The following is a 115,343-nucleotide window of genomic DNA, read 5'->3' on the forward strand; positions in this document are numbered from 1 at the left end:
ATACCGCTGAGCGCGCTGAGATAGAGTTGATTCACCAAAATGGACGGTCATTTACTGTTTCACCAGAACGTCGTCATTATCCCGTGCGTGTTATGAATATGAGTGAGCCTGCGATCAAAATTTTTTGGCATGGTGATATTTACGTCACCCTAGGTGAGAAATTAAGTAGTAATAGCTATGCGGTAAAAATACAGTACAAAGCGTATATTCGCTGGGTTTGGTTTGGTACATTTATGATGATGTTAGGCGGGGTTGTGGCGATGATGTCATCAAAAAAAACACGAGTAGAGCAACATGAGCAAGTCCAAGTTACGTAATTTAATCATCTTAACGATAGTTGTCTTTAGCTTCGCGATCATAACGATAGTCAGTATCTTCAATCAAAGTAACTCTAAGGTTGTTGAAGGTGCCGTTCGAAACTTCCCTAGCTTTAGTTCAGTTGATCTGGTCGTTGGTGATAAAACGATAACTGAACAAGTGATGATAGGCCGGGGACACCAAATCGTAAATGTTTGGGCAACGTGGTGTGGCGTTTGCCGAAGTGAACACAGTTATCTATTGAGTTTAAGTCAACAAGGTGTGCCTGTTATCGGCTTGAATTATCGTGATGATATGCGAGCAGCCCAGCAGTACTTAATAGATGACGGTAATCCATTTAGTGATGTGATATTCGATCCTAAAGGTCGATTAGCTATTGACCTCGGTGTTGTGGGTACGCCAGAAACCTACCTAGTGAATAATGAAGGTATGATTGTAAAAAAGCACATTGGTCGATTAACAGAACTTGTGTGGCAAAAGCATTTTAGTTCGTACTTTGATGAAGAGAGATCACTTTGATTCGTATTTTTTGCTTTGTATTGCTATTCCTTTCTCCTACCTACGCCGCCATAGCCGACACGCAGGCGGTTTTTTCTGCACCGACTAAAGAAGCCTCTGAGCTTGTTGAACTGTTTGAGTTTCACTCCCTAGAGCAGCAAATCGTCGCGGTTAATCTCGCCAAGTCTTTACGTTGCCCTCAATGTCAGAACCAAAATCTGGTTGAATCAAATTCTCCGATTGCGAAAGACTTGCGCTTGATTGTATTCAAAAAGATCAATGAAGGGCAAAGTGAGCAGGAGGTGATTGAGTTTATGACGGCTCGCTATGGTGAGTTTGTTCTATATAACCCCCAAAAAACGGTTAAGAATGCAATCCTGTGGGGGCTACCTGTGCTCTTGCTTATATTGTTTGGATATTTTTCGTATCGCTCAATTAACAAGGGTGATAGTAGGGTCAACAGACCCTAAACATATACCCAAATAATCTCATTTAAGACTCCTTATTTTTGCTAGATTTTGTTAATAGACGATCACATGCGCTTCTATTTACGGTAAAGTGACGCAAAGTTAGTTATAAGCAGTAAGCAGATTCGTGCGTTATTCGGTTGAACAACATGATAAAAATGGATTTTTAAAAGCTCCAATTTGGCTTTGGCTAGGTTGGATTTTATTGGCTAAAGCCTGGGTTGTTTTTGTGGTTGCTGGAGCAAGTCGTGAAAGTGGTGCTAAAATCCTTGGTATTGTCTATCCAGACCAAACGACGTTGTATGTCGGGTTGGCTATGGGAATACCAAGCATCATTTTCATGTGGTTAATTGGCTTACGTAACCTAGAACGGAACTGGGTCAATAAAATTGTAAGCTGGGGCAGGTACATTACACTGGTAACAGTATGTGCTCAGCTCGCTTTGACTTTGTACCATGTTCATCTTGAATATGGTGCGTTTAGTTGGGCAAACGGTATCACCCTAATGCTACTGTTATGGTTTGCTATTTACTTAATAAATAGTCGTAGTGTGAGAGATAGCCTTCGTATCCCTTCACTGCAATAAGAAAGCTAATAAGAATTCGAAATATGAGGACGAGTTAATGTCGCAACCACAAAGTGCAATCCTGCCAGAAGCAGGTCCATTTGCACAATATACGTTATTAAAAATCAAACAAAATACAGCAGCTGTATTGGGTCATCTCAAGGCGCTTCCTGCATTAGTTGATAGTGTTAATGATGCTCAGCCAGAAGCAAAATTATCGGTGTCTGTCGCTTTTACTCACTCACTATGGTCACAGTTGAATCAATCGACGCCAAGTGAGCTTATTGATTTTCCAACGCTAGGTAGCGGTGATATTACAGCCCCAAGTAGTGATGTAGATGTACTCATCCACTGTCATTCAAACCGCCATGACTTGCACTTCTATGTTCTAAGAAAGCTGTTGGCTGATATTACTCAAGATGTTGATGTAGTAGATGAAACCAATGGTTACCGTTACTTAGACTCTCGCGATATGACAGACTTCGTAGATGGTACTGAAAATCCGAAAAATGAAGTTCGCCAAGAGGTCGCTATAATTCCTCAGGGAGAATTTGCGGGTGGTAGTTATGTAATGGTGCAGCGCTTTGTACACGACTTACCGTCATGGCACCGATTAAATGTGGCTGCGCAAGAGAAAGTGGTTGGCCGTACTAAGCCTGATTCAATTGAGCTAGACGATGTTCCTGCCGCCTCTCACGTTGGCAGAGTAGACATTAAAGAAGAGGGTAAGGCGGTGAAAATTGTGCGTCACAGCCTACCTTATGGTAGTGCTAGTGGTGAGCATGGGCTTCTATTTATTGCTTACTGTAATCGCATCCATAACTTTAAAGTGATGCTTGAAAGCATGTATGGCGAAACAGATGGCAAAACGGATCAACTGCTTCGTTTTACTAAAGCGGTAACCGGTGCTTACTTCTTCGCGCCTTCTGCTGAGATGTTGCAGGAATTAGCAGTTAAGTAATCTTTTTAAGTTAATGAAAAAACGGGCCTTGTGCCCGTTTTTTTGTTAAAGATTCCCTACAAATGACCGATAAATAAAGAGGCAGTGATTTATCTTTAGCAAATCAGCTTAAACACGTGTCATCAATACGTTGTTTTAACAGAGGGATTTATGGCAATAACGGTTAATACCAATGTTTCAGCACTGACTGCGCAGCGCCATTTAGGCAATGCGACGAACATGCTGAACCAATCTCTTGAGCGTTTGGCTTCGGGGAGTCGTATTAATAGTGCCAAAGATGATGCTGCTGGTCTGCAAATCTCAAATCGTCTTGAGTCTCAAATGCGCGGTCTCGATGTTGCAGTTCGAAACGCCAATGATGGTATTTCGATTATGCAGACAGCAGAAGGTGCGATGCAAGAGTCGACCAACTTACTTCAGAGAATGCGTGATCTTTCGTTGCAGTCCGCAAATGGTTCTAACAGCAAGTCAGAACGAATTGCATTACAAGAAGAAATGAGTGCTTTAAATGCTGAATTGAACAGAATCGCTGAAACGACCTCTTTTGGTGGTCGAAAGTTACTAAATGGCTCGTTTGGAGAGTCTGCTTTTCAAATTGGTGCTAGCTCAGGTGAAGCAGTACAAGTCTCGTTAAACTCAATGCGCTCTGACGAATTAAGGATGGGTGGCTTTAGTTACCTTGCCGCAGGAAAGGCTGATTCAAATTGGCAAGTGAGCCAAGGGTCACAAACACTCAGTATGCAGTATACCGATGCCATTGGTGATCTGCAGACCATTCAGATCGACGCCAAAACTGGTGATGACATAGAGCAGCTAGCGACCTACATTAATGGGCAAACTAACGCGGTCTCTGCATCAGTGAATGATGAAGGCCAGCTTCAAATTTATATGTCTGGAAAAGAAACATCAGGAACTATCGCCTTTTCAGGTGAGCTTGCATCAGAGCTGCAGCTGTCGTTGGTTGGCTACGAAGCGGTTGATAATGTTGACATTACTGATGTGGGTGGCGCGCAGCGAGCAGTGTCTATCATTGATACCGCACTAGAATATGTCGATAGTCACCGAGCTGAACTGGGGGCGATGCAAAATCGGTTTGGTCATGCGATTAACAACCTAGATAACGTTCATGAAAATCTAGCCGCTTCCAATAGTCGTATTAAAGATACAGATTATGCGAAAGAAACCACGCAAATGGTTAAGCAACAAATCCTCCAACAAGTGAGTACTTCAATTTTAGCTCAAGCTAAACAGCAGCCTAACTTAGCGCTTACGCTATTAGGTTAATCTACAGTTTCTTTCCTTATCTATTCCGTTCCAATAAAAAACTGTCTCTTAATGATGAGCGCGAAATCATCGGCAGAGATAGGCAATCCTTTAGTAAAAATCATCGATATGTTCATAATTTGAACGATATATCACGATTTGTATCTCAAAAGCATTTTTTTTATAAAAAACGTAAAAATATTCTCAAGGTTTGGAAAAGGGTGCCGTTAATAAAAGTAACTTTAAAAGAACAGCTTGGTTTTTCGAGACATCGGAAACCTGAACCATCGAAGAATCAATTGGAGATATACCATGGCAGTGAACGTAAATACTAACGTATCAGCAATGACAGCACAGCGTTACCTAAACAGCGCGAACAACGCACAACAAACGTCAATGGAACGCCTATCATCTGGCTTCAAGATCAACAGCGCAAAAGATGACGCTGCTGGCCTTCAAATCTCAAACCGTTTGAATGTTCAAAGTCGTGGTCTTGATGTTGCGGTACGTAATGCAAACGACGGTATTTCAATTGCTCAAACCGCTGAAGGTGCAATGAATGAGACTACAAACATTCTGCAACGTATGCGTGACCTATCTCTACAATCTGCAAATGGCTCTAACTCAAAATCTGAGCGTGTAGCAATTCAAGAAGAAGTTAGTGCGCTTAACAACGAGCTAAACCGTATCGCAGAAACCACGTCATTTGGTGGTAATAAACTGCTAAACGGCACGTTTGATACTAAGTCTTTCCAAATTGGTGCAGACAACGGTGAAGCAGTAATGTTGTCTCTTAACAACATGCGTAGTGATAATGCAGGAATGGGCGGCACAAGCTACCAAACGGCTAACGGTCAAGACAAAGACTGGTCAGTACAAGCTGGCGGCAGCGATTTGACAATGACATTCAAAGATAACTTTGGTCAAGATCAGGCGCTAACTATCAATGCTAAAGAAGGCGATGATATTGAGCAACTTGCGACTTACATTAACGGTCAACAAGATTTCATTAAAGCTTCAGTAAATGAAGACGGCCAACTACAAATGTTAGCTGGCGCAAACAAAGTAGAAGGTGATGTCGCATTTGGTGGTGCACTCTCTGGTGAGCTAGGTTTCCAACCTGGTCAAGCAGTAACTGTAAATGATATTGATGTTACTTCTGTAGGTGGCGCACAAGAGTCAGTAGCTATCATCGATACTGCATTGAACTTTGTAGATAGTCACCGTGCTGAGCTAGGTGCATTCCAAAACCGTTTCGACCATGCAATCAGCAACTTAGATAACATCAACGAAAACGTAAATGCGTCTAAGAGCCGAATCAAAGATACAGACTTTGCTAAAGAAACAACGGCACTCACTAAAACACAAATTCTTTCGCAAGCATCAAGCTCAATTCTTGCTCAAGCGAAACAAGCGCCAAACTCTGCGCTTAGCCTATTAGGCTAAACCAAGTTTTAGAATACATTTGGTTTTAGAATAGATTTAGCTTTAGGGTTCCATCTAGTCTCTAGAAAGAATTCTCAAAGTAGCTCTTAAATGAGCAATCCAAAATCCAGCTTAGGCTGGATTTTTTTTGTATTTAGCTAAAGTTAGTTTTTGTTATGTTACAGCTTTAGATATTTATCGTTTCTATATATTCGGCAAATATTGGCTTATAGCCGAAAATTGTAATACTGCCAGTTTTTAGTTGCATATGTTTTTATTTATTTGTTATTGCTCACATTTTTATTTTGTACAAAATTAAATCAAAAAATAATTAAATATTTCCTAAAGCTTATTTGCCCTTGGCCGTTACAGGACTGAGAGAAATGAGATGCGTCAAAGTGAGGTGAGAGACACGACGGCGCATCAACCTAAATGCCGAAGGAGATCAACAATGGCAATTAACGTAAACACAAATGTGTCGGCGATGACCGCGCAGCGCTATCTAAATGGTGCTGCTGACGGGACTCAAAAGTCGATGGAACGCCTATCGTCCGGTTACAAGATAAATAGTGCCAGGGATGATGCGGCAGGTCTTCAAATTTCCAACCGTTTAACCTCGCAAAGTCGTGGCTTAGACATGGCGGTAAAAAATGCCAATGATGGTATTTCGATTGCTCAGACAGCAGAAGGGGCAATGAATGAAACCACCAATATCTTGCAACGTATGCGTGATCTTTCCCTTCAATCTTCAAATGGTTCTAACTCTCGTTCAGAGCGAGTAGCGATTCAAGAAGAAGTCTCAGCCCTAAATAACGAGTTAAACCGTATTGCTGAAACAACCTCGTTTGGTGGTAATAAACTGCTTAATGGTTCGTTTGGTAATCAATCGTTTCAAATTGGCGCTGGTTCTGGTGAAGCGGTCATGCTCAGCATGGGGAATATGCGTTCAGATACGATGACCATGGGCGGTAAAAGCTATGTGGCTACAAACGGTCAAACATCTGACTGGAAAGTAGATGCAGCAACGGATCTCACACTGAACTATAATGATCAAAACGGGGTAGCAAAAGCACTCACTATCAATGCCAAACAAGGTGATGATATGGAGCAGCTTGCCACTTACATTAATGGTCAAAGTGAGGATGTCAAAGCTTCCGTTGGGGAAGAGGGCAAACTTCAATTGTACGCGTCTAGCCAAAAGGTTTCTGGTGACGTAGCCATTGGTGGCGCCCTAGGTGGTGAAATAGGTTTTGGTGCAGCAAAAGATGTGACCGTAGCAGATGTTAACGTAACAACTGTTGCTGGTTCACAAGAAGGTGTTTCGGTGATTGATGGCGCGTTAAAAGCGGTTGATAGTCAGCGTGCATCTTTAGGTGCATTCCAAAATAGATTTGGACATGCGATCAGTAACTTGGATAACATCAACGAGAACGTAAATGCCTCTCGAAGCCGTATTCAAGATACCGATTACGCAAAAGAAACAACGCAAATGACGAAATCGCAAATACTGCAACAAGCGAGTACGTCAGTGCTAGCTCAGGCGAAGCAGTCACCATCTGCAGCTCTTAGCTTGTTAGGTTGATCGGTAGGTTTCGTCAGGAGCTTATTGGGAAAGGTGACTGTATGGTTACCAACCTATAAGGTGGAGGGGAGATTGTTATGGAAATATCATCCAACACATCGAACATCCAGCCTTACGGCTCAAATAGTGGCATTAAACTTGCTTCAGAAAACAATGGTGCCCCGAACGTTTCCTCCCGAACGGAGGGTAATAAAGCGTCAGAAATAAATCGAAGGCATGTTCAATCTGTTGAAGCAACAATCGAGCTGGTAAAACAGCGAGAAAAGCTTAACAAGCAAGAGCGTGAAATGATGGTAGAGCAGATGAATGACTTTATCTCCTCTATTAATACTGGTTTATCCTTCCGTGTTGATGAACAATCAGGAAGGGACGTTGTTACCATCTATGAGGCCAGTACTGGTGATATTATTCGTCAGATACCGGAAGAGGAGATGCTAGAGGTGTTACGCCGCCTTCGAGATCAAGCCGCCCGCTACTCATCAGGGTTGGTTATTGACAAGGTATAATCGTGTTTTTTGAGGTGATTTAATGAGTTTAGGCCCTATGGGGATGAATACTGGCATGGATATCAATTCTATGGTCAGCAAAATTGTCAATGCAGAGCGTATGCCTAAGCAGCAACGTATTGATAATGAGCGGACTAATATTGATGCTAGTATTAGTGCCTATGGTCGACTCAAAGAGTCGCTGGATACGATGAAAGACCTAATGGCTAGCTTTCGTCAGAATAAAGCGTTTGCAGCAAGAACTGTCGGCACTACGAATGAAAGTGTCGTCGCTGCAACCGCAAACACGGAAGCAATGGCTGGTAGGTATGCTATCGATGTGTTGCAGCTTGCGCAGAGTCATAAAGTGGCATCTGATGTGTTATCACCAGATGACAAATTTGGCCCTGGTAAGCTGCAGATTCAACTGGGTAAAGATGACTTCACCATCGATGTAAAAGAAAACGCTACGTTGGTCGATGTCGTACGTGAAATAAACGGTAATAAAAGTAATCCAGGCGTACGTGCCTCGGTTATCAATGACATGGAAGGCCCAAGACTCATTGTCGCATCAAACCTTTCAGGACATGACAATGCTATCAAGATTTCAGCACAAGCGGGCTTACATGACCCACTTAATAAGCTTGAATATAAAACCCTCGAAGAACGTGTTAAAGATTTAGAAAAAGCACGTTCAGCTGCTCAGCAATTGATTAGCCCGCTTTCACCACTTGAACAAAAGTTTGCGCAAAAAGTCGCTGAAAAGATCAGTGATGCGGCAAAGGGCGTCGATGAAGAATTAGCAGAAGAAGCTTCTGAAGCCGCCATTTCAGCTGACCCTAATGCTGAAAAAGCCGGTACTGCGGGTAATGAATTATCCAAAGATGCTATCGCAGCAGCAGCTGACGCCAACAAATACCAAAAACCTCAGGACCGTATTCCAGGATGGACGGAAACAGCCTCTGGTACGCTCCTCGATTCCTATTACGAACCTGCACCTGAGCTTGATGCTAAAGCACTTGAGAAAGCACCAGATGTTCCAGGCTGGAGCAACAGTGCATCAGGTACACTAACCGATTCTTACGTCACACCTAAAGAAGCAAAACAAGCGCTTGACCGTAAGTTAGCGGCTGAAAAAGCTTCTATCGAACGTGCCGTTGCTTCCGGTGAAATGACACCTGAACGAGCGAAGCAACTAGAACGAGCCAAGCTGACGCCAGAAGAGCGTGCTTATTTAGAACGTGTCGATCAAGCAGATGCTGATTTGATATCGGCTCAAAATGCGTTTGATACCTACGTCGGCATGACTCAAGTTCAAGCGGCCCAAGACTCTAAAGTGATGCTTGATGGTGTCGCTCAACTCTCTAGTCACAACAATGTCATTGAAAACGCGATAGAAGGTGTTGATCTTACCGTTAAAGGCAAGTCTGAAGTGGGTAAAGCACCCGCTGAAATTGACATTGAATATGATAGACAAGGTGTTCGAGAAGACATTGAGCAGTTTGTCGCAGCCTATAACCAGTTTTATCAGACCAGTAAAGAGCTAGGTGGAGTTGACCCGCGTACCGGGCAAGGTGGGCCACTGGCTGGTGACAGCATCATCCGAAGTGCTGATTCAAGGTTAAAGTCGGTGTTCTCATCAAGTATTGAGCCTGCACCTGATGAGCTAAAAAGCTTGACCGAATTTGGTATTACCACCACTAGGCAAGGTACGTTAGAAATTAACTACAATATGCTTGATCGCCAGCTCAACAACAACTTTACTAAGTTAGGTGACTTCTTTGGTGGTAACCAAGGATTTGCTAAAAAAGTCGAAGATGCCATTCATAGTATGACGAATGCAACGGGGACAATAAGAACACGTGAGCAGAGCTTAGTGGAGAGAAATTACCGCTTAGTCGATGATCAAGCGGCACTCGATCGCCGGATGGATGGTCTTGAGAAACGAACCCACTCCAAGTTTGCCAGTATGCAAGATTCAACTAGCAAGATGCAGTATCAGCTGGCTGGTATGATGAATGCTCTAGGTTGATAATTGAGCATGACCCTATAGGTTTCCACGATGGTTCTAGCAGATGTGATGGTTGTAACAACAGAAATACGTGATATCGATCACCAAATCACAGCGATTTTACAGAAAGATGACTTTGATGCTGGAGAAATCGTTGGACTGGTCGATAAAAGGGAACAGATATTGCAAAATATCTTAAACTATATAAAAGAAAATCCGAGTTTTGCTGAGTCAGAAGATTGGCTCTCTTTGGTTGAACAGACCAAACGGGTTGTCGGTTTAATGCAATCAGAAACAATGCAGATCGGCAATGCCCTTAAAAAATACCGCTACGGTAATAAGTCTGTTCAACAGTACAAGAAGTTTTTATAGAAGAGGAAAGCTATGCGTGGTTCATTACAGGCATACAAAAAAGTATCAGTAGACAGTCAATTAAGTGCAGCGTCACCGCATAAGATTGTACAGATGCTAATGGCCGGTGCCATTGAGCGACTGATTCAAGGTAAAGCCGCAATGCAGCAAGGAAACATCCCAGTGAAAGGGGAGCGTTTAGGCAAGGCATTGGACATCATTATTAGCTTAAGAAGCTGCTTATCGATGAGTGATGGCGGAGACGTTGCAAAAAACTTGGACCAGTTATATGAGTTCATGATCACTCAGATTTCGGCCGCAAATCACAAAAATGATCCGCAGCCAATCGACGATGTTATCGACATTATTCGTGAAATTAAGTCAGCATGGGACCAAATTCCGGCTGAATATCATAATTTAACTGCCTCTGACGTTGGCATGTAATTACTAAGTAAAAGATGACATTAACCTCACAACAAGTAATTGCTTAGTTGCCTTATTTTTTTAATCAAATAAAATAGAAGCCACTTACAGTATTGTAGTGGCTTTTTTTGTTGCTGATTTATATAAATTGTCTATCGTTATAGTAGCTCTTATCAAAGTAAGCGCCTTGTTTCCGGACTATTAGACTTAGCCACCAACTTATCAAAATGAAGGCAATCATTCTCACCTATGCATGGTTTAGCAAAAATACTTGTGATCGAAGATGACGCACAAGTGCGAATCAATCTGAGTAATATTTTAGAATTCGTCGGAGAACAGTGTGAAGTAGTGACGTCAGATCAAATCGAAGATCTCGATTGGTCTAAGTTTGCAGCAGGATGCATCATTGGTTCTTTACAAGGACAAGTACTGCCTTCGAGCTTGAGTCAAAAGCTATCAACTGCTCACCATATTCCACTATTAGTCGCGGGTAAACAATCTTATCCAGTCGACGATTATCCTCAATATATTGGAGAGTTGGAGTTTCCACTTAACTATCCTCAACTGAGTGAAGCCCTCAGGCATTGCAAAGATTTCCTTGGTCGAAAGGGAGTCCAGACCTCCGCTGCTTCAAGGAAAAATACGTTATTTCGTAGTTTAGTTGGGCAAAGCCTGGGCATTCAAGAGGTTAGGCACCTAATTGAGCAAGTTTCTGACACCGAAGCCAATGTACTCATCCTTGGAGAATCAGGGACGGGTAAAGAGGTTGTTGCACGTAACATCCACTACCATTCAACTCGCCGAAATGGCCCATTTGTGCCGATTAACTGTGGTGCTATTCCACCTGATTTATTGGAAAGTGAACTGTTTGGTCATGAAAAAGGCGCATTTACTGGCGCGATCACTTCAAGAAAAGGGCGTTTTGAACTTGCTGAAGGTGGCACACTCTTTTTAGATGAAATTGGCGATATGCCAATGCCGATGCAGGTTAAGCTACTTCGTGTTCTTCAAGAACGTTGTTTCGAGCGCGTCGGTGGAAATACCACCATTAAAGTTAATGTAAGAGTGGTTGCAGCAACGCACCGAAATCTCGAAGGCATGATTGACGCTGAGTCATTTCGTGAAGATCTTTATTACCGCTTAAATGTGTTTCCAATCGAAATGCCAGCGTTAAAAGACCGTAAAGATGATATTCCGCTGCTACTTCAAGAGTTAATGACGCGAATGGAAGCAGAAGGCGGTCAGCCCATTTGCTTTACACCGAGATCGATAAACTCGCTGATGGAACATGATTGGCCAGGTAATGTTCGTGAGCTTGCGAATTTGATTGAAAGAATGATTATTCTGTACCCGAATAGTTTAGTGGACGTTAACCATCTTCCAACCAAATATCGCTATAGCGACATTCCAGAGTTTCAACCGGAGCAATCAAGTTTTGCTTCCATTGAAGAACAGGAACGTGACGTTTTAGCCGATATTTTCTCAGAAGACTTTAGTTTAGATTCAGCCGATGGCTTTGCCGATCACACGCATGATCATGCACCGCAATCTCTGCCACCTGAAGGTCTTAACCTCAAGGAGCTTCTTGCAGAACTTGAAGTTAACATGATCAACCAAGCATTAGATGCCCAGAGCGGCGTCGTCGCTAGAGCGGCCGATATGCTTGGCATGAGACGAACAACACTGGTTGAGAAAATGCGGAAGTACAACCTGCAACGATAGTCTGTCAATAAGTTGGCATTAAACTAACGTGTTGATATATAAAGATAATAGCCTGGCGTGCTAATTGCATGTTAGGCTATTGTAGTTTTATTGGCAGAAAGTCGACATGCAAACACCAGAGATCACTGAACATCAATCGCATTTAGGAACACTAGAAGATCAGGTCGAACGCTATAAACAAGTGTTAGACGTGATGCCTGCGGGTGTCATTCTATTAGATACTCAAGGTGTTGTGCGTGAAGCTAATCCTGAAGCTCAAAAATTACTTGAAGTCTCATTGATTGGAGAAAAGTGGTTCACCGTTATTCAAACGGCATTCTCACCTCGTGAAGATGATGGTCACGAGATTTCATTACGGAATGGACGCAAGGTGAGATTAGCAATTTCTGCTTCGCATACCGGCCAACTTATCTTAATCACTGATCTTACTGAAACCCGGTTACTTCAATCGCGTATTGGTGATCTCCAGCGGTTATCGTCATTGGGTAAAATGGTAGCCTCTTTGGCACACCAAGTACGAACGCCACTATCAAGCGCGATGCTTTATGCGTCGAATTTAGGGGCTCCTAACCTTCCTCCTGCAACCAAAGATCGTTTTCAATCCAAATTGATGGACAGATTGCATGACTTAGAGAAGCAAGTGAACGATATGCTTCTGTTTGCTAAAGGTGGTGATAACAAAGTTGTAAAGCCATTTACGATTGGTGAGTTGGTTACAGAATTCAACCCAATGGTTGAGACTGCATTAAAGAACAATCAAATCGATTATCACTTAGAAGTGGAAGAAGAACACACTGCTCTTCTAGGCAATGCAAATGCAATCGCATCCGCATTAAGTAATCTGGTGTTAAATGCGATTCAAATTAGTGGTAAGAGCGCTCAAGTGGATGTGTTCTTTCGCCCAGTAAAAGGCATGCTAAAAATTTCGGTTCAAGATAGTGGACCAGGCGTACCTAAAGAGCTGCAAAGCAAAATTATGGAACCTTTTTTTACCACTCGCTCTCAGGGAACTGGTCTTGGACTGGCTGTGGTACAAATGGTTTGTCGTGCTCATGACGGAACGTTAGAGCTTATCTCAGAACAGGGTGACGGTGCATGCTTTACTATGTGCCTGCCATTACAAAATAGTGCCTCGGACGGTCAAACGATGGTTTCTGATACGCAAGAGACCGTTTCTGATAAGCAGAGACAAATAACGGAGAATAACAATGGCTCAAAGTAAAGTCTTGATTGTAGAAGACGATGAAGGTCTACGCGAAGCTTTGGTCGATACGCTTGCATTAGCGGGTTATGAATGGCTAGAAGCAGACAGTGCAGAAGATGCCTTAGTTAAGCTTAAATCAAACTCTATTGATATTGTTGTCTCTGACGTACAGATGGCAGGAATGGGTGGTTTAGCGCTTCTACGCAACATCAAACAGCATTGGCCAAATCTTCCAGTTCTTTTGATGACGGCTTATGCCAATATCGAAGATGCTGTATCAGCCATGAAAGACGGTGCCATTGATTACATGGCAAAACCCTTCGCACCTGAAGTTCTACTTAATATGGTCAGCCGTTACGCTCCGGTAAAATCTGACGACAACGGTGATGCGATTGTAGCCGATGAAAAGAGCCTTAAACTGTTAGCGCTTGCAGACAAAGTGGCGAAAACAGACGCAAACGTGATGGTACTTGGTCCAAGTGGCTCAGGAAAAGAGGTGATGTCGCGCTATATTCATAACGCATCAACTCGTAAAGATGGCGCGTTTGTCGCAATCAACTGCGCAGCGATTCCTGACAACATGCTCGAAGCAACACTATTTGGCTATGAAAAAGGTGCGTTTACTGGGGCTGTTCAAGCTTGTCCGGGTAAATTTGAACAAGCACAAGGTGGCACAATCTTGCTCGATGAAATCAGCGAGATGGACCTAAACCTACAGGCGAAATTACTGCGTGTTATTCAAGAGCGAGAAGTTGAACGCTTAGGCAGCCGTAAGAGTATTCAACTGGACGTCCGAGTTCTTGCAACCAGTAACCGAGACTTAAAACTGTATGTTCAAGAGGGTAATTTCCGAGAGGATTTATATTATCGTCTTAATGTTTTTCCAATTACATGGCCTGCACTATGTGAGAGAACGGGTGATATAGAACCTTTAGCTCAGCACTTAGTTGAACGACACTGTAAAAAATTGGGTATCCCTGTTCCTCACTTTAATGCTGAAGCGATTTCTAAGTTGCTGCACTACACATGGCCTGGAAATGTCCGGGAGCTTGATAATGTGGTACAGCGAGCACTGATTCTTAGTGATAATCAAAATATTACTGGCGAACACATTTTACTTGAGGGTATTGATTGGCAGGACGCAAGTGGTCTACAGCATGCCGTAGAAACAGGGACGGCAGCGCCAACAATTAAACCCGTTGCTCAGGTTGACTCGCCGTTAGCGACTTCGACACAGCCATCGGGGTTAGGTGGTGAACTTCGCGACCAAGAGTACAGCATTATTTTAGACACGTTAGTTGAGTGCAATGGACGCCGTAAAGAGATGGCGGAAAAGCTAGGGATTAGCCCAAGAACACTACGTTATAAGCTTGCTAAAATGCGCGACGCAGGGATTGACGTTCCTGGCTAAAACAACGTGAAATCAAGTACAAAAATTATGGCATATTTATTGCTGCTTTTAGATAAGAATTAACATGAGTCAAAGAATTGGCATTTGAGGTTGTTATGAGAGTCGATGGTCTACAAGGCGAAATGCAAGCGTTAAAGCTTGAAGCCACAAACACAAAACCAACCGCTACAGGGCAGTCTGTAGGTGCTGATTTTAGTGACATGTTGACCAAGGCGCTCAATAACGTAAATGGGCTACAGAAGACGTCGGGCAACATGCAAATGCGTTTTGACCGTGGTGATGAAGACGTCTCACTGTCTGATGTCATGATTGCTCGAAACAAATCTAGTGTTGCTTTTGAGGCCACTATTCAAATACGTAACAAACTCGTTGAGTCATACAAAGAACTCATGAACATGCCAGTATAAATTAGGTAAATTAACGTGGCCGACGATAATCAAAACACAGACTTAGCGCTAACGGACTCTGCAGACAGTCATTCTATGGTCGCCAGTTCTGATCTTGACATGCAAGAGCAGAATCCAGATTTAGACGAAAAAAGCTCATCAAAATTTGATATGGCCATTGGCGATTTAGACCTACTTCGCCAAGTCGTACTGGTTCTTTCCATATCCATCTGTGTCGCACTCATTGTTATGCTTTTTTTCTGGGTAAAAGAGCCAGAAATGCGCCCGCTTGGTGCTTATGAGACCGATGAGCTTATTCCCGTCTTAGATTACTTAGACCAACAAAAGCAAGATTATTCGTTAGATGGTAATACCATCATGGTGCCTGTCGCCAACTACAGTAATTTAAAGCTTAATCTTGCACGAGCAGGTTTAAACCAGCAGCGTCACGCTGGAGACGAAATCTTATTACAAGATATGGGTTTTGGTGTTTCACAGCGTTTAGAGTTAGAGCGATTAAAATTAAGCCGCGAACGTCAGCTTTCGAAAGCGATAGAAGAGATGAAGCAAGTACGCAAAGCGCGTGTTTTGCTTGCTCTGCCAAAACAAAGTGTGTTTGTTCGTCACAATCAAGAGGCTTCAGCATCGGTATTCTTGACGCTAAGAACGGGCACTCAGCTAAGACAAGGTGAAGTTGACTCAATTGTTGATATGGTGGGAAGCGCAGTACCCGGCATGAAACCGACACGTGTTACCGTCACTGACCAGCACGGACGATTGTTAAGTTCAGGTTCACAAGATCCTGCATCAGCAGCGCGTCGTAAAGAACATGAATTAGAGCGCAAGCAAGAACAAGCGATGCGTGAGAAAATTGACTCGGTCTTAATCCCTATTCTCGGATTTGGAAACTATACCGCACAGGTTGATATTGAACTTGATTTCAGCGCCATTGAACAGACTCGTAAACAATTCGATCCCAATACCCCAGCAACTCGTAGTGAATACACACTCGAAGATTACAATAACGGAAATGTTGTTGCTGGTATTCCGGGAGCGTTAAGTAATCAACCGCCAGCAGATGCATCTATACCTCAAGATGTTGCGCAGATGAAAGATGGCTCGCTGCTAGGGCAAGGCTCAGTACATAAAGAAGCGACGCGAAACTTTGAATTAGACACCACCATTAGCCACGAACGTCGCCAAGCTGGCACCATTAATCGCCAAACCGTCGCTGTTGCAATTAAGAATAGCTCATCGGTTAACCCTGATACGGGTGAGACGACTTATACTTCGTTAAGTGAGAGTGACCTTAACTCAATTCGCCAGGTTTTAATTGGCGCGGTTGGATTTAATGAAGGGCGTGGCGACCTGCTAAATGTTCTTAGTATGAATTTTGCCCAGCCTGAAATGGAAAGTATTGCAGATGTCCCTATCTGGGAGCATCCTAACTTTAATGATTGGATACGTTGGTTTGCTAGTGCGCTCGTTATTGTTGTAGTGATCTTAGTACTAGTTCGCCCTGCAATGAAAAAACTACTCAACCCTGCGGCTGATGAAGATGAAGGATTGTACGGGCCTGACGGCATGCCAATTGGCGCCGATGGTGAGACAAGCTTAATTGGTGGAGATATAGAAGGCGGTGAACTGTTTGAATTTGGTTCGAGCATTGACTTACCTAACCTCCATAAAGATGAAGATGTACTCAAAGCAGTTCGTGCATTAGTGGCTAATGAACCTGAGCTCGCAGCTCAAGTTGTGAAGAACTGGATGGAAGATGCCTAACGAAGTTGTGCCTCAAGATGGGGCTGGCGGTGATGAAGAAACCGTCGATATCTCAACAATTACCGGTGATGAAAAAGCTGCAATTCTTCTTTTGAGTCTGAATGAAGATGATGCAGCAGGTATTATTCGTCATTTAGAGCCGAAGCAGGTTCAACGCGTTGGTAGCGCCATGGCTAAGGCGTCAGACCTTAGCCAAGAGAAGGTTGGTGCTGTTCACCGAGCTTTCTTAGAAGATATCCAAAAATACACGAATATCGGTATGGGCAGCGAAGACTTCATGCGTAATGCATTAGTGGCTGCACTTGGTGAAGACAAAGCCAATAACCTTGTGGATCAAATTCTGCTTGGTACCGGTTCTAAAGGTCTGGATTCATTGAAATGGATGGACCCTCGCCAAGTAGCCAGCATCATTATCAATGAGCACCCTCAGATTCAAACCATTGTATTGTCATATCTTGAAGCCGATCAGTCGGCAGAAATTTTATCTCAATTTGCTGAGCGTGACCGATTAGATCTTATGATGCGAATCGCCAACCTTGAAGAAGTTCAACCATCGGCATTGGCTGAGTTGAACGAAATCATGGAGAAACAGTTTGCGGGTCAAGCTGGTGCCCAAGCCGCCAAAATTGGTGGCCTGAAAGCCGCTGCTGAAATCATGAACTACATGGATACCAATGTTGAAGGTATCTTGATTGATCAAATTCGTGATCAAGATGAAGACATGGCGACGCAGATTCAAGATCTTATGTTTGTCTTTGAAAATCTTATTGAAGTTGATGATCAAGGTATTCAGAAATTGCTACGCGATGTGCCTCAAGATGTACTTCAAAAGTCGCTTAAAGGTGCTGATGATGCCTTGCGAGATAAGATCTTCAAGAACATGTCGAAACGTGCAGCTGAGATGATGAAAGATGATCTGGAAGCCATGGCTCCGGTTAAAGTCTCTGACGTAGAAGCGGCGCAGAAAGAAATCTTGGCGATTGCACGTCGTATGGCGGACAACGGTGAAATCATGCTCTCAGGTGGTGCTGACGAGTTCTTATAATCGGACTCTCATCGAACCCAAGTGAACGCTCTTTAAGACAGAACAGATAAGCAGTATCAACGCACATATATAATTAAGGTTTCCCATGTCAGGTGAAAGAAAACGGGGCTTTTTACGCCTTGATGATGATTCAGTCGCTCAGCCTAAGAAGTGGGGGCTGCCTGACTACGGGGCTGAGGTTAATAAGCACGCTAAAGATACAGCGATGAATTACGACCCTAGTTGGGTGCCTAATTTTGAAGAGCCTGTCGAAGAAGAACCACTGCAACTTACCGATGAAGATATTGAAAAAATCAAACAGGCCGCTTATCAAGAAGGCTTGTTACAAGGCCAGGAAGCGGGCTTTAAAGAAGGCTATGAAAAAGGCAAACTGCAAGGTCTAGAAGAAGGCCGTAGCGAAGGTATCGAACTTGGTAAATCAGAAGGGCTTACTGCTGGTCAAGAGCACATAGACGTTCAAGTACAAACCTTTGTAACCCTTGCTAATCAGTTTGCTCAGCCGTTAGAGCTAATGAACGCTCAAGTTGAAAAGCAGCTCGTCGACATGGTACTTATCTTAGTCAAAGAGGTCGTCCACGTTGAAGCTCAAACCAACCCTCAAGTTATTCTCGATACTCTGAAGCAATCTGTTGAAGCACTTCCAGTATCAGGTCACGCCATTACACTTAAGTTGCACCCTGAAGATGCCGATATTATTCGCGAGTCTTACGGTGAAAAAGAACTCGACTTTAGAAACTGGACACTTCATAACGAACCTTCACTGAACCGAGGCGATGTTCAAATCGAAGCGGGCGAATCGAGTGTTAACTATCGATTAGAAGAACGCATCCGCAACGTAATGGCCAGTTTCTGTGGTAGTAACCGTCATCAAGGTGGTGAGTAATGCTTCCGTTAGCCGAGCGTCTCAATCAGTACAAAACCCAAGGAGTAAGCTGTAAACCCGTCGCTTCTGGGAAGTTGGTACGAGTGGTTGGCTTAACCTTAGAGGCAACAGGATGTCGAGCTCCCATTGGCAGCTTGTGTACCGTTGAAACCATGACCGGTCAGATGGAAGCCGAAGTTGTAGGCTTTTCTGGCGACAACCTCTATCTAATGCCAAGTGAGCAAATAACGGGTGTTTTACCTGGCGCTAAAGTGACGCCAATGACAACCGATGTTGGTTTGTCTGTTGGTATGGAACTGCTTGGGCGTGTTATTGATGGTGTTGGTAATCCTATTGATGGGCTTGGCCCTATCTACACAGAAAAACGCGCCGCTTTTAATGCAGACCCGATTAACCCGTTAGCACGTAAACCCATTACTGAGCCACTAGATGTCGGCCTTAAAGCGATTAACGGTTTACTGACTGTCGGTAAAGGTCAACGTATTGGTCTATTTGCCGGCTCTGGTGTTGGTAAGTCGGTGACGCTTGGCATGATGACCCGAGGTACAACGGCGCAAGTCGTAGTAGTCGGGCTAATCGGTGAGCGTGGACGAGAAGTAAAAGAATTTATTGAAGAGATACTCGGTGTTGATGGTCGACAGCGATCTGTTGTAGTGGCCGCGCCTGCGGATTCGTCGCCTTTGATGCGTTTGAAAGGTTGCCAAACTGCGTTGACCGTTGCGGAATACTTTCGTGATCAAGGGTTAGACGTATTATTGCTGATGGACTCATTGACTCGTTTTGCCCAAGCACAGCGTGAAATTGCCCTTTCAGTTGGAGAACCGCCAGCAACCAAAGGTTATCCACCTTCGGTATTTGCTAAATTACCAGCGTTAGTAGAACGAGCAGGTAACGGTAGTGATGATCAAGGCTCAATCACTGCTTTCTTTACCGTATTAACTGAAGGTGATGATTTACAGGATCCTATTGCGGATGCCTCTCGAGCTATCTTGGATGGACACATAGTGTTGTCGCGTGAAATGGCCGATGCTGGGCACTATCCAGCGATTGATGTCGAGAAATCGGTCAGTCGTGTTATGCCGCAAATTACCACTGACGAGCATATGTTGATGTCCAAAGCCGTTAGGCAGGTACTCTCTATATGTCGTAAAAACCAAGATCTTGTCTCTATTGGTGCTTATAAACTAGGGACGGATCAGGCCATTGATAGTGCCTTTACCCTTAAACCTCGTCTTGATGAATATTTACAGCAGAGCATGAAAGAGAGTGTTCCTTACGCCATGTGTGTTGGGATGCTAAAAAATGTTCTTCAGATAGAGTCATAGCGTTATGGAAAATGCGTTAGGATTTTTATTAGGCCAATCAAAAGACAGAGAAGACCAAGCGGTTTTAGCTCTTAACCAAGCTCGATTCGAGCTTAACAATTATTATGAGCAGCTATCTCAGATTGAAAAGTACCGCTTAGATTATTGTCAGCAACTTATTGATCGCGGTAAAGAAGGATTAACAGCCAGCCAATATGGCCACCTCAACCGATTTTTGACTCAGTTAGATGAGACCCTTGCGAAACAAAAGTTAGCCGAATCTCACTTTAAAAGTCAGGTAGATAACTGTGAGGAGCATTGGTTAGAGGTACGTAAACAGCGTCGTTCATATGAATGGTTACTGGAAAAAAAACAGACTGAACAGCAGAAACTGCAAGCCGCCCAAGAACAAAAACAATTAGATGAGTTTTCGACATTGCAATTTAACCGCAATAAATCGCATCGAGATCTCTTTTAACTAATACTCTTGGCGTATTTCTTGCAAAATCTAAGGGCAGATCCCATTTTATCGTGCCTTCTTGCCGTTTGCGATAAATGAAAGTCAGCCAGCTTAAACCGTTTTCTTGCTAAGAGTGTTACCTATGAATATAAATCTAACGCCAGTTTCTGATAGCCCAAAAACCAAATCCGCAGTGTCTACAGGCACTGATGCGACCTCTGCTACGTCAGATGTCGCTTCGACTGAGTCCGGCGGTTTTTTTGCAGCATTCTCGAAAATGGTGGGCGATCTAATTGATGGTGATGAGCCTGCAGAGGGAAGCACTGTAGAGGCCGTTGCTAAAGACGGTAAGCCTTCAGAGAGCTCAGATACAAAGGTATCGAAAGGAAAAAGTGACACCGGTGATGAAAGCGCCGATGAACTCCTTAAGCAAGCCAGTGACTCTGATGAATCGAGCTCCAAAGTGACCAGTAAGAAAAGCAGTGATGATGAGACTGTAACTAAGGTTAAGGGCGCGAGTAGTGAAAAAGAAAGTAAAGATGCTGATGTTCAAAGTTCGAAGCAAGCAACTAAAACAGTCACTGAAAGTGATGAATTGCTGGGAAGACTGAACGAGTCGAATAACGCATTACAAGCTAAAGACGGCAAAGCCTTGCCTCAACAAGGTGAAGATAAGCAGAAGGCCACCAAGGTAGCGGCTAGTGCTGCAGGTGTTGCTGCTGTAAAAGAATCCACACCAGAAACTGCGGTTAAAGCAGCCGATCCTAAAGATCCTAAACAAATAAGTGCAGGTCAGGACACAAAACAAAAATCAGCTGCGGATATTCCTGAATCAGTTAAGCCGTTCATTGAAAAGGATCAATTAACTACAGCTAAAAACGCCCCAGTCACAGAAGCTCAACCCCATGGTGCTAAAGGTGATCCCGTTTCTGTAGGTAAAAAAGGTGCTGCAGCGGTCACTGCACAGCAAGGTGCTAATCAATTACAACAATCAGACAATGCCGCGCCAGTTGCTAAAGTATCTTCTGAAGCTCAACCCATCGATGGCGTTGTTCAAGAGTCTAAATCCTCCCAGCAGGTGAGTCAGTTATCACAAGCTCAGAATCAACAGCCTCTTACGCAACAACAAGCTCAAGTGCAAGCAGCGCAGCCAGTAGGGCAGAATAGTAATCGTAAATCGGATCAAGAAGCTCTCGCAGCAGCAAGTGTGGGTGCTGGCGCTATAATGTGGAACAATCCATCAGCGGTAGAACAAGCGAATCTAGAGCAAGCAGCTCTTCAGGCTAATCGTACACAATCGATGCCTCCTCAAAATCAGGCCGCAGTTGCAGCTTCAGTCCAACAAGCTTTGAATCAATCGCCGCAGGCTATGCAGGCTCAGGCCATGTCGGCCCAAGCAATGGACAAGTTGGCGGTTGAAAATATGGCCACGGCTATGCCTGCTGACTTAACTCAGGCTCAATTACAGCAGATGGTTGCTGCGAACGGTGCGATGCCAACGGGTGTTCACGGTCAAGCGAATAATCAGGCTGCATTAAAAGCAGCGTTAGGACTGAAAGCGGCAAATAGCATTAATGGCGGGCAGGCTAGTGATCCAAAAGATGCGGCATTGGCTCAGCAAATCGCGTTAGCAACAGGCCAGCAGCAAGGTATATCTCCAGCGCGTGCAGAAGCAACCGCACAGGCTCAGCTACCGATGCAGTTATCCCGTGAGATGGCCAGTGACCAAGTTGCCGAACGTGTTCAAATGATGATGTCAAAAAATCTGAAGAATATAGATATTCGTCTAGATCCACCTGAATTAGGTCGAATGCAAATTAGAATGAATATGAATGGGGATAACACGTCGGTTCATTTTAATGTCACGAACCCACAAGCACGTGAAGTTATCGAACAATCAATGCCTAGATTACGTGAAATGTTAGCCCAGCAAGGGGTTCAATTGGGTGATACGTCGGTGCAACAGCAAAGTGCAGGTCAACAGCAAGGGCGATATGCAGGCCAAGATAATGAACAATCTGGTCAAGGTTCAGGCAACAACGCACTAAATGGTGAAGAAAACCTTGATTCAAGCACAAAAGTTGATTTGAATGTCACAACAAAGCGTGATGGAATCAGTTATTACGCTTAAACTATACAAAACAAAACGATACAAAAAGAAAAATAGAGATTGTTATGGCTGATGAAGAACTAGAACAAGAAGCGCCCAAAGGAAAAAGTAAACTCCTCATTATAATCATCGCGGTTGTGGTATTGCTTGTAGGTGGTGGCGGTGCGGCATTTTTCTTGATGGGATCCGATGATTCTGCCGCTAAAGAGGCGGCAATGCAGGCACAAGCCGGTGCTCCGGCAGATCCTGTAGCTTATGTGAATATTCCACAGCCTTTCCTATTTAATGTCACAGGAGACTCACGAGATAGGTTAGTACAGATTAAAGTTCAGTTAATGGTTAGAGGAAGTGATAACGAAAATTTAGCTCGTTACCATTCACCGTTAATTGAGAGCTCTCTGCTTGGTACCTTCGCATCGGCAACCGTTGATCAATTACGAAGTGCTAATGGCCGAGTTGAGCTTAGAGATAAAGCGAGTGAAGATATTAAAGCAAATCTAACACGAGCTGTCGGTCACCCAGTGATTGAGCGTGTATTATTTACCGATTTTGTAATTCAGTAGGTGTGACGTGACTGATCTATTAAGCCAAGACGAAATTGATGCTCTCCTCCATGGTGTGGATGATGTTGATGAAGTCGAAGATGAAGTTGAAGTTGATAACGCCTCGGCAGTTAACTTTGATTTCTCATCTCAAGACCGAATTGTTCGTGGTCGAATGCCAACGCTCGAGCTTATTAACGAGCGCTTTGCAAGACACTTGAGAATTAGCCTCTTTAACATGTTGAGAAAGACGGCTGAAGTCTCCATTAATGGCGTACAGATGATGAAGTTTGGTGAATACCAAAATACACTGTACGTGCCAACCAGTCTCAATATGGTGCGCTTTAGACCGCTAAAGGGTACCGCGTTGATCACTATGGAAGCGCGATTAGTTTTCATCTTAGTTGAGAACTTCTTTGGTGGTGACGGTCGATTCCATGCTCGTATCGAAGGGCGTGAATTTACCCCTACTGAAAGACGAATTGTCCAACTTCTTCTTAAGATTGTTTTTGAAGACTATAAAGAAGCATGGTCACCAGTAATGGGGGTTGAGTTTGAATATTTGGATTCAGAAGTTAACCCGAGTATGGCAAACATAGTTAGCCCGACCGAAGTTATTGTTGTGAGCTCTTTCCATATTGAAGTTGATGGCGGTGGCGGTGATTTCCACGTAGTTATGCCATATTCGATGGTTGAACCGATTCGTGAATTACTCGATGCAGGTGTCCAATCGGATAAGATGGAAACCGACATTCGTTGGAGTTCAGCTCTACGCGAAGAGATCATGGATGTACCAGTTAACTTCCGTGTGAATTTATTAGAGCAAGATATCGCACTGCGCGACTTAATGGAGTTGCAAGCGGGCGATGTCATTCCTATTACCATGCCGGAACATGCGACGATGTTTGTCGAAGAATTGCCGACATACCGAGTGAAAATGGGTCGCTCTGGTGAGAATCTAGCAGTTCAAGTTTCAGAAGAAATTAAACGCCCAGATGTTGTTAAAACGGATCTCGCTTTCCTTGGAAAAGACATAATGTCTGAGTTCGAGGATGATCATGGCGACGATGATGATGAGTATTAAGAGTAGGTAATGAAGAATGAGTGAACCAAGTGACGACCAGAAACTAGCAGACGAATGGGCAGCCGCATTAGGGGAAGATCCAACCGCTCCTGATGTTGATGTTGACGATATTCTTGCTGCACCGCTTGATGAGTTAAAAGACTCCTCTTCGCCAATCTCTGAAGATGAGCGTCGTAAACTCGATACAATACTAGATATTCCAGTCACTATTTCGATGGAAGTAGGGCGTTCACAAATTAGTATTCGTAACTTACTACAGCTAAACCAAGGTTCGGTCGTAGAGCTTGAACGTGTTGCGGGTGAATCGTTAGATGTATTGGTTAACGGTACGTTGATTGCTCATGGCGAAGTGGTTGTAGTCAACGACAAATTTGGTATCCGATTAACGGATGTTATTAGCCAAACTGAGCGAATTAAGAAGCTGAGATAGCTTGTACTTAAAGAGAACGAAGAAACGAAGATACTTGATGAAATATGCAGTTTTAGGGCTTGGATTATTGCCATTTAGCTCAATGGCAGCAACAGGCAATCAATTGGATTTAGCGACCACAGTAGGGTCGCTTTTATTCGTTGTTGCACTGATTGTTTTATTGGCTTGGGCATTAAAAAGAATGCGTGTGCCAACGATGATGAATCAAAAAGGATTAAGCATTGTTCGCCAACTTTCTGTTGGAACGAAAGAGCGAATTATGATTGTTCAAGCCGGAGAAGATCAGTTTTTAGTTGGTGTGACAAGCCAATCGATTCAATTGATCTCTAAGCTTGATACCCCGATTACTCAGGAGGAGTTAGCGACAGGGTCGTTTGCTAATCAAATGAATCAGTTGCTGAAGAAAAATGGCTAATCTTAATCGTCTAATCACACTTATCTTTGCGGGATCGTTGCTGCTATTCGCTTCGTTTTCTTTTGCCCAAGAAGAACTGGGCACACCGATTCCATCAACGGCGGCGGGCGCATCGAGCGTTACTGTTATGGCGATGGAAAGCGATCAAGGGGCATCTCGAACCGCAGCGTCAGGTAGTGTCAGTGGTGGTGGAGGGATCCCCGCTTTTACAATGACGGCCAACCCCAATGGTGGGGAAGATTACTCAATCAATATCCAGATATTGGCATTAATGACTATGCTGGGCTTCTTGCCTGCCATGGTTATTTTGATGACATCGTTTACTCGAATTGTTGTCGTTATGTCGATTCTTCGTCAAGCGATGGGCTTGCAACAAACACCGTCTAATCAAGTGATTATCGGTATCGCCATCTTCTTAACATTTTTCATCATGTCCCCTGTGATTAACGAAGTAAACGAAAATGCCGTCCAGCCGTATCTCAATGAACAGATGACAGCGAGAGATGCATTCGATACGGCACAAGAGCCTTTAAAAGCATTCATGCTTAAACAGACTCGCGTTAAGGATCTAGAAACCTTCGTTAATATATCGGGAGCTGTGGTCGATAACCCTGAAGATGTTTCAATGGCGGTACTTATTCCGGCATTTATCACGTCAGAGTTAAAAACCGCATTCCAAATAGGCTTTATGCTGTTTTTGCCATTTTTGATTATTGACCTTGTGGTGGCTTCAATCTTGATGGCGATGGGTATGATGATGCTCTCTCCTATGATTGTATCTTTGCCATTTAAACTTATGCTTTTTGTTCTGGTTGATGGGTGGAACCTAATTCTCTCCACATTGGCCGGAAGCTTTGCCTTGTGACGGGAGATAACGATGACTCCTGAGCTGTTTGTCGAGATATTTAGAGAAGCCCTTTGGATGGTGCTAATGATGGTGTGTGCCATCATTATACCTAGCCTTCTTATAGGTCTAGTTGTAGCAATATTCCAAGCTGCTACCTCTATTAACGAACAAACATTGAGTTTTCTTCCTCGTTTAATTGTGACGCTTTTATCACTGATGCTGTTTGGGCACTGGATGATGCAACTGCTGATGGATTATTTCTTTGGCATTATTGAACGTTTACCGCAGATCCTCTATTAAGGGCTGCTTATGGAATATCCTACCAGTACCGTTTTAGAATTTATTGCCAATTTCTTTTGGCCATACACCAGAATTGCCGCCATGTTGATGGTGATGTCGGTTACTGGTGCTCGTTTTGTCCCTTCTAGGGTGCGTCTTTATCTCGGGCTCGCTGTCACACTGGCTGTATCCCCCGCTATTCCAGCGGTTCCTCAACAATTTGAACTGCTCTCTTTTGAAGGTTTCTTAATTGTATTAGAGCAGGTGATCATCGGCGTTGCCATGGGCACAATCACCCAGTTTATGATTCAAACGTTCATTATTCTTGGCCAAATACTTGGTATGCAATCGAGCTTGGGTTTTGCGTCAATGGTTGACCCAGCCAATGGACAAAGTACGCCCCTACTTGGTCAGCTATTCATGTTTTTGGCGACGATGTTTTTCCTATCAACGGATGGCCATCTAAAGATGATCCAATTGGTAGTACTGAGTTTCCATAGTTTACCAATAGGCTCGGGATCACTAACGACGGTTGATTTTCGAGAAATAGCTTTGTGGTTGAGCATCATGTTCAAAGTGGCACTGAGTATGGCGCTTTCGGGTATCATTGCGCTGCTTACTATTAACCTATCGTTTGGCGTAATGACGCGTGCTGCGCCACAATTAAATATATTCTCATTAGGTTTTGCTTTTGCTTTGTTAGTTGGCTTATTGATTTGCTGGTACATCGTCGGCGGTCTATTTAGCCATTACGAGTTATTTTGGATCCAAGGTGAGCAACAGATCTGTCGATTGATTCGACTCGATTGTTAGCGTGATGAGAGGTTAAGAGGCTCTATGTTAGGAAGCAGAGATGGCTGAAGATTCAGGTCAAGAACGTACAGAAGACGCGACGCCCAGACGCTTGCAGCAGGCCCGAGAAAAAGGGCAGGTTGCAAGGTCAAAAGAACTCGCATCAGTTTCGGTACTAATCGTTGGGGCGATTGCATTGATGTGGTTTGGTGAATCTCTAGCCAGAGAACTATTTTCGTCGATGAGTCGCTTATTTACGTTGAGCCGGGAAGAGGTGTTCGACATGAGTAAGCTTGGCGAGATCGCATTGGGTGCGTTAGGCAGTCTACTCGGCCCGCTGATTCTGATTTTGTCTATGTTGTTTGTGGCAGCGTTGATAGGCGCCGCTGGTGTGGGCGGTGTGAACTTTTCAATGAAAGCCGCCATGCCCAAAGCATCGAAAATGAACCCGCTTAGTGGTCTTAAGCGGATGGTTGGTCTACAAAGTTTAGTAGAGCTGCTTAAATCAATACTCAAAGTGTCATTGGTATCGGGCGTTGCTTTTTATCTCATTAATGCGTCAAAGAATGATCTATTCCAGCTCAGTATGGACGTTTACCCCCAGAATATCTTCCACGCTCTTGAAATCTTACTCGACTTTATTTTATTGATTAGCTGCTCGCTACTGGTTGTGGTCGCTATTGATATTCCTTTTCAGATTTGGCAACACGCAGACAAGCTGAAAATGACCAAGCAAGAAGTCAAAGACGAGCACAAAGATACCGAAGGTAAGCCTGAAGTTAAGGGCCGTATTAGGATGCTGCAACGAGAAATGGCTCAACGTCGAATGATGGCAGACGTTCCTGAGGCCGATGTCATCATCACCAACCCCGATCACTTCTCTGTTGCACTGCGCTACAAACAGAACGTTGATAAAGCGCCTGTTGTCATCGCAAAAGGTGTCGATCATATGGCGCTTAAAATCCGAGAAGTGGCACGAGAGCATGATATCTACGTTATCCCTGCGCCACCATTAGCTCGTGCGCTTTACCATACTACTGAGCTTGAGCAAGAGATCCCTGATGGATTGTTTACCGCTGTTGCGCAGGTTCTCGCCTACGTATTCCAACTCAAACAATTCCGTAAGCGCGGTGGTCAACGTCCGAAGTTCGATGAGGATACCATGACTATCCCAACCGATTTACGTCATTAAACCTAGCCTAGTATAGCTAGAGAGTTTATTTCTCAGGGATTGATAACAGAATAAGCAATGCACCAGCGCCGCCAAATTCTAAAGGTGCTTGGTGAAAAGCCATCACATCGGGGTGTTGTGCAAGCCAAAGTGGAGATTTCTGCTTGAGGATATGCTTCCCGATACCGTGCTGAACACAGGCGCAATGCACATCATTTTTAATGCAGTAAGCGATCATCGCGCCTAACTCTCGCTTCGCTTCGTTTTGAGTCATACCATGCATGTCTAAAAACACATCGGGTATATAGACGCCACGGCGTAGACGTTTAACTTCATAAGTTGAGACATCATCACGAGCGTAGCGCGTCGGTCCTTCCTGATTTAAAAGCGGCACAAACTCATCTGAGAAGTAGAATTCTGTATCACTGGCTTCACGAGCAGTACGTTTGACTTCTTTTTGTATTGCGTTTCTTTTTGGTGGCTGGACTATGGTATCCTGTTGCAACTTTTTTACGCCCTTTACTGCATCGGTAAATAAGGCGAAATCGTCATCAATATCGGTGTCTTTTTTGCTCATGTTTTGCTCATTGTCATGCACGCAGCTTGATAGCTTAACTTTTTAAACAGTATTAGCAGTATTGTAGCGCTTTTCGGAGGCAATTTTGGATAAGATTTTTGTAGAAGAAGCGGTATCGGAACTCCATACCCTTCAAGATATGATTCGTTGGACAGTCAGTCGTTTTAATGCCGCTAACTTATTTTACGGTCACGGTACTGATAATGCGTGGGATGAAGCGGTACAGCTGATCCTTCCAACATTGTATTTGCCTATTGATCTTCCGCCTCACGTGTTGAATTCACGTTTAACCAGTAGCGAACGTTTACGCATTGTTGAACGTGTTGTTAAGCGTATTAATGAGCGTACTCCAACGGCATACCTAACCAATAAAGCTTGGTTCTGTGGCCTTGAGTTCTTTGTAGATGAACGTGTATTAGTCCCTCGTTCACCAATCGCTGAGCTTATTGAAGCTCAATTTCAGCCTTGGTTAGCCGAAGAGCCAGTGCGTGTTATGGATTTATGTACAGGCAGCGCATGTATTGCGATTGCGTGTGCACATGCCTTCCCAGAAGCTGAAGTTGATGCGATTGATATCTCAGTTGACGCTCTGCAGGTTGCTGAACAAAATGTACAAGACCATGGTATGGAGCAGCAGGTATTCCCTATGCGTTCAGACCTGTTCCGTGACCTTCCACAAGAGAAATACAATCTGATTGTATCTAATCCTCCATATGTGGATGAAGAAGATATGAATAGCTTGCCAGACGAGTTTACTCACGAGCCAGAACTAGGCTTAGCTGCAGGTACTGATGGCCTTAAGCTTGTTCGTCGAATTTTAGCAAACGCACCAAACTATCTGACAGAGCAAGGCATTTTAGTTTGTGAAGTGGGTAACTCTATGGTTCACATGATGGATCAGTACCCGAACATTCCTTTTACATGGATTGAGTTCTCTAACGGTGGACACGGTGTGTTCATGCTAACTCGTGAGCAGCTTGTTGATTGTGCAGAAGAGTTCGCCCTGTACATCGATTAAGTCATCAGCCTTCATATTTAAAAAACGCCAAGCTTTCATGCTTGGCGTTTTTTATGCACGCATAACTTCTTTATAGTTAGTGAAGAGTAAATTAGCTCGACTTTAGGGGTTTACATCAAACCGTAATAAAGACACTATGAAATAACTAAGAATTAAAGTGTAAAGCCCAATATACAGGGTCTAAAAGGTTGAGGAAGCAATGGCAGGAAACAGTATCGGACAACACTTCCGAGTGACGACATTCGGAGAAAGTCACGGTATAGCACTAGGATGTATCGTAGATGGATGCCCCCCAGGATTAAAACTTACTGAGGAAGATCTACAAAAGGATTTAGACCGTCGTCGTCCGGGTACTTCTCGCTATACCACAGCACGCCGCGAAGCGGATGAAGTTAAAATTTTATCAGGTGTATTTGAAGGCCAAACAACGGGCACTTCGATAGGTCTGTTGATCGAAAATACTGACCAACGTTCTAAAGATTACTCAGAAATCAAAGATAAATTCCGCCCAGGCCATGCTGATTATACCTACCACCAAAAATACGGTGTACGTGATTACCGTGGTGGAGGCCGCTCTTCTGCACGCGAAACAGCAATGCGTGTTGCTGCTGGCGCGATTGCTAAGAAATATCTTAAGCAAGAATTTGGTGTGGAAATCCAAGCGTATCTTTCTCAAATGGGTGATATTTCAATTGATAAAGTTGATTGGAATGAAATTGAAAACAATGCATTTTTCTGCCCAGACGCAGACAAAGTGCCTGAGTTTGATCAGCTGATCCGTGATCTTCTAAAAGAAGGCAACTCAATTGGCGCTAAGCTTCAAGTTGTTGCAACCAATATCCCCGTTGGATTAGGCGAACCAATTTTTGATCGCTTAGACGCGGATATTGCCCACGCTCTCATGAGCATCAACGCAGTAAAAGGTGTTGAGATCGGTGATGGCTTTGATGTCGTAAATCAAAAAGGAAGCGAGCATCGCGACCCGCTAACGCCTGAAGGTTTTGCTAGCAACCATGCTGGTGGTATTCTAGGTGGCATCTCTACAGGGCAAGATATCGTTGCAAGTATTGCTCTTAAGCCTACCTCAAGCATTACAGTACCGGGCGATACGATTACTAAAGATGGCGAGCCAACACAGTTAATCACTAAAGGGCGTCACGATCCATGTGTTGGCATTCGCGCAGTACCTATTGCGGAAGCGATGTTAGCGATTGTTCTTCTTGATCATTTACTTCGTCATCGTGGACAGAACCATGGTGTAGTGACTGAGACACCGAAGATCTAATACAGTTTGGCAATTAGAAGCCCCGACAACGATGTCGGGGCTTTTTTATGCCATTAAGAAATTGTAAAAGTCGAGTTGTTTACCACTTTCTCTATCTAACAGCAAAACGCGGATATTCTGCTTCATAGCAGAATCAATAGCGTGGGCTGCATATTGCGATAATTGCTCATAACAATCGCTTTCAAGGTGAAACGATTCTCCTTGCTGCTCAATAGACAGGGTTTCTAATTTAGGGCAAACAAAAGCATAGCGTGGTTGTGTTTGGCTCATGGTTTTGGATCTAGTTGATATTTTGTGAAATTTCACCATGGTCTTTAATAAATGACAAAATAATATTAGTAAGCGTAAGTAATGACCGCGCTTACATAGGCTTACTTTTTATCAGGCAATAGTTTGATACATTGAATAGACATAAAGGAGACACACTATGGAGTTGGCGTCGATCTATTCGGTTCAAACGGACTACATTCAAAGCCTTGTCCGCTATGAAGAGGAAGGGGGAGTGTATGGCTTTTATCAGGGTATGACTTTTCATAGTGTATTCCAGCCTATTGTCGATAGTATGGGGCAGGTATTGGCCTTTGAAGGTCTAGTAAGGATTAAGGATGATCGAGGAAATAGCGTTAACCCCGGTCACTATTTTTCATCAATGCTCCCTGGTGATGAGTCGAACGTCGTCGCGACCTTGTTATGCGGAAAACTCCATTCAATCAATCTTGCACATACAGAATATAGACATAGTAAACTTTTCATTAATGTGTCTCCTTCTGTTTTTACACTGCTTGCTAATGATCGCCAATCGATAGAGCACCTTATGCGAAGGCTGAAAAAGCTTGGATTGGTCAGTGCTCAAATCATCTACGAAATTACTGAGTTTGAAGAGTCCGACTTAGCTAGAATTTTACAAGGAAAAGCGCATTTAGAGCAGTACGGAATACTGACTGCGCTAGATGATTACGGCGCTTGTTATTCCACACGTAAACGAGCGTTGAAGATTCGAGCTCCTTATTTGAAAATCGATCGCAGCTATATCAGTGACGTAAGTTTTGTAAGAGAGGCAGTTGCCGTTGCACAGAGTATTGGAGCTAAAACCATTGCTGAAGGGGTAGAGACCCGAGAGCAGTTTGAAATGTGCGGTAAGAATGGAGTGAACTATTTTCAAGGCTATTGGATAGCAAAACCTATGACGAGCCAAAGGTTGCAACAATATCAACCTTTGGCTTTATAAGTGGATAGTGAATTTAGTGAATTTAGTGAATTTAGTGAATTTAGTGAATGGAGCCTTCTGTCTCAAGATGAAATGAAGGCAGTCGCCATTTGAATCTCACTGCTGCCATGCGCATTGTATAGCCCACGACTAGCGTAACAATGGTTGCGAAAACATCTGAAATACCAAATTCCAGCAGTGTTAGATACATAGCTGAAGCAACAAGTGCGACTGAAGCATATAGCTCTTGGTGCAAAACTAATGGAGTTTGACGGCAAATAAGATCACGCAGTAATCCACCAAAAACTCCGGTCACTAGTGCAGAGACCATACAAATGAGTGGGTGAAGACCCATATCTAATGCGACGTTTGTTCCGATGATACTAAAAACGACTAGCCCAAGCGCATCTAAACGAATGAAGATGCCTTTGAATTTTATGATCCATTTCGCTACTACCGTTGTAATAATACCCGCAATACAGGTAATCATTAAAAACTCAGGATTTTTGACCCAACCCAGTGGGTAATGGCCTAGTAAAATATCTCTTACCGTACCACCACCTATCGCAGTAGCACTTGCTACTAACATCACACCAAACCAATCCATTTGTCGACGCCCAGCGCTAAGCGCACCGGTCATTGCTTCCGCTGTAATACCAATAATATACAAGACACTTAATAGCATAAAAGCACATCTCAGAGTTAAAAATTAAGAAGCGCGAGTTTAGAGGGAATAGTGACAAATGACGAATGAGTATTTGTACTAAAATAAGGTTGTTTGGATTATATATTCTAATGCTTGAAAGGATAAAAAGGTTTACCTCATTGTCGAAACGGGTGAAAATGCTGCCAGCTTAAACTATTCAAACTTTGCGCCAGTAAAATGACCCACAACTATCAAGATCTTATCTCTATTTTCAACTCAACCTTCTTTGAGCGCTTTAATACAAAGCTTGAACTCGGTGGTGACGAGCCCATCTATGTACCTGCGGATGAAGCGACATCACACCACCGAATTATCTTTGCTCGCGGCTTTTATGCGTCGGCGTTGCATGAAATTGCTCACTGGTGTGTCGCGGGCCCTAAGCGTCGCTTATTGGAAGACTTTGGTTATTGGTATGAGCCTGATGGTCGCACAGCACAGGTGCAAGCAGAGTTCGAAAAAGTGGAGATCCGCCCTCAAGCTTACGAATGGATCATAGCAATAAGTGCAGGCTTTCCTTTTAATGTTAGCTGTGACAATCTACACGGCAATTTTGAACCTGACCGTTTGGCGTTTATGCAAAAGGTACATCAAGAGGTAATGGATATCTTTGAACAAGGTATCCCTGAACGCGTGAAAGCTTTATCTGAAGCACTGCGTTCTTATTACCAAGTTGCACCATTATGTCCTAGCCAGTTTATTGTGAAATAAGAGAAAACAATGATTATAGAATTTGAAGAAAAGCTACTTGAACTTATTGATGCACGAATTGAAACGGCGTCTGATGATGAGTTGTTTGCTGGTGGTTATTTAAGAGGACATATTTCTCTATCGGTAGCTTCTTGCGAAGAGGAAGGCATAGAAGATCTTGATGAGGTGAAAAAGCGTATAGAGAAGAGCCTAGCTGATGCTCGCTCTGAGTTAACGCCTGCTGATACTGTGATCGTTAATGATTTATGGGTTGAGTTGCACAACCTTGCTTAAGTTTCATCCAAGTGTGAGTTGTCACCCATTCAAGATTTTCGAATGAGTTGATGAGTTTTTTCTGCTTGTTCCAAACTGTGGGTCCGCTATTCTGAACCTACTTAAAGAGAACGAAGATAAGGGTACATCATGAAAGTTATCGCATTTGGTGCTAGCACCAGCTCAACATCTATTAACAAAGCACTAGCAACTTACACTGCAAACTTGATTGAAGGTGCTGACGTTCAAGTATTAGACATCTCAAACTACAACGTACCAATGTTTAGTGAAGATACTGAAAAAGAGATTGGTCAGGCAGAAGGTGCACAAGCATTCCTTCGCGATTTATCAGAAGCTGACGCATTTGTTATTTCATTTGCTGAGCACAATGGTCACTTCCCTGCTGCTTATAAAAACCTTTTTGATTGGGCAACGCGTATAGATCGTTCAGTATTTGGCGAAAAACCAGCGGTTTACCTTGCGACTTCTCCAGGTCCAGGCGGTGCACAAACTGTACTAGGTGCAGCTGTAGGGTCTGCTCCTTACTTCGGCGGTAATGTGAAAGCGTCGGTCTCTGTTCCAAGCTTCTATGGTAATTTTGATTTCGACACGGCTTCTATTACCAATGAAGAGATCATTACTCAACTTAAAGATGCAGTCGCTGCTCTTAGTTAAGTTCTCATCAGCAACCAAGCTTGAATTGGTTGTTAAGCCTGAATAAAGTAACAAAAAGCCCGAATGACTGAATGTGATTCGGGCTTTTTTCTATGGATCTGTTACTAACTAGGTCTTGAGGGGCTATTCAAAACGCTTATTCTTATCGGCGGTCCAACCCGCAGTCAAAGCCTTTCCTTTTCGTAATCGACGTACCCACATTCTGCTAGGATGTATTGCCTCCAATACATCGGCTGGTAGTGGCAATGGATCACCACAGATCTGCGATGCAAGCACTTCAGCAAGAAGAGGCGCAGAGCTTAATCCTCGAGATCCTAACCCGATAAAACAATATAGATTCGGGTAGCTGATTACCGGTTCGATAGTATCAAGCGATTCGCGTTTCGGGTTAAAGTTATGAAGATTTTGATATTGTTGTTTTATCGCTTCCAAATTGCCGACATTACCAACAAATGGCAGATGATCGCGGCTTACACTGCGAATACCCTGGCGTGAAAAGTTGTCACTAGTATCGGTCTCTTTTGCCCACTCTTGATTCGGTAAGCAAGCTGCTAATCGTTCACCATTATGTGCTTGAACTTCAGAATCAAACTCTTGGTTAATATTACTCTTATCGTAATTTGCCCCAATACAATGATGACCATTATTGGGGTTTTGTGGCGTGAGGTAGCCGTCAAAACAAAGTACGGTTTTGAGCTTTTCTAAATTTGGTGTAGTGGGAATATGACTCACTTGCCCTTTGACAGGGGTCAGAGGGATCGTTTTAGTCGGTCCTAACTCGCTGAATTTATGCCCGTTAGCGATAACGACTTGCGAGTGAGTGGTTTTGATTGTTCCTGTCGGTGTGCCAATCGTTAATTGCCAATGTTGTTTGTCTTCTTGCCATTCGATGGACTCAACATGGTGTTCATAGTTAACCTTCAATTTTTCTAGTTGCTCTAGCTCGTTTAATAAGCCTTGCGTCAACTGAAGTGGGCTAACCCATCCACCAAGAGGGAAGTAGACACTTTCCATATCGGTGTCTAATCCTACTGTTGAGTTGGTTTGATCTACGTTTAAACGTTGAATTAGATCCGTATTGAAGTTTCCCTCAAGCATGCGCTCTAATTTTTTACGTGAACTGTCATCCCACATCAATATATCAACACCACACCAATCGTAGTCGAATGGAATAGTTAATGAAGCTTGATTAATAAACTGCCTGGCAAAAAGTAATCCAGGTCCGAAGACGCGAGATACGTTAGACTTTTCTTCACTCAGTAATGGGTATATCGCACCTTGGTTATTACCAGAGGCATTGCCAGCCGCTTCGTGGTGTTCGCAATAGAGGGTGATTGATTTCCCACGACGAGTTAACGTTTTAGCAAGAGCTGTACTTGCTATGCCGCCGCCAATGATGGCTATATCATTCGTAGCCACTGCATCTGACAAAGCGAACCAAGGCTTGATGTTGGTGTGAATATTTTTACTCGTGAGTGAACCTGCAATCATCTCGCGCTTAGTCGCAAATCCTTTGACCTTTTTCATCTCAAAGCCAGCTTCTATTAAGCCTCTTCGGACAAACCCTGCGGCGGTAAACGTAGCGCAGGTACATTCTTGCTTTGCCAGTTGGGCCATGCCGTTAAATAAATTTTGATTCCACATTTCTGGATTTTTACTTGGAGCAAATCCATCAAGAAACCAAGCGTCTACTATTCCCTTAGCCGGTGTAGGAACGAGTGGCATACAATCTTTAATATCGCCAAACCATAGATCGAGAGTAATCGCACCATCATCTAAAATAACTCGGTGGCACTCTGGCAGTGCGATAGGGTAGTGCAGCTGAAGTTTTTCTGCGTATTCTACGAGCTCAGGCCAAGCGTAATGGGCCTTTTTTAAGTTTTCTAGGCTTATTGGGTATTTTTCAAAGCTGATGAAATGCAGCTCTTGTAATGTGGCTGTAGGATTATTGGCTTTAAATGTATCAAAACGTTCCCAAGCAGCAAGGAAGTTCAACCCGGTACCAAAGCCGGTTTCAGCGATGACGAAGCGGCGCTCTTGTGAGCGAGACCAGCGTTGTTCAAGGTGGTTTTGGTCAAGGAACACATATCGAGACTCTTCTAGACCATTTGCGTTCGAGAAGTAAACGTCGTCAAATTGGTCTGAAACGGGTGTGCCAGTTTCATTCCATGCGATCTGTGCGTTAGTTATTGAAGTCATAAAGATTGAAATTCGCGATGTTGAGCCATATATATAATAGGATTGTACGAATTTATGGGAAAGCTGACCACTTTTGTTCGCCTTCTTAGTTATTATCTAGCAGAATTTTGAATTATAGGAATGTCACATGAAACGAGTCGTAATCACCGGTATGGGTATTGTTTCAAGTATCGGTAACAACGTCGAAGAAGTTTTAGCGTCTCTAAAAGCAGGTAAATCGGGAATCACAGCTTCAGAACAGTTCAAAGAAAATGGCCTACGTTCTCAAGTATGGGGTAACCTAAAAATGACACCTGCTGACCATATAGACCGCAAAAAAATGCGATTTATGGGTGATGCGGCAGCGTTTGCATACCTTTCTATGGAACAAGCAGTTGCTGACTCTGGTTTAACAGAAGATCAGGTTTCTAACGAGCGTACTGGTATTGTTGCTGGCTCAGGCGGTGCATCGTCACTTAACCAAGTTAACGCTGTCGATATCATTCGTAAAAAAGGCGTTAAGCGTGTTGGACCATACATGGTTCCACGTACAATGGCTTCGACTGTTTCAGCTTGTCTAGCAACACCATTTAAAATCCGCGGTGTTAACTACTCTATGAGCTCTGCTTGTGCAACATCAGCACACTGTATCGGTCACGCGATGGAGCTTATCCAACTTGGCAAGCAAGATGTTGTTTTTGCTGGTGGTGGTGAAGAGCTAGATTGGTCATTAACGATGATGTTTGACGCAATGGGCGCTCTATCTTCTAAGTACAATGAGACTCCAGAACTCGCTTCACGCACCTATGATGCAGACCGCGATGGTTTCGTTATCTCTGGTGGCGGCGGTATGCTAGTTGTTGAAGAACTAGAGCATGCTTTGGCTCGTGGTGCTAAGATTTACGGTGAAATCGTAGGTTACGGTGCAACATCAGATGGCTACGACATGGTAGCACCATCAGGTGAAGGCGCAGTTCGCTGTATGAAGATGGCAATGCAAGATGTTGACGGTGTTGATTACGTGAATACTCACGGCACATCTACTCCGGTTGGTGATGTGAAAGAGCTTGGCGCAATCCAAGAAGTCTTTGGCGGTAATAGCCCTGCAATTTCAGCAACAAAAGCAATGACAGGTCACGCACTTGGTGCTGCTGGCGTTCATGAAGCAATTTACTCAACGCTAATGCTAGAAAACGGATTTATTGCTCCTAGCATTAACGTTTCAAACCTAGACGACGCAGCTGAAGGCCTTGACATCGTAACTGAAACACGCGAGCAAGAGTTAACGACTGTTATGTCTAACAGCTTTGGTTTTGGTGGCACAAACGCAACATTGGTTATTAAAAAATACCAAGCTTAATCTTTTAATAAGGTTAAGAACCATCAGAGCTAATAACTGAATGATGCTCATATGAGCTCACCAGTTTCCAGAGCTGATTGACCTATCTAATAGGTTAATTGAACAGACGCAAATTTTGTCCCAAGGAGAGCGGGACAGATTCCTTTTGTTCTGGAATGTTTGCCCGACTCCTTTGTGAGTCGGGCATTTTTCTTTCTGCTCGACAGAAGAATCGTTTTTTTGCACAATCACGTTAACCCTTTCTCTTGTTTCTAGTTCATAGCGGTCACCACAATGAAAATTCTTATCGATGAAAATATGCCTTACGCGCAGGATCTGTTTAGTCAGTTAGGCGACGTGATACTTAAGCCCGGTAGAACACTCACGGCTGATGATTTAATAGATGTTGACGCGCTAATGATCCGCTCAGTAACTAAAGTTAATGAAGCCCTTATTGCTAAGGCGAATAAACTGAAATTTGTTGGTACAGCTACGGCTGGAATGGACCATGTAGACCAACCTTTACTTAAGTCAAAAGGGATCTTTTTTACGGCGGCGCCGGGTTGTAATAAAGTTGGTGTTGCGGAATATGCGTTCAGTGCAATGATGGTACTAGGTCAGCAACACGGCTTTTCAATTTTTGATAAAACGGTCGGCATCATTGGAGCAGGGCAGGTTGGCAGTTATCTAGCGAGTTGCTTAGAGGGTATAGGCATTAATGTTTTAATTAACGATCCCCCAAAACAGCAGCAAGGTGATACGCGCAACTTTACGCCTTTGGCTGAATTACTTGATCAATCAGACATTATCTCTCTTCACACGCCAATCACTCGAGATGGAGAGTTCGCCACCCATCACTTAATCGACGACGAAGTATTGAAAAGGTTACGTTCTGATCAAATCTTAATTAACGCAGCCCGTGGTCCGATTGTTGATAATGAAGCGTTAAAGCAACGCTTGTTGGTGCAAGACGGTTTTATTGCCGCGTTAGATGTATTCGAATTTGAACCGAAAGTTGATATGGAGTTGCTTCCTCTGTTAGCATTCGCCACCCCACATGTTGCAGGGTATGGTTTAGAAGGCAAAGCTCGTGGTACGACAATGATATTTAATTCCTATTGTCAGTTCCTTGGGAACAGTTTAACAGCGAGTGCCGATGAATTATTACCAACCGCGCCTATTCCTAAACTAAAGTTAGAGTCTGCGTGGAATGAAGCAACACTGAATAATATTACTCAGCTGATTTATGATGTACGTAAGGATGACGCAATCTTTCGACGCAAAATATCGCAGCCGGGTTCGTTTGATTTAATGCGAAAGCAATATTGGGATCGCCGTGAGTACAGTGCGGTCACGTTAGTTGGTGGTCAAGAATGCAATTTGCAGCCACTTGCTGATTTAGGTTTTAAAGTTGAGGTAAGTAATGAGCCAACAATTTAACGTTGCGATACTAGGTGCGACTGGTGCAGTCGGTGAAACGATCATTGAAGTTCTAAAAGAGCGTGAGTTCCCTGTTGGTGAGCTGCACTTGCTAGCTAGCGAACGCAGTGAAGGTAAAGCGTATCGTTTTAACGGTAAAACAGTAAAAGTACAGAATGTCGAAGATTTCGATTGGTCTCAAGTACATATTGCTCTTTTCTCTGCTGGTGGCGATCTCTCTGAAAAATGGGCACCGATAGCGGCAGATGAAGGTGTCGTTGTCATTGATAACACGTCTAAATTTCGTTACGAGTACGACATTCCTTTAGTTGTACCTGAAGTAAACCCTGAGGCGATTGCTGAGTTTCGTAACCGTAACATCATCGCAAACCCAAATTGCTCAACGATTCAAATGATGGTGGCATTAAAGCCTATTCATGATGAAGTGGGTATCGAGCGTGTTAACGTTTCAACATACCAATCTGTATCAGGCGCTGGTAAAGCGGGAATTGATGAACTTGCTGGTCAAACGGCAAAACTGTTAAATGGCCAACCGGCAGATACGGAAGCTTTTTCTAAGCAAATCGCGTTTAACTGTATTCCTCAAATTGATGAGTTTACCGAAAATGGTTACACTCGCGAAGAGATGAAGATGGTGTGGGAAACACAGAAGATCTTTAATGACTCTTCAATTACTGTGAATCCGACGTGTGTTCGTGTACCTGTATTTTATGGTCATGCAGAGTCGTTACACATTGAAACTCGTTCACCTATTGGTGCTGAACAGGCAATTCAATTACTTGAAAATACCGACGGAATTGAAGTATTTCAAGGCCAAGAATTCCCAACTCAGGTTGTCGATGCAAACGGTAAAGATCATGTAATGGTTGGCCGTATCCGCAATGATATTAGCCATCATAGTGGCCTAAATATGTGGGTTGTCGCAGACAACGTTCGTAAAGGCGCAGCGACTAACGCCGTGCAAATTGCCGAACTCTTAATCAGAGACTACTTCTAAGCGCTGTTAGCTGATGCTTATTGTAGTAACGAAAGCCTCTCCTTTGCGTGAGGCTTTTTTGTTCATTGCGATTAATTTGAACAAAAATCTGTGAGATTACTGCTAATATTCCATCCGCCACACATTTTTTGCCTCTTACCCTATAGTTTTGCTCGGTTTATCCGATATATTTAACAGATCATAACTTTTTTCTCATAAGCACAAAACTGAGCCTTCATATGCGTCAAATTTTAAAACGTCTATTATTGCCACTTGCAATAGTTGCCGTGACTCAGACTTCAATCGTTAGTGCAGAAAGCATTCGCCTGAAAGGGCCAAATGGTGAGGTTCAAACATCACCGCAATTTTCTGAGCAAATTACACGTTCAAACAGCAGTGAGCCCACTAAATTTTATGGGCCAACAACGAATGCTGATACGTTGTGGCGAATTGCGTCTCATGTAAAACCTTCGTCAAATTTAACTGTTCAGCAGACATTACTTGCCATCTATAAATTAAACCCTCGTGCATTCGAAAATCAAAATATTCATAGTTTGATACCGGGCAGTAATTTACGTATTCCATCACTTTCTCAGGTCCAAAACGTTTCAACTCAAGAAGCGGTCAACGTGATGGCAGCGCACAAAGCCAAACTTACCGGTAAAGCACCGACTAAGCCTGTTAGCGTAACAACAAGCAAGCCTGCAAAGCCTGTTGATGGCTCGACAGCTGCAAACCTTGTAACGGAAAACAAAGTTGTGACTGAAAACAAAGTCGCTGCTGATAAACCAACCGTTAAGCCAGTAGAGCAAAAGCCCGTTATAAAAATCCCACAGGTAACGCTGCTAGAGAGTGAACTAGAGTTATCTGAAAGTGAGTTAATGGCTCTAGAAGAGAAAAATCACAAACTTCGTTTAATGCTATCTCAAGTTCAATCGGAAGTTGATGGGCTGAAAGATGAGTTGGGTGATGAAAACCGAATTCGTTCAGAAGTAGAGAAGTTGCTTCAAGAAGAGCGTGATAGAGTTGCTGATCAGCAAAAAGAGCAACCTTCGATGCTAGACCAGATCTTGTCTAACAACATGATGGTTGCTGCATTGGCGATTGTTCCAGGCTTATTGGTTGGTTTGATAATTATTTTATTGATAGGTCGTCGCTCTAAGAAAAATCAAGAAGACGAGTTATCTTCAACTCAAGAAGCTCCGACACCTCAAGCGCCAGTTATTCCGCCACAGAACCTAGATGAAAGCATTGATGATGATCTGTTGCTTGATGATGACCTGTTTGGAGATAACGACGATGTCGATCTAGCCTTCTCTGATGATATGGATGGTGATGATTCAGCGAAAGATGAAGATGATGTCTTTGCCGGCTTAGATGATGATGATCTCGACTTTAATCTAGAAGGTGAAGATGGCGAAGATCCATTTGCCGGTGTAGGTGACAATGGCGACTTAGATGCAGAACTCGAAGACATTGATATGAGTTCAAATGGTATCAGCGTCAATGGCGAGGACAAAGCGCTTGGGCTAGAAGAGATGGAGAGAGCTCTTGATGATGTCTCCATGGATGATCAAGGCGATGATGTTGAGTTCGACTTATCTGATGACAATGAGATGTCACAAGATGATATTGAAGCACTTTTAGCCGGTGATGACACAGCAGAAGACCTACTAGATAACGAATTAGATCAATCATTGCTTGATGATTTGTTAAGTGAAGCGGCAGATTCAGAGGAAGACGATGACTTCGATGTTGATGCGTTATTGGCAGAATCCGCCGACGATTTCAACTTAGATACTGAAGAGTCGAGCGAGCCTTCAGATACTGAAATTGATGATATTTTTGCCTCGGTTGATTCGAAAGATGATTTTGACCTTAGTGATGCGCCACTAGCGAGTGACAGTGAAATTGATGATCTGTTTGCTCAGATCGAGTCTCAAGCAGACTTAGATTCCCTTGAGGAGCAATCTGTTGATGAAACTGCATTACTCGATGAGCTTTTAGAAGAAGAGGCAACATCAGATATTGCCTCTGATAGCACTGATTTATTAGATGAGCTTCTTGATTCAAATGATCTTCAGCTAGATTCGGCTGACGCTGAATCACTAGAAGAGCTTGAAGATGGCAGTACTGAACTGCTGGATGAACTACTTTCAGAGTCAGAGTCAGAGTCAGAATCGGATATCAGTATCGATGAGGATATTTCTGAGGAGTCGACTCAAACTCTTGATGAAGTGCTTAATGGTGATAGTGAAGCCGATAAAGTATCTGTCGATGAAGACAGTACTGACTTATTGGATGATCTGCTCGATTCTACAGAATCAGAACCTAATTTAGATTCGACAGACACGTTAGATGAACTGATGGACTCAGGTGAAGAATTTGAGTCCGATGGCACGGAACTATTCGATGAACTTCTGGAAATCGAACAGCAATCCATCGATGAAACAGAGCTTTCAACTGAATCGGGTATTGAATCAGAAACCGAGACGATGGCCGATGTTGAGTCAGCTCTAGATCTTGGAGCTATGCCGGAATCAGAGCATGATATAACAGCATCACCATCGGAAGATTCATTAGAAGAAGTTGCGTCGGCTGAAGCTGAACTTACTCAGGGTGGGGAGAGTGAAGCAGCAGAGTCTGATGATTTTGATAGTGAAGACTTTATCGATGACATGCTTAGCGCAGCTCCGGAGTCTGATCCGCTATTAGACTTATCTGACCCTTTGTCAATCGATGATGCGATTGATGCTATTGATAATAATAACGAACAGAATACTGATACTAGCGTTGAGGCTGAAAGTGAGGCAGAAGAGCCATTAGAGCCTTCAACAGAGAGTGAAATAGATTCAGAAGTATCGCCACTGGATGTTGACTTAGATGGTATTGAACAACAGCCTACAGAGCCAGAGCCAGAGCCAGAGCCAGAGCCAGAGCCAGAGCCAGAGCCAGAGCCAGTATCAAATGCTGTAGCGAATGAATTTGGTACGCCACACGATGATGACTGGTTAACAGGTGAAGAATTAGAAACACCAGATGTCGAAGCTGAAAGTGTGCTTGCAGGAGAAGAGGCCGAAGACGATTTTGAAGAGAGTCTATCTGATACACTTGATGATCTCGGTCTACCAACACTTCCTGTAGAGCCTGAATTAGGGGTAGAGCAAGAACTTGTCGAGAGTCTTGATGAGATTGAGTTACCTAGCCTTACAGAAGAGGATGCCGCAGAAGACGATGCTCTGGCCGAAATGCCAGCCGACTCTAACGTTGAACTAGATTCAGAATTTGAGCCGGAGCTTGAGTTAGATCCTGAACTTGAAATAGCGTCAGAGTCAGTAGAAGAGCCTTCGTTAGATGAGCCAACAGAGATTGCATCTGAAGAGTCGCTTGAGCCTATTGCTGAAGAGTTAGAAGAATTACCTGAAAGCTTTGACGAGCTAGACCTTCCGACCTTCTCAGAAGATGATGCCGAAGAAGACGATGTGCTGGCGGAAATGCCAGCCGACTCTGATGTTGAGCTAGATTCAGAACTAGATTCAGAATTTGAGCCGGAGCTTGAGTTAGACCCTGAACTTGAAATAGCGTCAGTATCAGTAGAAGAGCCTTCGTTAGATGAGCCAGCAGAGATTGCATCTGAAGAGTCGCTTGAGCCTATTGCTGAAGAGTTAGAAGAGTTACCGGAAAGCTTCGACGAGCTAGACCTTCCGACCTTCTCTGAAGATGATGCCGCCGAAGAAGATACGTTGGCGGAAATGCCAGCCGACTCTGATGTTGAGCTAGATTCAGAACTCGATTCAGAATTTGAGCCGGAGCTTGAGTTAGACCCTGAACTTGAAATAGCGTCAGCATCAGTAGAAGAGTCTTCGTTAGATGAGCCAGCAGAGATTGCATCTGAAGAGTCGCTTGAGCCTGTTTCTGAAGAGCTAGAAGAATTACCGGAAAGCTTTGACGAGCTAGACCTTCCGACCTTCTCAGAAGATGATGCCGCCGAAGACGATGTGTTGGCGGAAATGCCAGTCGACTCTGATGTTGAGCTAGATTCAGAACTTGAGCCGGAGCTTGAGTTAGACCCTGAACTTGAAATAGCATCAGAGTCAGTAGAAGAGTCTTCGATAGATGAGCCAACAGAGATTGCACCTGAAGAGTCGCTTGAGCCTGTCTCTGAAGAGTTAGAAGAATTACCTGAAAGCTTTGACGAGCTAGACCTTCCGACCTTCTCAGAAGATGATGCCGCAGAAGAAGATGTACTGGCCGAAATGCCAGCCGACTCTGATGTTGAGCTAGATTCAGAACTCGATTCAGAACTCGATTCAGAACTTGAGCCTGAGCTTGGATTAGATGCTGAACTTGAAATAGCGTCGGAATCAGTAGAAGCGCCTTCGTTAGATGAGCCAGCAGAGATTGCATCCGAAGAGTCGCTTGAGCCTATTGCTGAAGAGTTAGAAGAATTACCTGAAAGCTTTGACGAACTAGACCTTCCGACCTCCTCAGAAGATGATGCCGCCGAAGACGATGTGCTGGCGGAAATGCCAGTCGACTCTGATGTTGAGCTAGATTCAGAACTTGAGCCTGAGCTTGAGTTAGATCCTGAACTTGAAATAGCATCAGAGTCAGTAGAAGAGCCTTCGTTAGATGAACCAACAGAGATTGCATCTGAAGAGTCGCTTGAGCCTGTTTCTGAAGAGCTAGAAGAGTTACCGGAAAGCTTTGACGAACTAGACCTTCCGACTGTCTCAGAAGACGATGTGCTGGCGGGAATGCCAGCCGAATCTGACGTTGAACTTGATTCAGAACTAGAGCCGGATCTTGGGTTAGACGATGAAATTGAAATACCGTCAGAATCAGTAGAAGAGCCTTCGTTAGATGAGCCAACAGAGATTGCACCTGAAGAGTCGCTTGAGCCTGTTACTGAAGAACCGTCAGAAGCTAAACCTGATGAAGACTCAATTGAAGCAGTAGCTGAATCTGAAAGTGATGAACTCCCAGAAACTTTTGATGCATTAGAGCTTCCTGAATACAACGAAGAGGACGCGTTGGCTGATATGCCTATCGCGGATGAACCGTTGAACGAAATTGTAGAGAGTTCTGAAGATCACCTTCCTGAAACGTTTGATGAATTAGATCTTCCGGAGTATAGCGAAGAGGATGCTTTGGCTGATATGCCTATTGAGCCAGAGCTTGAATCAGAAATAGAATCAGCCAGCGTGGTCAATCCACCAGAAGTGACAGATTTTGATGCACTTGCTGACGAGTTAGCTGAAGAGCCGGTTATAGAACCTTCGAAGCTTTCCATGGAATCAGAGCAAGATGCATTATTTGATGTGTTTCAAGCTCAAGATATAGATTCATTATCACGTGATGAGTTTGATGAAAGCGCTCTGACTGAGTTACTTTCAGAGACGGAAGAACCTCTTGAGGCTAGTTCATTCTCATTTGATAACCATATTGATACACAAACTTCCGATAGTGCCGGTATGGATATTGATGCCATGCTAGAAATGGGAGGCGAAGATTGGAATGGCTTCAATCTTTCCCCAGAGCAGCAGGCGAGTATTTCTACTGATATTCCTGAAGAGGAACAAGCGGTTTGGAATGAAGACAACAAACCTGAGCAGGCCGTTGTTTCTGACGAGAACTGGGAGAATCAAGAGGATTTCGACACAAAGCCGGACCAATATCGCACTATTGATGAGCTAATGGCTGAGGTCGACAATGAAGAAGAAACAGCGCCGGATGATGAAGAGTTAAATCTCAACGTTGGGTTAGATGAATTCCCTGATGTTATTGGTGATATCGGCTTTGAAGATGTCGATACCAATGCTGAAGCTGTTGGCAAGCTTGATCTGGCTAAGATTTATATGGAAATGAACGACTCTGATGGTGCGATTAAACTGCTAGAAGAGGCGATTGTTGATGGCTCTGATAGTATTCGCCAAGAGGCCAAAAGCTTAATTGACGCTATCCGAAAAAGCTAAATTTAAAGACGTAAATATCAAGAGGTAGCTATGGCTGCCTCTTTTTTTTAGAGTTGTTAGATATTTGTCGTTATTGATATTATAATCTGCGGCCCAATTTTAAGAGTAAATGAACATGAGAATTGCACTGGGCATTGAGTACGATGGTACGAAATATTTTGGTTGGCAGCGCCAACGAGATGTTAATAGTGTTCAAGAAGAGCTTGAAAAGTCTCTGAGTATCGTAGCCAATCATCCCGTAGAAGTTCAATGTGCAGGTCGTACTGATTCTGGTGTACATGGCACTGGGCAAGTTGTTCATTTTGATACCAACTCCACACGTAAACCTGCAGCTTGGACTATGGGGGTTAACGCAAACCTACCCAAAGACATTGCAGTCCGCTGGGCACATGTTGTCGATGAAGAGTTTCATGCCCGATTTACTGCGACTGCTCGCCGTTATCGCTATGTGATTTACAACCACTCCCTAAGACCCGGTATTCTCGCGTCTGGAGTAAGTCATTATCATGGTGATCTTGACGTCGAAAAAATGCACCAAGCAGGGCAATACTTGATTGGTGAGAATGACTTCACGTCCTTTAGAGCTATCCATTGTCAATCTCGTAGTCCTTGGCGTAATATCATGCATCTAAATGTGACTCGTCTTGGGCATTACGTTGTAATCGACATCAAGGCCAATGCATTTGTCCATCATATGGTAAGAAATATCACGGGTAGCTTAATCACAGTCGGTAAAGGTGAGCAAGAGCCTGAATGGATAGAAAGCCTTCTACAAGCGAAAGATAGAAAGCTTGCATCAGCGACGGCAAAAGCGGCCGGATTATATTTGATTGATGTTGACTACCCTGAGCATTATCAGTTACCTAGAGAGCCTATCGGGCCTCTATTTTTGCCTGATGTATTAATTTAATGTTCGGATTGAGTCAATTTTTAAACACGTTGTGTGTGAGATATCGATACAGGAAATAGGTACAACCAGTTTTTTGTCTACAGTTGGCATTTTATATGCTTTAATCCTTCACGCATAAATTCCGAATTTGTATCTTACGCAATTAGGCGTAAGACTTGATAGAAAGGTCTTCCATGAGTTGGCTTGAAAAGATTTTAGAAAAAAGCAACATCGTTAGTTCTCGTAAAGCGTCTATCCCAGAAGGTGTATGGACCAAATGTACTTCATGTGAACAAGTGCTATATCACGCAGAACTAGAGCGTAACTTCGAAGTTTGCCCTAAATGTGATCATCACATGAGAATGAAGGCGCGTCGTCGTCTTGAAACATTTTTAGATGCGGGTAATCGTGAAGAGTTAGCGAATGACTTAGAGCCAAAAGATAAGCTTAAGTTTAAAGATTCGAAACGTTATAAAGATCGTATTTCTGCTGCTCAAAAAAATAGCGGTGAGAAAGATGCACTTATCGTAATGAAAGGTGAGCTATTAGGCATGCCTCTTGTTGCCTGTGCTTTTGAATTCTCCTTTATGGGTGGTTCAATGGGCTCTGTAGTAGGTGCTCGCTTTGTTCGTGCTGTTGATGCGGCGATTGAAAACAACTGTGGTTTGGTTTGTTTCTCAGCAAGTGGCGGTGCACGTATGCAAGAGGCGTTGATGTCTCTAATGCAAATGGCAAAAACCAGTGCTGCACTTGAGCGTTTATCTTCAAAAGGTCTACCGTTTATTTCGGTGATGACTGACCCGACAATGGGTGGTGTATCAGCGAGTCTAGCAATGCTAGGTGACGTGAATATTGGTGAACCTAAAGCGCTAATTGGCTTTGCTGGTCGTCGTGTTATTGAACAAACTGTTCGTGAAGATCTTCCTGAAGGTTTCCAGCGCAGTGAGTTCTTATTAGAGCACGGTGCGATTGATATGATTGTCGATCGCCGTGAAATGCGCCAGCGTGTTGGTAGCTTGATCGCTAAAATGACTAACCGTAAGTCACCATTAGTAGTTTCTGTGAACGATTCTCCAAAGGAATCGGGATATCAAGTACCAGAAGCGGCTGAAAAAGGTTAAAGTAGTCACTAACAATAAACCACCGTTATTTGGTTATAGTTAGATGAAACAAAACCCAATTCCTCAAGCCACATCTCCCTTAACGATGTGGCTTGATTATTTAACAAACATCCACACTTCTGCTATAGATTTAGGTCTTGATCGCGTTCAAGCGGTTGCTGAAAAGGCTGACCTTATTAAACCTGCGTCTACCGTTATTACCGTTGCTGGCACGAATGGTAAGGGCTCGACTTGTGCATTGATGGAAGCCATTCTTTTAGATGCTGGTTACAGTGTCGGTGTCTACAGTTCACCTCATTTGATTCGTTACAACGAACGTGTTCGCATAAATGGTGATGACCTTTCTGATGAAAAGCATTGCTCAGCATTTGATTATATCGAAAAGATGCGCGGAGAGATCACGCTTAGTTTTTTCGAATACGGTACTTTAGCCGCACTGAGAGCATTTCAAACTGAAAAAGTCGACGTAGTATTGCTTGAAGTTGGATTAGGTGGCCGCCTAGATGCGACTAACTTAGTTGATCATGACGTATCCGTTATTACTAGTCTTGCTGTTGATCATGTCGACTGGCTTGGTGATGACATCAATGTTATAGGTTTTGAAAAGGCAGGAATATTCCGCTCTAATCGCCCTGCGATTTGTGGTCAGCCAAAACCCCCTGCGACTGTAGCTGCTCATGCCGATGATATTGGTGCCAATTTTCATCAAGTTGGCATTCAATACAGCTACCAAAAAGAGACAGACTCAACTTGGCAGTGGAAAAGTGGCACGTTTGAGTTAGATGCGTTACCAATACCAAAGTTACCGTTACCAAATGCCGCAACCGCTATAATGGCACTGGCGACGGCAGAACTTGATTTGAGTGACGTCAACATTGTCAATGGTTTGAAATCGGCTCATCTTCCTGGCCGGATGCAGGTTATATCTACAGAACCTACCATTGTACTTGATGTAGCCCATAACCCTCACTCTGCGGAGTACCTTGTAGCGTCTATTAAAGAGCAATATCCTGATAAAGTGATTCATGCCGTTGTCGCTATGTTGCACGATAAAGATATTAAAGCGACGCTTGATGAGTTAACGCCGGTCATTACGCATTGGTATCCTGCGTCACTTCAAGGTCCCAGAGCGGCTTCAGTTGAAGAGTTAAGTGAATATCTGCCTAACTGTCATGATTACTATCAAAACCCTACAGAGGCATTTCAAGGCGCGTTGACACAAGCTGCCAATCAGGATGTCATTATTGTAGTCGGTTCATTTCATACTGTTGGTGAAGTTTTAGAACACTGGCAGAATAAAGGAGAATAAATGGCGAGCAAGTTTCAAAGCCGCTTAGTAGGGACCATTGTATTGGTCGCCGTCGGCATCATTGTCTTACCTGATTTATTAGATGGTGAAAAGCAGCACTATAAAGAAGAGGTGGCGAGTATTCCTATTAAACCTGAGCTTGATAGTGAAATGGAAGTTTTTGAGCTGTTAGATCCAGTAGAAGACGAAATTGCGCTGCCAGACTCCCCGGTTGAAGTTATCGTTGATAGTGGTGATGTTGCTGATGAACCCGATAAGCCACTGCCGACAAACATTAAACAGATTGATGAAATAAATGACTATCAAGATAGTGCTTGGATTATCCAGCTGATGGCTTTAAAGAATGCTGAAAATGCAGAAACTTTAGTAAAGGATTTACAAAAGAGAGGTTATCAAGCTCATACTAAGAAAGAAAATGAATTCACACGTGTGATTATTGGCCCAGACGTGTCAAAAAGTAAACTTGAGCAACAACTGATTGAACTACAGAAAATCACTGGTTCAAATGGTCGATTGCTTAAATTTAAACCACTAAACCCATAAGAAAACGTTTGCGTCAGCATTTTTTCTGTTAAAATGCGCGCCAACTTAAGATGCAGAAAACATGAATTGGTTAGATATTGTCATTTTAGGGGTGATCGGGCTATCAGCTTTGATCAGTTTAGTTCGCGGTTTTGCGAAAGAAGCATTGTCATTAGTGATTTGGTGCGGCGCGTTTTTTATCGCCAGCCAGTATTACGCAAAATTGGCGGTATATTTCACCAATATTGAAGACGATATGTTTCGCAATGGTACTGCGATAGCAGCGCTGTTTGTTGCCACTCTAATCGTTGGAGCAATCGTTAATTACGTTATTGCCCAATTAGTCGAAAAAACAGGACTATCTGGGACAGACCGAATTTTAGGTATTGTCTTCGGAGGATTAAGAGGAGTGATGATTGTCTCGGCAGCGTTGTTTTTTATGGATATGTTTACAGCATTTCCGAATTCAGAGTGGTGGAAAAGCTCTCAATTGGTACCTGAATTTAGTCGTATCATTGAACCGTTTTTCGAGCACTTACAAGCAACATCAACTTTTTTATCTGGCGCGTTATAGCGCCAGCAATTGTCGATAATCGAGGGTTAGGTCATGTGTGGTATTGTTGGAATCGTGGGCGCAACGCCTGTAAACCAGTCTATTTATGATGCATTGACTGTGCTACAGCATCGTGGCCAAGATGCTGCGGGTATTTGTACCATAGAAAGCAATCGTTTCCGTCTGCGTAAAGCGAACGGATTAGTGAAAGACGTATTTGAAACAAAACACATGCAACGCCTACAGGGCACCGTAGGAATCGGCCATGTTCGTTACCCAACGGCAGGCAGCTCTAGTGCTTCTGAAGCTCAGCCATTTTACGTGAACTCTCCATTTGGTATCACCTTAGCGCATAACGGTAACTTAACTAACGCTCACAAAATTCGTGAGAAGTTAGCTGAGAAAGATCGCCGTCATATCAACACAACTTCTGATTCAGAAGTGCTGCTAAACGTATTAGCACACGAAATTGATATGGTTAAGGGTAACGTAACGTCTGAAGATGTTTTCCGTGCTGTGACTAACGTTCACCGTACTATTCGTGGTGCTTATGCTGTTGTTGCAATGATCATCGGTCACGGCATGATCGCGTTCAGAGATCCAAACGGTATTCGTCCTCTGTGTTTAGGTAAGCGTGAAGTAGCAGGTAAGACAGAGTACATGGTTGCTTCTGAATCTGTGGCTTTAGATGCAGTCGGCTTTGACTTTGTACGTGACGTTGCACCTGGTGAAGCAATCTACGCAACATTCGATGGCCAACTATTTACAGAGCAATGTGCTGATAATCCAGTACTGAATCCATGTTTATTTGAGTTTGTATACTTCTCACGTCCTGACTCTTTCATCGATAAGATCTCGGTATACAGTGCTCGCGTCGAAATGGGTAAAAAGCTTGGCGACCGTATTAAAGACGAGTATGCCCACCTAGATATCGATGTGGTTATCCCTATTCCTGAAACTTCGTGTGATATTGCTCTACAGATCGCTCAAGCTATCGATATTCCATACCGTCAAGGTTTTGTGAAGAACCGTTATGTTGGCCGTACTTTCATTATGCCAGGGCAACAGCAGCGTAAGAAATCAGTACGCCGTAAGCTCAATGCAATTCGCTCAGAGTTTAAAGATAAAAACGTACTGCTTGTCGATGACTCTATTGTTCGTGGTACAACATCAGAGCAGATCATCGAGATGGCTCGTGATTCAGGCGCTAAGAAAGTGTTTATGGTTTCGGCAGCTCCAGAAATTCGTTTCCCTAACGTTTACGGTATCGACATGCCAAGTGCTAATGAATTGATTGCACATGGCCGTGATAATGAAGCAATCTGTAAACAGATTGGCGCAGATGAGTTGATTTTCCAAACGCTAGACGACCTGATCGATGCAGTTGGCCTTGGTAATACAGATATTGCTCGTTTTGAAGCTTCAGTGTTCAGTGGTGAGTACGTTACTGGTGATATTAACCAAGACTACTTAGACTATCTAGAGTCGCTGCGTGGTGATGATGCAAAGGCAGAAGCAGAAGTTGAGCTAGCCAACCTTGATATACATAATGAAGGTGCGTAGCAAACAGCGGTGTATGCTCATTGAGTTTAGCGCAAGCTGTATTTAATCAATGATAGCTACGAAAAAGGCTTCCTGTTGGAAGCCTTTTTGCATTTTAGCGTGTTAGTTCATGTGAATTAGTGAGCTAAGAAACACAGGTCGTTTAGTTGGCTTTCGTCTTAATGATTTGGCTTAACATAAACATACCCGTAGCACTTATCACAACTGATGGGCCAGCAGGCGTATCAAAAGTCCACGATAGGTATAAACCACAACAGACTGAGATTGTTCCAATAACTGACGCTATTGCCGCCATCTGCTCTGGGGTCTTCGACAATTTTCTTGCGGTTGCAGCAGGGATGATTAGTAAAGAGGTCATTATTAGCGCACCGACAAACTTCATACCCACTGCAATAACGAGCCCTACCATTAACATCAGTATGAGACGCATCAAATCAACATTAATACCATCAATCGCAGCGAGGTCTTCATTGATGGTTGTTGAAAGCAGTGGACGCCAAAAAATGAATAAGGTGATTGCCACGATAGCAACGCCAGCATAGATGACGATCAAATCGGAAGGGGATACGGCAAGTAAGTCACCGAATAGGTAGCTCATTAAATCAATTCGCACCGAGTCCAGAAAGCTAACCGCAATTAAACCAAGCGAAAGTGAACTGTGAGCAAGAATGCCAAGTAACGTATCGGTAGCCACTAATTTTTGTCTTTGTAATGTCACAAGGATGATGGCTAAACCAAGACAGCATATAAGCAATGCGAAATAAATATTAATCTCTAATAAAAACCCAAGTGCTAGCCCCATCAAAGACGCGTGTGCGAGGGTGTCACCAAAATAAGCCATCTTTCGCCAAACAACAAAAGAACCAAGTGGACCGGCGATAAGTGCGATGCCTAAACCTGCTAGTAGCGATGGTAATAAAAAATCAATCATGTGAATGCCCGTGATTATGGTTGCTGCAGTCTGAAGCCTTGCCTTTTATTGTCTGACCTGAGAGATCGTGATGGTGCTGGTGTTGGTGTTGGTACAGAGCAAGTGACTCTCTACCACTGTGGCCAAACATGGCGATGTATTTTGGGTGCTTGGTGATGTCTTGTGGCGATCCTGAGCAACAAATATGATGATGTAAACAGATAACATCATCAGTTTTTGCCATAACCAAATGAAGGTCGTGAGAAACCATAAAAACAGCGCAGCTAAAACGATGGCGGATATCATCGATTAAGTCGTATAAGTCAATTTGGCCCTGTATATCAACGCCTTGAGCAGGCTCGTCTAAGACTAATAAGTCTGGACGTTGAAGTAGAGCCCTTGCGATCAAAACACGTTGGTTTTCTCCACCGGAGAGTTGATGCATGTTGTTGTGTAGCAAATGCTCAGCTCGAACAAGCTTCAGTGAGTCTAGAATTTCTTGAGCGCTATATCTTCCAGCTAATTGGAGAAAGCGTTTAACGTTTAAAGGCAAAGCATCATTCAATCTTAGTTTTTGGGGTACATAGCCAATCTTACATGGAGTACTTTTATCAATGTTCCCGGAGTCTAGCGATTGAAGGCCAAGCAAGACTTTTACAAGTGTCGATTTACCTGCACCGTTAGGCCCAATAAGCGTTGTGATTTTTTTTCGCTCTAAAGTTAAGCTAACGTTATCCAATACGCGCTTACCGCTGAATGATACGCAGATATCTTTTAACTCGACCAAAACGGACATAAATAGAACTCATTTGCAATTGACTATTGTTATAATGTAACATTCCTTTCCTTCCAATTCTATAGAACGTTGACTGGTACCAAAATGAGATCTCGCGTAGTTATTGCTTTACTGCTGTTAGTAAACACCTCTCCCGTGTGGGCAGTTAATCTGTTGACGAGTATTAAACCAATACAAATGATTGCAACTGAAATCATGATTGATGTTGGGAAACCTGATGTTTTACTTGCCAACAATACATCACCTCATGATTATGCTTTGCGACCGTCTGATATGAGACGTATTAGAGGCGCTGACCTTGTGATTTGGTACGGTCAAGATTTAGAACCATTTTTGGTGAGAGTATTGAGCCAACAATCCAATGTATTAACGCTAAGCGATATCCCTGGATTAGCGCTGGTTAAGCACACCGGTGATCAGCATCAGCACGATGGCCATGATCATGGTGACTATAACCCTCATTTTTGGATGGGTGTTGAGCCAAGCATACAAGTAGCAAAAGCGATCTCTGAGCATTTATCTAATATAGATCCTGATAACAAGGAACAATATCAGAGTAATTACCAAGCGTTTGAAGTGAAAATGCATAATGAGAAAGTACAGATTGCAGAAAAACTGAGCCCTATAGCCCAGCATGGGTATTACGTTTTTCATGATGCTTATGGCTACTTTGAAAATGACTATCAACTTAATCATTTAGGCTACTTTACAGTGAGCCCTGATAGAAAGCCCGGTGCCAAAACGCTAATTACCATAAAGAACACACTGCGAGAGAAACAAGCTAAATGTGTTTTCTCTGAACCTCAATTCACACCAGCGGTTGTTGAATCAGTAACTAGAGGTAGTGACGTTAAGCTAGGTGAACTTGACCCGATTGGTATCGAAATAGAAGTGCAGGCTGGTAGCTATTTCGTATTTTTAAATCAGATGGCAGATAGTTTTGTTGAGTGTTTGAGTGAGTAGATTCAGAATCTGATGTACACCCAAAATTACAAACTAAAATAGTTTTTGCGGTATCTCTTGGTGAATATCTAAATGTGTTCATATACACTAAGAAAATTATCGCCGCAAAAAAACTGCACATCATTTCTATTTCTGGTCGATACCTTTTATAGAAGATAGTGCTAATCAATAATTAATGGCGTAGCTACACACTTGCTTTGTTGCTGAAAGGGTATAGTTTGCTATTACGTTTCCTTCTGCTTTTATCTATTGCGCTGTTACCTCAGGTAGCAGCAGCGATCGATACTTCACCATCCGTATTTTATCCTCTGTCGACTCAAGCAGAGGGGCGAGTCATTGCGGCTAAAAACCTTTTTCTTAGTGAACAGGGCGGGATTTGGATTCATGATGTTCATGGCCGAGTCGTTTTTTATGATGGAAAAAATACGCTACCAAGGCGCGGTTCTGTCTTAGACTTCACTACCGAGCAACTTGTTTATCTCGACCAATCTTTTTGGTCGTTTGCTGATAACGAGATTTATCGTTCTGAGCCTAATCAGCAACGTGAACTGGTCTTTAGCTTAACTCCGGGAACTTCAATCCGTACCATAGGCACATCTAAACAACTGATCTGGGTTGCCGATGACAGCAATTTCTACACGTACAACATTGATTCTGGCGAGTTTAGAAGTTACTCCTTGATGGAGTTGTATCAGTCAAGCCAGTCTAGCCGAGTTGTAATTAACGATGCCCAGTTTATTAAGTCTAAATGGGTGTTGGCAACAAATACGGGTGTGTTCTTATCTGATAAGAACCAATTCTCCCATGTTAGCGCTTCAGGCAACAAATTTATTGAAACACTCTACTTTTCTGAAACTCGTAATGAGTTGGTGGTAGGGTCTTTATCTGGCGCATTAGTCATCGATATCTTTCAACCACAGAAAACAATAAAGCCAATTAGTAAACATCATGTTTTGTCGATAGTTGAGACAGATACTGAATACTGGATAGGTACCGAACTTGGCTTGTTCGTATACTCCTTTGCAACAGGTGTAACAGTTGAACTAAAAAGTAGTGTTAGTGCTAAATACGATTTAGCAGGTAGTAAGATTTACGCTTTGATTAATGATGCCCGACAAGGAATATGGATTGCGACAGAACAAGGCATTCGGTACTTTTCTCTTTACAGTAAAAAATTTCGCCGAGTTCCTAAGTATATGCTTACGTATAATAGCGGCGGAGAGTCCCTCAAAAAAATCGTAAAAAATGAAAACCAAGAAGGGTATTGGCTTGTATCCGACAAAGCTCTCTATTTGGTTTCATTGCAAAACCACCCAACGACAACCCTTGTTTACAATCAAAGTGAGGTCTATGACATAGTGCAGCACAATGATGTGCTTTTACTTGCGACAGGCTCTGGAATCGTATGTGTTGATGTTAAAACAGGGAAAGTCATTAAAGACGATGGTTTGCCATTAGTCATTAAATCAAAGGCTGTTGAACAGCTTGAGATCGATGATGATGGGCGAGTATGGGGCATCAAAGGCCCTCAGCTTTGGTCCTATGATATAGAAAATAACACTTTCAAGGACTATGGTGATCAGTGGATGGTGAGCCGCTTCTTACCTGCAAAGGTGACGCAGTTAAGGACAACTAAATCGTTAGGGTTACTCATTGGTACTGACCACGGTCTTTATCAGTTAATCGGCGGGAAGATTAAGTTTTATAAAGACAGCACTCAATTCGGTCACGTTGTCGCTATTAAAGAAGTTGGTGACTTTGTGTGGGCAGCGTCTACGTATGGTCTATATAGAGTGAATAATGATGAGGTCTACTCTCAGCCAATACCGCTCATCGAACAGAATGTTAGCCCAAAATGCTTAGTGAGCAACGGTGATGGTGTGTGGTTAACATCTTCCGCCGGGTTATCCTACTATGATACTGATGCGAATATTATCAAACATATAGGCGCTCCGTTTGGAGTGTTAAACAATGAGTTTGTGTCGAGCCTATGTGATTTAAGCAATGATGGAATTAATGATTTATTGTTAGGTACGACTAATGGCCTAGTTCAAGTGAGCGAATCCGCGTTATTGAATGATCCACTACCGCCTTATCAAGTACTCTTTAGCCAAATTAACGTGAATCAAGAGCCCATTTCCCTAGGTGAAAAATTGCCTAAAAGCTTCACTGTTCGATATGGCGATTCTATTAGTTTCTTGGTTGGTGTCGTTCCATGGAGTCACAGTGACCAACTGTATTATCGCTTAGACGTTGATAGCGATTGGACAGAACTTGAAGGTTATCAACTTTCATTTGATCATTTAATGCCGGGGACTCATTCCTTAAAGATAAAGCGAATCTCGCGTACTGGTGATAGCAGTGTACAAGTCAGCCAAGTATTTACTGTTTTAGAACCATGGTACCTGTCGACCTGGGCGATCGTTTTTGCTGTTTTCATGACTCTATTACTTGCTGGGCTCATATCGTTTTGGCGATCTAGAATGATGTCTGCGTCAAATAAGCTGCTTAAAGCAAAGGTCTCCTTAAAAACCAACCAATTGCGTCACCAAAGCCGGATTCTGCTCACCAATAACCAACAATTACGAAAGCAATTGGAAGTCAGACACCTGATATATAACCAGGTGATCACGTCAGTGCAAGAGAACTTAAACAATTTAGCCCGTAATAATCATAGGGAATACAGCCTGTCATCACAGGACGTGATTAGACTCGTCTCAAAAGAGCTTGAGATATTGCGTGATGCGAAAAGTAATGGCAACGGTACAAAACAGATATTTGATTTGTCTCTGGTGATCTCAAGTGTTTTGTCTGGCTGGAAGCCAGAGTTTTCTAAATCTGAAATTGGCATTCAATTTAGTTGCTCTGAAAGTGAAGTGCTTGTTGAACTGAGTAATTTTAATTTGGATGTTGTGATTAATACTCTATTAGACAGTATTTTAAATCGGTGCTTTAGAAATCAACAGATTCAAATAGAGTTAAGCACGGTCGATGGGTTGGCTGTTATGAAAATGACGGACTCTGGGCGTGAGTTCCCTGATATCGAACATTATGAACAGATCATGTCTATGGACTTAAGTGTTCATAACCTACCAGCTTTGGTGGCGGAGAGTGGTGGTCATCTCGCATGCTACATTTCTAAGGAACGAAATTTAATAGAGATATCATGGCCTAGGGCAAAGAATATAGCTTCAGTTAATATCGATCAAAATGAGTCTCCATTTGGTCATGTAGAAGCTGTTTCAGAAGTGAGCGATGCAGAACGAAATTGGATTCGGAAGTTAGATGATTTGCTGCATAAGCACTATTCTGATGCCGAATTTGGTACTGCAACTGCCGCGAAGCTACTGTTTATTTCAGAGCGCAGCCTTCAGAGACGTTTTAAAGCTAGCCATGATCGGACATTTAAAGAGTATTTGAACGAATATCGTTTGGATAAAGCGGTGAAAAAATTATTAGCGGGTGAAAAGGTCTCTGACGTTGCTTTTGACTGCGGCTATAACGATGCCTCCTATTTTAGTCAGCGCTTTAAGCATCACTTCGGTGTTCCACCAACACAATTTGTTGGTGGCCATGAGCAGGCCGCTAATAAGTAATTTGAACGGTTGGTTATCAACGTAAGCAATTGTCATTGATGATTGCTTCTTACATCCCTGCCTTCTTTATGTGCTCAGTTGTTCGTGATTTGATACTTCTTTCCTAGCGTACTCCCTCCTTCAATAATCGAATCTCGTCGCTTTAATTTGACGGGCCTGTTTCTTTGATTGGTGTCCAACATCAACGAATTATTTTTGCACCCCCCTTCATTGATATCGACCAATTTCATGGTTCACCAAGCGTCGAGTCCACAACACAAAGAAACAAGCTATCGTTGCAACGACTCTACGCGTTAGTAAAGCTCAGTTGTGTTCTTAGGCTTAAATTATCACTATTTAGAAATAGATACGTGTGAAGAACTGTCTTGAAGCTTTGATGATTCAGAGGAGGAGATTAGAGTAACGGCAAACCAGTATCATGCGAGGTTGAATGAGATTATAAGGAACTATTGTAGAGTTGATTGAAGTTTGAAGGGGAAGAAAAAAAATATCGTGGCATAGCCGGGGGACTATACCACGGGTGTCAATGACACCTTCGCTTGCTGCCGGAGTGATATGGCGAGAACCATACCACCTCTGGAATTTGTTTAGAGGAAAACCCTCTCGACGTGATTAACTATAAAATAGCCTACTTATTTTACGTATAAAATTAACGCCAACATAATATAAGAAAAGCGACACATTTAAGGTTTGGTTGTAAGTAATTGTTTTTAAATGATTTTATGTGTTCAATTTGAGAGCGCTAATACACATCAACAATCAAACTGTGAAACAAAGTGTAAAAATTAACGTTTTTAACGTGGCGTCAATTCACGAAATTGACGATATCAATTTTGCAAAGTTTGATTTCACACAATAAGTGAAGGGTTAATAGACATTACAATCGATAATAACAATCCTTCTCATTACTGTTGAGCGTGTGTATATATGAAGTTGTCCGAACTAAATCAAGGTGAGAGCGCTGTTATCCAGTCGTTCCTGTCATTGTCATTAGAGACCCGAAAAAAACTCATGGTGATGGGAGTGCTGCCTAATACACCAGTAACACTTATTCGCAGAGCGCCTATGGGCGATCCGATTCAAGTAGATGTTAGAGGCGTCTCTTTAGCATTACGTGAAAATATTGCCGCTGAAATTTTAGTCGAGGTTAATTCGTGAGCTATCAAATCTTAACTGTCGGCAATCCAAATAGTGGAAAAACGACCCTATTTAATGCTTTGACAGGCGCGAAGCAGCAAGTAGGCAACTGGGTTGGTGTGACAGTTGAAAAAAAGACCGGTGTATTCGCGCACTCTGGCGATAGTTTCAATCTGACTGACTTACCGGGGATTTACGCACTAGACAGTGGTAACGACGCCAATAGTATCGATGAGTCCATTGCTTCAAGAGCCGTGCTCACTCACCCTGCCGATTTAATTGTGAATGTGGTTGATGCAACGTGTCTTGAGCGATCGCTCTATATGACACTGCAACTCAGAGAACTCGGTCGACCAATGATTGTCGTTCTCAATAAAATCGATGCACTGAAGAGAGAGCGTCAGCACATCGATACCAAAAAATTGGAACAAGCCCTTGGCTGTCCGGTAATGACATTGTCTGCAAATGATAAGCATCAAGTAACAGACTTTAGAGAAAAATTACATAAACAGATCGTTCAAGGTATCGCTCCGCACGAATTGGAACTTACCTATAACGAGGTTTTTGAGCAATGCATCCAAAAAATTGAACCGATATTCACTGATGAAACGGTTACAAAAAGAGCTCTCGCTATTCGAGCTTTAGAGAATGACCGACTCGTACTCAATGGATTAAAAGATCAAGATAGAGAAATGGTTGTTTCGCTTCAGAACGCATGCGATATCGATATAGATTTGCTTGTAGCCGATACTAAATATACCTATCTACATCAGTTATGTAAGAAAGTGAGAAAAACTGAGGGAAAACTAAGCAGAAACTTCACTGAGCAGGCAGACAACATCATCTTGAACAAGTGGGTGGGTATTCCTTTCTTCTTTGTTGTTATGTACTTGATGTTTATGTTCTCGATTAACATTGGTAGTGCATTTATCGATTTCTTTGATATCGGTGTTGGTGCATTACTTGTAGATGGTGGGCACTACCTACTTGATGATCATTTGCCTGTATGGCTTGTTACTCTAATTGCCGATGGTGTGGGTGGCGGTATCCAGACTGTTGCGACCTTCATTCCTGTAATCGCAGCTTTGTATCTATTTTTAGCTATATTGGAAAGTTCTGGTTATATGTCGCGTGCTGCTTTTGTGCTCGATAAAGTTATGCAGAAGATCGGGCTTCCCGGTAAAGCCTTTGTTCCATTGGTTCTTGGTTTTGGATGTAACGTACCATCAATCATGGCAACACGAACATTAGATCAAGAAAGAGAGCGCAAACTCGCAGCATCTATGGCTCCATTTATGTCGTGTGGTGCTCGATTACCTGTATACGCACTGTTTGCTGCAGCGTTTTTCCCAGAAAGTGGTCAGAATATTGTTTTTGCTTTGTATTTACTTGGTATTGTCGCTGCTGTCTTTACTGGGTTGGTGTTAAAACACACAATCTACCCGGGCTCAAGTGACAGCTTAATTATGGAAATGCCAGATTATGAATTACCAACACTCCAGAATGTTCTAATCAAAACATGGCAAAAGTTGAAGCGTTTTGTTTTGGGTGCAGGTAAAACCATTGTTATTGTTGTGACGATTTTGAGCTTCTTAAACTCTTTGGGTACTGATGGTAGTTTTGGTAATGAGGACAGTGAGAAGTCGGTTTTATCTAAGGCTTCACAGGTTGTGACCCCAATATTCTCACCAATTGGCATCAATCAGGATAACTGGCCAGCGACGGTTGGGATTATCACCGGTATTTTTGCGAAAGAAGCGGTCGTTGGCACGCTAAACAGCTTATATACATCATCTGATGAAGAGGCTGAAGAGTACGATTTAATGGCAAGCTTGGAAGAGGCAGTTATGTCTATTCCTGAAAATTTGGTTGGAATTAGCTACTCGGATCCATTGGGTATTGAAGTGGGTGATTTAACCGATATGGATTCAGTCGCCAATGAGCAAGAAGTCGATACGTCAATATTTGGGAACTTGAAAGGGAAATTTGAATCTGCACATGCAGCCTTTGCCTATCTAATCTTTATTTTGATCTATACGCCGTGTGTCGCAGCAATGGGTGCTTACGTAAAAGAATTTGGGCATAAGTTTGCAAGGTTTATAGCAATTTGGACCATGGCGTTAGCCTATGGAAGTGCGACGTTATATTACCAAGCATCGCAAATTATGATTAATCCAGTAACCAGTACTTCTTGGATTGCTGCAATTCTTGTGACCTGTTGGGCTATCTATAGCTATATGAAATCGCAAGGAGTGAAGCAACAACTAGAGGCCCAGACGGTATGATTTTAACTGAATTGATTGAACATATTACGAAAAATGGTACAACTAGCCGCCAAAAACTAGCGAATAGATTTTCTATTGGTGAAGATGGCGTCGACGCTATGCTCGAAGTATGGATCAGGAAGGGTAAGATCAGTCGAATCAATGATACTAGTAAGGCAGGTAATATCACAGGTGTTCGCTATTGCTCTAATTCAAAAGATAGCTTATCGATGACAGTAACTATGTAACTATGTAACTATGTAACTATGTAACTATGTAGCTATCTTAAGTTCGAGTTAAATACTTTCGAAAAGTAAAATGCCGCATTAGATGCGGCATTTTTTATAAGTCGCTTTATTGATAGAAGCGGCTATTACCAACTTTTCTTATCAGCGGTCTTGCTATTAGTGACCTTTTTCCAGGGAGTAACGGCAAAATATCTCTATTGCGCGTAAGGATTAAAGATGGAACTGAGTGAAAGAACATTCTTAATTCGCGCTAGCATTGTTAATTGCTCACTCTCATTTCTGAATTGGCCATTGGTGTTTCCCCATAAAGGACCAGGCCATGCGACATCGTCACTAAAACGGGCAATGTGATGTATATGAAGTTGAGGCACCATGTTTCCTAGTGCACCTAAATTAAGCTTATCTGGTTTAAACGTTGCTTCAAGAGCTTGGCTAACCGCTTGTGATTCATATAAAAACTGCTGTTGCTCTTTCATCGTTAGGTGATGAAGCTCTTTTAAATTATTTCGCTTGGGTACCAAAATAACCCAAGGCACCGCATTATCTTTATGAAGCAGTGCGAGACACAGTGGGAATTCACCGATTACCGTGGTGTCATTGGCTAGTTGTGGATGAAGTTCAAAGCTCATAATGTTGGTCTCACCAATAAAGTCAGTAATGTCGATGTCGTTTATTATTCTAAACGACCATGGGGTTGATTCAGTTTACAACAGGCAAAAAGAAAGGTTGACGCAAAACGCCAACCTTTTCAAATGATACTTTGTTAACGTTTACTACATACGTTCTAGTGTATCGATACCAAGTAAAGATAAACCTTGTTTGATCGTTTTCGCAGTCAACGCAGCCATTTTTAATCGGCTACTTTTCACTGATTCATCTTCAGCAATAAGAATAGGGCAAGCTTCGTAGAAACTAGAGAACTGGCCTGCTAATTCAAATAGGTAGCTACACATAATGTGAGGCTGACCTTCACGCGCGACTGATTGTACTGCTTCTTCAAATTGAAGAAGTTTGGCAATCAGTGATTTCTCTTTCTCTTCCGTTACTTTAATGTCACCGGTAAGCTCATCCATAGAGATACCAGCTTTAGCAAATACAGAAGCAACACGAGTATAAGCATATTGCATGTAAGGAGCAGTATTACCTTCAAACGCAAGCATGTTGTCCCAGTCAAACACGTAATCAGTCGTACGGTGCTTAGATAGGTCTGCATATTTAACCGCAGCCATTGCAACGGTATTAGCGATCACGGCTTTTTCATCTGCAGCTAGCTCAGGGTTCTTTGATTCGATTAGCTTCGCTGCACGAATTTCTGCTTCATCAAGAAGATCAGCAAGACGAACCGTACCACCTGCACGAGTTTTAAATGGTTTGCCATCTTTACCTAGCATCATACCAAACGCATGGTGCTCAAGAGATACTGATTCAGGTAGGTAACCCGCTTTACGAACGATTGTCCAAGCTTGCATTAGATGCTGATGCTGGCGAGAGTCAATGAAGTAAAGAACACGATCAGCGCCTAGCTGCTCATAACGGTATTTCGCACATGCAATATCGGTTGTAGTGTACAAGAAGCCGCCGTCACGTTTTTGGACGATTACACCCATTGGGTCGCCATCTTTATTCTTGTACTCATCTAAGAAGACAACTTGTGCGCCATCATCTTCTTGAGCAAGGCCTTGCTCAGCAAGATCTGAAACAATCTTAGGTAGCATATCGTTATACATGCTTTCACCCATTACGTGTTCACGAGTCAGTGATACGCTAAGGCGGTCATAGTTACGCTGGTTTTGAATCATGGTAACGTCAACAAGTTTTTTCCACATCTCAGCGCAGAACTCGTCACCACTTTGTAGCTTAACGACGTAGCCACGGGCTTTTAGTGCAAACTCTTCATCTTCGTCGTAAAGCTTTTTAGATTCACGGTAGAAGCCTTCAAGGTCAGAAAGTTCCATTGAAACTTCACCTGATTCAGCTTGAACACGCTCCAAGTTGGCAATCAACATGCCGAATTGAGTACCCCAATCACCAATATGGTTGGCACGGATAACATTGTGGCCTAGGAACTCTAGCGTACGAACAACAGCATCACCGATGATTGTTGAACGCAAGTGACCAACGTGCATCTCTTTAGCAACGTTTGGCGCTGAGTAGTCAGCAACGATTGTTTGAGCTTCAGCTTCAGTAACACCAAGGCGAGAGTCTGCAAGTGCAGCATCGGCTTGCTTGGCAAGGAAAGCTTCATCTAGGAAGATATTAAGAAAACCAGGACCTGCAATTTCAACCTTACTTGCAATTCCATCTAGGTTTAGAACATCCAATACTTTTTGAGCAAACTCACGCGGATTTGTGCCTAGTCGTTTAGCAACGCCCATTACACCGTTCGCTTGGTAATCACCAAATTGTGCTTTTGCAGATTGACGTACAGCGGCAGGGCTTCCTGCAGGTGCGCCAGCGGCTTCAAGAGCCTGAGATACTTTATCATTAATAAGTGCTTGGATATTCACACGGGTTTCCTTCAATTCGTTGGAATTGTAAAACTATGCATAGAGCGGTGCAGGAACAGGCACTTTGACTGGTATGCATAACTTCTATTGTTCTTCAATTGGCGCTCATAATAACAACTTTATTGCTAAGCATATAGGGAGTTAAAGGGGAATTTTTCCACTTTTAACAGGGTTATTGATACTATTATGGCGAAATCAATGTTTTGGATACCAAATAATGTCACAACTCCTTGCAAAAGCAGACTTAACCCCAGCGCAAATGAAAGTAAAACTTAATGAGTTTATGCAAAAAATCACCGCATTAAGTGACCTTTTATGCCTAAATTTGTCCGAGTATCAAGCCGATCATATCGCGTTGCGTATTAATGACCCCGAGCTGGCAAGTTTGGCTCATCAAGAGTGGCAAAAAGAGGGAAGGGTTATTTCAGAGGCTCACATAAACGGACGCCCAATTATTGTCATTGAGTTTGATGCTCCTTTGCAAGGGAGAGAGTGGTCGATTGAATGTTTAGAGTTGCCATACCCTGCTGTAGGAAAGATATACCCTACTCAATCATGGGAGCATGTTGAGTTTGTTGTTCCAAGTGATGCAATGACGGCTGATGAATATCTTGTCGATTTGAAAGCTCGATTCCCAGAATTTAATAATGCTTACGATGAGCTTGAACAGCTTGGAGTTGGTGTGAAATTATCAAGCCCTAAGGGAGAAGGGGAGCGACTAAATAATCCAACAGTTGCATTCAAATGGAGTGGAGTGTGCATTAAGCTCCACCCCCACTCATTAAAAGCGATTGTTGAGTCTGAACGCAGTTAATTCTAACTGCACTCGATAGACATCAGGTCTTGGCGATTTAGCCAAGATTGCAATCTTTCGGCCTAAGTTGAAATTCACTGGTAGAGCCAATCTCTTGTCCAAGGTCGAGCGCGTCTTCTTCGTGATGCGCATCGCCTTGAGTGTGCATAATCAATCGGCTAGCTGTTCTAGGTTTCAGTTCATTGACAACGAATCGGATCATATCGCTACGTGTGAGATTTTTGAGCTCTTCTAACACGGTCTCTCTTTGATTAAATTGAACATCTTTATTGCCTATCGCTACCCATAACCGTTGTGCCCGCCCACGAAGCGTACTGTCTGGCGTTGATATTTGATTCCAGAGCCCTCTTTTACTGCTGTGCCATTGATATTCGTTGAGCTCCAGCAAGACCATATAAAATGCATTTAAAAACTCATCAATCGAGCTAATAAGATCAATAGGGGCGGCGTTTGGTGATTGAACATAAAGAACAATACCAGGATGGCGATTTAGTGGCATATTCCCAGTACCGACCATATAACCCAGCTGCTGCTTGGTGCGGATCTCGTGGAAGAAAGTGGCCGACATTAGATGATTGGCCAAAGAGTAGAGTGCGATACTTTTTGGGTGGGTATTTTCACATTGATAGTAAACAACAATGGCGGAGTCATCTTGATTACAGATGACTTCTTTTTGGAATGTTCCGTTTTTACCCAACATGACTAAAGGTCGCAAAGACTCTTCGTAGGATTGGTTGCTTACTCTAAGAGCGTTCTTTAGTGTATCAGCGAGTGATAAAGCCGCTTTTTTGGTCCAATCTCCATATACGAACATTTCAACGTGAAGTTCACCTAGAATATCATCAACAAATGAAGAGAGTTCCTCAACATCAATGGTTTCAAGTGCTTCAATTAACGACGCATAAGGAGGGTTGTTAGGTTGTAATAAACCGGTAATTGCATTGAAAAGTTGCGAAATTGGTCGATCTTGAGATGAATTTCGCCAGCTGCGCAATAGTTGTTGTTTAATGGATTCAAAGCGCTCTGAATTAAACTGTCTTGCTGCAAATTGAGCTAGAATCATCTCCATCAAATCAGCCTGCTTTTGGCTGAAACCGGAAATGGAAAGGGTTACCCCACCTTGATGGCAGTACAGGTTATAGCTCATACCTGCTATTTCGGCTTGATAGGTTTCCTTAACCAATGAATCTAAAAACATCTCCACACAAAGACGTGTTTTAACGATGTTTCTTGGCGTAGCTACAGAATATGGGCTATCGATCGCGACGTAAATTACCCCTTTAGGAACACGAAATTCACTGTCTTGTAAGTGCCAAAGCTTAAAACCATCCTGCTCTTCGATGACTTCTGGAATATCACTGTGTTTTTCGATCTCTTGGGGATCTAAGTCGTAACAGATAAAGGCGTTTCTAGGCGGAAGCACTAAACTACTTTGCTGCAAAGGTGTTTGAAAAGTAATGTGTTGTTGTGAACTAATCGGCGTAATCGAATAGGGCGTGCTATACCATTTTGCTACTTTGTCATAATGACCGTCTTTTGCCACTAGCGTAATGCGAGCGTTGTCTGCGGTAAACGTAGCCAGTAATGAACGAATCAATGTTTCATCGTATTGACTCATCATGTAGTCACCGTAAATCACATCGGATTCATCATAGTGCTGCATGTTAATGACAAGGTGGCTAGCAAGATCAAGCGGCGTTGTTGGCTCTTGAAAGCGGAACGCTGATTCAAGTACTGCCTGCTTTTCTTTATAACGCCACTCATCAAAGCCATCTGCTTCAATCATTTTGATAAAATGAAAAACAGATTGGATGATGAGGTCAGTATTTTCTAAGCCTTCATTCGTAAGCGTGCAGCTAACAGTGAATTCTCGGTAGTTGTCACCACTTACACCACCCCCTGCAGAAAGCGAAGTAATATAACCTTGATCTTTGAGTAGCAATAGCAGGCTACCTTCCCCTTCATAACCGAGAAGGTGGGCCAAATAAGAGAGAGGTTTGGTTTGGTAATACTTTTTAATGCTAGCTAGCGGAAACGCTATGATGAGTTTTTTTATCTCTTTAACCGGCTCAACTTGAACAATAATATTGGTGCTATTTTCGCCCAAGTATGGAATATCTATGACTTTATCATTTAGTTGGTTGTTGATGACATCGGAGAACTTCTCATTCGCCCACGATTCAAGCTCATCAAGAGAGTGGTTACCGACCAAGGTTAGTGTCATTAGGTCGGCGGAGTACTGATTTTGATAAAAGGCGATAATTTCGTCGCGAATAGACCCACTGTCGTTGTCACTGAGAGTTTCAATGTTGCCGACTGAAAACTTTGCAAAAGGGTGAGCCTGGTTAATGGTCTCTTTATGAACTTGATAGAGGCGTCGAGCATCATCTTGAAGCTTCATCTTATATTCAGATTCAACCGCTTCACGCTCTTTTTCTAAAGCTTCATTGTTAAATAGAGGGTGAGTAAAAAACTGACTAAAACGATCAAGAGACTGGTTGAAAGCGTTTGGTGCAACATCGAAGAAGAAACAGGTGTGCTCAGTGCCAGTCCAAGCATTATTGTTGCCACCGTGTTGACTAATATAACTCTGGAACTCTCCAACTTTGGGAAACTTTTCAGTGCCTAAAAATAACATGTGCTCAAGAAAATGAGCTAAGCCTTGTCTTTCGTTAGGATCATCAAAATGACCTACTTTAACGGCTAGTGCTGCAGCAGACTTTTGTGCATTTTGATCGTGAACTAATAAAGTTCTTAACCCATTAGATAGCGTGATGTAGCGATAAGTATTAGTATCATTTGGGCTTAAATGCACAGTGGATCTCCGTCTCGATGGGCGCAAGAACTAAGGTCAATAGACCGTTAAATTGTAATAATTCGATAACAAGTATGACTGTTGAAATCATCTCCTGCAAACTTAGGCCTGCTAATAGTTATAATAAACGTTACTTAAGTCTCGGATTTCAATAGATTGTTAGAAAAGCCAACCGAATTAGCATGGCGCTTGATATAATTATCCATAAGTAATAATAAATTGATAGAGCAGCGATAGACTGCAATTGAAGTGATTATTTTCACCAAACTCAAATGTTTTTAGGAAGCCCAAAATGAAAATTTTTATTATGCGTCATGGTGAAGCAGAACACTTTGCTGCTTCAGATGCAGAAAGAGCATTAACCGTTGGTGGTCGTTCAGCCTCAATTTCGGTTGCAAAGGCATGTACCCAGCAAGGTTTCTCACAGTTTGATAAAGTGCTAGTGAGTCCTTACTTAAGAGCGCAGCAGACATGGAAGGCGATCAGCCAAGAATTCACGGCTAACCAAGTCGAGACTTGTGATGATATTACTCCTTACGGTCAATCGCCTCAGGTCTTTGATTATGTCAATGCACTGATTGAACTAGAAAAACCTGAATCTATATTGTTGGTTTCTCACTTACCATTAGTCAGCTATTTAACTGCAGAGTTTGTTACTGACATTGTTCCCCCTATGTTCCCTACGTCAGGGCTTGTTTGTATCGAATTTGATGCAAAAAAACAAAATGGAACCTTGCTGTGGAATATTCATAGCTAGATGTTGAATATTCACGCAGAGTAAATATCTGATCTCAGGGTAACTATTTGATCTCCGGGCACCTATTTTCAGCCAACTTTTTGACGTGTTCGGTGGACTAAATCTTGCATCCACGGATAAATCTATTTAAAGAAAGCTAATTTTAGAATTCAGGCCACTAGCGAATCTATGAAATTTACTCTTCCATTTGCGGATAAACTTCCATCAATCCCACAGCGTAGTATGCCGGCTATAGGCGCGCCAGTAATGGTACTGGCGACGTTGGGAATGATAATCTTACCGATTCCAGCGTTTATCCTCGATCTTTCATTTACCTTCAATATCGCTTTAGCGATGGTCGTTTTATTAGTTACGGTTTACACACGTCGGCCGTTAGATTTCGCTGCGTTTCCTACCGTCCTACTTATCGCCACATTATTGCGTTTAGCACTTAATGTTGCCTCGACTCGTGTCGTTTTATTACATGGTCACGAAGGGCCGGGCTCTGCGGGTAAAGTGATTGAAGCGTTTGGTAACGTTGTTATCGGTGGTAATTACGCTGTAGGTCTAGTTGTATTCCTTATCTTGATGATCATTAACTTTATGGTTGTGACTAAAGGTGCAGGACGAATTTCAGAAGTAAGTGCCCGCTTTACGCTGGATGCCTTGCCTGGTAAGCAAATGGCAATCGATGCGGATTTGAATGCAGGCCTAATTGATCAAGACCAAGCCCGATTACGACGCTTTGAAGTGACCAAAGAAGCTGACTTTTACGGTTCAATGGACGGAGCTTCAAAGTTTGTTAAAGGTGATGCGATTGCGGGCATATTGATACTGTTTATCAATATTATCGGTGGCCTGGCCATCGGTATGGCGCAATATGGTTTAGGCTTCGGAGAAGCAATCGAAATCTACACCTTGTTGACGATCGGTGATGGTCTAGTTGCACAAATACCTTCGCTATTACTGTCAATTGGCGCTGCCATGATGGTTACTCGCCAAAATACCGACGAAGACATGGGCCAGCAAGTTGTCTTCCAAATGTTTGATAACCCAAAAGCTCTAACCATAACTGCAGCTATTCTAGCGGTTATGGGGGTTGTTCCCGGTATGCCTCACTTTGCCTTCCTGTTATTGGCTGCGATTGCAGGGGGGAGTGCTTATGTTATTACTCGTAAGCAGAAGAAAACGGAAGAAGAAGCCAAGCTGCCAGCAACAATCGAGAAAGAGTCATCGACGCCCAAAGAACTCTCTTGGGATGATGTTCAGCCCGTTGATATTATTGGATTAGAAGTAGGATATAGGCTCATTCCACTGGTCGACCGAGATCAAGGTGGTGAGCTTTTAGAACGGGTTAAAGGGGTGAGAAAAAAACTCTCCCAAGATTTTGGTTTTCTTATTCCAGCGGTACATATTCGCGACAACTTAGAGCTCACGCCTAACAGTTATCGCATCACCTTGATGGGGGTGGCGGTTGGTGAAGCTGAAATTCGCCCGGATCAAGAGTTGGCGATAAATCCGGGTCAAGTTTATGGAATGATAGAAGGTGAGCACACGATCGATCCCGCTTTTGGTCTAGAAGCAGTATGGATTCGTGAAGAGCAACGAGAGCATGCTCAAGCGTTAGGTTACACAGTGGTGGATTCATCAACTGTACTTGCGACTCATTTGAGTCAATTATTAACCAATAACGCATCACAATTAATTGGTCATGAAGAAGTTCAAAACTTGATGGAAATGCTATCAAGAAGTGCACCTAAACTGGTTGAGAATTTTGTACCCGATCAGTTGCAATTAGGCACCGTAGTTAAGGTTCTACAAAACTTACTCAATGAAGCGATACCGATTAGAGATATCAGAACAATCGTTCAAACCTTGTCTGAATACTCTAGTAAGAGTCAAGAACCTGACATTTTGACAGCAGCAGTTCGTATTTCTTTGAAACGATTAATTGTTCAGGAAATCAATGGCATAGAGCCAGAACTGCCAGTGATTACCTTGATTCCTGAGCTGGAACAAATATTGCATCAGACTATGCAAGCATCAGGGGGAGAGTCAGCGGGTATTGAGCCTGGGTTAGCAGAACGACTGCAAAGCTCATTAAGCCAAGCGACTCAAGAACAAGAATTAAAAGGTGAGCCAGCTGTATTGTTAACTTCTGGTGTACTGCGTTCAACCCTTGCGAAGTTTGTTAAGAACACTATCCCATCATTGAGGGTGTTGTCTTATCAAGAAATTCCAGATGAGAAACAAATACGAATTGTACAAGCGGTTGGAAATTAAGGGACTTGCTAGACCAATTCAAATATGGACATAGACTTTGAAAATTAAACGATTTTTTGCCAAAGATATGCGCTCTGCACTGCTTCAAGTCAAAGAAGAACTCGGTGCTGAAGCGGTGATCATGTCTAATAAAAAAGTCGCCGGTGGTGTAGAAATTGTTGCAGCTGTAGATGGTGATCAAGCACCTCGCCAAACAGCAGGTAGCCAATCAGCGACTAACTATACCTCCAGACCAAGAAATGAATCTACACAAGCGGCCGCTGCAAAACCACAGCCGACGCCCCGCCAGCTTGCTAATGACAAGGTAAGCTTACAAGCAGGTGCCGATTCAGGAAAATCCATGACTAAGCGCTTTGCTAACATGCTAAAGCAATACAGTAACGGCGAACCTGAATCAGAGCATCGAGCAGACAATGAAGATTCATTGACGGCACTTCTTAAGCGTCAGCGAAGTGCAGAACGTAGTTCAAATAATAATCGTGCCTCTAACAGGCCGAATAACGAAAATAACGCTAACGGTATGTTGTCTAATCCAGACTCACCTTTAGCTAAGTTGATTGCTCAAGATAGACGCACTGAAAGAGGTGCTCCTAAGCTTGACCCAACTCGATACGACAAGCCTCGCCGCGAAGAACAAAACGCAGGAGCAGAAGAGCTTGAAGGGATGCGAGAAGAGATGACGTCAATTCGTCGCTTACTTGAGCATCAAGTGTCGGGGCTTATGTGGCAAGAAGTTGAACGACGTGAACCACTGCGAGCAATGCTAATCAAGCGATTAGAAAGAATGGGTGTATCCCTTGAGTTAGCGGATCAACTGGCATGTTACATCCCGGAAGATACAGCACCACCCAAAGCGTGGAAAGCCTTGCTAGGTCTAGTGGCTGATCAAATACCAGTCGCAAAAACAGATATTTTAAAACGTGGTGGTATTGTTGCGTTACTTGGGCCAACCGGCGTAGGTAAAACAACCACCATTGCTAAATTGGCAGCACGTGCCGCGATGGAATATGGGTCTGATAACGTAGCATTAGTAACAACAGACACCTATCGAATTGGCGCACACGAGCAACTCTCCATTTATGGAAGAATTATGGGGTGTCCTGTAAGAGTTGCTAAAGATTCCAATGAGTTAGCCGATGTAATATATCAGTTGAGAAATCGCCGTTTAATTTTGGTCGATACAGCCGGTATGGGGCAGCGTGATGTGCGCTTATCAGAGCAACTAGACACGCTTATGCAAGAGAGTGGTGAGGTGATACACAGTTATCTAGTATTACCAGCCACTGCTCAACGAAAAGTTTTACAAGAAACCATAGAGCATTTTAGAAGAATACCGCTCTCTGGTTGCATCATGACTAAACTGGATGAATCACTCAGTTTGGGTGAGTTTTTAAGTGTTATTGTTCAAAACGCCTTACCCGTTGCTTATATAGCAAATGGTCAGCGAGTACCTGAAGATATTGTTTTGGCACAACCAAAATACATGGTAGCGAAAGCGAACGAATTACTTGAAAAGTCGACAGATAATGAACCTCACTACTGGAATAGTGACTCAGAAGAGGGGCTCTAGGCGGCGCAATTATATGACAGATAAAATGATTCATGACCAAGCAAGTGGCTTACGCCGATTAACTCAACCATCACAGACGAAAGTTATTTCTGTGACTGGTGGTAAAGGTGGTGTTGGTAAATCAAATGTAACTTTGGGGCTAGCTATTTGTATGGCGCGCCAAGGTAAAAAAGTGACTGTGCTGGATGCTGACTTAGGGTTAGCGAACGTTGATATCATGCTTGGAATTCGTCCAAAACGAAATCTGGGTCATGTATTGGCGGGCGAATGCGAGCTTCGAGATGCGATTGTGGAAGGCCCACATGGCATCAAAATCATTCCTGCGACATCAGGAACGCAAAGCATGACAGAGCTATCTCACGCACAACATGTCGGATTAATTCGTGCGTTTGGTAGCTTAGAAGAGGAAATGGACATACTGTTAATAGATACCGCAGCGGGTATCTCAGACATGGTTGTCAGTTTCTCGCGCGCAGCACAAGACGTTGTTGTTGTTGTTTGTGATGAGCCTACATCGATCACAGATGCATATGCACTGATCAAACTTTTGAGCAAAGAGCATCAGGTTCAACGCTTTAAGATTGTTGCAAATATGGTCAGAAGCTATCGAGAAGGGCGAGAATTATTCGCAAAGTTGACCTTGGTCACAGAGAGGTTCTTGAATGTCAGCCTTGAACTCGTAGCATGTATCCCATTAGATGATAAAGTGCGTCAAGCGGTTAAAAAACAAAAGATTGTAGTGGATGCATTTCCGAGATCTCCTGCAGCATTGGCCATTAGTTCACTAGCGAACAAAGCAGTAACATGGCCGATACCCAAAACGCCAAGTGGGCATTTGGAATTTTTTGTTGAGCGATTGCTAAATCGGACCGACATATTAGGGGAATCACTGAGTGAATAAAGCGCTGACTTACGATCAATACGCGAATCAAAATAGCCAAAAATTATTTTTGGAGAAATATTCCGTGTTGGTTAAACGCATAGCGCACCACCTCATTGGACGTCTTCCCCCAAGTGTACAAGTCGATGACTTAATTCAAGCTGGCATGATCGGCCTACTTGAAGCTCAAAAAAATTACGACGGCAGTAAAGGCGCAAGCTTTGAAACCTATGCAGGTATACGAATTCGCGGGGCTATGCTCGATGATATTCGTCGGGGAGACTGGGTTCCGCGCTCAGTTCACAAGCATAATAGAGAAATTGGCCAAGCAATATCCACGTTAGAAGGGGAGCTAAATAGAGACCCAACTGACGCTGAAGTTGCAAATCGCCTAGATATGTCGTTAAAACAGTACCACACTGTTTTAACAGATATAAATTGTTCTCGGTTAGTTGGTATTGAAGATTTAGGTATCTCAGACGATGCTATTTCTCCGGTAGAAGATGATAAAAACACTCCGTTTAGCGGTGTTGCGGATGAGTTTTTTAGAAAAGCATTAATAGAATCAATAAAATCGCTACCAGAGCGTGAAGCCTTAGTACTTTCGCTTTATTATGATGAAGAGTTAAACTTAAAAGAAATTGGTGAAATTATTGGTGTGAGCGAATCTCGTGTCAGCCAAATATTAAGCCAATCAATGCAGCGTCTACGTACTAAGTTAAGTGCTTGGACTGAACATGAATAACAATCACTGATATCACTCTCAGTGGAGGCAATTTTGAATAAAAATATGAAGATCCTTATTGTTGATGATTTTTCAACAATGCGTCGTATCGTTAAAAACCTACTACGTGACTTGGGGTTTAATAATACTCAAGAAGCAGATGACGGTCTTACTGCGTTGCCAATGTTAAAAAAAGGCGAGTTTGATTTTGTCGTAACAGACTGGAACATGCCAGGAATGCAGGGAATCGACTTACTAAAAAATATTAGAGCCGATGAAGAATTAAAGCATCTGCCAGTATTAATGATCACTGCAGAAGCGAAGCGTGAGCAGATTATCGAAGCTGCACAAGCTGGTGTTAACGGATACATTGTTAAACCATTCACGGCAGCTACGCTTAAAGAAAAACTTGATAAAATTTTTGAGCGTTTATAAGTCAAAAGTTGTAGACAATTATTAAGCGCAATTAAGGCCAAATCAGGATGATTTCACTAGAACAGGCAAAACAACTTGTCGAGCTACTTGAGAGTGAGCAACAACAGGAAGCTGACACGCTGGTAAAAACTATCTATGAGAGTGGAGATAGCTCCATGCTTAATGAGATAGGAGCGCTGACTCGAGATCTCCACGATTCACTTCAGAACTTTCATATTGATGAACGCATGAGTGAAATCGCAAAAGATGAGATTCCCGATGCTCGCGATAGGTTGAAATACGTTATAGAAAAAACGGAAGTTGCAGCCAATAAAACAATGGATGCCGTTGACCGTTGTATGCCTATCGCAAATAACCTTCATGAGGGCCTTATACAAGTAAGGCCTCAATGGAATGAGTTAATGCACGGTCGAATTGAATTAGCTCAGTTTAAAGCACTGTGTCACCGCATCGACGGATTACTAACTGAAGTCGAAGGTGATAGCACTGAGTTGAAAGGCCAATTGACTGAAATATTGATGGCACAAGATTTCCAAGATCTTACCGGGCAAATAATTAGCCGTGTCATCACATTGGTTAATGAAGTTGAAGATCGCTTAGTTGAGATTCTTACTGTATTTGGTACTAGCCAAAAGCAAGAATCAGAAGATAACAAGAATAAAGCATCAATCAGTCCTGAAGGACCAATTTTGAATCCTAATGAGCGAACGGATGCAGTTTCATCTCAAGATGAAGTCGATGACTTACTCTCAAGTCTTGGGTTTTAGGGGTAACGTATGAGCTATGATTTAGACGAAGATATTCTGCAGGACTTTTTAGTTGAGGCGGGTGAAATACTCGAATTACTTTCTGAACAACTTGTTGAGCTAGAAAATAACCCTGACGATAAAGAACTTCTCAACGCTATATTCCGTGGGTTTCACACAGTTAAAGGTGGCGCGGGCTTCCTTTCCCTAACGGAACTGGTTGATACCTGTCACGGCGCTGAAAACGTGTTTGATATTTTGCGTAATGGACAGCGATCAGTAAGTTCAGGTTTAATGGATACGATGTTGCGCGCTTTAGATACCGTTAACGCGCAGTTTAAAGCGGTTCAAGACTCAACACCGCTTCCAGTGGCAGATCAAGAACTACTTGATGAGCTTCATCGCATGTGTCGACCTGAGTCTGAAGATGAAGTAGCCGAAGAGCCTGCTGCACCTGAGGCTGTAGCTCCTGAGCCAGTCGCTACACCCACTCCAGAACCTGTTTCAGCTGCCCCTGCCGCATCAACGGATTCTGTAGGGTCACTTGATGAAATCACTCAAGATGAGTTTGAAAAGCTTCTTGATGAACTACACGGTAAAGGTACTGCGCCAAATCTAGCAGCCTCTACGCCTGCAGCAACAGAACCAGCTAAGCCAGCGGCTCCAGCTGCAAGTGCAGATATGAGCGGTGATATTACCGATGATGAGTTTGAAAAGCTTTTAGATGAATTGCATGGTTCAGGGAAAAGCCCTCAAGCCGCATCAACGCAAGCTCCAACACCTCCTCCAGCACCTGTTCCGCCTAAAGCTCCTGCTGCAGCTGCCGGTGGTGATGATTTAATGTCTGACGCTGAGTTTGAAAAGCTTCTTGATGATTTACATGGTTCGGGTAAAGGTCCTTCTCCGGATGAATTAGACGCAGCAACTCAGCCTGCCGCCGCGGCAGCACCACCGCCACCTGCACCAAAAGCTGCGCCTGCTCCAAAACCTGTAGCACAGCCAAAACCTGCACCTAAAGCCGAAGCTAAACCACCAGCGAAGAAAGAAGCGCCTGTTCCTGCAACTCAAGCGAAAAAACCGCAAGCAGAAGCCACAGTGCGTGTAGATACTTCAACGCTTGATACCATTATGAATATGGTTGGTGAGTTGGTATTGGTTCGAAACCGACTGCTTAGCCTTGGGTTAAACAGCAACGATGAAGAGATGGCGAAAGCTGTATCAAATTTAGATGTCGTTACTGCAGACCTACAAGGTGCGGTAATGAAAACTCGTATGCAGCCAATTAAGAAAGTGTTTGGTCGCTTCCCACGAGTTGTACGTGATTTAGCGCGTAGTTTGGATAAAGACATTACGCTTGAAATGCGTGGTGAAGATACTGATTTAGATAAAAACCTTGTTGAAGCTCTAGCCGATCCACTGATTCACTTGGTGAGAAACTCGGTCGATCATGGTATCGAAATGCCTGATGATCGCGCAAAGGCAGGTAAACCTCGCAATGGTAAAGTGATACTTTCTGCTTCTCAGGAAGGTGACCATATTGAACTGGCCATCGTTGATGATGGTGGTGGTATGGAGCCTGATAAGCTTCGTGCGATTGCCGTTAAGCGTGGCATGATGGATGAAGACGCAGCGTCTCGCTTGTCTAATAAAGAGTGTTTTAACTTAATCTTTATGCCGGGCTTCTCAAGTAAAGAGAAGATCTCTGATATTTCTGGACGTGGTGTTGGTATGGACGTGGTGAAAACCGCAATCAACACATTGAATGGTTCTATCGATATCGATTCTGAGCTAGGCAAAGGTACCAAAATTACTATCAAAGTTCCGTTGACGCTTGCGATCTTACCAACGTTAATGGTCGGTGTGGCGGGGCATCCTTTTGCACTACCACTCGCAAGTGTAAATGAGATTTTCCATCTTGATTTAAGCCGTACGAACGTAGTCGATGGTCAACTCACCATTATTGTTCGAGAAAAGTCTATTCCACTGTTCTATTTGCAGAATTGGCTAGCACCTCAAGCCGGTGTTGTTGAATTGAGAAAAGGACACGGTCATGTTGTTATTGTGCAAATTGGCAGCCAGAGAGTCGGGTTTGTTGTTGATACCTTGATTGGTCAAGAAGAGGTGGTGATTAAACCACTTGATAACTTGCTGCAAGGCACGCCTGGTATGGCCGGTGCAACAATCACTAGTGATGGACACATTGCACTAATTTTAGACGTACCAGATCTTTTGAAGCAGTACGCTGCCGCATCAAGAATCTAATTTACGTCAACAGATAAAAGGGAACCTATGGCGATTAAAGTACTCGTAGTAGATGATTCTAGCTTCTTTAGGCGTAGAGTCAGCGAGATCATTAATTCAGAATCGCGATTAGAAGTGATGGATGTTGCTGTTAATGGTAAAGAGGCTGTTGAAAAAGCGAAAACGCTAAAGCCTGACGTTATTACCATGGACATTGAGATGCCTGTAATGGATGGCATAACGGCTGTAAAACAGATTATGGCAGCCTGCCCAACGCCAATACTGATGTTCTCATCGTTAACTCATGATGGTGCTAAGGCCACACTTGACGCATTAGACGCTGGCGCACTCGATTTTCTACCTAAGAAATTTGAGGATATTGCACGTAATCGAGATGATGCCGTAGCATTACTTCAGCAGCGTGTTATTCAAATAGCATCAAAGCGCGCAATGATGAGAAGAGCCCCTGTCGCTCCTCGTCCAACTAGCACATCAGCATTAGCTCCAAAGCCCGCTATTGGCACTCGTACTGCCCGTCCTGTGGTACCAACTGCAACTGGTCGATTTAAAGCTAGCGGTAAAAAATATCAATTAACAGCAATTGGTACATCGACTGGCGGCCCAGTAGCGTTACAGAAAATCTTAACCAAATTACCGGCTAATTATCCTCATCCAATATTGTTGATTCAGCATATGCCTGCGACGTTTACTTCAGCTTTTGCAAGTAGGCTGAATTCGTTGTGTAAAGTTGAAGTTAAAGAAGCGCAAGATGGTGATATGTTGCGTCCGGGTGTTGCGTATCTAGCGCCAGGTGGCAAACAAATGATGGTTGACGGTCGTCCAGGCTCTGCAAGGTTGAGAGTCATTGATGGTGGTGAGCGAATGAATTACAAGCCGTGTGTTGATGTTACTTTTGGGTCTGCGGCTAAAATATACGCTGATAAAGTTCTATCGATGGTATTAACCGGAATGGGGGCCGATGGTAGAGAAGGCGCAAGAATGCTTAAATCGGCTGGTGCTACTATATGGGCGCAAGACGAAGAGAGCTGCGTTGTATATGGAATGCCACAAGCTGTAGCAAAGGCGGGAATCTCAACTGAAGATTTACCACTAGATCGTATTGCAGAACGTATGCTCGTTGAAGTTGGTATCGGGTAGAGGAAACTTAATGATAGTTTGGAGTGTAGCAAACCAAAAGGGTGGTGTTGGCAAAACAACGACGACCATCACGCTAGCTGGTTTGTTAAGCAAGCAAGGAAAGAGAGTCCTACTGGTTGATACTGACCCACATGGGTCTTTAACAACCTACCTAGGTTATGACTCCGATGATGTTCCTGCGAGTCTATTTGATCTTTTTCAATTGAAGGAATACACAGAGCAAACTGTGAACCCTTTGATTTTAAAAACGGAGATCGAAGGTATAGACATCATTCCAGCTCATATGTCTCTCGCAACTCTAGACAGAGTGATGGGCAATCGTAGCGGTATGGGGCTTATTTTAAAGAGAGCCCTTCTCGCGTTACGTGCTAACTATGATTATGTTCTTATTGATTGTCCGCCTATTCTCGGCGTTATGATGGTTAATGCACTGGCGGCTAGTGATCGAATTCTTATCCCAGTTCAAACCGAGTTTTTGGCAATGAAGGGGCTAGAGCGTATGGTTCGAACCCTCGCTATTATGCAAAAATCACGCAATAAAGGGTTTAAAGTTACCATCGTGCCAACTATGTATGACAAACGCACAAATGCGTCACTTCATACACTTAATCAGCTGAAAAAAGATTATCCCGATCAAGTTTGGAATTCTGCAGTGCCGATTGATACGAAATTTCGAGATGCAAGCTTACGCCACTTGCCAGTGTCCCACTTCGCAGCAGGGAGCCGAGGTGTTTTTGCGTACAAGCAATTATTACTATTTCTCGAGAGGCTAGGCATTAATGAGTAATCATACGCTTATTTCTAGTGAGCAAGCACTCGACGAGTATTTTACAGCGCTGTTAGATGAAGAGGAAATGCAACTCTCCGAAGAAAGTGTCGCTGAGAACATCGAACCACCTGTAGAGCTTGAGCCGGAACTTGAAGCACAAGTAGAAGTAGCCGAAAAGAGCTTTTACAAAGTACACAGTGATGAAATTGTTGCTCCAAACTTAGAAGATGTTGAGCGTCTTTTACAGCAAATGGAAGCGAGTAACCCTGTTGCTGAACTCGATTTAGAAGAAGTGCTTGATCAAAATACTCTGCAAATCGCAGCGGATAAAAAAGCTCAAGAAGAAGAGATTCAAGAGTGGCCAGTTGACGATATGGCCATTGAAGAAGTACAAGTAGAAGAAACGGTCATAGAGGTTTTAGCCGTCGATGAACCCGTTGTTCAAGAGTTCGAAATTGTAGAGCCACAAGTTGAGATAGATACAGCGGTAGAGCTTGAAACTCAAACAGGTGGGAGCCAAGTTGATGTCTGGCACAGCACAGAGCGAGTTCAAGATTTTCAGGTGCTCTACTTCGACGTTAATGGCGTTATGTTTGCAGTACCACTTGACGAACTCGGTGGCATTCATCGGTTAGGTGAATTAAGCAATCTCATTGGTCGCCCTAACTGGTATTTAGGCTTACAAACAAGCAAAGAAAATCAGTTAGATGTAGTAGATACGGCTCAGTGGGTTATGTCTGAGAAATTGACGGATGACAGCCATAAAGAACAGTATCAATATATAGTAATGATGGGTGAAAGTATGTGGGGACTTGCTGGTACCGAATTGAAGGGTACGGAGTCGCTAAGTGCAGATAAAGTCCGTTGGCGTAAGACAGCCGGAAAACGTCCATGGCTTGCGGGAATGGTTAAAGAAAAAATGTGCGCTTTGATTCATGTTGAAGCATTGATAGCTATGCTTAATGCAGGGCTTGACGTAAAAGCACTTAATAAATAAATTTGTGTCGGAAACGACTTAGAGAGGAAAAGGTATGTCTCAATCTAATGAAGTCGAAGTAAGAAAAGATCAGTCTAATGACGAAGTGCTTCAGTGGGTGACGTTCCAGCTTGAGGAAGAAACTTACGGTATCAATGTAATGCAGGTTCGTGAAGTACTACGCTATACCGAAATTGCACCAGTACCAGGCGCGCCAGATTACGTATTAGGTATTATCAACCTTCGTGGCAACGTTGTTACCGTTATTGACACGCGCTCTCGTTTTGGCTTGATGGAAGGTGAAATAACAGATAATACTCGTATTATCGTTATTGAATCTGAGCGACAAGTTATCGGTATTTTGGTCGACAGCGTTGCTGAAGTTGTTTACTTACGTTCTTCTGAAATCGATACCACCCCAAGTGTTGGTACTGATGAAAGTGCTAAGTTTATTCAAGGTGTGAGTAACCGAGATGGCAAATTGCTAATTTTGGTAGACCTTAATAAACTTCTTTCTGATGAAGAATGGGATGACATGGCTCATCTATAATGACACCTGATTTTATGATGAATACTCCCATTTTAGTGGGAGTTCTAAGCTTTATTATTGTTGTGGTTAGCTTATTGGTTTACCGCTCTGCTTCTCGCGCTAAAAAACAGCGAGAGCTTTATCATCAAAAGTTTCGTGGTTTAGATAAAGAGTTACAGAAATCTAATAAACAGCTGCTTGAAGTTCGCTCAGTTGTTGTCGGGTTAGGGCAAAGAGTGAGTGAGCAACAAGATATCATTAAGCATTTAAATGAACGGATCTCTGAACTTGAACATGCTGATAGTGACGGTCGCCTCTATACAAGAGCAAGTAAGATGGTCCAGTTAGGTGCAGGGCTTCATGAACTCATCGAAGAGTGTGAGTTACCTAAAGCAGAAGCCGAGCTTATGATGTCGCTACAAAATAAGTTGACTGGAAAAGAAAAAGTCCCTCCTTTAGAAGCACAGCCTGATAAACGACAGCAAGTGCCAAGAGCCGCGCATCATCGAAAATAATAACAAAAGGAAGCCTCGCTTCCTTTTGTTGTATATGTAACTCCAAAGTAGTAAATGAGACAAGAAGTGATTAGAAATTAACAGTTTCTTACGTAGTTTCGTGACTCATGAAGCTGTTATCCTATTTCGTCTGATGTTGGCTGTGTTAATATAAGTTTCATGAATTTTCTTGATGACAACACATGCTAGAAGTAAAAAAGCTAACCGCCATCCGAGATGAAAGAGTACTGTTTGAATCCCTATCTTTTCAGATAAATGAAGGGGAATTAGTACAAGTAGAAGGTCGAAACGGTACCGGAAAAACCACACTACTGCGTATTATTACTGGACTGGGTGATCGCGATGAAGGTGATATTTTTTGGAATCAAGAAAATATCGAATCTAACCGTGACGCTTTTCATCAAGAATTACTATTTCTTGGCCACCAAACTGGGGTCAAGCGAGAACTAACAGCATTCGAAAATCTTCATTTCTATCAATCTATCCACTCGCCGAGTTCTCGTGATAAAGAGACTATTTTTAAAGCGTTAACGAAAGTTGGGCTTGCGGGCCGTGAAGATGTGCCTGTTGCACAGCTCTCTGCTGGACAGCAACGTCGAGTTGCTTTGGCTCGCCTTTGGCTAAGTAACCAGAAATTGTGGATTCTTGACGAACCTTTAACTGCGATAGATAAACAAGGTGTGAAAGTTCTAGAAGCACTATTTTTAGAGCATGCAGAAAATGGCGGGATAGTCATTTTGACGACACACCAGGATATGTTTACCGACAATCCTAAGTTAAGAAAAATTAAGTTAGGTAATTAACGATGATATCTATCATGAATACCATTGTTCGCCGTGAATTATTGATCGCATTTCGCCGACAAGCCGATATTTTTAACCCATTGTGGTTTTTTATTATCGTTATTACTCTATTCCCGTTGAGTATAGGGCCTGAGCCAAATCTACTGGCAAGAATAGCGGCAGGTATTGTTTGGGTCGCAGCATTACTATCAGCTCTTCTATCATTGGAAAGACTTTTCCGAGATGATTTTCAAGATGGGGCGTTAGAACAAATGATGCTCATGCCAATTCCATTGCCAATCGTAGTGATCTCAAAAGTTATCGCTCACTGGGTGTTAACGGGTTTACCGTTGATCATTATTAGCCCGTTGTTGTCGATTCTTCTATCACTCGATTTTAATACGTGGAAGGCGGTAGTATTGACCTTACTTGTCGGCACACCAACGCTTAGTTTTATAGGGGCAATTGGTGTCGCACTTACTGTCGGTTTACAAAAGGGCGGAGTATTATTGAGTCTGCTAATTTTGCCGCTCTATATTCCAATATTGATCTTCGCTACATCTGCGATAGATGCCGCTTCACTAGGCGTTGCATACAACGGTCAATTAGCGATTCTAGGAGCCATGTTTATCGGTTCGATGACATTAACACCATTTGCTATAAGCGCCGCACTGCGCGTGAGTGTCCATTAAAAGTTTATTTTTATAATTCTAGAGCGGGCATTAAGTTCGTCTAAACGAAGTTAGAGTGAGAAATTACAATGTGGAAATGGCTTCATCCTTATGCAAAGCCAGAAACCTCTTACCAATTATGCGGTAAGTTGATTCCTTGGTTTGCAGTCTTGGCACTGTTGTGTCTTTCTTTAGGTACCATTTGGGGCCTAGCTTACGCACCTTCTGATTATCAGCAAGGAAACAGTTTCCGGATAATCTATATTCACGTTCCTTCGGCTATTTGGTCGATGGGTGCATATATGTCGATGGCGATTGCAGCCTTTATCGGCTTAGTTTGGCAGGTCCGTTTATCAAGTATGGCGGCTGCAGCCATGGCACCTATTGGCGCAGTGTTCACCTTTATTGCTCTGTTAACAGGCGCAGTTTGGGGTAAACCAATGTGGGGAACATGGTGGGTATGGGATGCTCGATTAACAGCAGAACTCATTCTTCTATTTCTATATTTGGGTGTTATTGCTCTCTATCACGCGTTTGATGATCAAAAAACCGCTGCGAAAGCTGCTGGTATATTGGCGATCGTTGGTGTGGTGAATCTTCCTATTATTCACTTCTCGGTTGAGTGGTGGAATACGTTGCATCAAGGTGCGACGATCACGAAATTTGAAAAGCCTTCCATTTCTAACGACATGTTATGGCCATTGCTTCTCAATATATTTGGTTTTGCATTTTTCTTTGGTTGGGTCACCATGATTCGTTTCCGCAATGAAATCATCAGCAAAGAAAGCCACAGACCATGGATTATTCAATTAGCTTCTAAGAAATCTCAGGGAGAAGTTTAATCATGTATTTTGACTCACTGAGTGAGCTCTTTCAGATGGGTGGCTACGCCGCTTATGTATGGAGTGCTTTCGGTATTACATTTTTATCATTGTTTATTATTTTAGTCACAAGTATCCGACGAGGTAAGAACCTACTTAAAGAGGTTCAAGCAAAAGTCGATCGTCAAGCTCGAATTGATGCAGCGAAGGATCTGGAGAACACTTTATGACCCCAAGACGTAAAAAGAGGCTCGGTATTGTTCTTGCGATATTTATTGGTATCGCCTCTACCGTTGGTTTGATGCTCTATGCATTGAATCAAAATATGGACCTTTTCTATACCCCAACCGAACTGGTCAATGGTAAACCTGACGGCACTAAGCCTGAAGTAGGCCAAAGACTTCGTATTGGCGGCATGGTTGTACCTGGTTCTGTTTCACGTGATACTCAATCACTTCGTGTTAGCTTTGATCTACACGATGTTGGCCCTAAAGTTACTGTCGTTTACGATGGAATTCTTCCTGATCTGTTCCGTGAAGGGCAGGGCATTGTTGCTCAAGGCGTACTGCTAGATGCGACAACAGTTGAAGCATTTGAAGTTCTTGCTAAACATGATGAAGATTATGTACCTGCAGAAATTGCTGAAGCGATGAAAAAAACGCATGAGCCATTGCAATATACAGATGAGCAAATGCAAGGAAGTGATCAATGATCGTTGAAATTGGCCACTTTGCCTTAATTGTATCGCTAGGAATGGCTGTACTACTTAGTATTCTGCCGCTCATTGGCGTATCTCGTAACAACACTATGCTAATCAATTCTGCAAGACCTCTGTCTTGGGGAATGTTTTTACTGATCTTCGTTTCGTTTGTCGTTCTGTTATGGGCATTTTATGTCAATGACTTTACCGTCAATTACGTTGCGACTAACTCGAATAGCCAACTTCCTTGGTACTATCGATTAACAGCGGTATGGGGTGCACACGAAGGTTCATTGCTACTTTGGGCACTGATTCAAGCGGGTTGGACAGTTGCTGTTGCCAGCTTTAGTCGCGGTATGCCACAAGAGTCTGTTGCGCGTGTTCTAGCTGTAATGGGTATGATCACGGTAGGTTTCCTGCTGTTTATCATCGTTACTTCAAACCCATTCCTACGCACGTTGCCTTTCTTCCCTGTAGATGGTCGTGATTTAAACCCGCTACTTCAAGATCCGGGTTTGATTATCCACCCCCCTATGCTTTATATGGGTTATGTTGGATTCTCGGTGGCGTTCTCGTTTGCTATTGCATCGCTGATGTCAGGTCGTTTAGATACAGCCTGGGCACGTTGGTCTCGCCCTTGGACAACCGCGGCATGGTTATTCCTAACGCTAGGTATCGCGCTTGGTTCATGGTGGGCTTACTATGAACTTGGCTGGGGCGGTTGGTGGTTCTGGGATCCAGTAGAAAACGCATCATTTATGCCTTGGCTTGCCGGTACTGCTTTGATGCACTCATTAGCGGTGACTGAAAAACGTGGTACGTTCAAAGCTTGGACTGTGCTTTTAGCTATCTCAGCATTCTCGTTAAGTTTACTAGGTACATTCTTAGTACGTTCGGGCATATTGGTTTCTGTACACGCATTTGCATCTGATCCTGCGCGCGGTATGTTCATCTTAGGATTTTTAATCTGTGTTATCGGTGGTTCATTACTACTTTTCGCATTAAAAGGTTCAAAAGTCCGAGTTCGTGGTAATTACGAATTAGTTTCACGTGAGAATGCACTATTAGGTAACAACATACTATTAATGGCGGCGTTAGCCGTAGTCATGGTCGGCACATTACTTCCACTGGTTCATAAGCAGTTGGGTCTTGGGTCTGTATCCATCGGTGCGCCATTCTTCGACATGTTGTTTGCATGGCTAATGATCCCATTCTCTTTCCTATTAGGTATTGGTCCACTAATCCGTTGGAAGCGTGATCACCTATCTAAGCTTGTTAAGCCAATGATGATCTCAGGTGCGTTGTCATTAGCACTTGCTGCACTCTCTATCTATGTCTTTGCTGAACACTATAGCGGTATGGCATTTATGGGGTGGGTAATGGCGTACTGGATCATTATCATGCATGGCTTTGAGCTTTATGAACGAGCGACACACCGTCATACATTCTCAAAGGGCATAACAAAATTACCGCGTAGCCATTGGGCGATGATCTGTGGACATATAGGCCTTGCAATTACGGTTATCGGTATTGCGATGGTCCAAAACTACAGTATCGAAAGAGATGTACGTTTAGCACCTGGTGAGCACTACCAAATCCAAGGTTACGATTTCTACTTTGAAGGTTTGCGTGATAAAGACGGCCCGAACTACGACGGCTACATTGCTGACTTTGTGATCACAAGAGATGGCGAGTACGTGAATACTCTTCATGCTGAAAAGCGTTTTTATCGAACATCTCGTTCTATGATGACTGAGGCAGCTATTGACGCGTCTGTAACTCGTGACCTATATATCGCGATGGGTGAGCGCCTTGACGATAACGTTTCTTGGGCTGTTCGAATTTACCATAAACCGTTTATCCGTTGGATTTGGGCTGGTTCACTATTGATGTCACTAGGTGGTGCGATAGCAATCAGTGACAAGCGTTACCGCTTCAGAAAATCAGACAAGCCAAGTAAAGCGAAGGAGGCATAAATGAACAAGAAAATATTATTTGTTCCTCTGATCGCGTTTATGGCGCTAGCGGCTATTTTTGCAACGCAATTGGTACGGAACTCGCAAGGTGATGATCCAACAAAGCTTGAGTCAGTATTGATTGGAAAAGAAGTACCAGAGTTTCGCTTAGAAGACTTGGTACAGCCAGGTAAGCTTTATAGCCAAGACATCTTTAAAGGTGAACCACTGCTGCTCAATGTTTGGGCAACGTGGTGTCCAACCTGTTATGCAGAGCACCAATACCTAAATGAACTTTCATCTCAAGGCGTTAAAATTATTGGGCTGAACTATAAAGACGACCGTGAAAAAGCGGTAGGTTGGTTGACCAATCTTGGTAATCCATACCTTATTAGCTTGTTCGATGGTAATGGCATGCTAGGGCTTGATCTTGGTGTGTATGGTGCGCCTGAAACGTTCTTAATTGATGCAAATGGCGTTGTGCGTTATCGACACGTTGGTGATGTGAATTCGCGTAACTGGGCTGAAAAATTAGGTCCAATGTACGCGGCACTGTTAGAGGAGGCGAAATAATGAAGAAACTAATTATCGCTTTCTTCGCAGTGTTTGCCATTTCGATGGGAGCGTCTGCGGCGATCGATGTTCATGAGTTTGATACTCTAGAACAAGAGCTGCAATTCAAAGACCTTAGTCACACTCTGCGTTGCCCTAAATGTCAGAACAATACTATCGGTGATTCAAATGCCGAACTTGCTCAAGACTTACGTCAAAAAGTGTATGAGATGACAAAAGAGGGCAAATCAAAATCAGAAATTATTGATTACATGATTGCTCGATATGGCAACTTTGTCACCTATAATCCACCGTTGACTCTGGCGACGTCCATTTTATGGGGCGGTCCTTTCATCGTCATCATTGTTGGTTTTGGCTTAATTGTACTTCGTAGTAAAAAGCCTAAAGTCGTCGATACTGCGACAAATGAAGATTGGGATGCCGATAAAGAAGCACGTCTGAAGGCGCTGCTTGATGAAAAAAATGATGGAGATAAGCAGTAATGACATTATTTTGGGTCGCTTCTGTAATATTGGTTCTCTTTGGTTGTGTGTTGATTTGTCTTCCTGCGTTAAAGCAAAAGGCAAACAATGATCAATCGTTAAGAGATGAGTTAAATAAAGCATTCTATAAAGATCGATTAACCGAGCTTGAGGAAGAAGATAAAGAAGGCCTTGTAAATGATCAACAAGAGTTAATATCTGACCTTAAACAATCTTTGTTAGATGACGTACCAAGTGACACTAAGGCGAGTAGCGAAACATCTATATCGCCACTCGTTATGATTGTACCTTCTATTATCCTGACGGTTGCATTGTCCTACGGAATGTACGCCAAATTTGGTGCAATGGATAAAGTCATAGAGTGGAATGAAGTCACGAGTAACCTTCCTGAACTCTCGAAAAAGTTAATGGACCCTAATGGGGTGATGTTAACGGATGACGAGATGGAAGATTTAACATTGGGTCTTCGTACACGTTTACACGCTGAACCTAGAGATAAAACGGGTTGGTTATTGCTTGGTCGTATTGCACTTGCTAATCGAGATGTTGAAACAGCAATGGGTGCGATGAAACGAGCTTATCGTTTAGACACTAGCGATCAAGATGTTCAGTTAGGTTTTGCCCAGGCGTTGATGATGTCGGGTGATGAAGCGGATCAAAACCGTGCGCGCCTAATGCTGAACAATCTTGTTCAACAAGACTACGTTGATTTGCGAGTATTCTCACTGTTGGCGTTTGATGCGTTTGAGCAAAGTGATTACGCTGGAGCAGCAAGATACTGGAGCATCATGCAACAGATGATTGGTCCTGAAGATAGCCGCTACGAAATGCTTGCTCGGAGCATTGAAAGTGCACAGAAGAAAATGGGTGTAACAGCTTCGGACGGCACTTCTGACGCTCATGGCACTGGAACACAATCTCTTCAAGGTAGCTCAGTGGCCATCACTATTTCACTCGCTGATAATGTTGAAACCCAACAAGACAATGCTCTCATTGTCTCTATTCATAGTGCAGATGGTGCGCCAATGCCTGTTGCTGCTGCTCGTTATCCTTTGGGTAGCTTTCCAAGAACCGTAGTATTGGATGATGGGAACAGCATGATGAAAGAGCGTAAGCTTTCTAGCTTAGAAAGTTACATTGTTCGCGTTCGTCTTGATACCGATGGTAATGTTTCAACCAAAGAAGGCGATTGGTACGGTGAAAGCTCTGTCGCACAAATGGGCGAACCTTCCACTGTCATTGTCGATAAACGTTATTGATTATGAATCAGCTGTTATACTAGCCGTGATGCATGGTTAGCTGATGTAATAAAAGGCCGATGCATTCATCGGCCTTTTGTTTATATAGACAAAAGTGATGCAGAACAGTAAATTGATAACAGTAACTGCATAGAATGCTTACTTTATGGAAGAAGTAGTCTATAGATACAGAAACATATAGGTAAAGTACTAGATGGGCAGGGGTAAATGGATTTAAACCGAGCGCTAATAATTAAGCTTGTACTGATGTCTGCTTTTTTGACGGGTTGCGCTTCTGTGCCTGACGATAGCGATAAGCATGCTAGCGATCCCATAGAAGGCTTTAACCGAGCAATGTGGGCGATCAATTACGATTATTTAGACCCATATATTGTTCGGCCAACATCACTCGCCTACGTAAATTATGTCCCTTCTCCAATACGTAGCGGTATAGCCAACTTCTTATCTAACCTTGATGAACCCTCTAGCATGCTCAATAACTTAGTTATGGGTAACGGTGAAAAGGCGCTCGATCACTTCAATCGTTTTTGGCTAAACTCGACTTTTGGTTTATTGGGTTTGATCGACATAGCGTCTGAAGCAGGGATCACTAACCATGGCGACAAAGCGTTTAGTGATGCGGTAGGGCATTACGGTGTGGCAGATGGCCCTTATGTGATGGTGCCAGCTTACGGTCCTTGGACTGTAAGAGAGGCGACCGATGCTGTTGATGGTTTATATGCACCACTGTCTTACGTCAGTTTCTGGGCAGGATTAGGAAAGTGGGCGCTTGAAGGGATGGAGTCACGTGCTCGCTTGGTAACGCAAGAATCTATGCTTCATAACTCCCCAGATCCATACTCTTTGACTCGAGAAGTCTATCTGCAACATCAAAATTTTAGAGCTGAAATTGAGAGTGATGATTACGATGATGAAGAAGAAGATTTTCTCGATGACTATTTAGATGAAGATTTTGAATAGATGAAAAAATGAAGTAAAGAGGCGAACTGAATTAGTCCACCTCTTAAGGTTTGTTTCTTTTTAGAAGGTATAGTTTGCTTGAATACCTGCAAGCCAAACACTTCCAGACGTCGTCCCTGTGAATGCTCCACCTATTGCTTGTGCACTATCATCAGACTCATACCCACGAGATTCTTTAATATCTGCGTCTTTAGCAAAAATGTAAGTTAAGCCACCATCAAAACTAAGCTGAGAGCTGACTTCATAGCTTGCACCAACACTTAACCAAGTACGATCTGTCTCTGGAATAGTGATGGTTCTGTTTTTGTCATCAACGGCAGACATGTCGTAAGCAATACCACTGCGTAGTGCTATTTTTTTATTGAGTTGATAAGTTGCACCAACAGCAAAACGGTAGCTGTCTTCCCAGTTCTCTACCTTGACCATGTGTGTACCATAGGTATCTAGGTGCGCTTCAAGCTTTTCAAAACTGCTCCAGTCTGTCCAGTTAACGCTGGCGTGCACAGCAAGTTGCTCATTTAGCTGGTGGAAGCTAGCAAGTTCAGCGGTAGCAGGAAGCGCTAGATTCATATAACCATTATCACGAGTGCTTGATGGAATGCCAAAGCCTAATCCTTCAGCGTAGCCTTCAAGTTTTAACTCAACTTCTGATTTGTAGGCAAAACCTACTCGATGATCATCGTTGATTTGCCAAGCAGTACCTATCTGCCAACCCCAAGCCGTGTCGTCACCTTCCATGTATTTTAGTGTTGTACCTTGAGGTAAAGTCGGCTCCGATTGTTTTGGAGAGGTTGCACCAAAATGGCCTTCTCCCATCACGTATCGAATGCCACCGCCGATGCTGATTTCTTTATTAAGTTGATAAGCAAGGTTTAGGTTGGCTTCCATGCTTTTCACCATGGCTTCATTACCAAAATGGCTAGCAGCAAAGTCGTTGTCTAATTCGGTTTCCATTCCGTAATTCGTACCAAGCGCAACGCCAAGTACAAACTGCTCGTTAATCTGATGTGAAAAATAAAAATTGGGAATAACTGCGCTGTTAGCAAAATCATCAGACTGTGTATCAAGAGCGCCGTTAATTTGGCCGCTTACGTCAACATTTGGGTCAACATAAATCGCCCCCACAGAAATCTGTGTACCAGTTAGGTAGGTCAGCATTGCCGGGTTACGCCACTGAGCACTTGCGTTGTCTGCCATCGCGGCTTCACCCGCATAAGCACGGCCTAAACCTGTCGCTGAGTATTCAGCTAATTGAAAGCCTGCGGCAGAGGCGATAGAAGGGGTAGAAAGAAGGCCTGCCGCTACTGCTGTTGATAAAAGCGTTTTATAAATCGTTTTTGTTTTCATTGTCATGTTCGCTCAATTAAGTCCATTCAGGTGATGAATGTTATTATTGGAGTTTTTACTTTAGAAATTAAAAACAGTGTATTTAGAGTATTAAGACTAAAAAACTTTTAAGTGGATTATTTTTAGTGAAATAGTCTAGATGTTATGGGCTTGTTTCATTTTTTGAGCGAACAGTTGTGATATGAAAGGAGTGGTATTTGTTAAAGATTTGAATTTTTAATGCTTAGAAATAACAAAAGGGCTGGAAAACCAGCCCTTTAAAGATCGTAATTATATTGAATTAGAATCTGTGAGTATACTGAACACCAAATAGCATCGCTGTTGCTTTTGTTGTTGTATCAAGCGTTAAAGTTTGGCCTGAGGCACTGATAGTGTCTTGAACGCTAGTATCTTCACCTACTAGGTAAGTAAAGCCAAGATCAAGTGTTTGATCTTTGTTGAAGTGGTAACTTGCACCAGCTGAGAACCATTGGCGGTCTGAATCAGGTACTGATACTGAAGTTAGCTCATTCTGTACGCCTTCATCGAACATGTAGCCGATACGTGCTTCCCAGTTTTGGTTGATGTAGTAAGTACCACCAATTGAGTAATGGAAAGTATCTTGCCACTTGTAATCTTTGATGTTTGTACCATCAGTTGTTACAAGTGCATCAAAGTCGCTCCAGCTGATGTATTGAATGCTGTAGTGAACCGCGAATTTTGTGTCTTCAATGCGGTGGTAACCAGAGAACTCTGCCATTGAAGGCAGTGGCATTTTTAGATCGCCAATATTATCGTTACCAGCGTATGAAACAGTACCACTTGCTTCAATTTCAGGGCTATAGTGGTAGCTCAAACCGAAACGGTTGTTTTCATCCAGTTCATAAACAGCACCAAGGTTGAAACCAACCCCCCAACCTGATGCATCGACATCCATTAGGTTCTGAGTAGATGTTTGACCTGTTGCTGTTGATGAACCAGGAGCACCTAGTTCAACATTCATCGTTGTATCACGCTTTAGTTCACCTTCACCGTGAATAATGTCAATGCCAGCACCGATGCTCCACTGATCATTAATTCGGTATGAACCAGCAATTAGTAGGTTCATTGAAGTTACGTTAGTAGTACCGCCGAACGCATCTGCACCAGGAACGGCCGCCAGTGGATTATTCGAACCATCAACGTATAAATTACCAGTTTCTGAACCCCAGTTGTTATCAAACTCATTCGTTGTACCGAAGTTTGAGTATGCACCAAAACCAACCGCGAATTTATCGTTAATAGGGACTGCAACGAAAAGGTTTGGAACAATTGAAGTTGCGTCATTGGTTGTATCGGCAATTGCTACTGGGCCGCCTGAAACAGGTGAAGTGTAATTAGTACCTGTAATGTCAACTTCTGAGCTGATGACGTTAACGCCTAGAGATAGTTCTGTGCGATCAAAAAGCGCAAGAGCGGCGGCGTTACGAGACATAGCTGAAGCGTTATCTGCGATAACTGCATCACCAGCGAATGCACGGCCAAGACCGGTTGCTGATTGAGAGTTAAGTTGGAAACCTGCTGCTGTTACTTGCGCAGAGGCAAGAGAAGCTGAGGCGATGGTCACTGCTAGAAGCGATTTTTTAAACAGACGCGAGTTGTTCATAGTTGCTTTTTCCTTTTTGTAATATTCGCCTCTAGTTGGGCGATATATTTGAGCAAATGCTCAGTTGGTGGCTGATCCTAGACTCAAGTATATAGCAAAGAAATCCGACCACTGAGAAATTTGGTGGTAAAATTAACGAAATGATGGCGAACTGACACGAAAAAGCGAATAAAACACTGTTTTTAGAGTTTTGACTCTATAAAATAGGCAAAAAAATGGCCCCAATATGAAACTGGAGCCATTGACTGGTAATAATTAGCTTATTGGGTGGAGATCACCATAGAGGCGAGCTTTTCGGCTATTTTAGCGACATCTTCGCCTTCTTCTCCAACAATAACCATACTGGAATTATTGATAGGCTCGACGATGCCTGTCATCCCTTTTTTAGTAAACTCGTTACGATCTTGTTCAAAGATGTTGGTCACAAATAGCGTGACTCTTCCTTTTTCACCTTTGAACACCATGTGCATCGCATTCGAGTCACCAAACCCGCAATGATTTAGGTAATAGACATGGTATGGGAAGTCTTGATCAAACTTAACGTTAAAAGGCTGCATTTTAACGTTAATCTGATATGAGCCAACGCGTTCATCTAAAGGATCGATAAAATCCTTTTCATTAATAACGTGCTCCATTGCCGTGCTGGCCAAGCTAGCTTGAGCGGGTGAAACAAGCACATTGCCCCAATTCAGCTGGCCTGCGAATAAACCAACCGCAAACGCGACAGAAGCAGCTAACGCCATTGAACGTTTAGAAAAGCTAGGGCGAATAACATTTGAGTCGTCGCTAGGTTGATTAAATAAGATTTTATCAGCCAGTCCATCTGGCGCATCCACTTTCATCGCGTTTAAAATTTGCGCGTCGAGATCCAGAGCTTCATCTAAAAACTTACTGTTTGCCTCGCTGGCGCTGATCGCTTCTAAAATGTCGTTATCCCTGAATTTAGGGTCCGACATAATATGGCGGCGAAATTCTAAATCATCCATTTTGCTGCCCTCTGGTTGACTGCGATGAATCCATCATCTCTTTTAATTGATTACGAGCTCTGAATAAGCGTGTCATTACCGTGTTTTTATTGAGATCCAGTATCGAACCGATCTCTTCACCGCTGAATCCCCCCACTACTTGTAAGAAGAGTGGCTCTCGGTATTCAACATCCAATTTCATAATCAGCTTTTGTAGCCATTCAGACTGATGATGTGAATCATCGCTGACGACCGCATCATTACCGTAATCATCAATATCGACAAGATCGAATTGCTTTCGCTCAAAGCGCCTCGCGTTCTCACGTCTTAATATTGTGATGAGCCATGACTTGGCTGCCTTTTCATCTTGCAAGCTATCCAAAGATTTCCATGCTCTTAAGCAGGTTTCTTGGACGAGATCTTCCGCTATGCTCTTATCTTTACAGAGCCAAAATCCGTAGCGAAACAGGTCAAGGTGATAGGCGCGTACAAGTGCTTCGTACTTTCGTTGCTTATCCATATCAGAGTTGACCGTACGTTTTGGTTTTTTCTTTCCAAACATTTCGATTATTGACACTTAAGTCTCCATCTAGGGGTCAATGAGTTCAAACTTGAGATTAATTGATCTAACTCAAAATCTTATACCTTATTGTAGCTATAGTACAACCTGTCATCTAGTTAGCTCTATGAGCTAGCGTGTTGAGCAAGATGACACTTCCTTTTGAAGGCTGACTTTACTTTCTCCTAATCAGGAAACTGATTTTTACAATTGGCGTTAAGTTAATTGCTTTATACATTCCAACCACACAGCTTTGTGTGGTTTTTTTTACCTGTTTCTTCTCTTTTCCTTACTTTACCTTCTGTTCGCCCACTTACTTTCTCCTCTTTCCTACCTCTATTCCATCTTCTATTTATTCCCCTCCTATTCCTTGATTTCGAGTTCTATACTGCTTACATCACGTTTATTCAAACGAGCGTTTGATTGTGTTAACAATTTCGTTACAATGCATCAGGTCTGACCTCTAATCTTTGATGGGGTATGTAAGGAGAACTAATGGGCAAGCCAAACAATATTAATAAGCAAATTCTGCAAACACGTTCCGGTGAACGCATTGCTATCGTTGCGGGTCTTAGAACCCCGTTCGCTCGTCAAAGTACTGAGTTTGGTCACGTGCCAGCTGTCGATCTTGGAAAGATGGTGGTCAGTGAAATGATAGCTCGTAGTGAAGTTCCGCCAGAGCTAATCGATCAAGTTGTTTTTGGACAAGTGGTTCAAATGCCTGAAGCGCCAAATATTGCGCGTGAGATTGTATTGGGAACAGGCATGAATGTTCATACTGACGCGTACAGTGTTACTCGCGCCTGTGCGACGAGCTTTCAATCGGCAGTCAATGTCGCTGAAAGTATTGTTTCTGGTACGGTTGATATTGGTATCGCTGGCGGTGCTGATTCCTCTTCTGTTCTGCCTATTGGTGTCTCAAAAAAATTGGCGTCTAATTTACTAGCGCTGAGTAAAACCAAAACAGTGGGTCAAAAGCTAAAGATTCTTAAAAGCTTATCTCTAAAAGACCTTGTTCCGGTTCCCCCTGCAGTTGCTGAATACTCAACTGGAATTTCGATGGGCCAAACGGCTGAACAAATGGCCAAAAGTCATAGTATCTCTCGAGCCGATCAAGATGCTTTAGCGCATCGTTCGCATACCTTGGCAGCTAAAGCATGGGAAGACGGAAAGATTCAAGGCGAGGTGATGACTGCATTTCCTGAACCTTACAAAAAGTGGATAGACAAAGATAACAATATTCGTCTTGATTCAACGCTTGAAAGCTATGCCAAGCTGCGCCCTGCATTTGACCGTCAATACGGTTCAGTGACGGCGGCAAACAGTACACCATTAACTGATGGTGCTGCGGCTGTAATGTTAATGAGGGAAGGGCGAGCTAAAGAGTTAGGTCTTGAAGTGATGGGCTATATACGTTCTTACGCTTTCTCAGCCATTGGTGTTGAAAAAGACATGTTGATGGGGCCATCGTTTGCAACGCCATTAGCACTTGCTCGCGCTGGTATTGAACTATCAGATCTGACTTTAATTGACATGCATGAAGCCTTTGCTGCTCAAGCGCTTTCTAATGTCAAAATGTTCGCCAGTGATTCATTTGCACAGGAGCATTTAGGCCGAGGCAAAGCGATTGGCGAAATAGATATGGATAAGTTCAACGTACTGGGTGGCTCGCTCGCTTATGGTCACCCGTTTGCTGCAACTGGCGCTCGAATGATGACTCAAACGTTGCGTGAATTAAAACGTCGTGGTGGTGGGTTAGCACTTAATACGGCTTGTGCGGCTGGTGGATTAGGCGCGGCAATGATTTTGGAGGTTGAATAATGTCTGACACTAAAGCGTTCCACCTGAAAGTGGATGAAAACAATTCGGGTGAAAAGAAGGTAGCTTGGTTATCTATTGATGTTCCAGGCGAAAAGATGAACACCCTTCAAGCAGCTTTTGCTTCTGAAATGAAGGACATACTGGTTGAGCTAGAGTCCTACCAAAATGAATTAAAAGGTGTGATTCTTTACTCAGAAAAGCCTGACAACTTTGTTGCAGGTGCCGATATTCGTATGTTGGCTGCCTGTACAACAGCAAAAGAAGCCGAAGCATTAGCCAAGCAAGGCCAAGAGATGTTTCAAGCTTTGTCTGATCTGCCATACCCTGTAGTGGCCGCAATTCATGGCCCTTGTTTAGGTGGTGGATTAGAGCTTGCCTTAGCGTGTGATTACCGAGTTTGTACCGATGATGATAAAACACGATTAGGTCTTCCAGAAGTGCAACTCGGCTTATTGCCGGGATCTGGTGGTACACAGCGTTTACCAAGACTCATTGGGTTATTGCCTTCTTTAGATATGATTCTTACGGGCAAACAGCTTCGAGCTAAAAAAGCGAAAAAGCTTGGTGTTGTCGATGCTTGTGTCCCTCAAAGTATTCTATTTGATGTTGCTCTGTCACTATTAGACAAAGCTTCAAACAAAAAAGCATCGAAAGATAAAGCTCAGAAGGCGTCGACTAAAGAGAAGTTGATGTCTAAGACGGGCTTAGGTCGTAAGGTAATATTTGAACAAGCTGCGAAGAAGACACACCAAAAAACACGGGGTAATTATCCTGCCGCTGATAGCATTTTGGAAGTCATTCGTCACGGTCTAGAGAAAGGTCTAAAAAAAGGCTTTGAGCTAGAAGCAAAGCGTTTTGGTGAACTTGTAATGACAGAGCAATCAAAAGCTCTGCGTTCTATATTCTTCGCCACAACAGAAATGAAAAAAGAAAATGGCAGTGACGCGGAACCCTCAGCCACAGAACGCGTTGCCATATTAGGCGGCGGTTTGATGGGCGCGGGCATCGGTCATGTGACGGTCACTAAAGCAAAACTGCCAGTACGCATTAAAGATGTCTCGAATGATGGGGTGTTAAATGCACTTAAGTACAATAACAAACTGCTAGATAAACAGCGCAAACGTCGAATTATTTCCAAAGCTCAGCAACAGTCTCAAATGATGAAAATTTCAGGCGGAATTGATTTTGCACGCTTCGAGCAAATGGATGTTGTTATTGAAGCGGTATTTGAAGATTTGTCTTTAAAGCAGCAGATGGTTGCCGATGTAGAGAGTAATTCGAAAGATAGCACCATTTTCGCGACAAATACGTCATCGTTGCCGATTGCTAAGATCGCTGAAAAAGCCGTTCGTCCGCAAAATGTTATTGGGTTGCATTACTTCAGCCCTGTAGAAAAAATGCCACTGGTAGAAGTTATTCCGCATGAAACGACCAGCGATGAAACCATCTCAACGGTTGTTGCGCTAGCTAAAAAGCAGGGTAAAACGCCAATCGTTGTTAAAGATTGTGCCGGTTTTTATGTAAACCGTATTCTTGCACCTTATATGAATGAAGCCGCTGAAGTATTGCTATCTGGTGAGCCGATTGAGCACTTAGATAAATCACTGCTTAATTTTGGTTTCCCTGTAGGCCCGATTACTCTTCTTGATGAAGTGGGTATTGATGTCGGCTCTAAGATCATGCCTATCTTGGTTGCTGAGTTAGGCGAACGATTCAAAGGCCCAGATGTATTTGACACCTTACTTAACGATGGGCGTAAAGGTCGTAAGAGCAAGAAAGGCTTCTACTCTTATAAGGGTAAGAAAAAGGATGTCGATAAGTCAGTTTATAAATTGCTTAAACTAACACCGCAGCAGCGTTTAAGTGAGAAAGATATCGCGATTCGTTGTACGTTATTGATGCTTAACGAAGCAGTACGCTGTTTAGATGAAGGCATCATTCATAGTGCGAGAGATGGCGATATTGGTGCGATTTTTGGTATTGGCTTCCCACCGTTCTTAGGCGGTCCATTCCGCTATATTGATAAGCTTGGCGTAAAAACCGTGGTTGAAATGCTAAATGACCATGCTGAAAAGTATGGCAGTCGTTTTGCACCATGCGATGGTCTATTAACCAGAGCAGGCCTTGATCAATCTTTTTATAGCTAATTATTATTTAAGCGGTATCAATAAGTTGCTTGGAATGAAAGGTGAACGTTAATCGTTCGCCTTTTTTATTATTGAGAGTTATTATCAATACATAATATTAGAATTAGAAGAAAGGACTCCAAATGGACGCTCTCGATTTACTGCTCAACCGTCGTTCAATTGCAAAGTTAATGGCGCCTGCTCCAGAGGGGAACGCACTTGAAAATATCATCAAAGCTGGGTTACGTGCCCCTGATCATGCGGCATTAACTCCTTGGCATTTTGTTATTGCCCAAGGGGAGGGGTTAAACAAGCTCTCTTCTATTTTAGAGCAAGCGGCTTTGAATGAAGGAAGTGACAACGCAGTGGTTGAGAAATCCAAGAAGGCGCCATTTCGCGCACCAATGGTGATCACTGTAATTGCTCGAATTACTGAACATGAAAAAGTCCCGGCTATCGAACAAGTGATTTCAGCAGGCTGTGCGGTACAAGCGATGCAGATGGCCGCTGTAGCTCAAGGTTTTCAAGGTTTTTGGCGCTCAGGAAAGTGGATGTTTGACGCTAGCGTTAAGCAGTCATTAGGTGCAAGAGAAGAAGATGAAATCGTCGGGTTCTTGTATCTTGGTACCCCAGGGTGTACAGCAATGAAAGTACCTGAAAGAGAGCTGTCCAAGTTTGTAGAATACCTCTAACACTAAAGCTTCTCTTTGGTGATTTTAGAATAAATGAAAGCGCGAGTCTGCTTTAGTTGGCATCACTCGCGCTTTTCTTTTCTAGCTCTACGAAATTCAGCTCTATGAGATTAAGCCCTGTGAGATAGCGCTAGATGGAAAAACCTATTTCGGCATTGTAAAGGCGATAACAAAATCGATAAATAAGCGAACTTTTTCTGGTAAGTGCTCTTTGTGGTTATAAAGCATGTAAATGTCTCTTGGGTTAGCACTCCAATCTTGTAGCACTCTTACCAAGCTTCCACTCTCAATATACTCTTTAAGCATGACATCTGGCATTAGCGTGATTCCTAAGCCATCTGAACAGGCACAGCGAACAATGTTAAGCGTACTGGCCTGAAAACGGCCTTTATCATTATTAACAACGGTTTCCCCTGATTGATTGGAGAGCTGCCAACGAATAAGTGGGTGTCCTTTTAATAAAGAGTGCTCGGTGAGTTCTTCAGCGTGCTTTGGCTCAGAAACTGAAGCTAGGTATTCAGGGCTTGCGACCAAAATATCTTCAACTTCATTTATTTTACGGGCAATAAGGCTCGAATCTCGTTGTGGTCCGACTCGAAAAATGACGTCCCATTCCGTTGGTTCGAGCTGGTCAGCGTGGTTACTTGTCGCAAGTTCGATATTAATATCAGGAAACTGTTTCATGAACGCATTAAACATCGGCATCCACATGCGTTTTGTCAGATTGGAAGGCGCTGAAATACGAATTTTTCCCGCGGCCCCTCGGCACTCATCGGTGAGTTCTTCCGCTGTAGAAGCTAAACGCTGCAATAGCGGAGAACATTCTTGGAAAAAACGTTCCCCTGCTTCTGTTAAGGAAAGTTTACGCGCATGGCGATTAAGCAATCGAAGGTTAAGTGACTCTTCTAAAGCCTGTATCCGTCTAGTTATTGTTGCAACCGGCACTAAGGTTTTACGAGAAGTTGCCGTGTAGCTCCCATTCTCAACAACAAGTCTAAAGAGATTTAAGTCATCTAATTTCATTATTTAGGCCACACAATTTTGCAAGTAAAGATAATCTATACGCTAATCAATCACTAAAGTTTGAGACACGTCAACAAGTGTCGAGAAATGTGATATTGGTACATATAGTATGCAACTCTGCTGAAAAGTGGAAGATTTGTATAAATCGTCTTTCAGAGCTACTTTTTATAGAGTGATGTGTATAGCTAACAAAAATAACAATAGCAATGATGACGTTAGTTTATTTGGAGATATGAGGCGAAAGCTTATGTACAAAAGTCATAATACGGCTACGGTGCATTCGGCATACCCGGCACCTAATAAGAAACTTATTTTACTCGTGGATGACGATCCTATTTTTCGTCGGATCACGAGTGGGTATCTTGAGAGCCAAGGGTACGACATCGTAGAAGCCGAAAACGGACTCGAAGGGCTGCAAAAGCTTCGAGTAGATGAACCAGATTTGATTATTTGCGATCTTGCAATGCCAATTTTAAATGGTATTGAATTTGCGGAAGAGGTGAGCCTAGAGTATCCCTCATTACCATTGATTGTGGTCTCTGCCACCGACGATATGTCGGATGTCGCTAAAGCACTTAAATTTGGTATTAAAGATTTCCTACCAAAACCAATGACCAATTTTGAGCACTTAGGTAGTGCCATTGAAAGTACGATGGAAGACAGTTCTGATCATATGTCGGATATGCGGGATTTCTCAACCCAGTGGTTTCAGGTCGATGGCGGCGGTGATATGCCAGAAGAGCAAGAGTTACACTGGCATTTAGAATACTTACAAGAGAACCCTAGTGCGGCGCGAGATCTATTGCATGCATTGCTTCCAGATAAAGACACCTCTCAAGGAATTTGGAAGTGTAATTACCGGCTACTTCAATCAACCGATGTTATGCCGTTGGTCTTTGATTATGCATGGTTAATGAACGGGCAGTTTGTTTTCTATCTGGTAGATGCATCGTCCAGTGAAGAGCACGGCGCTGCTACGACGCTTTTGGTTCGTGCTCTATTTCATGATTATCTACGTAATCTGAAGTGCTTTAATGCCGATCTAAAAGATTTGAGTGCGATAATCGAGAAGGGCATAGAGTGCTCTGAGTGTGCAAAACCAGTCAACGCGTTATTTGGTATTGCTGACCTGTCTGAAGGCTCACTGACTATCTTGCCCGCGGGCTTAGAAGGGCAGTGGTCAAACGGTTATATATCTCAGCATATCTCTGGGGGAGTAAAGTTAGGCGAAAGTTGCAATAAGAACTTCATGACCTCTGATTTATCTATTAATAGTGCGTGTCAGCTTTCGTTAAGTAAGCTTGGCGTTAGTAGCTTCACGTTAGATATCTATCAGGGAGCAAATGCATAGAGGGAAGGTAGCCTATTTATATATCTAGTGAAGACATATGATTTTAATGAAAGCTTAAATACCAACAAATAACCCCAACGTTTGTTGGTATTTGTCTTTGTGGTGATGAGCTATAGTGCGCGCACAACAATAATGACTCAATTATTTAGCAACTATTTAACTTGTAGCGAAGGTCGAGTCATAAAGTCAACTTTCAACACTAGAGCAGCAAAATCATGGCAGACAATAACTTTAAAGAACCTTATAATATCTTCTACTTTTTGGGATTCCTTCTGGTCTTTCTAATTCCATTAACCCCTATGTTGATTACCCTGTGTCGTGTTTTATAGAGTTGTTTCTAGCTCTTATAGTAAAGCAGCACTATTAGGTTAAGTATTTCGGAGTTCACCATCAATATTCGACACATTTTCCTCAATATTGTTGGTGGCTTAAGTTTACTGCTAGGTTTACTTGGCGTGATCGTTCCTCTTCTGCCTACCACACCATTTATTATACTGGCTAGCGCGTGTTTTATGCGCAGCAGTCCAAGGTTCCATCAATGGTTACATCAGCATCCTACCTTAGGCCCTATCCTGATTAATTGGCACCAACATCGTGGTGTATCTTTGAAAGTTAAGCAGCGTGGTGCGGTCATGATTATCCTTAGTTTTTCGTTCTCTATTTGGGTCATTCCCCATGTTTGGTTAAATGCCGCTCTATTGATATTCATGTTTGTCTTGTTAGCGTGGTTTATCCGTTTACCTGTGATAGAGTCGCTTGAAGGCACTAACGAAAGCCACTAAAATTAACTATGCCTGCTCAATGAGTGGGCGTTTGTATTTTCTATAGCAACTGGTTACGCCATTTGTTGCATTGTAATTAATGCTGATAAGCCCTTGAGATAAAATGACTTGGGCGAGTTGGCCAATCCAAAGTAAGTTGAATTATGACTACCGAAACAATTTCATTGATTAAATCTAGTATCAAAAGCATCCCTGATTACCCAAAGAAAGGCATTTTATTTCGTGACGTAACCAGCCTAATGGAAGATGCACAGGCATACCGAGCGACAATCCAACTGCTTGTAGAAAAATACAAAGACATGGGCTTCACCAAAATTGTGGGTACTGAAGCTCGCGGTTTCCTTTTCGGCGCACCACTAGCGTTAGAGCTTGGCGTGGCGTTTATTCCTGTACGTAAACCAGGAAAGCTACCACGTGCAACCATTGCTCAATCTTATGAGCTTGAGTACGGCACAGATACGTTAGAAATCCACACAGATGCCATTGTTGAAGGCGATAAAGTATTGATGGTGGATGATCTGCTTGCAACTGGCGGCACAATTGAAGCGACAACGATATTAATTCGTCGTTTAGGTGGTGTTGTTGAACATGCTGCGTTTGTGATTAACCTGCCTGAAATTGGCGGAGATAAGCGTTTAGCTGACTTAGATTTAGACGTTTACAGCATTTGTGACTTCGAAGGCCACTAATTAGCTTGTTTGACTCAGTGGCTAATTTCACTGAGTTGATTATTTGGAAGAATTGATGAGTTATCTTGCTTTAGCACGAAAATGGCGTCCGACTAAGTTTAACGAAGTCGTAGGCCAGTCCCATGTATTAACCGCATTAGAAAATGCGTTGGCACAGAACCGATTGCATCACGCTTATTTATTGAGCGGAACCCGAGGTGTGGGCAAAACGTCGATTGGGCGTCTGTTTGCAAAAGGGCTAAATTGTGAGACGGGCATTACAGCAACACCTTGTGGTGAGTGTGATACATGTAAAGAGATCGACGAAGGTCGATTTGTTGATCTGCTTGAAATTGATGCGGCTTCCCGCACTAAAGTAGAAGACACTCGTGATCTGCTTGATAACGTTCAATACAAACCTGCGCGTGGTCGCTTTAAAATCTATCTGATTGATGAAGTACACATGTTGTCTCGTCATAGCTTCAATGCGTTGCTTAAAACGCTTGAAGAGCCGCCAGAGTACGTTAAGTTCATTTTAGCGACGACTGATCCTCAGAAGCTTCCAGTGACGATTTTGTCGCGCTGTCTACAGTTTCACTTAAAGCCAATCAGCGTTGATGTTATTCATCAGCAACTTGATCATATTTTAGCGCAAGAGAGCGTGACGTCAGAAGCAAGAGCGTTGGGTATGATTTCCCACGCGGCTGATGGCAGTATGCGTGATGCACTAAGTTTGACCGACCAAGCCATTGCGCTTGGCAACGGTACTGTCGAAACAACGCTTGTCGCGCATATGCTGGGTACTTTAGATACTGATCATGCGATTCATTTATTAGAAGCGATTAGCCATAAACAACCTAAAGTTGCGATGGCGTGCATTGAACAGCTAGCGGTTAATGGCGTTGAATGGGATGGTTTACTTCAGCAGCTAGCAGCTCAGTTGCACCGTATGGCGATGTACCAAGCACTGCCTGCGACACTTGATAAAGCGCAACCAGACGCCGAAAAAATTGAGCTGTTATGTCAGTCTCTATCTCCACAAGATATCCAACTGTACTATCAGATCATTTTAAAAGGTCGCAGTGACCTAGCTCAAGCACCGAGTGCTCGTATGGGTCTTGAGATGATAGTGCTGCGTATGTTGGCATTTCGTCCTGCTGAAGTTGTGGGTGCAAATAGAATTTCGACGCAGGTGAATGAGGGCGTTGCTCCTGTAGCTCCAGTGACAACTCAATCTCAGGTACAAGTTCAGGCTCAAGCACCAGCTTCACCTCAAGCGGCTTCTAACGTAGTGGCACAACAGCCTCTTTCTAGGCCACAGCCCGTTTCGAAGCCTGAAGCACAGGTAACGGCTCAAACTAATGCTCCACAAGTGACTCTACCTGCTGAAAATGAGATGAACCCTCCGGCATACAATCAGTATGATTCAATGCCGCATGCTGATATGCCAGCAGAAGAAGCACCATATATACCACAACATCAGCAGATGCCTGTTCAGCAGTCAGTAGCTCCACAAACGACGACTCATCAAGATCAGAGCCAGCAAGTTCTTACTCAAGAAGGGCAACAAGCTGAACCAGTTAAACCGGCTTCGCCATTAAGTGGTTTACGACACCAGTTACGTTCGCAGCGTCAGGGATTAAAGTCTACTCAAGACTCTGCACCTCAACAGCTAACTAGACCGACACAACAAGCTACGCCTAGCAGTCATACTCCATCTAGCAATCATGCACCGAAAGGCTTGGATTCTCGCCCAAAAAAGCCTAGAGCGACATCCGCAAAATCAGAATCTGTTCTTGAACGTGTTGCTAAAAAACACTCAGGTTCAGCGCCGGTGTCGCTAAGTTCTCATGCATCATTGATAGAAAACGGGACTCAACCAGAAGAGAGTGGTGATGAGCCCTATCAATGGAAAGCGACAAAGCCTGTCGTAAAGAAACAGAGCAATGGGCTAACACCATCACAAATAAAAGCCGCTTTAGAACATATCAAAACACCAGAGATGATGGATAGGTTAGTCGCTGAATCAAACGAACAAAGCGAATGGTCTGCACTGATCCAAAAGCTTGAAACAGCCAAGTTGGTTGAGCAACTCGCATTAAACTCGTTTTATCAACTTAACGGTAATACGGTGAATTTGACATTAAGAAGCTCTCAAGCACACCTTAATACCGACAGAGCGTGTCAAGAGTTGCAACAGGCTCTGAACCAGGTGCTTGATAGCCCGTGTCAACTTGTGGTTGAGATTGGTGAAACAGGGGAAACCCCGCTAGAGTTACGTGAGAAGCTGTATCAGACTAAATTGCAGAAGGCTTTCGATAGTTTAGAGTCGGACAAAAATGTTCAGTTCATCGAAAATCGATTTGCTGCTAATCTCGATCGAGACAGCGTTAGACCGATTTAAACGAGTCTCTATTTTTCAAAAGAATTACAAAGAAAATTACGCTAAACGAACTGAATTCGTACATAGCTATTTTAATATCCGAGGGGTTGAATTTAAACAACGTTAACCCCATAAATAACGAAACACCCAATAACCAGAGAGACGCGAATGTTTGGTAAAGGCGGTATGGGCAACATGATGAAGCAAGCCCAGCAAATGCAAGAACGCATGCAAAAGCTTCAAGAAGAAATCGCAAATATGGAAGTAACCGGCGAAGCTGGTGCTGGCCTTGTTAAAGTCACTATTACGGGTAGCCACAGCACTCGTCGTGTAGAAATTGACGAGAGCCTAATGGAAGACGACAAAGAGATGCTTGAAGATCTTATCGCAGCGGCATTTAACGATGCAGCTCGTCGTGTTGAAGAGACTCAAAAAGAAAAAATGGCTGGCGTAACTGGCGGTATGCAATTACCACCAGGTATGAAAATGCCGTTTTAAAGCGCAAGCTTATTTCAATTAGCTTTAGAACTAAGTAAGCGAATTATAGATGCGTACCAGTCATATGCTGGAGCATTTGATGGAGGCCTTACGTTGTCTACCTGGGGTTGGCCCCAAGTCGGCGCAGCGTATGGCCTTTCATTTGTTACAGCGCGATAGAAAAGGCGGCTTACAGCTTGCCGAAGCACTGAGTCAGGCTATGACTGAAATTGGCCACTGTACAGAATGTCGAACATTTACAGAAGAAGATGTTTGCCATATATGCAGTAACCCAAAACGTCAAACCAATGGTCAACTTTGTGTCGTTGAAAGCCCAGCAGATATTGCTGCAGTTGAAGCAACAGGTCAATTCTCTGGTCGATACTTTGTATTGATGGGGCACTTGTCTCCACTTGATGGTATTGGCCCAAGCGATATCGGTTTGGATATGCTCGATTTCCGTCTTCGTCAGGGTGACGTGACCGAAGTGATTCTAGCGACAAACCCAACGGTTGAAGGTGAAGCAACGGCTCAATACATTGCCGATCTTTGTCGAGAGCATGAAGTAGCGGCAAGTCGAATTGCTCATGGTGTTCCTGTCGGCGGTGAGCTTGAGTTAGTCGATGGCACAACGTTGTCCCACTCTTTATTGGGTAGACACAAGCTGTAAAGTGCATATAAAACAGTTCGAATGTGAAAAAGCCGCTATTGAAAAATAGCGGCTTTTTATTTGGCTTGAACTCTAGGCGTTAGAAGCGGAAATCGATGTTGAATGTGATTTCGCTGTATTCAGGGATTTTGAAATACACTTCGCCACCTTGGTTGCCTATTACAGCCAACTTCTCTGAAGAAGAAGACATGTAACGATACTGAAGGTCAGCAGAAATCGTTGGAGTTAACTTATATTGAACACCACCTTGCGCGCCATAAACAAAGTCCTGCTCTGAACCGGACATGCTTACAGTGAGAGGTCCGGTATTAGAAGCTGTTGCTTTTGCATGGATTTTATTTTTAACAGACCCAACAGTCGCGCCACCCAAAAGAGAGAATTTGTCATTTAACTCGTGCATATAATCATACGATACAAGAAATTCGTTTTGTTCAAATGAAATATCGCCATAAGCTGTTTCACCATCCTGTATTGGCTCACTTGTGCCATATAGGTGGCCCTCACCAACAAAATTAGCCGTAGCAGTAATACGGTGGTTTTCTTGAATGTAAGCCCCAGCACGTATGCTGTATGCAACGGTATTATCCTTTAACTCGTTTCGCCCATTATCGCTATCTTCAATGATTGCGCCTGCTGTGTGGTAGCCGACACCTGCGCCTACGAAGTATTCAGTCGCCATAGCAGCTGGAGAAAGTAACGTTGCGATTGATGTTGCGAGTATTAGTTTTTTCATGGTTTACCTAAGAATGTATTGGTTAAAGGAATAGGATGGGCGTAGTTTGCCACTCGCTAATTTCCTTTCCCAATTCATATTAGGAAGATCGACTATGCCAAAAGTTTGTGTCTGTCATAAGGGAAGGGCTGCTCTAAATGTGAAAAAGCCGCTGACTCAGCGGCTTTTTTACTTGATTAAAATTCTAGTGATTATTCTAGATGACCCGTCGCAGAGAATGTCTCTAGTTTGTCTAGGTAAGGTTTTAAGTCACCTATGTTCTCTTTAACCCAGTTCTCGTCATAGTAGCTGTCTAGGTAGCGCTCGCCACTGTCACAAAGCAAAGTAACGATGGAGCCTGTTTCACCGCGTTTTTTCATTTCGCTGGCAAGCTGAAGTACGCCATATAGGTTAGTACCTGTGGATGCACCGGCTTTACGACCTAAGATGTTCTCTAGCCAGTGAACCGTAGCAACACTTGCTGCGTCAGGAATCGTGCGCATTTCATCAACCACGCCAGGAATAAAGCTAGGCTCTACTCTAGGGCGACCAATACCTTCAATCTTACTACCGCAGTCACCGGTTAGGTTTACATCGCCAGTTTTAAAGTAGTCGTGGAACACAGAATTTTCAGGATCAACGACTAGCAATTTAGTGTTGTGCTGTTGGTAGCGAATAAAGCGGCCAATGGTTGCAGACGTACCGCCAGTACCAGGGCTCATCACAACCCAATCTGGAACAGGGTGATCTTCTAATTCCATCTGGCTAAATATAGAGTTAGCAATGTTGTTATTACCACGCCAGTCTGTTGCGCGCTCAGCGTAGGTAAATTGGTCCATGTAGTGACCGTCTAACTCTTCTGCTAAGCGGTATGACTCTGCATAGATTTGGTCAGAGCGATCGACCAAGTGTGCTTTACCACCGTAATGTTCAATAAGCTCAATTTTCTTTGCGGCAGTGCTTTTTGGCATAACAGCGATAAACGGCAAGCCAAGAAGGCGAGCAAAATACGCTTCAGAAACCGCAGTGCTTCCAGAAGATGATTCGATGATGGTCGTTTTAGGGCCAACCCAACCATTACAAATCGCGTATAAGAAAAGAGAACGAGCCAAACGGTGTTTTAACGAGCCCGTAGGGTGTGTACTTTCATCTTTTAGATAGACATCGATACCTTCAATACTTGGTAATTCAAGTTTAATTAGGTGCGTATCAGCAGAGCGTTGAAAATCAGCTTCTATCTTGCGAATCGCGTTGTTCATCCAGTTATGATCAGTACACATAGGGGTAACTCCTTAAAATTGTTATGCTTATAATTTAACTATAAACGAAGAGAAAAACTTTGCTTATTTACCTGCCAAAACTGATAATTAGAGAAATATTTTCTCCATATTGAGTTGTGCGTAACATGAAGATAGATGATATTGATAAACGACTACTAAGACAGCTGCAACTGGACGGTACTCTATCTCTGAATGAATTAGCAGAGTCCGTAAATTTAACATCAACACCGTGTTGGAAGCGGCTTAAAAAGCTTGAAGAAGCGGGGGTGATCGAAAAAAGAGTCGCGCTTCTTAACCCTGAGAGTTTGGGTTTGTCGTTTACTGCTTTTGTAATGGTGAAGACTAGCGATCACTCGCATGAGTGGTATAGCCATTTTGTAGAGACAGCAAGTGAGTTTCCCGAAGTGATGGAGTTTTATAGAATGGCTGGCGAATACGATTACATGCTGAAAGTGCTGGTTAAGGACATGAAGTGTTTTGATGAGTTTTATAAGAAGCTCGTTAATAGTGTCGATGGCATATCGAATGTCACATCAACGTTTGCAATGGAACCTCTTAAGTACACGACAGCTCTGCCAATTTAAAGGTTTCAACATAGAAAATCTAGCCCTACGATTGAAATTGATAGGGCCAAATTTTATCTAGTTTTATTTAATACTACTTAGTAAAACGCATAACGCCTTCTTGCACAGCACTGGCCACTAAGTGACCTTCACGGTTGTAAATCTCACCGCGAACTAAACCTCGCGTGTTACTCGCTGTAGGGCTATCAATAACATATAACAGCCACTCATCTGTCTTAAATGGACGATGGAACCATATAGAGTGATCAATTGTTGCCACTTGAAAGTTTGGTGTCATCAAAGAGACTTCATGAGGGTGCAATGCAGTCACCAAAAAGCCCCAATCAGACGCATAAGCAAGCAAGTATTGATGAATCAATTGACTGTCGGGCATTTCGCCATTAGTTCGCATCCAAAGATACTGCTTGGGCTCTTCTTTTGTCGGTTTTAATGGATTGACGACAGTGACAGGGCGCATTTCGATCGCTTTATCCCCACAGAAAATCTTTTTTAACTTTTCAGGAAGAAGGTGAGCGACGCTTGCTGCCAATTCTGATTCTGAGCGGAAATTTTCAGGGCCCGGAACATCAGGCATGGTGTTCTGGTGTTCGAATCCGGGTTGGTCGCCATGGTAAGAAGCTGTCAAATAAAAAATAGGGCGACCATTTTGAATCGCTTTTACACGTCGTGTGCTGAAGCTTTTACCATCTCGAAGATTTTCGACATCATAAATAATTGGCTTCTCAGGATCCCCAGGGTAGAGAAAGTAGCTATGGAAAGAGTGAACCGTTCTGTCGGACTCGACGGTATAACGTGAAGCAGAAAGCGCTTGTCCAATAACCTGACCGCCATAAACTTGAGGTAAACCAAGGTTTTCACTTTGTCCGCGAAATAGCCCTTCCTCTAGTTTCTCTAATTGAAGCAGGCTTAATAGCTCTTTTAAGGCGTTACACATTTCTCTTTGACCTTATTCATTTTTTATACTAAACATTTAGCATAGGGTGACAGTATTTTAACAGAGTCAAAATATTGTCAACATATTGATTGTTAGGGTGACAGGTTACCAAACCAAGCATACAATTGCTGTGATTTTACTATTTTAGAGTTTAGAGAGGCTTTATGAAAAAGGCACTATTGCTTGTCATGTCAGTGGTTTTCGGGTCAGTTTTATTTGGCTGTCAATCTTCAGAAAAATCGGCTGACATGAGTCATGTTGAGTCAATTACAGGCACCGTGGCCTACCGTGAACGTATAGCTTTGCCAGAAAATGCGCTGGTTACAGTGACACTTCAAGATGTATCTTTAGCGGATGCGCCTTCTGTTGTGATCGCCAAACATCGCTTTGAAACCAATGGGGCTCAAATCCCATTCAATTTTGATCTTGCTTACGACACAAATAAAATTAAAACGAATCATCGTTACAGTGTGAGTGCACGTATTGAAGTGGATGGTAAGTTACGATTCATCACGGATACTAACTACTCAGTCATTACCGATCAAAACGAAACAAAGCATGTTGATTTACGCTTGATTGGTGTTCGCGGCTAATTGAACCAAATCAACTAAAGAAACATAATGATGCAAAGTTCAGTGGTAGCCAATAACGGCTAGTTATAGCTAGGGTTGCCACTGATAAACGCTTAGTTTTACCTTCCCGCCCGCACTCACTTCAACCCCGTCTTCAATCAGCTTAATTTTTTGTCTTTGTAAAGAATCCCCTTTTAGGGATATTTGTCCTTGGCTATTCATCACTCTATACCAAGGTAAGCGGGTATCTTTCGGCAAATTCGAAAGCACTTTTCCAACTTGTCGAGCATAGCCAGGGTATCCTGCCAATTTTGCGATAGCACCGTAACTTGTTACTTTTCCTTGTGGAATTTGGTGAATTACTGCAAAGATTTGAACTGAAAATTGATCCATACTGAAAGTATCCTAGAGTTAAATTACCACGGATTGGTAAAAGGAGAGAGCATGATATTTTCAACATTTCAGTTCTTAATTACAACACTATTGGCTGCGGTTTGTGCTCGAGCGCTTAGCTTGAGTGAAGGGGAAGTTCCTTTAATAGCGCTCGTCATTCCCGCACTTTGGATTCTACCGCAAGGTGGCGTTGCAGGTTTAGTCCTGTTAACCGCTATGACTAGTTACGGGTTAACCCTCTCGAGTCAACCCTTTGCACTGTCTGTGAGTGTATGGATGCTGTTGCCGCTGCTCATGGTTATCTTTTCAAGACGAAGTAGCTTAACGGTGATATTGACCACATCACTCATCGTCATTGCACTTCAAGTGGGCATCATGCTGACTCAGTCTTCAGGGAAGTTAGGAGGTACGGCGTTACTGACAACGGTTCAGTTAATGTCGATAGTTGCCATATGGTGGTCTGCAAACCATTGGAAAGCGTCAGATAAACACAGTTGGTGGGTGTTGGCCTTTATTCTTCCTTTATGGATTGCTGGTTCGTCTTATGCTGTCTTAATTGCGCTGAGTATTACAGGTATTATTGCTTCGCTAGAGAGCTTGAATCGACTCAAAACGTTTAAGTGGAATAAACTGCTGTGTTGGTCGCTACCGAGTGTTGGTTTTGCCGCTTTGATGATTTCACCAAACGTAGACGTACCGAAGCCAGTCTTTGTCGTGTGGATTTGTTTACTTGCGACGGCTTGGATGACTGACTATATGTTGCGTAGTATTGAAGAGCAGCAACAGCTGTAACTTTGTCTCATATAAGAATCATTAAGACAAAGCGCAAAGTTTCGAATTGACCTTGTTGCATATATATAATAAATACCTATGTTTCTTATATACATGGTTAACATAGTAATGCAACTTATGGCGAAGAGATGAACACGCAATTTCGAATCCAGATTGTTCAATTAATCCTTATTTTACTGAGCTTACTCTTCGGCTCGGTGTCTGCGTTTGAAAATAAGACTCACTATAAAGTGTCAACTGAAGCTGATGATATTGTCACGCGAGTTTTATTTGATGCAATTGGCCAGAATTTTGGAATCTCGTTTGAGTACGTTGATCAGCCCAACTTTGATGCTATTTTAAACTCAATTGAGAATGGAGATAGCGACTTCGCTGCGAATATTACTTATACCGATGAGCGATCTAAACGTTTCGATTTCTCTCAGCCAACCAATATTGAATATACCTACCTCTATAGCTTTCAGAATGTAGAACTATCAGAAGTCTCTGTACTTGGTGTTCCTGAGGGGACTATTTACTCAGAACTGATTTCCATTAACTATCCGTCCATCGAGCTTGTTTTGTACAACGGCCACGATCAAGCCGTTCAGCTTTTGGACTCAGGAGAAGTTGATGCGGTTATTGATGCCATTAATCAATTAAAGCCAATGCTGATTAAGGGCTTTAACGCTCAACTTCTTAACGACCACTTATCGATTCAGCCAGTATCCATTGTTACACCAACGGGGCGTCATCAAGATCTACTACCTAAGATGGTTGATTTTGTTCACTCAGCTCAATTCCAAAAGCAGCTAAGAGAGTCGATTGAAAAATATCAGTTAGAAATACGGACTCAAGCGTTAAGGCAATCAATCATTGATAGCGATCTTATTCTGTCACGTACATTGCGAGTTAAACTTCAAAATATCAGCCCGTATGCTTTTTATACGGGTAATGGCCATGTACATGGTATTGGGGCTGAGTTGATTAAACGCAGCTGCGAAATACTAATGTTTGATTGTGAGATAGTGAGTACTAAAGGTGAAAGCTGGGAAAGCATGTACAACGACCTCATGGATAAAGAGATAGATATACTCGCGCCAGTCGTCGTCTCAGAGCAAAGAAAGGCTTTGATGAACTTTACTGATATGCATTATCAATCAAAAGCGGTCTTGCTCAAGCGAGAAGGATACAAAGAGAATGTGTATCGAAATGTCTCGGAACTGGTTGTTGAACGAATTGGTGTTATAAAGAATGGCTTTGTTCATGAGCTATTTAGTCAGCTACTACCGAACAAAGAATTTACTTTTTATGAAAGCCGCCAAGCTAAATTAAAAGGTCTACTTGATGGTGACGTTGATTATATCGTTATGAGTTCAACCGATTTCAATCGAGAGCTACTTAAAACTAAGCATCTACTCCCTATAGAAAAAGATATTCTGATTGGAGATTTCTATACTGCTGATATCGCGTTTGCTTTTCCTAAAAACGAGTTTGGAAAACAGCTAGTTCCCTTGTTTAATCAAGCAATTAAAATGATTGATATTAAAATGATTCTCGCAAAATATGATTTACAACCAGATTGGAAATCTACTTTACTTGCTGAGAAACGGTTTGCTCGTCGAGCTCAGTGGTTATTTACGCTTGTGATCGCGTTTATGGCAATCGTGAGTATGTACCTCCATGCCCAATCTAATACTGATAACTTAACCCGCTTAAAAAATCGCCGAGCGCTACATCGAAAGTACAGAACAGGTATAGGGGCTAACTTTACGTTGATTTACCTTGATATAAATGACTTTAAAGCCATCAATGATACCTATGGGCATGAAGTGGGGGATGATGTGTTAGTACAAGTATCTCAACAGATTAAAAAAGTGTGGCGAGGTGGCTGTTATAGAATAGGAGGCGATGAGTTTATATTAGTCGGAGATATTCAAGACAAACATCTTTCTGCGACAATCAGTAGGTTAAGTAGAGTGACTTATCACAATATAAAGCAAAGCCTAACGTTAGATGTTTATGTCGCTATTGGAATATCCACAAAAAGACAGCACTTTATGTCTTTAGAAAGTGCAATGGATAGGGCTGATAAAGAGATGTATCGGCATAAACATAGTAACGTCTGTCAGGGTGAGTTTATGTTTCATCAAAGCTGAACGATGGTTCAAATACCCAAACGTCCCCATTCATTCCTAACGGGAAAAAGAAGCAGATTCGAACAAATTGCTCAAAGCCTAAACACTTGGTTCTGATGTGGAGCAAATAACGAATATACGGCTTGCAATGCCATCATGTATGACTGATAATCCATCTCGCTCTTAGGTAACACTAAGAAAAAGAATCTATGGAGGCCCTGGTCCTCCCGCAACACTAACTCGTGAACTCGGTCAGATCCGGAAGGAAGCAGCCGCAGCGAGTGACGTGTGTGCCGGGATGTGGCTGGGGTCTCCGCCCATATAAAAAGCCGCTTTTATTAGCGGCTTTTTGCTATCTGCAATATCAAACTACACTTCTTGAATTATGCTGTTTTTAGCGGATTGGTGACACAAAGCTATTAGGCTTAAGAGCAACTAAAGAGCAGTTAACCGATTGAAGAATATTTTCGGCCGTATTACCAATCACTACGCCTGGGATGCCCGTTCTAGCGATTGTTCCCATTACTAACACATCGATACCCAGATCAAGGACGGTGCGTGGAATTTCATCATCAGCGACCCCCTGTAAGTGATGGACAATATTCTCTCCTGATAGACCAGACTCTTCTATGATTGAATCTAATTTTGCTCGATGTTCTACACAAGCTTGTTCAATATTGTCCTTAAGTTCCGCTTCTCCCATTTTTATCCAAGCTTGATTGTCCAAGTAATGCTGTAACTGATATACCCAACAGGAGATGATGTGGAGTCGGCTATCAGAACTGTCTGCAATAGATCGTGCAAGTGACAGTAACTGGACGTTGAGTTCTTTTTGTTCGGCGCTCGTGATGTCTGGATCAATAGCAACGGCAACTCGTCTTTTTACTAGTGGTTTATTGGTTGGGCGATTTAGCCAAACAGGTGCAGGGCATTGGCGTAGTAAAGCCATATCAATCGCTTTAAAACCTTCACTATTAACGTCTATAGGTTCAGCGTCTTTAATAACAAGATCAATACCTTGACTCTGTATGTGGCGAATAATACGCACAGCAGGCTTATCACCGCCTTGTAGGCTAATTGGAAAGTTATCGGGATTTTTGTCGAGGCTGTTATTTTCAATGACGTTACAAATATTATTACGCAGTCC

The 115,343-nt window shown here is 43.0% G+C and carries 107 protein-coding genes and 1 other RNA gene (2 of these 108 cut by a window edge); 89 read left to right on the forward strand and 19 right to left on the reverse strand.

All coding sequences use genetic code 11. The features are described from left to right. The 30 genes from L4C54_RS09455 to flhB form a co-directional block, all read left to right on the forward strand. On the forward strand, positions 1 to 317 hold the 3' portion of the coding sequence (locus tag L4C54_RS09455) for a heme lyase CcmF/NrfE family subunit (RefSeq protein ID WP_428808001.1). Its footprint begins 1,642 nt before the window's first position; only the last 317 of its 1,959 coding nucleotides appear in the window; its start codon lies off the left edge, out of view; it ends in the stop codon at positions 315 to 317. Further along, positions 295 to 837 carry a DsbE family thiol:disulfide interchange protein gene (locus L4C54_RS09460; RefSeq protein WP_428808002.1) on the forward strand — a complete coding sequence of 181 codons (543 nt, stop codon included), beginning with the start codon at positions 295 to 297 and terminating at the stop codon, positions 835 to 837. The genes L4C54_RS09455 and L4C54_RS09460 overlap by 23 nt, the downstream gene beginning before the upstream one ends. Then, positions 837 to 1,286 carry a cytochrome c-type biogenesis protein CcmH gene (locus L4C54_RS09465; RefSeq protein WP_428808281.1) on the forward strand — a complete coding sequence of 150 codons (450 nt, stop codon included), beginning with the start codon at positions 837 to 839 and terminating at the stop codon, positions 1,284 to 1,286. Before L4C54_RS09460 ends, L4C54_RS09465 begins: the two co-directional genes overlap by 1 nt. Before the next feature lie 124 nt (positions 1,287 to 1,410). Continuing rightward, positions 1,411 to 1,869, forward strand: a complete 459-nt coding sequence (locus L4C54_RS09470; protein ID WP_428800814.1) for a DUF2919 domain-containing protein — start codon at positions 1,411 to 1,413, stop codon at positions 1,867 to 1,869. Between the two features lie 37 nt (positions 1,870 to 1,906). Beyond that, on the forward strand, positions 1,907 to 2,809 hold the full coding sequence (locus L4C54_RS09475; RefSeq protein ID WP_428808003.1) for a Dyp-type peroxidase: 903 nt from the start codon (positions 1,907 to 1,909) through the stop codon (positions 2,807 to 2,809). A gap of 150 nt (positions 2,810 to 2,959) precedes the next feature. Continuing rightward, entirely contained in the window at positions 2,960 to 4,093 is a 1,134-nt protein-coding gene (locus L4C54_RS09480; RefSeq protein ID WP_428808004.1) for a flagellin, read from the forward strand. A gap of 291 nt (positions 4,094 to 4,384) precedes the next feature. After that, entirely contained in the window at positions 4,385 to 5,518 is a 1,134-nt protein-coding gene (locus L4C54_RS09485) for a flagellin (RefSeq protein ID WP_428800811.1), read from the forward strand. A gap of 430 nt (positions 5,519 to 5,948) precedes the next feature. Then, positions 5,949 to 7,079 (forward strand): flagellin, encoded by a 1,131-nt coding sequence (locus tag L4C54_RS09490; RefSeq protein ID WP_428808005.1) that lies wholly within the window; start codon positions 5,949 to 5,951, stop codon positions 7,077 to 7,079. A 77-nt stretch (positions 7,080 to 7,156) separates the two neighbouring features. Next, positions 7,157 to 7,585: a flagellar protein FlaG gene (gene flaG / locus L4C54_RS09495; protein ID WP_428800809.1), complete on the forward strand. Its 429-nt coding sequence runs from the start codon at positions 7,157 to 7,159 to the stop codon at positions 7,583 to 7,585. Positions 7,586 to 7,607: 22 nt separating this feature from the next. Continuing rightward, the gene (gene fliD / locus L4C54_RS09500; RefSeq protein ID WP_428808006.1) at positions 7,608 to 9,596 is read left to right on the forward strand and encodes a flagellar filament capping protein FliD; all 1,989 of its coding nucleotides are present in this window, start codon (positions 7,608 to 7,610) and stop codon (positions 9,594 to 9,596) included. A gap of 30 nt (positions 9,597 to 9,626) precedes the next feature. Next, positions 9,627 to 9,947: a flagellar protein FliT gene (locus L4C54_RS09505; RefSeq protein WP_428808007.1), complete on the forward strand. Its 321-nt coding sequence runs from the start codon at positions 9,627 to 9,629 to the stop codon at positions 9,945 to 9,947. A 12-nt stretch (positions 9,948 to 9,959) separates the two neighbouring features. Next, positions 9,960 to 10,370, forward strand: coding sequence for a flagellar export chaperone FliS (fliS, locus tag L4C54_RS09510; protein ID WP_428800806.1), 411 nt, complete (start codon positions 9,960 to 9,962; stop codon positions 10,368 to 10,370). A gap of 228 nt (positions 10,371 to 10,598) precedes the next feature. Next, entirely contained in the window at positions 10,599 to 12,071 is a 1,473-nt protein-coding gene (locus L4C54_RS09515; protein WP_428800805.1) for a sigma-54 dependent transcriptional regulator, read from the forward strand. A 106-nt stretch (positions 12,072 to 12,177) separates the two neighbouring features. Beyond that, a complete protein-coding gene (locus L4C54_RS09520) occupies positions 12,178 to 13,293 on the forward strand; it encodes a sensor histidine kinase (RefSeq protein ID WP_428800804.1) in 1,116 nt (371 codons plus the stop codon). Next, on the forward strand, positions 13,280 to 14,686 hold the full coding sequence (locus tag L4C54_RS09525; protein ID WP_428808008.1) for a sigma-54-dependent transcriptional regulator: 1,407 nt from the start codon (positions 13,280 to 13,282) through the stop codon (positions 14,684 to 14,686). The genes L4C54_RS09520 and L4C54_RS09525 overlap by 14 nt, the downstream gene beginning before the upstream one ends. A 95-nt stretch (positions 14,687 to 14,781) precedes the next feature. Further along, positions 14,782 to 15,093: a flagellar hook-basal body complex protein FliE gene (gene fliE / locus L4C54_RS09530; RefSeq protein WP_428800802.1), complete on the forward strand. Its 312-nt coding sequence runs from the start codon at positions 14,782 to 14,784 to the stop codon at positions 15,091 to 15,093. A gap of 15 nt (positions 15,094 to 15,108) precedes the next feature. Further along, positions 15,109 to 16,854: a flagellar basal-body MS-ring/collar protein FliF gene (gene fliF / locus L4C54_RS09535; protein ID WP_428800801.1), complete on the forward strand. Its 1,746-nt coding sequence runs from the start codon at positions 15,109 to 15,111 to the stop codon at positions 16,852 to 16,854. Next, positions 16,847 to 17,899, forward strand: a complete 1,053-nt coding sequence (gene fliG, locus L4C54_RS09540; RefSeq protein ID WP_428800800.1) for a flagellar motor switch protein FliG — start codon at positions 16,847 to 16,849, stop codon at positions 17,897 to 17,899. Before fliF ends, fliG begins: the two co-directional genes overlap by 8 nt. Before the next feature lie 85 nt (positions 17,900 to 17,984). After that, positions 17,985 to 18,782: a flagellar assembly protein FliH gene (gene fliH / locus L4C54_RS09545; protein WP_428808009.1), complete on the forward strand. Its 798-nt coding sequence runs from the start codon at positions 17,985 to 17,987 to the stop codon at positions 18,780 to 18,782. Beyond that, positions 18,782 to 20,107: a flagellar protein export ATPase FliI gene (gene fliI, locus L4C54_RS09550; protein WP_428808010.1), complete on the forward strand. Its 1,326-nt coding sequence runs from the start codon at positions 18,782 to 18,784 to the stop codon at positions 20,105 to 20,107. Before fliH ends, fliI begins: the two co-directional genes overlap by 1 nt. A 4-nt stretch (positions 20,108 to 20,111) precedes the next feature. Next, the gene (gene fliJ / locus L4C54_RS09555; protein WP_428800797.1) at positions 20,112 to 20,564 is read left to right on the forward strand and encodes a flagellar export protein FliJ; all 453 of its coding nucleotides are present in this window, start codon (positions 20,112 to 20,114) and stop codon (positions 20,562 to 20,564) included. A 124-nt stretch (positions 20,565 to 20,688) separates the two neighbouring features. After that, positions 20,689 to 22,677 carry a flagellar hook-length control protein FliK gene (locus tag L4C54_RS09560; protein ID WP_428808011.1) on the forward strand — a complete coding sequence of 663 codons (1,989 nt, stop codon included), beginning with the start codon at positions 20,689 to 20,691 and terminating at the stop codon, positions 22,675 to 22,677. 44 nt (positions 22,678 to 22,721) lie between these two features. Next, positions 22,722 to 23,219, forward strand: a complete 498-nt coding sequence (fliL, locus tag L4C54_RS09565) for a flagellar basal body-associated protein FliL (protein ID WP_428800795.1) — start codon at positions 22,722 to 22,724, stop codon at positions 23,217 to 23,219. A gap of 7 nt (positions 23,220 to 23,226) precedes the next feature. Beyond that, entirely contained in the window at positions 23,227 to 24,282 is a 1,056-nt protein-coding gene (gene fliM / locus L4C54_RS09570) for a flagellar motor switch protein FliM (RefSeq protein ID WP_428800794.1), read from the forward strand. 16 nt (positions 24,283 to 24,298) lie between these two features. Beyond that, on the forward strand, positions 24,299 to 24,712 hold the full coding sequence (gene fliN, locus L4C54_RS09575) for a flagellar motor switch protein FliN (RefSeq protein WP_428800793.1): 414 nt from the start codon (positions 24,299 to 24,301) through the stop codon (positions 24,710 to 24,712). Positions 24,713 to 24,749: 37 nt separating this feature from the next. Next, positions 24,750 to 25,127, forward strand: coding sequence for a flagellar biosynthetic protein FliO (gene fliO / locus L4C54_RS09580; RefSeq protein WP_428800792.1), 378 nt, complete (start codon positions 24,750 to 24,752; stop codon positions 25,125 to 25,127). Beyond that, positions 25,120 to 25,992 carry a flagellar type III secretion system pore protein FliP gene (gene fliP / locus L4C54_RS09585; RefSeq protein WP_428808012.1) on the forward strand — a complete coding sequence of 291 codons (873 nt, stop codon included), beginning with the start codon at positions 25,120 to 25,122 and terminating at the stop codon, positions 25,990 to 25,992. Before fliO ends, fliP begins: the two co-directional genes overlap by 8 nt. A 12-nt stretch (positions 25,993 to 26,004) precedes the next feature. Then, positions 26,005 to 26,274: a flagellar biosynthesis protein FliQ gene (gene fliQ / locus L4C54_RS09590; RefSeq protein ID WP_428800790.1), complete on the forward strand. Its 270-nt coding sequence runs from the start codon at positions 26,005 to 26,007 to the stop codon at positions 26,272 to 26,274. 9 nt (positions 26,275 to 26,283) lie between these two features. Next, on the forward strand, positions 26,284 to 27,066 hold the full coding sequence (gene fliR, locus L4C54_RS09595) for a flagellar biosynthetic protein FliR (protein WP_428800789.1): 783 nt from the start codon (positions 26,284 to 26,286) through the stop codon (positions 27,064 to 27,066). 40 nt (positions 27,067 to 27,106) lie between these two features. Next, on the forward strand, positions 27,107 to 28,237 hold the full coding sequence (gene flhB, locus L4C54_RS09600) for a flagellar biosynthesis protein FlhB (protein ID WP_428808013.1): 1,131 nt from the start codon (positions 27,107 to 27,109) through the stop codon (positions 28,235 to 28,237). A gap of 25 nt (positions 28,238 to 28,262) precedes the next feature. On the opposite strand, the gene smrB is transcribed toward flhB, so the two are convergent. Next, complete coding sequence (gene smrB, locus L4C54_RS09605) at positions 28,263 to 28,793, reverse strand: endonuclease SmrB (protein WP_428808014.1); 531 nt, start codon at positions 28,791 to 28,793, stop codon at positions 28,263 to 28,265. A gap of 85 nt (positions 28,794 to 28,878) precedes the next feature. Here smrB and prmB point away from each other — a divergent pair, with 85 nt between their 5' ends. Then, positions 28,879 to 29,811, forward strand: a complete 933-nt coding sequence (gene prmB, locus L4C54_RS09610) for a 50S ribosomal protein L3 N(5)-glutamine methyltransferase (protein ID WP_428808015.1) — start codon at positions 28,879 to 28,881, stop codon at positions 29,809 to 29,811. 199 nt (positions 29,812 to 30,010) lie between these two features. After that, the gene (gene aroC / locus L4C54_RS09615; RefSeq protein WP_428808016.1) at positions 30,011 to 31,096 is read left to right on the forward strand and encodes a chorismate synthase; all 1,086 of its coding nucleotides are present in this window, start codon (positions 30,011 to 30,013) and stop codon (positions 31,094 to 31,096) included. Positions 31,097 to 31,141: 45 nt separating this feature from the next. Here aroC and L4C54_RS09620 read toward each other — a convergent pair whose 3' ends face one another. After that, complete coding sequence (locus L4C54_RS09620) at positions 31,142 to 31,366, reverse strand: hypothetical protein (RefSeq protein WP_428808017.1); 225 nt, start codon at positions 31,364 to 31,366, stop codon at positions 31,142 to 31,144. Positions 31,367 to 31,523: 157 nt separating this feature from the next. Here L4C54_RS09620 and L4C54_RS09625 point away from each other — a divergent pair, with 157 nt between their 5' ends. Next, a complete protein-coding gene (locus tag L4C54_RS09625) occupies positions 31,524 to 32,324 on the forward strand; it encodes an EAL domain-containing protein (protein WP_428808018.1) in 801 nt (266 codons plus the stop codon). 40 nt (positions 32,325 to 32,364) lie between these two features. Here the strand turns inward: L4C54_RS09625 and L4C54_RS09630 are convergent, their stop codons facing one another. Further along, positions 32,365 to 32,988: a trimeric intracellular cation channel family protein gene (locus L4C54_RS09630; protein WP_428800782.1), complete on the reverse strand. Its 624-nt coding sequence runs from the start codon at positions 32,986 to 32,988 to the stop codon at positions 32,365 to 32,367. Positions 32,989 to 33,186: 198 nt separating this feature from the next. Between L4C54_RS09630 and L4C54_RS09635 the strand changes: the two genes are divergently transcribed. From L4C54_RS09635 to L4C54_RS09645, 3 genes are all read left to right on the forward strand, one after another. Then, entirely contained in the window at positions 33,187 to 33,717 is a 531-nt protein-coding gene (locus L4C54_RS09635) for an elongation factor P hydroxylase (protein ID WP_428800781.1), read from the forward strand. Positions 33,718 to 33,726: 9 nt separating this feature from the next. After that, positions 33,727 to 33,990, forward strand: coding sequence for a YfcL family protein (locus tag L4C54_RS09640; RefSeq protein WP_428808019.1), 264 nt, complete (start codon positions 33,727 to 33,729; stop codon positions 33,988 to 33,990). A gap of 129 nt (positions 33,991 to 34,119) precedes the next feature. After that, the gene (locus L4C54_RS09645) at positions 34,120 to 34,644 is read left to right on the forward strand and encodes an NADPH-dependent FMN reductase (protein WP_428808020.1); all 525 of its coding nucleotides are present in this window, start codon (positions 34,120 to 34,122) and stop codon (positions 34,642 to 34,644) included. Between the two features lie 123 nt (positions 34,645 to 34,767). Here the strand turns inward: L4C54_RS09645 and mnmC are convergent, their stop codons facing one another. Then, positions 34,768 to 36,843 carry a bifunctional tRNA (5-methylaminomethyl-2-thiouridine)(34)-methyltransferase MnmC2/FAD-dependent 5-carboxymethylaminomethyl-2-thiouridine(34) oxidoreductase MnmC1 gene (gene mnmC, locus L4C54_RS09650; protein WP_428808021.1) on the reverse strand — a complete coding sequence of 692 codons (2,076 nt, stop codon included), beginning with the start codon at positions 36,841 to 36,843 and terminating at the stop codon, positions 34,768 to 34,770. 127 nt (positions 36,844 to 36,970) lie between these two features. On the opposite strand from mnmC, the gene fabB reads away from it, so the two are divergent. From fabB to purF, 10 genes are all read left to right on the forward strand, one after another. Continuing rightward, complete coding sequence (gene fabB, locus L4C54_RS09655; RefSeq protein ID WP_428800777.1) at positions 36,971 to 38,182, forward strand: beta-ketoacyl-ACP synthase I; 1,212 nt, start codon at positions 36,971 to 36,973, stop codon at positions 38,180 to 38,182. 273 nt (positions 38,183 to 38,455) lie between these two features. Further along, positions 38,456 to 39,601: a 4-phosphoerythronate dehydrogenase gene (locus L4C54_RS09660; protein ID WP_428808022.1), complete on the forward strand. Its 1,146-nt coding sequence runs from the start codon at positions 38,456 to 38,458 to the stop codon at positions 39,599 to 39,601. After that, positions 39,585 to 40,598 (forward strand): aspartate-semialdehyde dehydrogenase, encoded by a 1,014-nt coding sequence (locus tag L4C54_RS09665; protein ID WP_428800775.1) that lies wholly within the window; start codon positions 39,585 to 39,587, stop codon positions 40,596 to 40,598. The genes L4C54_RS09660 and L4C54_RS09665 overlap by 17 nt, the downstream gene beginning before the upstream one ends. Before the next feature lie 218 nt (positions 40,599 to 40,816). Further along, complete coding sequence (locus L4C54_RS09670; protein WP_428808023.1) at positions 40,817 to 46,552, forward strand: FimV/HubP family polar landmark protein; 5,736 nt, start codon at positions 40,817 to 40,819, stop codon at positions 46,550 to 46,552. 115 nt (positions 46,553 to 46,667) lie between these two features. Then, positions 46,668 to 47,462 carry a tRNA pseudouridine(38-40) synthase TruA gene (gene truA, locus L4C54_RS09675; RefSeq protein WP_428802542.1) on the forward strand — a complete coding sequence of 265 codons (795 nt, stop codon included), beginning with the start codon at positions 46,668 to 46,670 and terminating at the stop codon, positions 47,460 to 47,462. A gap of 173 nt (positions 47,463 to 47,635) precedes the next feature. Then, complete coding sequence (gene accD, locus L4C54_RS09680; RefSeq protein WP_428802527.1) at positions 47,636 to 48,562, forward strand: acetyl-CoA carboxylase, carboxyltransferase subunit beta; 927 nt, start codon at positions 47,636 to 47,638, stop codon at positions 48,560 to 48,562. A 43-nt stretch (positions 48,563 to 48,605) separates the two neighbouring features. Then, entirely contained in the window at positions 48,606 to 49,871 is a 1,266-nt protein-coding gene (gene folC, locus L4C54_RS09685; RefSeq protein WP_428808024.1) for a bifunctional tetrahydrofolate synthase/dihydrofolate synthase, read from the forward strand. After that, on the forward strand, positions 49,872 to 50,414 hold the full coding sequence (locus tag L4C54_RS09690) for an SPOR domain-containing protein (protein WP_428802525.1): 543 nt from the start codon (positions 49,872 to 49,874) through the stop codon (positions 50,412 to 50,414). 61 nt (positions 50,415 to 50,475) lie between these two features. Further along, entirely contained in the window at positions 50,476 to 50,967 is a 492-nt protein-coding gene (locus tag L4C54_RS09695; protein WP_428802524.1) for a CvpA family protein, read from the forward strand. 33 nt (positions 50,968 to 51,000) lie between these two features. After that, entirely contained in the window at positions 51,001 to 52,509 is a 1,509-nt protein-coding gene (gene purF / locus L4C54_RS09700) for an amidophosphoribosyltransferase (RefSeq protein ID WP_428802523.1), read from the forward strand. Between the two features lie 142 nt (positions 52,510 to 52,651). Here the strand turns inward: purF and znuB are convergent, their stop codons facing one another. Beyond that, on the reverse strand, positions 52,652 to 53,440 hold the full coding sequence (znuB, locus tag L4C54_RS09705; protein ID WP_428808025.1) for a zinc ABC transporter permease subunit ZnuB: 789 nt from the start codon (positions 53,438 to 53,440) through the stop codon (positions 52,652 to 52,654). Continuing rightward, complete coding sequence (znuC, locus tag L4C54_RS09710; protein ID WP_428808026.1) at positions 53,433 to 54,215, reverse strand: zinc ABC transporter ATP-binding protein ZnuC; 783 nt, start codon at positions 54,213 to 54,215, stop codon at positions 53,433 to 53,435. The genes znuB and znuC overlap by 8 nt, the downstream gene beginning before the upstream one ends. Positions 54,216 to 54,299: 84 nt before the next feature. Between znuC and znuA the strand changes: the two genes are divergently transcribed. The 5 genes from znuA to L4C54_RS09735 all read left to right on the forward strand — a co-directional run bounded on the left by znuA (position 54,300) and on the right by L4C54_RS09735 (position 62,423). Continuing rightward, positions 54,300 to 55,178 carry a zinc ABC transporter substrate-binding protein ZnuA gene (znuA, locus tag L4C54_RS09715; RefSeq protein ID WP_428808027.1) on the forward strand — a complete coding sequence of 293 codons (879 nt, stop codon included), beginning with the start codon at positions 54,300 to 54,302 and terminating at the stop codon, positions 55,176 to 55,178. A gap of 278 nt (positions 55,179 to 55,456) precedes the next feature. After that, positions 55,457 to 58,774: a helix-turn-helix domain-containing protein gene (locus tag L4C54_RS09720; RefSeq protein ID WP_428808282.1), complete on the forward strand. Its 3,318-nt coding sequence runs from the start codon at positions 55,457 to 55,459 to the stop codon at positions 58,772 to 58,774. A 927-nt stretch (positions 58,775 to 59,701) separates the two neighbouring features. After that, on the forward strand, positions 59,702 to 59,932 hold the full coding sequence (locus L4C54_RS09725) for a FeoA family protein (protein WP_428802519.1): 231 nt from the start codon (positions 59,702 to 59,704) through the stop codon (positions 59,930 to 59,932). After that, a complete protein-coding gene (gene feoB / locus L4C54_RS09730; protein WP_428808028.1) occupies positions 59,929 to 62,196 on the forward strand; it encodes a Fe(2+) transporter permease subunit FeoB in 2,268 nt (755 codons plus the stop codon). Before L4C54_RS09725 ends, feoB begins: the two co-directional genes overlap by 4 nt. After that, complete coding sequence (locus tag L4C54_RS09735; protein WP_428808029.1) at positions 62,193 to 62,423, forward strand: FeoC-like transcriptional regulator; 231 nt, start codon at positions 62,193 to 62,195, stop codon at positions 62,421 to 62,423. The genes feoB and L4C54_RS09735 overlap by 4 nt, the downstream gene beginning before the upstream one ends. A gap of 194 nt (positions 62,424 to 62,617) precedes the next feature. Here the strand turns inward: L4C54_RS09735 and L4C54_RS09740 are convergent, their stop codons facing one another. Both L4C54_RS09740 and argS read right to left on the reverse strand, forming a co-directional pair. Next, positions 62,618 to 63,052 (reverse strand): HIT family protein, encoded by a 435-nt coding sequence (locus tag L4C54_RS09740; RefSeq protein ID WP_428802516.1) that lies wholly within the window; start codon positions 63,050 to 63,052, stop codon positions 62,618 to 62,620. 144 nt (positions 63,053 to 63,196) lie between these two features. Beyond that, positions 63,197 to 64,930 carry an arginine--tRNA ligase gene (argS, locus tag L4C54_RS09745; RefSeq protein WP_428808030.1) on the reverse strand — a complete coding sequence of 578 codons (1,734 nt, stop codon included), beginning with the start codon at positions 64,928 to 64,930 and terminating at the stop codon, positions 63,197 to 63,199. Positions 64,931 to 65,147: 217 nt separating this feature from the next. On the opposite strand from argS, the gene L4C54_RS09750 reads away from it, so the two are divergent. Continuing rightward, positions 65,148 to 65,744 carry a VOC family protein gene (locus L4C54_RS09750; RefSeq protein WP_428808031.1) on the forward strand — a complete coding sequence of 199 codons (597 nt, stop codon included), beginning with the start codon at positions 65,148 to 65,150 and terminating at the stop codon, positions 65,742 to 65,744. Positions 65,745 to 65,781: 37 nt separating this feature from the next. Here the strand turns inward: L4C54_RS09750 and L4C54_RS09755 are convergent, their stop codons facing one another. Beyond that, entirely contained in the window at positions 65,782 to 68,559 is a 2,778-nt protein-coding gene (locus L4C54_RS09755; protein WP_428808032.1) for an insulinase family protein, read from the reverse strand. Between the two features lie 292 nt (positions 68,560 to 68,851). Here L4C54_RS09755 and sixA point away from each other — a divergent pair, with 292 nt between their 5' ends. The 23 genes from sixA (at position 68,852) to L4C54_RS09870 (ending at position 90,324) form a co-directional block, all read left to right on the forward strand. Then, positions 68,852 to 69,316: a phosphohistidine phosphatase SixA gene (gene sixA / locus L4C54_RS09760; RefSeq protein ID WP_428808033.1), complete on the forward strand. Its 465-nt coding sequence runs from the start codon at positions 68,852 to 68,854 to the stop codon at positions 69,314 to 69,316. Between the two features lie 168 nt (positions 69,317 to 69,484). Beyond that, positions 69,485 to 71,578 carry a flagellar biosynthesis protein FlhA gene (gene flhA, locus L4C54_RS09765; RefSeq protein WP_428802511.1) on the forward strand — a complete coding sequence of 698 codons (2,094 nt, stop codon included), beginning with the start codon at positions 69,485 to 69,487 and terminating at the stop codon, positions 71,576 to 71,578. 37 nt (positions 71,579 to 71,615) lie between these two features. Further along, complete coding sequence (gene flhF, locus L4C54_RS09770) at positions 71,616 to 73,148, forward strand: flagellar biosynthesis GTPase FlhF (RefSeq protein ID WP_428802510.1); 1,533 nt, start codon at positions 71,616 to 71,618, stop codon at positions 73,146 to 73,148. A gap of 13 nt (positions 73,149 to 73,161) precedes the next feature. Beyond that, positions 73,162 to 74,049 (forward strand): MinD/ParA family protein, encoded by an 888-nt coding sequence (locus tag L4C54_RS09775; RefSeq protein WP_428802509.1) that lies wholly within the window; start codon positions 73,162 to 73,164, stop codon positions 74,047 to 74,049. Beyond that, positions 74,042 to 74,773 (forward strand): RNA polymerase sigma factor FliA, encoded by a 732-nt coding sequence (locus L4C54_RS09780; RefSeq protein ID WP_428808034.1) that lies wholly within the window; start codon positions 74,042 to 74,044, stop codon positions 74,771 to 74,773. The genes L4C54_RS09775 and L4C54_RS09780 overlap by 8 nt, the downstream gene beginning before the upstream one ends. Before the next feature lie 45 nt (positions 74,774 to 74,818). Continuing rightward, positions 74,819 to 75,187 carry a chemotaxis response regulator CheY gene (cheY, locus tag L4C54_RS09785; protein ID WP_232767174.1) on the forward strand — a complete coding sequence of 123 codons (369 nt, stop codon included), beginning with the start codon at positions 74,819 to 74,821 and terminating at the stop codon, positions 75,185 to 75,187. Between the two features lie 47 nt (positions 75,188 to 75,234). Continuing rightward, complete coding sequence (locus L4C54_RS09790; RefSeq protein ID WP_428808035.1) at positions 75,235 to 75,954, forward strand: protein phosphatase CheZ; 720 nt, start codon at positions 75,235 to 75,237, stop codon at positions 75,952 to 75,954. A gap of 9 nt (positions 75,955 to 75,963) precedes the next feature. Further along, the gene (locus L4C54_RS09795; protein ID WP_428808036.1) at positions 75,964 to 78,195 is read left to right on the forward strand and encodes a chemotaxis protein CheA; all 2,232 of its coding nucleotides are present in this window, start codon (positions 75,964 to 75,966) and stop codon (positions 78,193 to 78,195) included. Between the two features lie 27 nt (positions 78,196 to 78,222). Next, a complete protein-coding gene (locus tag L4C54_RS09800) occupies positions 78,223 to 79,332 on the forward strand; it encodes a protein-glutamate methylesterase/protein-glutamine glutaminase (RefSeq protein WP_428808037.1) in 1,110 nt (369 codons plus the stop codon). 10 nt (positions 79,333 to 79,342) lie between these two features. Next, on the forward strand, positions 79,343 to 80,119 hold the full coding sequence (locus tag L4C54_RS09805) for a ParA family protein (protein ID WP_428802504.1): 777 nt from the start codon (positions 79,343 to 79,345) through the stop codon (positions 80,117 to 80,119). Continuing rightward, positions 80,112 to 81,098, forward strand: a complete 987-nt coding sequence (locus L4C54_RS09810) for a chemotaxis protein CheW (protein ID WP_428808038.1) — start codon at positions 80,112 to 80,114, stop codon at positions 81,096 to 81,098. The genes L4C54_RS09805 and L4C54_RS09810 overlap by 8 nt, the downstream gene beginning before the upstream one ends. A 34-nt stretch (positions 81,099 to 81,132) precedes the next feature. Continuing rightward, the gene (locus L4C54_RS09815) at positions 81,133 to 81,627 is read left to right on the forward strand and encodes a chemotaxis protein CheW (RefSeq protein ID WP_017035204.1); all 495 of its coding nucleotides are present in this window, start codon (positions 81,133 to 81,135) and stop codon (positions 81,625 to 81,627) included. Further along, positions 81,627 to 82,121 (forward strand): DUF2802 domain-containing protein, encoded by a 495-nt coding sequence (locus L4C54_RS09820; protein ID WP_428802502.1) that lies wholly within the window; start codon positions 81,627 to 81,629, stop codon positions 82,119 to 82,121. Before L4C54_RS09815 ends, L4C54_RS09820 begins: the two co-directional genes overlap by 1 nt. Before the next feature lie 182 nt (positions 82,122 to 82,303). After that, entirely contained in the window at positions 82,304 to 82,924 is a 621-nt protein-coding gene (gene ccmA / locus L4C54_RS09825; protein ID WP_428808039.1) for a cytochrome c biogenesis heme-transporting ATPase CcmA, read from the forward strand. A gap of 2 nt (positions 82,925 to 82,926) precedes the next feature. Then, complete coding sequence (gene ccmB / locus L4C54_RS09830; protein WP_428802500.1) at positions 82,927 to 83,595, forward strand: heme exporter protein CcmB; 669 nt, start codon at positions 82,927 to 82,929, stop codon at positions 83,593 to 83,595. Positions 83,596 to 83,663: 68 nt separating this feature from the next. Next, a complete protein-coding gene (locus L4C54_RS09835) occupies positions 83,664 to 84,416 on the forward strand; it encodes a heme ABC transporter permease (protein ID WP_428808040.1) in 753 nt (250 codons plus the stop codon). Positions 84,417 to 84,418: 2 nt separating this feature from the next. After that, positions 84,419 to 84,625, forward strand: a complete 207-nt coding sequence (gene ccmD, locus L4C54_RS09840; RefSeq protein WP_428802498.1) for a heme exporter protein CcmD — start codon at positions 84,419 to 84,421, stop codon at positions 84,623 to 84,625. After that, positions 84,622 to 85,107, forward strand: coding sequence for a cytochrome c maturation protein CcmE (gene ccmE / locus L4C54_RS09845; RefSeq protein ID WP_428808041.1), 486 nt, complete (start codon positions 84,622 to 84,624; stop codon positions 85,105 to 85,107). The genes ccmD and ccmE overlap by 4 nt, the downstream gene beginning before the upstream one ends. After that, positions 85,104 to 87,071 (forward strand): heme lyase CcmF/NrfE family subunit, encoded by a 1,968-nt coding sequence (locus L4C54_RS09850; RefSeq protein WP_428802496.1) that lies wholly within the window; start codon positions 85,104 to 85,106, stop codon positions 87,069 to 87,071. Before ccmE ends, L4C54_RS09850 begins: the two co-directional genes overlap by 4 nt. Further along, entirely contained in the window at positions 87,072 to 87,623 is a 552-nt protein-coding gene (locus L4C54_RS09855; RefSeq protein ID WP_428808042.1) for a DsbE family thiol:disulfide interchange protein, read from the forward strand. It begins immediately after the preceding gene. Next, positions 87,623 to 88,105, forward strand: coding sequence for a cytochrome c-type biogenesis protein (locus tag L4C54_RS09860; RefSeq protein WP_428802494.1), 483 nt, complete (start codon positions 87,623 to 87,625; stop codon positions 88,103 to 88,105). The genes L4C54_RS09855 and L4C54_RS09860 overlap by 1 nt, the downstream gene beginning before the upstream one ends. Beyond that, a complete protein-coding gene (gene ccmI / locus L4C54_RS09865; protein WP_428808043.1) occupies positions 88,105 to 89,364 on the forward strand; it encodes a c-type cytochrome biogenesis protein CcmI in 1,260 nt (419 codons plus the stop codon). The genes L4C54_RS09860 and ccmI overlap by 1 nt, the downstream gene beginning before the upstream one ends. A 246-nt stretch (positions 89,365 to 89,610) precedes the next feature. Next, positions 89,611 to 90,324, forward strand: a complete 714-nt coding sequence (locus L4C54_RS09870) for an MlaA family lipoprotein (protein WP_428808283.1) — start codon at positions 89,611 to 89,613, stop codon at positions 90,322 to 90,324. A 60-nt stretch (positions 90,325 to 90,384) separates the two neighbouring features. On the opposite strand, the gene L4C54_RS09875 is transcribed toward L4C54_RS09870, so the two are convergent. The 4 genes from L4C54_RS09875 to L4C54_RS09890 all read right to left on the reverse strand — a co-directional run bounded on the left by L4C54_RS09875 (position 90,385) and on the right by L4C54_RS09890 (position 94,822). After that, positions 90,385 to 91,671 carry an outer membrane protein transport protein gene (locus L4C54_RS09875; protein ID WP_428808284.1) on the reverse strand — a complete coding sequence of 429 codons (1,287 nt, stop codon included), beginning with the start codon at positions 91,669 to 91,671 and terminating at the stop codon, positions 90,385 to 90,387. Positions 91,672 to 91,951: 280 nt separating this feature from the next. Further along, positions 91,952 to 93,295 (reverse strand): outer membrane protein transport protein, encoded by a 1,344-nt coding sequence (locus L4C54_RS09880; protein ID WP_428808044.1) that lies wholly within the window; start codon positions 93,293 to 93,295, stop codon positions 91,952 to 91,954. A gap of 260 nt (positions 93,296 to 93,555) precedes the next feature. Then, complete coding sequence (locus L4C54_RS09885; protein WP_428808045.1) at positions 93,556 to 94,281, reverse strand: DUF3379 domain-containing protein; 726 nt, start codon at positions 94,279 to 94,281, stop codon at positions 93,556 to 93,558. Continuing rightward, the gene (locus L4C54_RS09890; RefSeq protein WP_428802539.1) at positions 94,274 to 94,822 is read right to left on the reverse strand and encodes a sigma-70 family RNA polymerase sigma factor; all 549 of its coding nucleotides are present in this window, start codon (positions 94,820 to 94,822) and stop codon (positions 94,274 to 94,276) included. The genes L4C54_RS09885 and L4C54_RS09890 overlap by 8 nt, the downstream gene beginning before the upstream one ends. A 492-nt stretch (positions 94,823 to 95,314) precedes the next feature. On the opposite strand from L4C54_RS09890, the gene fadI reads away from it, so the two are divergent. The 3 genes from fadI to L4C54_RS09905 all read left to right on the forward strand — a co-directional run bounded on the left by fadI (position 95,315) and on the right by L4C54_RS09905 (position 99,458). Continuing rightward, positions 95,315 to 96,640 carry an acetyl-CoA C-acyltransferase FadI gene (fadI, locus tag L4C54_RS09895; RefSeq protein ID WP_428808046.1) on the forward strand — a complete coding sequence of 442 codons (1,326 nt, stop codon included), beginning with the start codon at positions 95,315 to 95,317 and terminating at the stop codon, positions 96,638 to 96,640. Then, the gene (gene fadJ / locus L4C54_RS09900) at positions 96,640 to 98,787 is read left to right on the forward strand and encodes a fatty acid oxidation complex subunit alpha FadJ (protein WP_428808047.1); all 2,148 of its coding nucleotides are present in this window, start codon (positions 96,640 to 96,642) and stop codon (positions 98,785 to 98,787) included. The genes fadI and fadJ overlap by 1 nt, the downstream gene beginning before the upstream one ends. Before the next feature lie 122 nt (positions 98,788 to 98,909). Continuing rightward, positions 98,910 to 99,458, forward strand: a complete 549-nt coding sequence (locus L4C54_RS09905) for an NAD(P)H nitroreductase (protein ID WP_428808048.1) — start codon at positions 98,910 to 98,912, stop codon at positions 99,456 to 99,458. 144 nt (positions 99,459 to 99,602) lie between these two features. On the opposite strand, the gene L4C54_RS09910 is transcribed toward L4C54_RS09905, so the two are convergent. Then, positions 99,603 to 100,481 (reverse strand): LysR family transcriptional regulator, encoded by an 879-nt coding sequence (locus L4C54_RS09910; protein WP_428802486.1) that lies wholly within the window; start codon positions 100,479 to 100,481, stop codon positions 99,603 to 99,605. 247 nt (positions 100,482 to 100,728) lie between these two features. On the opposite strand from L4C54_RS09910, the gene L4C54_RS09915 reads away from it, so the two are divergent. The 6 genes from L4C54_RS09915 (at position 100,729) to recR (ending at position 106,812) form a co-directional block, all read left to right on the forward strand. Further along, entirely contained in the window at positions 100,729 to 101,832 is a 1,104-nt protein-coding gene (locus L4C54_RS09915; RefSeq protein WP_428802485.1) for a response regulator, read from the forward strand. 374 nt (positions 101,833 to 102,206) lie between these two features. Then, on the forward strand, positions 102,207 to 102,614 hold the full coding sequence (locus L4C54_RS09920) for a YbaN family protein (protein WP_428808285.1): 408 nt from the start codon (positions 102,207 to 102,209) through the stop codon (positions 102,612 to 102,614). Between the two features lie 143 nt (positions 102,615 to 102,757). Then, entirely contained in the window at positions 102,758 to 103,303 is a 546-nt protein-coding gene (gene apt / locus L4C54_RS09925) for an adenine phosphoribosyltransferase (RefSeq protein WP_428802484.1), read from the forward strand. 55 nt (positions 103,304 to 103,358) lie between these two features. Continuing rightward, a complete protein-coding gene (gene dnaX, locus L4C54_RS09930) occupies positions 103,359 to 105,686 on the forward strand; it encodes a DNA polymerase III subunit gamma/tau (protein WP_428808049.1) in 2,328 nt (775 codons plus the stop codon). 147 nt (positions 105,687 to 105,833) lie between these two features. Then, entirely contained in the window at positions 105,834 to 106,163 is a 330-nt protein-coding gene (locus L4C54_RS09935) for a YbaB/EbfC family nucleoid-associated protein (RefSeq protein ID WP_295895826.1), read from the forward strand. Positions 106,164 to 106,212: 49 nt separating this feature from the next. Continuing rightward, the gene (recR, locus tag L4C54_RS09940) at positions 106,213 to 106,812 is read left to right on the forward strand and encodes a recombination mediator RecR (RefSeq protein ID WP_428808050.1); all 600 of its coding nucleotides are present in this window, start codon (positions 106,213 to 106,215) and stop codon (positions 106,810 to 106,812) included. A gap of 79 nt (positions 106,813 to 106,891) precedes the next feature. Here the strand turns inward: recR and L4C54_RS09945 are convergent, their stop codons facing one another. Together L4C54_RS09945 and L4C54_RS09950 are read right to left on the reverse strand one after the other, a co-directional pair. Further along, a complete protein-coding gene (locus L4C54_RS09945) occupies positions 106,892 to 107,545 on the reverse strand; it encodes an outer membrane protein (protein ID WP_428808051.1) in 654 nt (217 codons plus the stop codon). A 191-nt stretch (positions 107,546 to 107,736) separates the two neighbouring features. After that, positions 107,737 to 108,804 (reverse strand): PLP-dependent cysteine synthase family protein, encoded by a 1,068-nt coding sequence (locus L4C54_RS09950; RefSeq protein ID WP_428802480.1) that lies wholly within the window; start codon positions 108,802 to 108,804, stop codon positions 107,737 to 107,739. 125 nt (positions 108,805 to 108,929) lie between these two features. On the opposite strand from L4C54_RS09950, the gene L4C54_RS09955 reads away from it, so the two are divergent. Further along, positions 108,930 to 109,388, forward strand: a complete 459-nt coding sequence (locus L4C54_RS09955) for an Lrp/AsnC family transcriptional regulator (protein ID WP_428808052.1) — start codon at positions 108,930 to 108,932, stop codon at positions 109,386 to 109,388. Positions 109,389 to 109,461: 73 nt separating this feature from the next. On the opposite strand, the gene tesB is transcribed toward L4C54_RS09955, so the two are convergent. Next, entirely contained in the window at positions 109,462 to 110,322 is an 861-nt protein-coding gene (gene tesB / locus L4C54_RS09960; protein ID WP_428808053.1) for an acyl-CoA thioesterase II, read from the reverse strand. A 164-nt stretch (positions 110,323 to 110,486) separates the two neighbouring features. Between tesB and L4C54_RS09965 the strand changes: the two genes are divergently transcribed. Beyond that, positions 110,487 to 110,915 (forward strand): YbaY family lipoprotein, encoded by a 429-nt coding sequence (locus L4C54_RS09965; protein ID WP_428802477.1) that lies wholly within the window; start codon positions 110,487 to 110,489, stop codon positions 110,913 to 110,915. A 69-nt stretch (positions 110,916 to 110,984) separates the two neighbouring features. Here the strand turns inward: L4C54_RS09965 and L4C54_RS09970 are convergent, their stop codons facing one another. Next, entirely contained in the window at positions 110,985 to 111,287 is a 303-nt protein-coding gene (locus L4C54_RS09970; protein ID WP_428808054.1) for an MGMT family protein, read from the reverse strand. Between the two features lie 51 nt (positions 111,288 to 111,338). Between L4C54_RS09970 and L4C54_RS09975 the strand changes: the two genes are divergently transcribed. From L4C54_RS09975 to ffs, 3 genes are all read left to right on the forward strand, one after another. Beyond that, positions 111,339 to 112,079 (forward strand): VP0952 family biofilm-associated protein, encoded by a 741-nt coding sequence (locus L4C54_RS09975; RefSeq protein ID WP_428808055.1) that lies wholly within the window; start codon positions 111,339 to 111,341, stop codon positions 112,077 to 112,079. A gap of 128 nt (positions 112,080 to 112,207) precedes the next feature. Continuing rightward, positions 112,208 to 114,217 carry a GGDEF domain-containing protein gene (locus L4C54_RS09980; protein WP_428808056.1) on the forward strand — a complete coding sequence of 670 codons (2,010 nt, stop codon included), beginning with the start codon at positions 112,208 to 112,210 and terminating at the stop codon, positions 114,215 to 114,217. A gap of 195 nt (positions 114,218 to 114,412) precedes the next feature. Then, an RNA gene (gene ffs / locus L4C54_RS09985) (signal recognition particle sRNA small type) lies at positions 114,413 to 114,509 on the forward strand. 81 nt (positions 114,510 to 114,590) lie between these two features. Here ffs and L4C54_RS09990 read toward each other — a convergent pair. Next, positions 114,591 to 115,343, reverse strand: partial view of a universal stress protein gene (locus L4C54_RS09990; RefSeq protein WP_428808057.1) — the 3' portion only. It continues 183 nt past the right edge of the window; the window shows 753 of its 936 coding nt (coding positions 184-936); its start codon lies beyond the right edge, outside the window; it ends in the stop codon at positions 114,591 to 114,593.

Source organism: Vibrio lamellibrachiae (assembly GCF_050337265.1).
Classification (GTDB): domain Bacteria; phylum Pseudomonadota; class Gammaproteobacteria; order Enterobacterales; family Vibrionaceae; genus Vibrio; species Vibrio kyushuensis.

Coding starts and splice junctions, on each gene's coding strand:
- L4C54_RS09460 (WP_428808002.1), top strand. CDS start 295: ATGAGCAAGTCCAAGTTACGTAATTTAATCATCTTAACGATAGTTGTC.
- L4C54_RS09475 (WP_428808003.1), top strand. CDS start 1,907: ATGTCGCAACCACAAAGTGCAATCCTGCCAGAAGCAGGTCCATTTGCA.
- L4C54_RS09480 (WP_428808004.1), top strand. CDS start 2,960: ATGGCAATAACGGTTAATACCAATGTTTCAGCACTGACTGCGCAGCGC.
- L4C54_RS09485 (WP_428800811.1), top strand. CDS start 4,385: ATGGCAGTGAACGTAAATACTAACGTATCAGCAATGACAGCACAGCGT.
- L4C54_RS09490 (WP_428808005.1), top strand. CDS start 5,949: ATGGCAATTAACGTAAACACAAATGTGTCGGCGATGACCGCGCAGCGC.
- flaG (WP_428800809.1), top strand. CDS start 7,157: ATGGAAATATCATCCAACACATCGAACATCCAGCCTTACGGCTCAAAT.
- fliD (WP_428808006.1), top strand. CDS start 7,608: ATGAGTTTAGGCCCTATGGGGATGAATACTGGCATGGATATCAATTCT.
- L4C54_RS09505 (WP_428808007.1), top strand. CDS start 9,627: ATGGTTCTAGCAGATGTGATGGTTGTAACAACAGAAATACGTGATATC.
- fliS (WP_428800806.1), top strand. CDS start 9,960: ATGCGTGGTTCATTACAGGCATACAAAAAAGTATCAGTAGACAGTCAA.
- L4C54_RS09515 (WP_428800805.1), top strand. CDS start 10,599: ATGCATGGTTTAGCAAAAATACTTGTGATCGAAGATGACGCACAAGTG.
- L4C54_RS09520 (WP_428800804.1), top strand. CDS start 12,178: ATGCAAACACCAGAGATCACTGAACATCAATCGCATTTAGGAACACTA.
- L4C54_RS09525 (WP_428808008.1), top strand. CDS start 13,280: ATGGCTCAAAGTAAAGTCTTGATTGTAGAAGACGATGAAGGTCTACGC.
- fliE (WP_428800802.1), top strand. CDS start 14,782: ATGAGAGTCGATGGTCTACAAGGCGAAATGCAAGCGTTAAAGCTTGAA.
- fliG (WP_428800800.1), top strand. CDS start 16,847: ATGCCTAACGAAGTTGTGCCTCAAGATGGGGCTGGCGGTGATGAAGAA.
- fliH (WP_428808009.1), top strand. CDS start 17,985: ATGTCAGGTGAAAGAAAACGGGGCTTTTTACGCCTTGATGATGATTCA.
- fliI (WP_428808010.1), top strand. CDS start 18,782: ATGCTTCCGTTAGCCGAGCGTCTCAATCAGTACAAAACCCAAGGAGTA.
- fliJ (WP_428800797.1), top strand. CDS start 20,112: ATGGAAAATGCGTTAGGATTTTTATTAGGCCAATCAAAAGACAGAGAA.
- L4C54_RS09560 (WP_428808011.1), top strand. CDS start 20,689: ATGAATATAAATCTAACGCCAGTTTCTGATAGCCCAAAAACCAAATCC.
- fliL (WP_428800795.1), top strand. CDS start 22,722: ATGGCTGATGAAGAACTAGAACAAGAAGCGCCCAAAGGAAAAAGTAAA.
- fliN (WP_428800793.1), top strand. CDS start 24,299: ATGAGTGAACCAAGTGACGACCAGAAACTAGCAGACGAATGGGCAGCC.
- fliO (WP_428800792.1), top strand. CDS start 24,750: ATGAAATATGCAGTTTTAGGGCTTGGATTATTGCCATTTAGCTCAATG.
- fliP (WP_428808012.1), top strand. CDS start 25,120: ATGGCTAATCTTAATCGTCTAATCACACTTATCTTTGCGGGATCGTTG.
- fliQ (WP_428800790.1), top strand. CDS start 26,005: ATGACTCCTGAGCTGTTTGTCGAGATATTTAGAGAAGCCCTTTGGATG.
- fliR (WP_428800789.1), top strand. CDS start 26,284: ATGGAATATCCTACCAGTACCGTTTTAGAATTTATTGCCAATTTCTTT.
- flhB (WP_428808013.1), top strand. CDS start 27,107: ATGGCTGAAGATTCAGGTCAAGAACGTACAGAAGACGCGACGCCCAGA.
- smrB (WP_428808014.1), bottom strand. CDS start 28,793: ATGAGCAAAAAAGACACCGATATTGATGACGATTTCGCCTTATTTACC.
- aroC (WP_428808016.1), top strand. CDS start 30,011: ATGGCAGGAAACAGTATCGGACAACACTTCCGAGTGACGACATTCGGA.
- L4C54_RS09620 (WP_428808017.1), bottom strand. CDS start 31,366: ATGAGCCAAACACAACCACGCTATGCTTTTGTTTGCCCTAAATTAGAA.
- L4C54_RS09625 (WP_428808018.1), top strand. CDS start 31,524: ATGGAGTTGGCGTCGATCTATTCGGTTCAAACGGACTACATTCAAAGC.
- L4C54_RS09630 (WP_428800782.1), bottom strand. CDS start 32,988: ATGCTATTAAGTGTCTTGTATATTATTGGTATTACAGCGGAAGCAATG.
- L4C54_RS09635 (WP_428800781.1), top strand. CDS start 33,187: ATGACCCACAACTATCAAGATCTTATCTCTATTTTCAACTCAACCTTC.
- L4C54_RS09640 (WP_428808019.1), top strand. CDS start 33,727: ATGATTATAGAATTTGAAGAAAAGCTACTTGAACTTATTGATGCACGA.
- L4C54_RS09645 (WP_428808020.1), top strand. CDS start 34,120: ATGAAAGTTATCGCATTTGGTGCTAGCACCAGCTCAACATCTATTAAC.
- mnmC (WP_428808021.1), bottom strand. CDS start 36,843: ATGACTTCAATAACTAACGCACAGATCGCATGGAATGAAACTGGCACA.
- fabB (WP_428800777.1), top strand. CDS start 36,971: ATGAAACGAGTCGTAATCACCGGTATGGGTATTGTTTCAAGTATCGGT.
- L4C54_RS09660 (WP_428808022.1), top strand. CDS start 38,456: ATGAAAATTCTTATCGATGAAAATATGCCTTACGCGCAGGATCTGTTT.
- L4C54_RS09665 (WP_428800775.1), top strand. CDS start 39,585: ATGAGCCAACAATTTAACGTTGCGATACTAGGTGCGACTGGTGCAGTC.
- L4C54_RS09670 (WP_428808023.1), top strand. CDS start 40,817: ATGCGTCAAATTTTAAAACGTCTATTATTGCCACTTGCAATAGTTGCC.
- truA (WP_428802542.1), top strand. CDS start 46,668: ATGAGAATTGCACTGGGCATTGAGTACGATGGTACGAAATATTTTGGT.
- accD (WP_428802527.1), top strand. CDS start 47,636: ATGAGTTGGCTTGAAAAGATTTTAGAAAAAAGCAACATCGTTAGTTCT.
- folC (WP_428808024.1), top strand. CDS start 48,606: ATGAAACAAAACCCAATTCCTCAAGCCACATCTCCCTTAACGATGTGG.
- L4C54_RS09690 (WP_428802525.1), top strand. CDS start 49,872: ATGGCGAGCAAGTTTCAAAGCCGCTTAGTAGGGACCATTGTATTGGTC.
- L4C54_RS09695 (WP_428802524.1), top strand. CDS start 50,476: ATGAATTGGTTAGATATTGTCATTTTAGGGGTGATCGGGCTATCAGCT.
- purF (WP_428802523.1), top strand. CDS start 51,001: ATGTGTGGTATTGTTGGAATCGTGGGCGCAACGCCTGTAAACCAGTCT.
- znuB (WP_428808025.1), bottom strand. CDS start 53,440: ATGATTGATTTTTTATTACCATCGCTACTAGCAGGTTTAGGCATCGCA.
- znuC (WP_428808026.1), bottom strand. CDS start 54,215: ATGTCCGTTTTGGTCGAGTTAAAAGATATCTGCGTATCATTCAGCGGT.
- znuA (WP_428808027.1), top strand. CDS start 54,300: ATGAGATCTCGCGTAGTTATTGCTTTACTGCTGTTAGTAAACACCTCT.
- L4C54_RS09725 (WP_428802519.1), top strand. CDS start 59,702: ATGAAGTTGTCCGAACTAAATCAAGGTGAGAGCGCTGTTATCCAGTCG.
- L4C54_RS09735 (WP_428808029.1), top strand. CDS start 62,193: ATGATTTTAACTGAATTGATTGAACATATTACGAAAAATGGTACAACT.
- L4C54_RS09740 (WP_428802516.1), bottom strand. CDS start 63,052: ATGAGCTTTGAACTTCATCCACAACTAGCCAATGACACCACGGTAATC.
- L4C54_RS09750 (WP_428808031.1), top strand. CDS start 65,148: ATGTCACAACTCCTTGCAAAAGCAGACTTAACCCCAGCGCAAATGAAA.
- sixA (WP_428808033.1), top strand. CDS start 68,852: ATGAAAATTTTTATTATGCGTCATGGTGAAGCAGAACACTTTGCTGCT.
- flhA (WP_428802511.1), top strand. CDS start 69,485: ATGAAATTTACTCTTCCATTTGCGGATAAACTTCCATCAATCCCACAG.
- L4C54_RS09775 (WP_428802509.1), top strand. CDS start 73,162: ATGACAGATAAAATGATTCATGACCAAGCAAGTGGCTTACGCCGATTA.
- cheY (WP_232767174.1), top strand. CDS start 74,819: ATGAAGATCCTTATTGTTGATGATTTTTCAACAATGCGTCGTATCGTT.
- L4C54_RS09790 (WP_428808035.1), top strand. CDS start 75,235: ATGATTTCACTAGAACAGGCAAAACAACTTGTCGAGCTACTTGAGAGT.
- L4C54_RS09795 (WP_428808036.1), top strand. CDS start 75,964: ATGAGCTATGATTTAGACGAAGATATTCTGCAGGACTTTTTAGTTGAG.
- L4C54_RS09800 (WP_428808037.1), top strand. CDS start 78,223: ATGGCGATTAAAGTACTCGTAGTAGATGATTCTAGCTTCTTTAGGCGT.
- L4C54_RS09805 (WP_428802504.1), top strand. CDS start 79,343: ATGATAGTTTGGAGTGTAGCAAACCAAAAGGGTGGTGTTGGCAAAACA.
- L4C54_RS09810 (WP_428808038.1), top strand. CDS start 80,112: ATGAGTAATCATACGCTTATTTCTAGTGAGCAAGCACTCGACGAGTAT.
- L4C54_RS09815 (WP_017035204.1), top strand. CDS start 81,133: ATGTCTCAATCTAATGAAGTCGAAGTAAGAAAAGATCAGTCTAATGAC.
- L4C54_RS09820 (WP_428802502.1), top strand. CDS start 81,627: ATGACACCTGATTTTATGATGAATACTCCCATTTTAGTGGGAGTTCTA.
- ccmA (WP_428808039.1), top strand. CDS start 82,304: ATGCTAGAAGTAAAAAAGCTAACCGCCATCCGAGATGAAAGAGTACTG.
- ccmB (WP_428802500.1), top strand. CDS start 82,927: ATGATATCTATCATGAATACCATTGTTCGCCGTGAATTATTGATCGCA.
- L4C54_RS09835 (WP_428808040.1), top strand. CDS start 83,664: ATGTGGAAATGGCTTCATCCTTATGCAAAGCCAGAAACCTCTTACCAA.
- ccmD (WP_428802498.1), top strand. CDS start 84,419: ATGTATTTTGACTCACTGAGTGAGCTCTTTCAGATGGGTGGCTACGCC.
- ccmE (WP_428808041.1), top strand. CDS start 84,622: ATGACCCCAAGACGTAAAAAGAGGCTCGGTATTGTTCTTGCGATATTT.
- L4C54_RS09850 (WP_428802496.1), top strand. CDS start 85,104: ATGATCGTTGAAATTGGCCACTTTGCCTTAATTGTATCGCTAGGAATG.
- L4C54_RS09855 (WP_428808042.1), top strand. CDS start 87,072: ATGAACAAGAAAATATTATTTGTTCCTCTGATCGCGTTTATGGCGCTA.
- L4C54_RS09860 (WP_428802494.1), top strand. CDS start 87,623: ATGAAGAAACTAATTATCGCTTTCTTCGCAGTGTTTGCCATTTCGATG.
- ccmI (WP_428808043.1), top strand. CDS start 88,105: ATGACATTATTTTGGGTCGCTTCTGTAATATTGGTTCTCTTTGGTTGT.
- L4C54_RS09870 (WP_428808283.1), top strand. CDS start 89,611: ATGTCTGCTTTTTTGACGGGTTGCGCTTCTGTGCCTGACGATAGCGAT.
- L4C54_RS09875 (WP_428808284.1), bottom strand. CDS start 91,671: ATGAAAACAAAAACGATTTATAAAACGCTTTTATCAACAGCAGTAGCG.
- L4C54_RS09880 (WP_428808044.1), bottom strand. CDS start 93,295: ATGAACAACTCGCGTCTGTTTAAAAAATCGCTTCTAGCAGTGACCATC.
- L4C54_RS09885 (WP_428808045.1), bottom strand. CDS start 94,281: ATGGATGATTTAGAATTTCGCCGCCATATTATGTCGGACCCTAAATTC.
- L4C54_RS09890 (WP_428802539.1), bottom strand. CDS start 94,822: ATGTTTGGAAAGAAAAAACCAAAACGTACGGTCAACTCTGATATGGAT.
- fadI (WP_428808046.1), top strand. CDS start 95,315: ATGGGCAAGCCAAACAATATTAATAAGCAAATTCTGCAAACACGTTCC.
- fadJ (WP_428808047.1), top strand. CDS start 96,640: ATGTCTGACACTAAAGCGTTCCACCTGAAAGTGGATGAAAACAATTCG.
- L4C54_RS09905 (WP_428808048.1), top strand. CDS start 98,910: ATGGACGCTCTCGATTTACTGCTCAACCGTCGTTCAATTGCAAAGTTA.
- L4C54_RS09910 (WP_428802486.1), bottom strand. CDS start 100,481: ATGAAATTAGATGACTTAAATCTCTTTAGACTTGTTGTTGAGAATGGG.
- L4C54_RS09915 (WP_428802485.1), top strand. CDS start 100,729: ATGTACAAAAGTCATAATACGGCTACGGTGCATTCGGCATACCCGGCA.
- apt (WP_428802484.1), top strand. CDS start 102,758: ATGACTACCGAAACAATTTCATTGATTAAATCTAGTATCAAAAGCATC.
- dnaX (WP_428808049.1), top strand. CDS start 103,359: ATGAGTTATCTTGCTTTAGCACGAAAATGGCGTCCGACTAAGTTTAAC.
- L4C54_RS09935 (WP_295895826.1), top strand. CDS start 105,834: ATGTTTGGTAAAGGCGGTATGGGCAACATGATGAAGCAAGCCCAGCAA.
- recR (WP_428808050.1), top strand. CDS start 106,213: ATGCGTACCAGTCATATGCTGGAGCATTTGATGGAGGCCTTACGTTGT.
- L4C54_RS09945 (WP_428808051.1), bottom strand. CDS start 107,545: ATGAAAAAACTAATACTCGCAACATCAATCGCAACGTTACTTTCTCCA.
- L4C54_RS09950 (WP_428802480.1), bottom strand. CDS start 108,804: ATGTGTACTGATCATAACTGGATGAACAACGCGATTCGCAAGATAGAA.
- L4C54_RS09955 (WP_428808052.1), top strand. CDS start 108,930: ATGAAGATAGATGATATTGATAAACGACTACTAAGACAGCTGCAACTG.
- tesB (WP_428808053.1), bottom strand. CDS start 110,322: ATGTGTAACGCCTTAAAAGAGCTATTAAGCCTGCTTCAATTAGAGAAA.
- L4C54_RS09965 (WP_428802477.1), top strand. CDS start 110,487: ATGAAAAAGGCACTATTGCTTGTCATGTCAGTGGTTTTCGGGTCAGTT.
- L4C54_RS09970 (WP_428808054.1), bottom strand. CDS start 111,287: ATGGATCAATTTTCAGTTCAAATCTTTGCAGTAATTCACCAAATTCCA.
- L4C54_RS09975 (WP_428808055.1), top strand. CDS start 111,339: ATGATATTTTCAACATTTCAGTTCTTAATTACAACACTATTGGCTGCG.
- L4C54_RS09980 (WP_428808056.1), top strand. CDS start 112,208: ATGAACACGCAATTTCGAATCCAGATTGTTCAATTAATCCTTATTTTA.